We start from the raw sequence: 115,343 nt of genomic DNA, 5'->3' as shown, positions 1-115,343 counted from the left end.
TGTTTTTAGATTTGAGCAGGTTTTATATGATGGAGGAAGAACTCCAAGTGAAGTTGAAGAGTTTAGACATAGTTATATTGCAAATAAATATAGAAGTGATAGAAGAGTTGAAGAAGTTGTAAGAAGTGCAGTTGATAGTTATCTAAATTTGGTTAAGTATCAAGAGTTAATTGATATTTCAACACATAGTGTTAATATTCATGATGAGTATTTAGTTATTGCACAAGAAAAAGAAGAAATAAGTGGTGAAGTTTTAGAGAGTTATCAAGTTAATTCAAAAAAGCATTTTGTTATTGATAGATTGATGGAACAAAGAATTGATAGAACTAATGCTTTAAATACATATGAACAACTTACAACTCAAGAGATTTCTGGAAATATTTGTAGACCAGTTATTAATGAAAAGCTTATTCCAAAAAGTTTAGAAAAAACAATAGAAGAAACACTTAGAACAAACTCTAAAGTACTAGAAACAATCTCAAAAGTAAAAGAACAAAGAGAAAATTATATTCAAGCAAATGCTGCAAACCTTCCTAGTCTTAGATTTCAATGGCAGATGACTTGGGATGATGATTTATCTGAAGAAGAAAATGGAAGAGAAGATATAAATAGAGTAAGATTAATTCTTGCATGGAATTTATATGAGGGTGGAAAAACAAAACTAGCAAAACAAAGAGAAGAGCTATTTTTAAAAGAGCAACAAAAAGTATTAGATAACACAATAAGAGAAGTAACAAGAGAAGTTAAAACAAGCTACACAAATTACTATGATAAAAAAGCAAAAGTAGAAAACTTAAAAAAGTATGTACAAGATAATAAAAATATTAAAGAAGTATATCTTAAGCAATTAGAAGATGGTACAAGAACTTTTATTGATATTTTAAATGCAGAGTCTGAATATTTCAGGTCTCAAATTGATATTATAGAAGAAGAGTATGAACTTTTTAGTATTTATTATGATTTATTAATGCAAAGAAATATTTTGGCAAATTCAATTATAAACTCAAAAACTCAAGTTTGTCCTGCTTTTGAAAGTATTTCAAAGAAAGCTAAAAAAGCAAAAGAAGAAAAAAACAAAGATGAAAAGAAACTTGATGATGATTTATTAAATTTACTTGATAATGAACTAGAAGAAGAAAAGCCAGTAAAAAATAGTGCAAATTTAGATGATGAAATCAATAGTCTAATATTTGATGAAGAGCCAACAGCTTATATAACAAAACCAGTAGAAGAAAATAGTTTAGAACTTGATGATTTAAAGATTGAAGAAAAAAATAGTGAATTAATTAAAAATTCTCCAATTCCAGAGGGTAAATATACTATTAATATAACAACATTAAAAAATAGTGAAGATATACAAACATTTATAACTAAGATGAAACTTGAGAATGAAAAAATTGTTTTATACCATACAAATAATGGAACAAAAGTTTTATATGGTGCTTATGAAAATACTAATGAAGCTTTAGTTGATATGAAAGGTTTTTCATTAAAACTGTTAAATAAAAATGTATATATTGATACGTTAGAAAAGCATAGAGTTAATTTTAAAAAATACAAAACTGTAAATAAGTAGGGTAGTTATGAGTGAAAATTTAAATACTCAAGAGAGTGATCTTTTAAAAGGGAAAAGAAAAGTTGATTGTTTGTTGGAATGTTTACTTTTTTTATCTAAATTTCATCAAAGGGCAGTTTCAAAAGAAGCATTGTCATATGGACTAGGGATTCATGGAGAGGTTTTAAATCAAGGTAATTTTATTGCTTCTGCAAAGAAAATAGGACTTATTTCAAAGCCTGCTGCTAGGGATAAAATAACTGATATAGATAAACTAGCACTTCCTGCTGTAATTTATACAAAAGATAATTGTTCTGCTGTTTTACTTGATTATGATGTAAATTCAAATAGTGCAACAGCAATACTACCTGAAATAAGTGAAGGTGAAACTAAACTTACTTTAGAAGAGTTAGAACAAAGATACACAGGTAAATGTATTATTATTAAGCCTGCATATAATTTTGAAAATAGAGTTAGTCAAGGTGTAAAAATAGAGCAACCTAAAAAGTGGTTTTGGGGTGCAATGAAGAGAAATAAAGATTTATATATAAAAGTTGCAATTGCTTCAATTTTTATCAATATCTTTGTTATAGCAACACCTTTATTTATCATGAATGTATATGATAGGATTTTACCAAATAACGCGATAGAGACTTTATGGGCACTTGCAATTGGTATTTTTGTAGTTATGACTTTTGATTTTATTTTAAAAGTTATAAGGTCAAAATATTTAGCAAAAGCTTCAAAAAGAGCAGATATTGTAATGTCAAATAAAATATTTGATCAACTTTTAAATATTAGGCTTGACCAAAAACCTGCATCTACTGGTATGTTTGTAAATAGACTTCAATCTTTTCAAGCAATTAGAGATTTCTTTGGTACGGCAACAGTTGCGACAATAGTTGATATTCCATTTTTATTTATTTTTATAGGAATAATCTTTTATATTGGTGGTATTTTAGGTTGGATTACAGTTGCTACTCTTTTAATTGCTATTGCTTTTTCTTTGATTATGCAAAAGCCAATTCAAAAACTAGTTAAACAATCATCAAAAGAAGAGCAGTTAAAGCATACAACTTTAAATGAAACAGTATCTGGTTTAGAAATAATTAAAAGTGTAAGAGGGCAAAATAGGATGAAAGCCCATTGGGATAAGTCTATTGGTCAAACAGTTTATTTTAATGAACAATCACAAGAACTATCACAAATCACTTCGTACTTTACTTCTTTTATTTCTCAGTTATCAAATATCTTTATCATTATTGGTGGGGTATATTTAGCAAGTACTGGAGATTTAACAATGGGTGGTATTGTTGCTGCTATGCTTTTAAATAGAAGAGCAATCTCTCCTGTATCTCAAATTGTAAATATGGTTTTAAGATATGATAGAACAGTATTAGCCTTAGATAATATTGATAAGATTATGCAAATGGAAGTTGAAAGAGAGAACAAAGTATATTTAAGTAGACCAGAACTTAAAGGTGAGATTGAGTTTAAAGATGTAACTTTCTCATATAAAGATAAAAACTATGAAGTTCTAAAAAATGTAAATCTAAAGATTAAACAAGGTGAAAAAATAGCCATTTTAGGAAGAATTGGTTCAGGTAAATCAACTCTTATAAAACTACTTCAAAATCTTTATGTTCCTAAAAAAGGTTCGATTCTAATCGAAAAAACTGATGTTAGACAAATTGACCCTGTTGATTTAAGACGAGCAATTGGTGTTGTTCCCCAAGAGCCATTTTTATTTATGGGAAGTGTAAAAGATAATATTACTATTGGTGAGCCTTTTGCAACTGATGAAGAGATTTTAAAAGCTTCTAAAATTGCTGGTGTTCATGAGTTTTTAGGTAAGCATGAATCAGGTTATGATTTCATGGTAGGTGAAAGAGGTGAAGGTTTAAGTGGTGGAGAAATTCAGTCAATTACACTTGCAAGAGCCTTAGTTAGTAATCCAAATATTATGATTTTAGATGAACCAACAAACTCAATGGATAAGCAAACAGAAAAAGAGTTTATTAAAAAACTGCATAATGTTTTAGATGACCAAACAGTAATTGTTGTTACTCATAAAACTTCAATGCTAGCGCTTGTTGATAGAGTTATTGTTTTAGATGATGGTAAGATAATTGCCGATGGACCAAAACAAAAAATTCTTGCTAAAAAGGATTCAAATGAAAAGTGATGTAAGTTTCGTACATAATCTTTATGGTCAAGCTAATGAAAAGATTAAGACTAATGTAGATTTATTATTCTTTTCAATTATTTTATTTGTAACTTCAATGATTATCTGGGCAAATATTGCCAAAATTGATGAGTTAGCAAGGGGTGAGGGTAAAGTAATTCCTTCTTCAAAGATTCAGACTATTCAATCTTTAGATGGAGGTTTAATTGAAGAGATTTTAGTAAAATCAGGAGATAAGGTTAAAATAAATCAGCCTTTAGTAAAAATTGATACTACTAGATTTCAAGCTACTTTTGAAGAGAATAAAGAGAGTTATAATCAATGGCTTACTATGGTTGAAAGATTAGAACTTGAAGCTAATATTGATGTGAGTAAAGAGATTCCAAAATTAGAGTTTTCTTCAAAAGTTAGAAAAATAGGTGAGGGTTATTTAGATTCTCAAAGAAAGCTTTACGAAAATAGAATTGATGAACTTATGACATCTTTAAAAGTTTTTGATTCTCAAATCAATCAAAAAAAGCAAGAATTAGCAGAGTTAAGGTCTAAAATATCACAGGCAAAAACTAATTTAAAGTTAATTACTGCTCAAAGAGCAACCATTAAAAGAATGGTTGAATCTGGTTCAAAATCAAGAATTGAACTAATTACTGTTGAAAAAGAGTATCAACAAACAAAAGGTGATTTAAGAACATTTGATTTAACAATTCCAAAAATAAACTATGCCATTTCTGAGGCAAAAGAGAAAAAGCAACAAAGAATAAAAGAGTTTAGAACAGAAGCTTCAAAAGAGTTAGAACGAATTCTTGTTGAGATAAAAAAGGCAGAAGCTAGACTTGTTTCTGATACAGATAAAATTGAGAAAACTGTAATTAAATCAAATGTAAATGGAACAGTTAAAGAGATTTATATGAATACAATTGGTGGAGTTGTAAAATCGGGAGTTACTTTAATGGATATTATTCCTGATAGTGAAAATCTTTTAATTGAAGCAAAAATTGACCCTAAAGATATTGCATTTATTAATCCAAGTCAAAATGTAATGATTAAACTTACAGCTTATGATTTTTCAATTTATGGTGGTTTAGATGGAAAAATCGTAGAGATTTCAGCTGATAGTATTGTAGATAAAGACTCTAAAGATGGTAAGAGTTATTACAAAGTTATAGTTGAAACTGATAAAAACTATTTAGAAAAAGATGGTAGAAAACTGCCAATTATTCCAGGTATGATTGCTAGTGTAGATATTGTTACTGGTAAAAAAACTATTATGGATTTTATTTTAAAACCAATATTAAAAGTTAAAGAAAACTCTTTACATGAGAAGTAGAAGGAAAAGTATGAGAAAAACAGTAATTTTTGGATTAATAGCACTTTTATTTTTAACAGGATGTTCATTGAAAAATGATACAAATCCTATAAAAAATGAAAAAAATATATCTAAAAGTCAGGATTTTATAGGTGAGACACCTCTTCATGATGCAGTAAGAGCAAAAGATATAAAAGAAGTAGAAAATCTTTTATCTAAAAAAAGTATTGATGTAAATTTAAAAGATAAATATGGATATACAGCTTTACATTTAGCTGCAAGATTAGATGAGTTAGAGATTGCAAAACTTTTAGTAAAAAATGGTGCTAGAGTAAATAGCACAGATGTATTTAAAGATACACCTTTACTTGATTCAACAAGAAATAGTACAAATGCCATGTCTAAGTTTTTATTATGTAATAAAGCTTCAAAAAATGTAAAAGACAGACACCTAATGACACCTTTACATAATTCTTCAAAAAATAGTGATATTTTTATTATGATGATGATTCAATCAAATGACATTACAAAGATGTGTGAACAGTTAGATATCACGATTGATTATTATGATGAAGAAGAGAATAAGATTTGTGGTTCTATTGTAAAAGGTGTAGCAACAAAAGTAAAACTTACAATTTCAGATGAAAATAGTGAAGGTTTAAAACCTTTTGGACCATATAATTCTAAAATCCAAAATGATAAATATTGTGCAACTTTAGATAAAACTTTAGATACAGCTAATGCATACTTAATCACTGCGATTGGTACAAATAGTGTTGATAAAGATATAGAAGTTTCAAACTTAAATGACTTATTAGAAGATAAAGCTGTTGAACCAAAAGAGCCATCACAGTTTATTTCTGGATTATATGAAGATTTAATGGCAGAGTTTAAAGATGATTTTGAACCATGGAATGCTACACTTGATAAAAATGGTTTAATCTTTAGATTTATGAAACCAAATGTTTTATTCTCTTTAGGAAGTAGTAATTTAAAAGACTCATACAAAACAATTTTAGATGACTTTTTCCCAAGATATTTAAAGGTTTTAGAAAAATATAAAAGTGAAATTGCAGAAGTTAGAGTTGAAGGTCATACTTCATCAGAATATAGAAGTGTAAAAACAATTGAAGAGAAATATAACAAAAATAAAATACTTTCTCAAAAAAGAGCAAAGCAAGTTCTTGAGTATACATCAAATCTTAGTAATGAAAGAGTTTTACAGAATAAAGAGTGGTTAGATTCTGTTTATAACTCTTATGGTATGTCTTCTGATAATTTAATCTTTGATGATTTAGGTATTGAAGATAAAAATGCTTCAAGAAGAGTTGAGTTTAATATAGAAAAGATAATAGAATAAAGGCTAGAGTATGAATAAGCTATTTTATGTATTACCTTTAATAGCACTAATTTTTAGTGCTTGTAGCCAAAAAGAGTACACTACAGCTGTTACAGTAAAAGATAAAGATGGACTTATAAATGATGAGGGTAAACTTTTAGTAAAGCCTGTTTATGAAAAAGTATATTTTTTAGATAATATGACTTCAAATAGATATGAACATCCAAATTATGTTAATTTTCATTGGCTTCATATAAATGATAAAAAGTTTGCCGTTGTTAAAAATATTGATGGTAAATATGGAATTATTGACAAAGAAGGGAATTTAAAACTAAAAGTTGTTTTTGATTCTATTGGAAACTTTTTTAATGGCTATGCAAAAGTTGAATTCAATGGTAAATTTGGCTTAATAAATGAAAATTTTGATGTGGTTTTAAAACCTGTTTATGATTCAGTTAGAGATGTTATTGATAACTCTATTATAGTTAAAAACTATGAAAAGAATAAGAAAGTTCAATATGGATGTATAAATAGTAAAAATATGTCTTTATCCCTTCCTTTAGAGTATGATATGATTTTTTTATCTAGTGAAGATAGAATGAGAGTTTTAAAAGACTCTAAGTGGGGATTTATTGATACTAAATGTAAATTAATCACAGAAGTAAAATATGATTTAGCAGGTGATTTTTCTAATAGTGTGGCAAAGGTCAAAAAAGAGAATCTTTGGACTTATATAAATAAAGATGGAAAAGAGCTTCATAAAGCTATTTTTGAACAAGCTGATAACTTCTAAGTAATTATTTAGAAGTTATCGTTTCAAGTAATAACTCTTTATCATAGGGTTTTGTAATATAAATTCTATGTAATTTATACTCATTTTTCTGTTTTTTGAAAAGATAAAGATTTGATGAATGAGTAATATCTATTTTGTTTTCAATAATCAATAAATTAAATGCTTTTCTAATATTTTCAAGTTCATTTTGATTTAGGTATATTCCATTAAATCTTTTATCAAAACTTTTAACAAAACTCTGTACTAACTCTTTTGATTGTGAAGGGTTTATATTTACAAAATAAAAAGGTAAATCAATTTTTTGTTTATCTATATCTTTATAAATATCGGTTATTTCATTTAAAGATAGAATACAAACAGTAGAACATCCAACATATCCAAAATAAACTAAAGCATAATCTTCTTTCTCATCATCTAAAAACCAAGGTTGCTTTGGAGAGTCTTTTACAATTATTTGTGTAGACTTATCAATAAAATTACTAATAAATGGAAAACTAAACATAGCTAGAAAACTAACAAAAAGTAAAGATAAACCTAAGATTTTTTTATTCAATCTTTACTCTTCAATAGTTTCAAATTTTTTGTAAATCTCTTTAACTTCATCAATATTATCTATAAATATATCAATAAATACTGGATCAAAATGTTTGTTCTTTTGTTCATTTAAAAAATCAATAGCTTCTTCAAAACTCCAAGCTTTTTTGTATGGTCTTATTGAAGTTAATGCATCAAAAACATCTGCAATTGCTGTAATTCTTCCATATACATGTATCTCTTCACCTTTTAAGCCTTTTGGATAACCACTACCATCAAATTTTTCATGGTGTGTTAAAGAGATAATAGCTCCCGCTTCTAAAAATGGATTTTGACTTCCTTTTAAAATCTCATATCCAATTAAAGGGTGTGTTTTCATATGTTCAAATTCATCAAAGTCTAATTTTCCAGGCTTTAATAAAACATCATCTCTAATTCCAATTTTACCTAAGTCATGTAAAGGTGAAGCATGAAATATTTTTTCTTGTTCTTCTTCATCCAAGCCATAATATTTTGCTAAAAGTTTAGAGTAGTGAGCAACTCTTGAAATATGGCTAGCTGTCTCAGGGTCTTTATGCTCAGCTGTTTTTGAAAGAACAAATAGTGTTTCATACTCTCTTGAAATTAGCTCTTTTGTTGCTAGTTTGATTTTATCTTGTAAATCATCATTAAAGTTTTTTAATGCTTTTTGAGATTTTTTAAGTGTTAGTAGGTTTTTAACTCTTAATTGAAACTCTATAACATTTAAAGGTTTAGTTAAAAAGTCATTTGCTCCTGCTTTTAAAACTTGAAGTTTTATAGTCTCATTATCAGCAGCAGCAGTAATCATAATACTTAACATCTCAGGATGTAAGATTTTAGCTCTTTGTATTAGTTGTTCTCCATTTAATTGAGGCATCATATAATCTGTTAGCATTACATCTACAGGATTATTTACAAGATATGTCAAAGCTTCAATGGGGTCTAAAAATGATTTAAACTCTATTTGCTCATCCATATTTTTTAAAAGTTCTTCAATTAGAGCAATGTTCATTGGTTCATCATCTATTACAATAATATTAATACTATTATTCATAATTCTCTCCTTTTTCTTTTCTTTGTGAAAATCTATATAAAATATCTTCTAAAAATGAAGGGTTTATTGGTTTACTTAAATAATCATCCATTCCAATTGAGATGAAGTATTCCTTATCTCCATCAGCAGCATTTGCTGTAAGAGCAATGATTGGTAAAGTATCATCAAATGCTTCTCTTAACTTCTTAGTAGCATCAATTCCATTCATTTTTGGCATATTGATATCCATAAGTACTAAGTCATATTTATTCTCTAAAGCCATATCAATAGCTTCGTGACCATCATTTGCTATATCATAGGTAATTTTATAGCTTTTAAGTAGTTCAGCTATTAACATTTGATTTATTGAATAATCTTCTGCTACTAAAACATGAAGATTAAAAGATGGTTTTTCAGTAGTTGTTTTCTCTTTTAATGCTCCATCAGCAGCATTAAATTTTCTTAATTGATTGTATAAAGTCGAAGTTGTATTATCATAATCAGTTAAGAAACTAACTGATTGCATTTCATCTTTAGAACCTTTAACCCCTAAAAGAATTAATTTAGGTTTATTTGGAAGTTTTAACCAACTATCTAAATAGATTTTTGAGTTATCAATAACTACTTTTTCTTCTTTAGTATCTATAATTGTTGTAGCAATTTCTTCTCTATTTATAAGTATATATGGAAGCTTTAATTGTTGTAATTGATTTAATAGTTTAGGGAAAGCTTCTAAAACCTCTTTTGAAACAATAACTTCATTTTTTGCATATAAAGAAGCTATAGGTTTTCTAGGATTACATTTTAATACTTCAAGTTCAAACTTAAAAGTACTTCCTCTACCTTCAATACTTTCAACTTCAAGCTCTCCACCCATAAGTTTTACATATGAAGCACTGATATTTAACCCAAGGCCAGTTCCTCCAAAACGTCTTGTTGTAGAACTATCTACTTGAGTAAAGGCTTTAAATATTGTTTTTTGTCTCTCTTTTGGAATACCTATTCCTGTATCTTTTACCTTAAAACTAATTCTTTGTACTTTTTCATCTGAGAATTCATTTTTTATTTGAACCGTAACTTTTCCACCTGATGATGTGAATTTTAAAGCATTAGAAACAAGGTTTGTTAAAATTTGTTTTAATTTTAAAGAATCAATAACTAAACACTCATAAATTGATGGGTCAATTTCTATACTAAAATCAACTTCTTTTTTTGAAGCAATAGGATGAAAAATCATAAGTGAACTTTCAAACTCTTCAAAAGGATTATTTGAAGTTAAATCTAATTCTACTTTTTCACTCTCTAGTTTTGAGAAGTCAAGTATTTGATTTACAATTTGAAGAAGAGTTTTTGTTGAAGACTCAATAACATTTACAAATCTTTTTTGTTCTGAATTTAATTGTGTTTGTTGTATTAAATGTGTAAACCCAATGATACCATTCATAGGTGTTCTAATTTCATGTGACATATTAGCTAAGAACTCAGTTTTTACTTGTTCTGCTGAAACTGCCTCTTTATGGTCTTTTTGAGCTTGCTTTTGTAACTCTTTCATTTTAATAAGCTGATTTTTTGATAAGGTGATAATATAACTTAACACAATAGCTTCCGCAACTACAAAAACAGCATGCAATAAAACATATTCAAGTCCACAACCATAAGAAAAAACTTTAATAGGATTTTCATTTATAGTGAAGTTCATAAGTTGTAAATAGTTAAATACTAAGTGATGAATAGCTATAACTAAACTTGCTAAAAGCATAGGTCTTAAATCTTTATATATTGTCAAAATTGCAAGACCAATAAAGACATGGAAATGCATTTCAATTCTTCCTAAATGCTGTTGAATAAAAACAGCAGAAAAAAGCATAATCATAATACCCATAATAAGTCTAAAGTATAAAGTCCCTGCTAAAGTGATATAAGCAAGACCTGAAATAGTTAGGATAATTCCACTTGAGATTATTCCTAAGGTATAAGTCTCATAATATTGTGATGTGATAAAAATAGCAATAAAAGCATGAAAAAGAATTATCCAAATCATTACTTTATCTGCAGTTAAATGCTCTTCTTGTAACTCTAAATCATATGAAGAATCATTTTTGATTAGTGATATTAGTTTATTTATTGTCATTTGTTTTCTTTATTTAGTTTGATATTGTTAATTAGTATTTTAATTTCTTCCATTTTTTCTAATTGTTCTTTTGGATTTGTTTTAATATTATTCTCTATATCCATCGCTAAATTTGAAATTTTGTCAAGTCTTAGTGTAGAAGATGAACCTTTTATATTATGTGCGATTATTTTAGCTTCATTGTAATCTTCATTGTTTATAGCAGTTTTAAAAGATTCAATACCTGTTAGTGTACTTTCAATAAACTTTTCAACTAAACTGTATAAAATTTCATCTGGTAGAGCTAGCTCTTTTTTTGCCTTTTGAAATAAGTCTTCCTCTTCTTTTATGTCAATAAGATTTTCTTCTTTTATTTTAGTTTGATTGTTTTCTAAAGCAGATATATCTATTAGAATAAAAAGATAATAGAAACTTTTTGAGAAAGGAACTTTTTGTACTCTTATCCAAAATGTTTTAAATTCATTGTTTTTATCTTGAATTAGAACTTTATTTACCTCTTTATTATTAGCTAATTCTCTTATTAGTTCATCATCATTTTTATAAGTGTTATAGCCATCTTTTTTAATAAATAGCTCACTTAAATTGTGATGTTTTGAATTAAATTCATGTAAACTTGAATAGTCTAATACTTCAAAGAATTTATTACTAATTTGTTCAAAGATGTTATCTCTTTTGATTAATAAAATCTCGTCAATATGATTAAATAGACTTGTCATTTTTTCTTTTTCAAGTTTAAACATATCTTTTTTATTTATTAAATCTGTAATATCTTCCCTTAATGCCATAAATTCAATGATTTCATCTTTCTCATTTAAAATAGGTGCAATAGTTGATTTTACATAATAGTCTTTGCCATTTTTAGCTCTATTTCTTATTACACCTTGCCAGATTTTCTTTGATGAAATAGTCTTCCACATTTGTCTAAAAAAAGGAACAGTTGATTTTGGATGTCTAATGATATTATGAGAATTACCAATTAATTCCTCTTGCTTATAACCACTGATTTTACAAAATTGAGGATTTACATAAGTAATAATTCCCTTTGCATCTGTTTTTGATACAATTGTAGATTTATCAATAATATATTTATATTGTTCTAAAAGTTTTTTATCTTCATTATGCTTTTTTTGTAAATGTTTGTAAATTACAATTGCAACAAAAAACAGAAGAGATATAAATAGAAAAATAACTATTTGGTTTGCAACTATTTTTTTTAGTTCATTGTTATTTTCAATAGAAACTAAATATCCAGTAAACTTATTATTTATATCTTTTACCGGTAGAAAACTATAAATTCTATCTTTTTCTAATAGATTGATTTTTGTAAAAAAGAAACTTTTTTGTGTATCAATTTTATATTTTAAAGAGTTTCCTAAATTTAAGTCATTATTATTTACTAATGAATTTGAATCATAAAAAGCAAAGTTTGCTTGAAAATATTTATTTAATTTGCTAGTTAAATGTAAAGTAGAAGTTGAAAATCTGAATAAAGCGACTACTTCTTTATCAAAAAATAAAGGATAAATAAAGTCTACTTTTTTTTCGCTATTATTTAAATTTATTCCCCAATATGAACCTTTTTTCTCTTTTAAATCTATATTTAGCTTTGTTTGTACCTCAGAAAAGTTTTCAGATAAAAGAGTTCCTTCTAAGTTATAAAAACCAAAGTTTGAGAAACCTTTACTTTCCAAATATTTAAAATCAAAGTTTTTTATTGATTTTAAATTATCTAGAAATGCAGACTTATTTTGGGCTGTTGTAATTACTTTTTCTATAAATAGATTATTTACTTCATGGTCATTGTCCATGTAAAGTTCATATGTTTTGTTTATGTCTAGATTTTTTTTATTTAGATAACTGTTTTTTGAAAAAGTGAAGTTTATATATATGAAAGTTGAGAAGAATGTGATAATAGAAATATATAACCACATTTGTTTGTTTTTTTTTGAACTCATGTCACATCTTTTTTACAAGTATATAAAAAAGTTTTAAAAAATAAGCTTATCATCCGATTTTGCAGCTATTAACTCTCTTCTTCCTTTTGTTCAAATATATTATCAATATGTTCAATCTCAACTCTATTTCTTCCATTTGATTTTGCTTTGTAAAGTGCTTCATCAACTCTTTTAAATAAAGTCTCTTTAGATTCTGTTTTATGATATTGACTAATACCAATCGAACATGTAATATTTCCCACTTCTTCAAAAGAGTGTTTTTCAACAGTAGCTCTTAGTTTTTGTGCTACAAACATAGCTTGTTCTATATTTGTTTGTGGAAGCATAAGTACAAACTCTTCTCCTCCCCATCTAGCAACAATATCGCAATCCCTTGAACAAACTGTTAAAATCTTAGCAACTTCTTTTAAAACTTTATCTCCAACTAAATGTCCATAAGTATCATTTACATTTTTAAAGTAGTCAATGTCAAGAAGCATAATAGATAAAACTTGATTATCATATCTGTTAGTTTTCTTTATTTCATACTCTAAGTATGAATCAAACTTTTGTCTATTGTAGATTTTTGTTAGAAAGTCATAAGAAGCTTTCTCTTCAAGTTTTGAAGTTTTTGATAGTAGTTCTTCATTGATTTTAGAGATTTTATTTCCTTCTTCTTTAATAAAATCAATCCATTTATTATAAACAATTCTTAGTAACTCTTTTTGTGTCAAAATACCTACAAGTTGTTTTTCATCATTTGTTACAACGATTCTTTTAAAGTGTTTGTCTTGTATAAAGTCTAAAGCATCTGAAATAGTTGAGTTTTCATTTAATGTGTAAACAGGATTACTCATATGTGTTTTTATAGGAAGTTTCAAATCAGAGTTTTTATGTACTAAGTTTATAAAATCTTTTGTTGTAAAAATACCAATAGGATAGTGTTCATCATCAATTACAATTACTGAATCACTATGATTGTCTCTCATAAGCTCAATTGTATGTAAAGTTGTAGTATTTTCGTAAGTTGTAACAGCTTTATATTGAAGTATAAGCTTTGCAATTGTTTGTTTTTTTATTAGTATTTTAGGGTCAATATTATTTATAATATCACTGTATGATAAGATTCCTATGATATTATGATTATCTAATATAATCATATATCTATCACTTGTATCTACTTCATTTAGAACATTTAAGATACTTAAATCTTTTTGTACTACTTTAGCTTTTGGTAAATCAAGCTCTTTAAGTGAAATATTTTGGTCAATTGAACCTAGTTTGTAGTCAATTAGATGATCAATTGTAAGCATAAAGTATTTGTGCTTTTCTTCTACAGTATCAGAAACTACTATATTTCTAATATTAGCATCAGCCATTTTTTTGATGGCTTCTTCTAAAGTAGAGTTTCTGTCAATTAAGACAACTTTTTTTATAGCAATTTCTTCAACTGTAGGCATCATACTTTAAATCCTTATATTAATCCAACTGCGTCTCTTAGAACTCTCATCTTTTCACTAGCAATTTTAGAAGCTTTTGAAGCACCAAAAGCTAAGATTTCGTGAACTTGTTTTGGATTTGCAAGTAATTCTTCTCTTTTTTGAGCATATGGTTCAAAGTGTTCATTTATTTTATCAAGTAAAGTAAGTTTAAAGTGACCATAACCTTCACCTGGAGTTGCATATCTAACTTGAAGTTCTTTTAATTCATCTTCATTCATAAATAGTTCACAAAGTTTATAGATATTACAGTTTTCGTGACTCTTCACTTCATCAAGCTCTTTTGAATCAGTTACTATTCCCATTACTTGTTTTTTGATTTTTTTCTTTGTATTAAACATATCAATAGTGTTACCATAAGATTTTGACATCTTAGCACCATCAGTTCCTGGAACTGTAGCTACAATTTCATCTACTTTTGATTCAGGCATTACAAATAGTTCTTGTTTATAAGCGTGATTAAAAGAGTTTGCAATATCTCTTGTCATTTCTACGTGTTGAATTTGGTCTTTTCCAACAGGTACAATATTTGAATCATAAAGTAAAATATCAGCAGCCATTAAAACTGGATATGAAAATAAACCATGATTTGCTTGAATACCTTTAGCTGTTTTGTCTTTATAAGAATGGGCTCTCTCAAGTAGTCCCATAGATGTATGATTTGAAAGTAGCCAGTAAAGTTCAAGTACTTCTTTTACATGGTGTTGTACCCAAAATGTAGATTTCTCAGGGTCCATTCCTAATGCCAAAAAGTTAACTGCAGCTTCAAAAGTATTTTGCTCTAAAAGCTCTTTGTCCTTCACTGATGTTAATGCATGATAAGATGCAATAAACGCAAATAATTCTCCATCGTCTTGAGATTCAATCATCTTTTTAATCATTCCAAAATAGTTACCTATATGAATAGTTCCAGATGGTTGAATTCCTGATAAAATTCTCAAATCTAATCCTTATAATTTTTTGAGAATTATATCTAAAAGAAGCATAATTACTGGTTATTTAATTTCATGTTAGCCTTTGAAATAATTAGTTCTAAATGCATAATCAAGTCATAATATTCACCCATATATGCAAGTGGAACTTTGGTTTCATCTTTTATCTCTCTTTTAAGCTCTTCTAATTGGCTTAATTTTTCAATTAACTCTTCTTTACTTGATTTATCTAAACTTAAATCTAGGTCTTGTAAAACATCATACCATCTATATATTTTTGATCTTATACTCCATCTATAAAGAGGAAAAGCACCTTTAAATAAAGGAATAGATAGGGTAATCAAAGGAATCAAAAGTATTTTTAATCTATCAAGAGTTGATGCAATCCAGTAAGGAAAAATCTTTTCAAGCCATGTATCACCATGAGTTAAATAAATACTTGCTTCTTCATTTTGAGGAAGGGGCAGATTAAGACTGTTTGGAAACTCATTTTCTTGTGAGAATAGGGTTTTGTCATCATGAACTGAAGTTACTTTTTTTAATAGAATTCTAATTAGTTCATCAGAAAAATCTTTATGTACAACTAAAGTTGCCGTACTTGCTAAAAGTTTTTTATTCTCTTTAGGAATATTTTCTAATAAATCAATTGTACCTTCATGTAAATCAAGAGTACTTAAATAATGAAACTTTCTGCTATAAGCGTTTGCTCTTTTAAAAGAGAATAATGAGATATCTTTATTATTCAAAAGTTCTTTGATTATTTTAGAGTCAGGTGAAGTGACTAAAAATAGTGCGTCGATTTTTTTATTTATTAGTTTTTTACTTGCTTCTTCTGAATTATAGTTATAAAAAGTACTATTCTTTTCATAAATACCATTTATATTTAATATATTTAAAGCTAAGTCTTTAGTGCCACTGCCGTTTTCTCCAATAGCTATTTTTTTGTTTTTCAAATCTTGGATATATGATAAATCTTTAATATTTGTATTATAAAATATCCAAAGTGGCTCATAATAAATTGAGGCAAGGGATTCTAAATTTTCACTATGTTCTACTGTGCCATTTTGAACAAAAGCAATATCTACTTTTTTCTCTTCTAGTAGTTTTATATTTTCAATAGAGCCAGTTGATGTTACGATATTTACCTTAACTCTCTCTTTTTCTAAAAGTTTTTGATATTTCAATGCTGTTTGATAATACTGCCCTGATTTTGAACCAGTTGCTATTGTAATCTCTTTTTTAGGACTTGGTTTTATAAACTGAGCAGTAAAGTAAAATACACCAATTACAAGTGCTATTACTGGAATAGATACCAGAATAAATTTGTTTTTCATATAGGACTCTTTTATTTTGAATAAAATCTTTTATTATATTTTACTAAAACAACTTTATATGATGATTATGTTAAAATTCGAAAAAATTTATTAGGAGAAAAAATGGCAACAGTAAGAGTTGAAAGAGCATGTGGATGTTTTAGAAATTCAGATTATGAACAAGAAATGCAGTTTGAAACAATTGATGAAGCTTTAGAAAAAGCAAATATGATGTGTATTGAGATGAATGAAGACTTTTGTCATAAACACAGATTTACAGCTGTTTATGATGAAGAGAGTGGTGAAGTAATCATTAAAATGCAGATGAATGGATAATTATTAATCGAAGGAGAGATTTTCTCCTTCTTTTTTTATCTTTAATAAATAATATTAATTATTAAAACTAGTATTATAAAAATAAGAATAAGAAGAGTTTTCTTCCCTAATAAATTATGAAATAAATCTTCTTGTCATGTACTGTCTTTTTGTATTTGCTATTAAGATAATCTTAGAAATAATTCACAATCAATTATAATAATTATTATCATAAAAGGAAATATTTATGAATTTTAGAAATAAAAAACTTATTGGAATATCTTTTCTTACTGCGGCTCTTCTTCAAAGTAGTATTTATGCAGATGAGAAAAAAGATGAGAAGTCATTGGGTAGTGTTGATATTGTTTCAACTAATGTAGATGAAGATAAAGGTAGCTATGCTATAGAATCTATGAGTACATCAACAGGTTTAGATTTATCTATTAAACAAACACCTCAATCGATTACGGTTTTAACTGTTGATGAGTTAGAAGATAGAAATATCTTTTCATATCAAAGTTTATTAAAAAAAGTAAATGGTGTTTCAATTGAAAGATGGGATGAAAGAGTAAATGCTCTTGCTAGAGGTTTTGAAGTTGACTATTATCAATTTGATGGAATACCAACTTATTCGAGTATAACAAATAGAGACCCTGACTTAGCTCTTTATGACAGAGTAGAGATTGTTAAGGGTGCAAATGGATTGATGACAGGAGCTGGAAATCCAGCTATTAGTATGAACTTTGTAAGAAAAAGAGCTGATAGCAAAGTAACAAATGGAACAATAGATTTAAGTGCAGGTTCATGGGACAACTATTCTGCAACAGCAGATATCTCAACTCCTCTTACAAAAGATGGAAAAATAAGGTCAAGATTTATTGTAAAACATGAAGATGGAGACTATTTTCTAGATGATTATGAACGAAAAAACGATTTGTTTTATGGAGTTATTGATGCTGACTTAACAGATACAACAACTGCTTCAATAGGTTTTTCATATCAAAAACTAGATAGAACAGGTATTAGATGGGGTGGTTTACCAGCATTTTATGATGATGGGACAAGAACAGATTTTAGTTCATCAAAAAATCCTACAGATGATTGGACATATAGAGATTTAACTACAAAGTCTTATTATTTTAACTTAGAACAAAGATTAAAAAATGATATGAAAGTTAATTTTTCTTATTCAAGATTAGAAGCAATTGATGATACATCTTTATTATATTTAGCCGGGAAAGTAAATAAGACTGATGGCTCAGGTTTAGGTTATTATACTTGGACAGCTAAAGAACAGTATGAAGAAGATACTTTTGATTTAAATGCTTCTATTCCTTTTGCTTTTGCAAATTTAGAACATGAATTAGTATTAGGGTATTCTCATAGTACTTTTGATGTTACAGATTATCCTTATTTTCAAACAAATGGAACACTTGGTAGTTTAAATAATATAAATGTGCCTAGACCTACAGGTACATACAATGAATATAAAAAAGGTAAAACAACTCAAGATGGATTATATGCAAGTTCAAAAATATCTTTATCTAATGATTTAAAGTTAATTTTAGGAGCTAGATTATCTAACTGGGAGTATAATGGAACAAAAGCTGATGGTAGCTCTCAGTCTTATGAGTATAAAAATGAGCTTACTCCTTTTGCTGGAGTTGTTTATGATTTAAATGATACTCACTCTATTTATGCAAGTTATACTTCTATTTTTAATAGTCAAGATAAAAGAGATCCAAATGGTAATTATATTGATGCTGTTGAAGGGAATAGTTATGAAACTGGTGTTAAAGGAGAATATTTTAATGGAGCTTTAAATGCTTCTGTTTCTGTATTTAGAATAGAGCAAGAGAATGTTGCAGAAGAAATAGATGGTGTAAAAGTAGGTACTTCTAATGAACAAGCTTATAGAACAGCAGATGGAGTTGTAAGTAAAGGAATTGAATTGTCTTTAGTAGGAGATGTAAGTGAAAACCTTAGTCTTAGTGCTGGAATTACTAATTTTGAAGCAAAAGATGCTGATAATAAAAATGTAGTTACAAAAGCTTCAAGAACAAATGCTAATTTATTTGCTTTATATAAAATCAATAAGTTTAATATTGGTGCAGGATTAAACTATAGAAGTAAATTCTATAAAGATACAAATGATGGAAGAATAACTCAAGGTGGATATACAACTGCTGAGTTTATGTCAAGTTATAATGTGAATAAAGACTTAAAGTTACAATTAAATATTGATAATCTATTTAATAAAGAATATTATGATGGAATTGGTTCAAATACAATGTTAAAAGCAGAACCAAGAAAAGTAACTGCAAGTCTAAAATATAAATTTTAAACTCATCAAAATGTAAAGTGGATTTCACTTTACATTTTATAAATAACTCTTATAAGGATAACCTACTTAATGAAATTACTTGTTTTTTTTATACTGTTTCTCTCAAATCTCTTTGCTTCTGATATTAATAAATATGAAAATATCAATAGTTTTAAAATTCTCTATGATGATGAAGGATTTAAGAATATAACTTATAAAGAGTATAAAAATAAGAAGTTAAAAGATTTTACAATTAAATTAGGTGTTAATAAAAATACTTTACTAAATAAAGTCTACTATTTAACTATTTTTGATGATAAAGAATCTTTAGTAAGTACAAATATTTCTTATAAAAATGAAAATCAAATGAAAGTCATAAGATTAGACTCTTCAACTCCTAAAAATCTCTATTTTAAATACTCTTATTTTGAGGCTAAAAAACCAGAGTTTAGATTTAATGTGATTTCTTCTTTTGAGTATAAGTATATACTTCCTTTTGAAGGTATTTTATATGGCTTGGCTTATGGGATTATATTTTCTGCTTTTTTATATTATTTAGTAATATATTTTTCAACAAGTAGAGTTTGTTTTTTATATTATTCCTGTATGCAACTTTTTGTTTTATTATCATTAATTGGTTTCGTATATTTTAGTTTCCAACCATATCCTAAACAAACACCACAAGCTTTTGTTGATATTTTTGAAACAGCAGCTTTTATGTTTACTTTTTTATTTGCCAAAGAGATATTAGACGCAAAAAGAATAATGCCAATTGTAAATCATATATTGAGTTTCTTTGTATTAATAAATGCTTTAGATATCTTACTTATATTGATTTTTAAATACTCAATTTTATATGAATATATTGATTTTTATATATCTTTTTTAGTTCCATGTTTAGCAGGTATTATCGCTTTGTCAAAAGGTAAGAAAGAAGCTTTGTTTTATACAATAGGATGGTTTACTCTTTTTGTTTTTGTTTTTTCATATGAATATGATTTAATCCCCTTAAGTGGAATTTATACTATTCATATTGCAGCACCTTTGGAGTCTTTAATATTTAGTTTTGCATTAGCTTTTATGCTTAAAAATTTAGTGAAAAAACAGAATGAACAAGAAAAAATGTTAATACATAAAAGTAAATTAGCTTCAATAGGAGAGATGATAAATAACATTGCTCATCAATGGAGACAACCTTTGATGCACTTAAGCTATATAAATATGAATTTACAAATGTCAAGTGAGAATTCTGAATTTGATAAGGATTTCTTTGTAAAAAAAATAAAAGAGTCAAATTCTCAAATAAAGTTTATGAGTAAGACAATAGATGATTTTAGAGATTTTTATCAAGTTGAAAAACAAATGCAAGAGTTTAGTGTAAAAAATGCTTGTAGTCTGGCTATAAATATTTTAACTCCTACTTTGCAAAAAAGAAATATCATCATTGACTTAGATTTAAAAGAAGAGATAAATATTTTAGGTTATGAAAATGAATTTGCACAAGTTATATTGAATTTTTTAACAAATAGTATAGATAAATTTATTCAAAATAAACAAGAGATTTGCAAAATTCACATAACTATTCAGAAGCAAAAAAATAAACTGATTACAGAAGTTTGTGATAACGCAGGAGGAATAGAACTTGAAAATCTTGATGAGGTATTTGATGCTTACTTTACTACAAAACAAAGGGGAAGTGGAATAGGTCTTTATATGTCTAGACTTATTATAAAAGAGCATTTTAAAGGAGATATAAAAGTATCAAATACAAAAAATGGTGCTTGTTTTAAAATCATAATCTAAATTTTAGAGACTCTAATTCAGAGTTTCTAAAATTTTTGTATAAAGATTCTTGTTTTTATTGTTGTATCTAAATATTGATTCATTTAGGTGTGAATAAAAATTGTTTTTATTTATACCTCTAAATTTTTTTAATCTACTAAGAAGAAACTCTTCTAGGATGTTATCTGATTTTAAATATGCAGAAATAAGATATGTGTCATTTTGTTTACTATGTAAAACTCTTGCACAATTGGCTTTTTTGTGTTTTGGAAGGGAAACTTCTAAATTATCTTTGATAAAATCTTTTAATTTTAAATCTATATTATTTTGATTGTTTAGTACAAAAACACCATATATAGTTTGAATATAAAAAATATTATGTTTATATATATTTATATGTTTTATCTCTAAAAGATTTTGATTTTCTAAAAACTTATTCTTTCTAAAATTCTCTAAATTATTTTGTTCTAAAATCTTTGTTCTAAATATTTTGTAGTAATGATTGACCGTTTGTCTGCTACAACCAATTAATGAAGCAGTTTGAATTGCTGTATAATCTTTACTAAAATAGTAACAAATCATAGCAATATTATGACTTTTTATTTTTGCATTTTTTATTTGAATATTTGTTTTCTCTATATTTAACATGAAGAAAGTATATAAAAAAAAAGTGAGAAAAAAATGAGCAATATAAAAATGATTATCATAATTGTATTTATTTTAAAAAAGTTGTATAATATCAAAATGATTGAAAAAAAGTACAAAAATATAAAAATCCTTTGTATTGAAGATGAAGATTTAATAAGAGAAAATCAAGTTTTTTATCTTAAAAGATTGTTTGCAACTGTATTGGAAGCTACTAATGCAAAAGAAGCATTAAGTTTAATAGAAAAAGAAAAACCTGATATAGTTATAAGTGATATAGAACTATCTGATATGAATGGTTTAGAACTAATTAGAGATATTAGAAAAAAAGATAAAAAGACGAAGTTTATAGTATTAAGTGCTTATTCTACAAAAGAGTATTTATTAGATGCCATAGACTTAGGTTTAGTAAAATATCTAATAAAACCAGTAGATCATGAGACCTTTTATCCTATATTACTTCAATGTGCAAAAGAGATATATGAAGAAAACTCAGATTTAATTTCTCTTAGTTCAACTTGTAAATTTGACTTGAAAAACTCTTTTGTAAAATATGATAATAATCAAATAAAATTGACAAAATATGAAGCAGACTTTTTAAAGCTTTTATATGAAAATAGACCAAATGTAGTAAGATATGAACAAATCCAAGATGTAGTTTGGAAAGATAATATCATGACAGATAGCTCTTTACGAACACTTGTTAAAAGTTTAAGAAAAAAACTTCCTTCAAATTATATGGTAAAGAACTTATCAAAGATTGGATATATGTTTAATCCTTAGTTTATTGCTTGTTTTTTAATTGAGTCATTAGTTTATTTGTATTTCTCATACTTACAATAATTGTTGCAAATAAAAGTAAAAAAGCTAAACTAATTGTTACTATTAAAGCAGTACTATACTCATCGTCATCATCTCTTGATTTTGATAATTTACTATTTTCACTTTTGTTTGTATTTTTTGTAAAGCCATTTTTAGGAGCAATTCCTTTTTTTACTTCTTGAAAGTGTGGACCTCCATCAAGTACAATTTGATAAGGTTCATTTGGTATTTTTATTATAAGTTTGCTTGTTTGAGGTAATCTTTCTTTGTATAAAACCTCACCTGTTGCTAAAGCCTCTAATCTTACTTGTGCTTCAGGTGTTAACTCTCCTGTATCAAAAAGTCCTTCAACCGTAATCGTATTATCTTGATTGTCTTTAACATTAAGTATTAATTCATGTGCATAAATTAATGTAGGTAATAATAAAAGTATAAAATATAAAAAGTTTTTTTTGTTCATTGTTAAGCCTTTTTTGTGTTTTTGTTCCAAAATAGTTTTGCATCTTCTCTTTTATTTGGAAGTTTTTTTGATATGAAAATAAGAGTACTTCCTAATAAAAATAGTGCAATATCTACATTTAATATAATATTCATTTTTTGAGTGTATAGCTCAATAGGTGAATAACCAGAGTTTGTAGTATGTATAAGTGGAGCACAAATAAATAGTACTCCACTTACTAAAAGCATATTTTTAGCTGCTTTATAAGAGTTTATTTCATAAAAACTATAAAGTAAAGCAAGTAACCACATATTAAAAAATAAGCCTTGTTGCCAAATAATTCTATCTTCTAAGTTTATAGGTAAAAGCCATTGTAGATTGAAAATAAGAGCAGTTGCTGGAATTACACCAATCATTATTGCAAGACTTAGTTTTCCCATTCCATGATAAAAAGGAATTTTATCTTCAAACTTTTTTGCTTTTTTCTCACACCAAAGCATAACACCAAATCCAAGAGCAAGTGCAGAAGCTAGCATTATAAATGCAATAAGAATTCTAATAGTAAAATCAACACCAAAAAGAAGATGTAAAAAATAAGTTGCATCTGCTACTAAAACGCTCCAATGTCTATCCATAACTTTTACATTTGATATTACACTTCCATCAACAGCACTTAGTGTTAAAGTAGGTTTGTTAAATACTCCATTTAAAAATGGATAATTTGAGTTGTAACCCTCAAGTTTGATTCTTGCACTTGAGTCTTTCCAATTTATAAGTTTTATTTCTTCTAAGTTTACATTCGGATTTATTTCTTGTGCTTTTTTGATTAATTCACTTATTGGAAGCATTGGTACATTATCATTTTTTTTCTCTATTGGTTTTTCTTTTTGAAGTAGAACAGGTGCTGTTATTCTTTCAATATTATAAGTCTCACCCTTTGAAGCTATATATGTCATAGCTCCTGAACCGCTATATCCTATACACATTAATGCTCCTGTTAAAGTAATGATTATAAAAGGAGGGAAAGCCCAAGTGAAAATCTTTCTATGATATAAAGAGAACTTACTTTGCTGATTTTTTCCATTGCTTTTATATTTGAATACATTTACTAATAGTAAACCACCAATTATTAGAAACATTACAGCAACAGCCATAAAACCAAAGATTGTATACCCCACATTTTTTAACGGATGTCCATAATGCATACCATTTAAAAATCTTGCAAGTTGGGATTTATCTCCCTCATGATTAATCTTTTCTTGTGTAGTTGGATTAAAAACAGTTTCTTCTGTGAATTTATGAGAGATTTTTAAAGCGGGGTCATTCATATCTCCTGGAAGTTTTATAATAATGTTGTTTTTTGGGAAATCAGGATTAGATATGATAGGATCAATCATTGCTGAATAATCAATTTTTGTAATATCGGCTGCTGCAAAATGTCTTGAAGGTTTCTCCCAAACTTGAATATATGGAAGCATTATTGCAAAAATTCCAAAAAAAACTGATAGATATAAAAGTAGTGAAACACTTATACCTACTGCTGAGTGAACTCTAAAAAGTCTTTGTTTAAATAGTTTTGATTTTTCTGATGACATTATAATTTCCTAAAATAAAATGAATAAAAGTATTGAAAATATTAGTGATGGAATTAAAAAACGAAGTAGTGCTGATAGTTTTGTAGGTGCTAATACAATCCACAAAGCAAAACATGCCCATACAAAGGTATTAAACATTAAAGGAACGATTATAGACTCACCAGGTTTTCCTGGTATTAGAAATATTAAAAGCGTCATTCCTAAATAAGCTGATATAAGACCTCCAAAAATTGAACATAAGCTTCTAAATAAACCTATTTTTTTTCCATTGTTTTCAGGAGTTGATAAATGTTTATATATATTTTGAAAAAACATGATTGTCCTTTTATGATTTTGATAATTGTAATTAATAAATAGTGAGTGTTGTCTTAATGAATCTTTGACATGACAAGAAGGTTTGATAAAAGTAGTAGATTTAAATTGGAAAATTTAAATCTACTAGAACAAATGAAAAATTTTTAGTACGTATATGAAATATAAAGATCATATACTTAGTAAAAATTTTATATTAGGACTTAGATTTTATAACCTAAATCCTTTGCTAGATTTGTAGCTCTTCTTTTTTCATATCTATTTTTTGAAGCTTTTTTTAGATATTTTGTTAATCTTGATTTATCATCTAACTCATAATAACTTAAGGCTAAAAGAGTATATCTTTTTCCATCAGCTTTAGATTTTTCTTTGAAAGTATGTCTTTCTAAAACATTTACAGCTTTTTTGAAAATATTTTGATTGTAATAAATGTTTCCAAGAATTAGTTGATATTTATCAGTTTTTGCATAAGGTGATTTTTCAAGCAAATCAATAGATTTTTCATAGTTTTTTGCATTTAAATATAGTGATATTAAAATATTAAAGTTTTTTTGATTACTTTTAACTATATTGTTGTTTAAGGCTTCTTCTAAATATTTTGCAGCTTTATTATAAATTCCATAATCACTTAAAATACTAACTAAATATAAAAGATTTTGTTCTTTGCTTATGATATTATTTTTATATGTAAACTCTAAAGTTGCTAGTGACTTTCTTTTTTGTTTAGTTTTTTCATATAAAGAAATAAGTTGCATCCAATAAGTTTCATTTTTTTCGTATCTTTTAGTCATATCTTTTAAAGTATCAATAGCTAAATTATAGTTTTTACTCTCCACATATGAAGAATAAAGCATTCTATACCAAGACTCTTTATTTTTATTTCCTTTTGTTAAAGCAAGAACTTTTTTAGTATAAGAAGTACTTTTTGAATATTGTTTATTATAGTAGTAAGCTAAAGCTATATTTTCGTAAATCTCTTTGTTTTTAACTATTTCTGAATTTAGTATTTCAAATGAGTATTTAAGACTTGAAGGGTAGTTTTCTAAGCTAAAATATATTTTTGATAGGGAATATTTTATTTTTAAAATATCATTTTTTTCTAAACTATTGTAAGTAACTATTTTTTCATAAGCTTTTGCAACTTCTTTATAATTGCTTTTTTTTAAATTCAAGTTTGCTAAGGCTTGAAGAGTATATGATTTTGTAAGATTATTTACGTCTTTTTTTAATAAACTTTTAATAGATAATTTTGCTTCTTTTAATTTGTTTTGTTCTATTAATTTATTTATATTTTCTAAATTTTTAAAATCATTTGCTTTTATAGTATCTTTTGCATTTAAAATTGATACTGTCATTAAAAATATTAAGATTATCTTTTTCATTTTTCCAACCTAAAATTAAATGTTATTGTTGCATTTCTATCAAACTCGTTTCTTTTAAACTTCCATTTTTTTATGGCATAAATTGAGTTTCTTTCAAATACACCTTTTGGACTTGATTCAAGTATTTCTACATCACTTACATTTCCTGCTTTATTTATAATAAATCCTAGCTTTACATATCCACTTTGTTTTCTTATTTTTGCTTGTCTAGGAAATCTTGGATTGACTTTTGAAATAGCAGTTAAACTATTTGCATCTACTAATCCTGCACTCATTTCAATTTTTGCACCACTTAAAGAAGAGATTGCTGAAATATCTACTTGTTTTGATTGAACTTTAAAAGGTTTTATTTTTATATTTTTATCAATTTGTGTATTTATTTTTGTTTCAATTTTTATTTTTTTTGGTGGCTTCTTTTCTGGTGGTTTTTTTGGTTTTACTCTCTCTTTTCTCTCAATTTTAGTCTCATCTTTATCTCTTAGATAAACTAAGTGTCTAGTTTCTGATTTCTCTTGAAGTTTAGAGTTTTTACTAGTAGTCATTAAGTGCATAGCAAAAAATATACTAACACTTATAACTATTGATAAAATAAGAGCTATAAATAGTCTCATTTTAGTTCTCTTTTAGTGTTGATATTGAGATGTTAAAAATACCAGCAAGTCTAATTTGATCCATAACTTGTACTAAAATTCCAGTTTTAGACTCACTATCTGATTGAATAACAATAGAGTTTTGTGTATTTGTAGCTTTTAATTTTTCTATATTTGCTCTAACTGATCTAATATCAACCATTCTTTTATCAATCCAGATTTCATTGTTATTTCTAATTGCAATTAGAATATTAGCAGCACTTTTTTGTTGAGTTGATGCAGCACTTGGTCTATTTACTTCGATACCTGCTTCTTTTACAAAAGATGTTGTAACAATAAAAAATATAAGCATAATAAAAACAACATCTAGCATAGGAGTTAAGTTTATTTCCGTCTCTTCTTTATGATGTTTTTGTGAAAATCTTCTCATTTATATAACCTTTGAAAGTTCAAGTTCTAATTTTTGTGTTTGATATTTAATTGATAGCTCTAATCTTTTTTCAAATAGTATTCCACTTAAGGCTACAACCATTCCTGCCATTGTTGGAATAGTAGCCATTGAAACACCATTTGCCATTGATTTAACATTACTTGTTCCCATTATTGCCATAACATCAAATACTTCAATCATTCCAGTTACAGTTCCCAATAAACCAACCAATGGACATACAATAATCAATGTTTTAATAAAATCAAGACCAGTTTTTAGTTTGAAGTTGGCTTCTTCAACTATTGCTCTTTTTATTTCATCTTTAAACCTATTTTCTTTATTTATATTTTTTGAATCTTCAAATAGTTTTTTTCTATATTTTTTATATTCAAAACTTATATAGATGTATCTTTCAATTAAAAGTGTCCATAAAAATAAAGCAATAGCAAACACAATATATAGGACAAAGCCTCCTTTATTAAAGAAGGCTAGTAAATCATCTAAATATAATTCAATCATCTTATTTCAACGTTTTTGCAAGTAGTCCAATACTTTGTTCTTCTAAAATAGATACTAATTCTTCAGCTTTTGAAGAGATATATGTATATGCAAAAAGAAGTGGTATTGCAGTGATTAAACCTAAAACAGTAGTAATTAAAGCAGTTGATATTCCTCCTGCCATTAGTTTTGGGTCACCTGTTCCAAATAAAGTAATAGCTTGGAAAGTTGCAATCATCCCTGTAACAGTTCCAAGTAGTCCTAAAAGAGGAGTTACCGCTGCTAGAAGTTTTACAAAGCTTTGACCTTTTTTGATTTTATTTGTTTCTTTTAAAATTGCTTCACCGATTTTAATTTCTAAATCATTTATTGAATCATTTAGATTTTTATAGAAAATATCTGCTATTTTTCCTAAAGAGTTATTATCTTTTGGCTTGTCTAAGTTTTTTATTTGTGATTTTATTTTGATTGAAGCAATATTTAAAACAATCATTTTATATAAAGCAAATAATAAACCAAGACCTCCAAGAGCAAGAATTATATATCCTACAACTCCACCTTGATTTACTCTATCTAAAATAGTAGGGTTATTTTCAAGCATCTCAAAAAGTGTTCCTCTTGTTGGGTCAATTGTAATATTTGAGATTGTACTACTCTTTTCAAACTCTTTAGCTTGTTTTAAAATAGAACTATCTGGTTGAATGGCTAGTTCTATCAAAGATTTCATATCACTTGAATAAGTCAAATATTTTCCTTGTGAAACTGCTGCAAAAAGACCAACTCTAGTAACATCTTTTATAGTCTTTTCTCCACTATTTAAAATAACTGAGGCTTCATACTTTGAGATATTCCCTGATTGAATAATCTCATCTAGCATTGCATGCCAAAAAGATTGTAATTCTTCTAAGTTAGGAAGTTTTTTAGAGTTTGAAAGTTTTATAAACTCTTCTTCTTTTAAAGGGTTTTGAGATGCTGTAAATGAGTTTTGATAGTTTGTTAAAAAGTCTGCTGATATTTGTCTTACACTTCCAAACATCTCACCTAAGTTTGCAGATTTGTTTTTAAGTTCAGTCTCTTTTTCTTCTAAAAGAAGTTCATTTTCATCAATCTTTGTTTTTAATTCTTGGCTTTTTTTCTCTATTGTATTTAATAGAGTTCTTTTTTCTTTTACTAGAATAGCTTGTCTATTCTTATCTTCAATAAACTCTTGTAATCTTTTTTGTTCTTCTTTTATTTCTTGTGATGAATCATCTTTGATATTTTGTAAAATATTATTTAAATCAAGTGAAAAAGCGCAGTTGAAAAGTAAAGTTAAAGTTAATATATATTTCATCATTATTTATCCTTTGTCACTAAAAAAGGTAAATTAAGAAAATCAACATTTTGTTGTTTTTTAGCTATTTTTATTGCTTTTCTAATATTTGATTTAGAGTTTGAATCCTCTATAATATCCCATGTTTTAGTGCTTTTATTGTAGTATCCATACTCTTTTAAGTCTAAGCTTTGATAGTATAAAGCAACTCTACCAAGTCTTAAAAAATTGTATGTTTTGTCATTTAGTTTTTCTTGATAGCTCTCAATTGTTTTTGCATAGTCATACTCAACTTTAAAAGCTTCTAATATAAGTCTATATTTCTCATGTGTTTGAATATCTGCTTTATCTAAAATACTCTCAAGTCTTTTAACTCTGTTTGTTCGCTCTTCTAGTAAAAATGGTGTATCTTTTTGAACAAGCATTTTAAGTGATTTAATCATATCAATCATTAAAGGAAAAATATTCTTTTGTGTTTGTTCAATATCAATAATTTGTTGATTTAAACTTTTTAGTTCTTCTTTTTGTGAGTCTATAATCTTAGATAGTTGATTATTATAAATAGTAGTACTTTTTATTGCACTTGTCGTGTATTTGTACTCATTTAATAACTCTTCTTTTATAGTTTCATTCTTGTCAATACTTTTTTGATAAGACTTTAGTTTGCTATTTGTATCTTCTAAAATACCAATAGATTTATCAATTGTATTTGCATATAACAGCATATTTAAACTTGATAAAAGTAGAATAGCTTTATATATTCTTTTCATTGTTATCCTTTTGTGTACAATCATTATTTTGTGATTATGCCTTTTTCAAATCACAATAAAATCACAAAAATGATTTTCAATATCATTTGTATTAAATTTTGAGAATCATAATCAAATTGAATTTATAATGACCTTAGCCAATACTTTACATGACAAGAAAAGCTTTTTTTTCTAAAAGCCTTCATATAGAAAAGTTTAGATATAATCTCAAAAATTTTATAGATGAAAGAATAAGATGATTGATATAAGATTACTACAAAAAGATTTTGATAATGTTGCTGCAGCACTTACTAGAAAAGGTGTAGATGCCCAAATACTTGATAACTTAAAAGCTATTTCAGAAGAAGCAAAGCTTAAAAGACAAGAGATGGAAAATGTTACTGCTGAGCAAAATAAACTTTCAAAAGAGTTTGGAAGATATAAAAAAGAAGGACTTGATATTGCTCCTCTTCAAGCAAATATCAATGAATTAAAAGCAAAAAAACAAACTATGGAAGATGAAGTTAGGGATTTAGAAGAAAAGTTAACTTCAATTGTTTTAGGTGTACCAAATTTACCAGATGAAAATGTTCCTGATGGAGCAAATGAAGATGAAAATGTTGTTTTAGAAGTTATCGGTGAAAAACCATCTTTTGATTTCGAACCAAAAGAGCACTGGGATTTAGATAATGGTTGGTTAGACTTTGAAAGAGGTGTAAAACTTGCAAAATCAAGATTCTCTGCAATTAGAGGTGAGGGTGCAAGATTAGAGAGAGCTTTAATCAACTACATGTTAGATTTCAACAGACAAAGAGGTTTTGAAGAGTGGTATGTTCCATTTATGGCAAATACAAATACACTTCAAGGAACAGGTCAATTACCAAAATTTGAAGATGATTTATTTAAAATTGAAGGTGAAGACTTATACTTAATTCCTACAGCAGAAGTATCACTTACAAATCTTTATAATGATGAAATTCTTCCAGCAGAAGAGTTACCACTTATGCTTACATCATACACACCTTGTTTTAGAAAAGAAGCAGGTAGTGCAGGTAGAGATACAAGAGGTCTTATTAGACAACACCAGTTTGATAAGGTTGAAATGGTAGCTATTACTAAAGCAGAAGAATCAGAAGAAGTATTCGAAAAAATGGTAGCTTGTGCGAGTGATTTATTAAGTTCACTAGGACTTGCTCATCAAAAAGTAATGTTATGTACTGGTGACCTTGGATTTAGTGCAGCTAAAACTATAGATTTAGAAGTTTGGTTACCAGGTCAAGGAAAATTTAGAGAAATTTCATCTATCTCAAATACAAGAGAATTCCAAGCAAGAAGAGCAAAAATCAGATATAAAGATGGAAAGAAAAATGTATTGGCTCATACATTAAATGGTTCAAGTTTAGCAGTAGGAAGAACACTATTAGCTATTATGGAAAACTATCAAAGAGAAGATGGAACAGTAGAAATTCCTGAAGTTCTTAAAAAGTATATGTAAGAAAAAGACTTAGGTCTTTTTCTTTATTTAGATTAATTTCTCTGGCTTCCCAAAGTAATAACCTTGCGAGTAAGTAATTCCCATTTCATTTAAAATATTATAAATATTTTCATTTTCTACAAACTCTGCTATTGTTTCAATATTCTGTTTTTTTGCAAATGTTACTATTGTTTCTACAACATTTCTACTATAAGGATCTGTTTCAATGTTTTTTATTAAACTTCCATCAATTTTTAAAATATCAGGTGTATACTCTAAAAGTCTTTCAAAGTTTGAGTAGCCACTTCCAAAGTCATCAATAGCAATTTTAACATCACCAAGTTTTTTAACTTTTGCAATAAAATCTTTTACACTCTCAAAATCTTTGATATTTTCATTTTCTAAAAGTTCAAAGATTACTCTACCTTTGTATTGTGGTTTTGATGTAAGTTCAACAAGTTTGTTTTTTATATCATCATTTTCCATATCTAAAACAGATAGGTTAATACTAACACTATTCGTAATATGGTCTAATACTTTAAAAGAACTCTCAATTACTCTGTTTGTAATCTTTGTATAATATGTTCCTTTTTTTGAAACATCTAAAAAGAAATAAGGAGAAATAGTTCTTCCTTCTTCATCAATTAATCTTACAAGTGATTCATATTTAACTACTTTTTTTGTTTTATTTTCAATTATTGGTTGGAAATATGAAACTATATTACAGTTATCTAAAGCTTTTTTTACCATGTGAATAGTTTGGATATTTTTTTGTGCTCTTTCATGTGCTTCTTCAACTAAATTATTCGCAAAAATCAAACTTTTATTATCTTCAATAGCTTTTTCAATACCATATTTTGCATTTTCATAAACATTCTTTTCTCCATTACAGTAGCTAACGGCAATAGATACATCATACTCAATGTTATCAAATTTAATTGTTGAGTTTTTTGTATTTTTAATTAGTGTTAAAAGTTCTAATTCAATATTGATTTTATTTTTTTCAATATTTTTCATACTATTACTTATTGCAAATAGTCCATCACCTAATTTAAAAATCTTTTCATATAAACTACAATCTTCAGGGAATAAACTTACGATTAAGTCTTCAAAGATTTCTTCTATCTTATATACTGTTGTTGCATCATAAAACTTATCTAATATATCAAAGTTTTCAATTTGAATTAATGCTAAAAAAGAGTTTTCATATGATTCTAAAGAGGCGATTAATTGCTTCTTCTCACTCATGATTTCTGTAACATCATTTCTTAGTGCCATATATTCTATAACTTCGTTGTTTTGGTCTAAAAGTGGTTTTATTGTAGATTTTACAAAATAGCTTTTCCCATCTTTTGTAAGATTTTTAATAATACCACTCCAAGGCTCTTTTTTGATTTTTATTGTGTGCCAAAGTTCTTTAAATAACTCTTTAGAATTATCAGGGTGTCTTACTACATTATGGCTTTTACCAAGAAGTTCTTCTTTTGAGTAACCTGATATTTCACAAAAGTTATCATTTACAAATGTGATTACACCAGAAGGGTCTGTTTTTGAGATAATAGAGCTTTTGTTTGTTATCTCTTGATATTGTTTTAATATCATTAGATTTCGTTCATGTTGTTTTTTAAGTGAAGTCTTTTCGATAGCTTTTTTTACTACATCAAAAAGTTGTTGTGCTTCAAAAGGTTTTAAAATAAAGTTATCAACATTTAATTTTATTGCATCTAACATAAATTTACTCTCTGAATGAGCAGATACTATAATCGTTGCAAGGTCTGGTTTTTTGTTTTTAAGTTGTTTTACTAATTCAATACCATTTATTTTTGGCATATTTATATCAGTAATAAGTAAATCAATATCATTATTTTTTTCAAATATTTCAAGAGCATCTTCTCCATCTTTAGCAACAAGGACATTTTCAAAAATGATATTTAGTAGATTTTCGACAGTATTTCTTGTTAAATGCTCATCTTCAGCGTATAATACTTTAATATTTTTTGCATTTTCAATGAGTGCATTTATCTCAGAATTTTTAAACATTTCAACTCTTTTTAATTATTATTAAAAGATTATATTATGATTATAATAAAAATATGTTAAATGTAAAAATAAAGAATAGTGTAAGATACCAAGCTTTATAAAAAGTTGTTGAAATATATAAAAGTAAAGCTTGGGAAATTTGATTAAACTGATTGTTTCGATGTGTTTATAAAAAAGAAGTTCCATCTTCGAAAAAAATTGTTACAGCTACGTAATTTTTAACTAAGGAGAGATAATTAAGATAAAACCTCTTGTTTTATGTGGAGTATTATATCATAAAAAAAATAAAAATGCTACTTTAATGCTACGAATATTAAAAAAATTTTAAAACTTGAAATTAATTTGTAACTTTTATGATAAAAATATGATATTTTTATCATAAAATAATTAATATTAGTATTTTTATATTGTTTTTCTATTTCTGTATGCAAATAAAATCACTACAAAAATAATAAAAAGTGTAACTGGAATAAAAGTAGGAATAGGTATTGGGTCTCCTGCTGCATAAGAGTGTTTTCCTGCTAAGTAATAATTTACACCAAAATATGTCATAATTATAGATGAGTAACTAAGTGTAGATAAAACTGCAAAATTGAATTCAGTCATTATATTTTTAATATATTTTAAATGAATAATTATTGCATAGATTATAATAGATATTAGTGTCCAAGTCTCTTTTGGATCCCAACCCCAATATCTTCCCCATGATTCATTCGCCCAAATACCACCTAGAAAGTTACCTATTACTAATAAAACTAAACCAATTAGTATTGACATTTCACTTATTCTATTTGATTCTTTGATACTAAGTAATATATTAAAAAAATTATCATCTTCTTTTTTAGGATTTGCCAAAATAAATAAACATAAACATATAAAACCAAGAAGAGCACTAAGTCCCAAAAATCCATAACTTGCAGTAATTACACTTACATGAATTGTTAACCAATAAGATTTTAAAACAGGAGTTAATGTTGTTATTTGTGGTTCCATCCATGATAAGTGAGCAACAAATAGTGTTACTCCACTTAGTATTGTAGTTGAGGCTAGGGCTAAATAAGAATGTTTTGAAAAGAATATTCCTGATAAAATAATTGCCCATGCAATATAAATCATTGATTCATAGCCATTTGACCAAGGGGCATGACCACTAATATACCATCTAAGAGCAAGTCCTATAGTATGAACTATAAAAGCAATAATTAATAATACTAATACAATTTTAGTGATTTTTTTTAGATTTACATTAGATTTAAAAATATTGATAAAAACTAAAATAAGCATAAAAACCCCAACTATTAAATAAAATGGAGTAAGTCTTTCAAAAATATTGTATTTATTAAAAAGTAACTCGGCTTTAATTTTAAAACTATTTGGCATGATACTTGAGGCATAACTCTTTTGATATTTTTTGATATTTTCTAAAGCCTCATCTACTTTTTCCCAATCAAGTTTATTTTGTGTAGCATCATTTAATGAAAAATAGTAGATCTCCATAAGTTCTTTAATTTTATTGGAGTCTTTTGCAATTAAAAGTTTAATAGCTTCATTAATATTTAACCATTTGTTATTGTAATCATCTTTTTTAGGAAATACTCTAAGAAAATCTCCTGTAAATAGTGTATAGGCTATATTTAATCTTTCATCTATTTTAATTAAATCTTTATCAAAATTAGTTCTTAAGATAGGTTTCTTTGTATTTGCTTCTTCTAATGCAATTTGAAGTTTATAGTTTCCTTGTTGGTTATAAATATCTGAAAAACTAATAGTGTTTCTATTTTCATCTATTCCAATTAGTTTTTTTAATTTTTTGTCTTTTATTTTTATAAATTTGATTTTTTGCCAAATCTCAGGATAAAGCATCATACTTAAAAAAAACTGGTTTGCATCTAGTGAATAAAGTTCATTTTTTCTACTGATTTTATTTATAATTTCAATAGCTAATGAGTTAATTGGTTTTATTCTTCCTTGATAATCTTGAACTAATAGACTTCCAAAGTTTTTTGCATGTTCCTTGTTTATATTCAAAACCTCAGGATTATTTTTTAGTAGTTGCTCATTTGCAAAACTTTGATTTGGTGTATTAATAGCTATTAATACAATAAAAAATGAATAAATTACTTTCTTAGAATAGTAAGTTTTCTTAATATCTTCTAATGTATATTTTTTTCTTGCAAGTTTACTAAATCGACTTTTTTTCATAAATAGACTCAATATTAACCCTGTAAATAATAAAAAATATCCTATATATGTAGGTGTTTTTCCCGGGTCTTTATTTACTGATAATATAGTAGCTGATTCATCTTGTTTGTATGATGACTGAAAAAATCTATATCCTTTATAGTCTAAAACATTATTCATAAAAATTGTATATTCAAAACTATTTTTATCAACTTTATCATAGATTTTTAAATCACTTTCATATGTTGAAGGAGAGTTTGAACCAGGATATCTAGTAAGTCTAAAATCATTTAAGAGAATTGAGAAAGGCAATTCTAACTCTTTTGCACCCCATGATAAAGAAAGGTTTTTATCATCTAATGTGATAATTCTCTGATAACCTTTTGTTGCTCCACCTTTTCCAAATAATGAAACCTCTCTTGTATGATTTTTATATGTCAGATTTAAAACAACAGCATTTAGTCGTTTTTCTTTTGGTAGATTATTACTTGTGCTAACTGTTTTTAATACACCTTTGCTTGTAGCCTCATTTATCATAAATTGTGTTTGGCCAATTCTATAAATTTTTTCTAATAATAAAGTGGTAGAAGTATCAGCTTCAATAGTTTTAAATTTCTTTAAATCTTTTGTATAAACATTGCTTTTAATATTTGATTTTATGTAAAGCTGGTTGTTTTTTGTTTCAAAGTAAATAGTAGGCTTTGATGATTTAATCTCTTTATTTAATGAAAAGGTTAAAAAATCAGTTTCTATACTATTTTGGTCTTCTAAATCAATACTTCTTGTACCCTTTGGTGTTGTAAGAAGTATATTAATTAAACTTTTTCCATCTTCTGATGGTACAATTTTTTCTACAGCATTTTCTACAAATCTATTAAATTCTACAGTTAGTTCTTCATTATTTATTTTAGTGTTAAAATTAACTGAACTTTGTGATAAAGGAGTCATTAAAACTTTTTTTTCAAAAATGATCTTTTCATTGTTTTTTATTTGTATATATTCATCATTTGATAGCATCTTATTTTGTAAACTTCCCTCAGGAATAGTCATATAAGCTTCATATCCTAAATATCTAGTAAGACCTGCACCTAATAAAATGAATATAAAAGAAATATGTATAAAAAAAACAAAGAATTTATCTTTTTTATACATTTTGAACCAAATAATATTAAAAACAACTCCTATAGTTAATAAGAACATTATGGTTTCAAACCATCTTTGTCCATATACAAAAGATTTAGCACCTAATGGTCCAAAATCATTTTCTACAAAGGTCGCCATTGCACATGATACAGCCATAAAAAATAGTAGAATTATCATTGATTGCATACTAAATAATGATTTGAATATTTTTTTCATAGAAGTTCCGTTCTGTATTTTATGAGATAGTTTTAGATTTTTATAGAAGAAAAAAGGAGTTATGACTCCTTTTTTACTTTCTAGTTGTATGAAGTTTTATCTTCTATACCTTTTGTAGATTCAGGGTTATATAAGCCTTTTTCTTGAGCCTCTTTTTTCCATTCTTGCATTAAACCATTTTGGAATTTTTTCTTATCTTCTACTAGTTTATCAAATGGCAATCCAATAATCTCATGAGCTTGTTTTTTTGTTTTTATAACTGGTGCTACATAATCACTTGCACCATATTTAGCAAGTATTTTAGCTAATTTTATTCTTGCATTTCCTGCTTTCTCTAAAGCTGTACCTAATATTTTTAATGTCTCTTCTGGTGCATGGAAGAAAGCAGGGTGTGAAGCAACTGCATAGTCCCATCTCCATTGAGCATGTCTAATATCTTTTAAAACTGGCGCCATTTCTTCTTTTGTTGCTCCTACTTCCCAAGCTTTTCCAGCTTCTAAGTGAGCATTTGCAATAGCAGTCATAGCTTTTTTATGTAAATCATCTTTTCTCTCTCTTTTTTTATTTATATTATCTAAAAGAGATTTCTCACTTGTTCTATGACAATTCATACAAGATTTGTCCATATTTTCAAGAGGATTACCAATTTTGTGGTCAGTATATTTAATACCACCTTCTTGCGTATATGGCATATGACAATCTGCACAAGATACATTGTTTCTTCCATGTGCACCTGTTTTCCACATTTCCCAACCTGGGTGTTGAGCTTTTAACATTGGAGTTTTTGATATTTTATGAGTCCAGTCTTTGAATTCTAAATTATCATAGTATTTTTCCATTGCTTCAACAGTTGTTCCTTCTCCCCATGGTAAAGTAACTACTGCTGCTTTTTTACCATCAGCTAGTGGTGTTTTTTTGAAATAGTATTCAACATGACATTGTGCACAAACCATTGATCTCATATCTTGTTGTGTAGCATCTTCTAGAGATTTCTCTCCAGCAGCTTTAAGTCCTTCATTTAAGTATTCTCTATTTACTTGAAGTTCCATTGTTTTTGGATTGTGACAGTCAACACATCCAATAGGATTTATAATATCAGAACCATATTTAGCCCATTTTCCTGTATAATACTCCATATCACCTTCTTTATCCATAATTCTTGGTACATCAGGTGATTTACATGTCCAACATGCTGTTGGCATAGGTCCTGTTTTATCATCTTCAGGAGCCCCTGTTCTTAGAGTATTTCTATTATCTTCAACTGCATAGAAGTGACCTCTTGGTGCATTGTAATCTTTTGCAAAACCATATCCTGCCCATAAAACAACTAGTTCAGGATATTTTTTTAGCATATCTTCTATTTCATCAGAGTGTTTTGTTTCTTTCCAAGAATCAAATTGTCTTGGATAATGTTTTCTAAACTCTTCATTTTTTGTTTCCCATCTGTCTATTTTAGGTACTTGCTCTATTTGTGCTTGTTCTACTTTTTTTTCATTAATTGAAGCTATTAACGCAGACATTAAACCAATTGCTATTATACTTATAACAAGTAGTATTTTGTATTTTTTCATAATGAACCTCTATTTCATATGCTGTTTAATTCCAAGATTATAAGGTGTTGAAATTAAACTTCTAACTTTTCCATGTGGCACATACTTGTGACACTCCCAACATTTCCTACCATTTTCAAGACTTCCATCTTCTGCATTGTGATATTTGTCAGCATTCATTTTAAGTGTTGCATTTTCACTTGCATGACATCTAACACAGTTTGCTTGAACACGACTTGCCCCATCTTCACCTATTTGAATATTATTCTTATAAGTGTTTAATGTGAATGCAACTGAATGATTCCACCCATCTATTGCTTTAGCTTGATATTTAGCTACAGCATCCCCTACAGGCAGGTGACAATCAATACACTTTGCCACATTTTTATGTGAACTTTTTTCCCATGTTGCATACGCAGAATTCATTGTATGACAATTGATACAGGCTTTAGGATCACTTGATAAATATGACAGCATGTTTGATGCATAAACCGTGTACATAAAAAGAGAAGATGCTATAAGAAGGCTCAAAATTGCTCCATAAACAACAATTTTTTTGTTCTTTTCCATCATAAATCCTTTAAGTCACTTTGACATTATAAAACTTATTTTCCTTAATTGTATTGACCTAGGTCAAGAAAATGAATAATATTTATATTAAATATAAATTTATCTTATATCTAATATAAAGTAAATATTGCTTTTATAAATACTTATTCATTATATAAAGCCTATTTAAAGGCAGTTTGACTATTTTAACGATAGTTTTTGATAATATGTTTATCAGTATAAATGCTTATTAAAAGAAAAAGTAAAATATTATTAACTTTTTATTATTTGTAATTAATTTGTAACTTTAAAAAAATAAATAATATCTTTTTGGAATTTTTTGAGAGGAAATAAAAGTTATTTTTTAATAACATTTTTATTTGATATATACTTTACTATCTTTTAATACTCCATTTACTTTGACTTTAAAATATCCATTTTTTAAAGAATAGTGTTTAAATGTAAGTTCTTCTGCAATCTTTATTTTATTTTTATTAAATATACTAATTGATTTTTCAAAGTGTCCTTTAGAGTTTCCGATTTCAACTTCAACATTAACTTTTTGATATTTTGAAAAGAGTATCACTTTTGAGTAGCAAATGCCATTATAATCATTTTTACTTTTTCTTGTGTGCTGTATATTTTCACCATTTCCTTTTTTATCAAAAATACCAATGGCATAAGCTTTTATTTCTGCTGCTTCTATAAAATTTAAATTAATTAGTAATGTTAAAAGTAGTATTCTATTCATAATAGTATTTTATAATATTATTGTGAATAGAATGTAAAGTAGTTATTGAAGTACAAAAGTTTTAATCAAACCACTTAAGTTCTTCTCTTAGGTTAACAACTTCTCCTACTATAATAATAGCTGGACTTACTGCATTTTTTGACTTTTCAATTATATTGTCTAATGTTCCTGTGATAGTTTTTTGATTTTTTGTAGTACCATTACTAATTATCGCACATGGATAGTCTTTGTTTTTACCAACTTCTAATAATTTATTTACAATAAGTTCTATATTATGTAATCCCATTAAAAATACTATAGTTTCATCTTCAATAAAACTTTTCCAATTAATCTCTGCAATATTGTCACTGCTTTTTCTATGTCCTGTTACAACTCTAAAAGATGGTGTTATACCTCTATGTGTAATAGGTATTCCAGCATAAGCAGGAACAGATATGGCAGAAGTAACTCCTGGTATAATTTCAAAATTAATATTTCTTTTTTTTAGGTATAAAGCTTCTTCTCCACCCCTACCAAATACAAATGGATCTCCACCTTTTAATCTTACTACATTTTCATATTTTAAAGCACATTGATAAATAATTTCATTTATTTCATCTTGAGGGACTCTATGATTTCCTTTTTCTTTTCCCACAAAAATAAGTTCTACATTTTTTTTTGCTTCTTTTAGTATTTCGCTATTAGCTAATCTATCATATATAATTACATCAGCATTTTGAACAACTTTTAATGCTTTTACAGTCATAAGCTCTATATCACCTGGACCAGCTCCAGTTAAATATACGTTTGCCATTTATTACCTTGATTTATTTTTGTTAAGTATACTAAAATATACCTTATAAAATTATAGTATATTAAAATACTAGGGATTAAATTCATTTAAAATATAATGACTTTTATTTAAATTCCAACACCCTTAAATGTTGATATTAGCTCTTTTTCATTTATAATTTTCACTTTACCTGCTTCTATTTCAATAGTTTTATTTCTAGCTAATCTTTTTAGAACTCTTGATAATGTTTCAGGTTGAATATGTAGCATAAAAGATACTTCTTGTCTTTTTAATTTATTAAATATCTCAATATTTTGATTTAACATAAATGCAACTTTTGCAGTTGCATCAAATACTAATTCTCTATTTACTATACATTGAAGTTGATGAGTTTTTTTTAGAAGAATTTCCATTAGTTCCATAGTTAAAATATTTTTTGATAAAAACTGTTCTTGAAACTTTTTAAAATCAATTGATAGTATTATTGATTCTTCAACAAACTCAGCATTTGAAAAACAATAGATTTCCTCATTTTTTAATGATGTGAGTTCAGAAATTATGGAATTTTCATAAATGTGATATAGAAAAACTTCATTGCCAAATTTATCAATTTTATAAATTTTGATTAATCCTGATACTAAAAAAAGCAGATTGTTTGAGGTATCGCTTTCATAGTATAAGATAGAGTTTTTATGGTAGTTTATTATATTTGAAATAGAAGCAATTTTAAGTAATTGTTCTTTGGATAAACTATTAAAAAAACTTATTTTAGAGATTGTTTTATGAATTGGCAAAATAAACCTTTTGATTTGTCATTTTTAAGCAATTGTATATTATCCTACAAAAGAAATAAATTAAATGAAATATTTATAAGGTAAAAAATGAGTTTTAAGAAATATATAAAAGCAGTTGGAACAGGTCCAAAAGGAAATAGAGAGCTTTTAGAAGAAGAGATTATTGATGCAATTAAATTGATTTTAAATAAAGAAGTAACAGATGCTCAAATTGGTGCATTCTTGATTGCATGGAGAACAAAGTTTGAAACAATTACAGAACTTAAAGGAACGGTAAAAGCTTTAAAATCTTTTATGCATACAAAAAAAATAGATGATTCTTTAGAACTTGGTTATTCTTTTGATGGAAGAGTAAAAAATCCTTTTTTATTTCCATTATATGAAAATATTCTAAAAGAGTTTTTTGAAAAAAATAGTGATATTAGAAGACTGAATTTAGTTATTTCAGGAGATTTAGTGCAACCTGCTAAAAATGGATTAACTACAAAAGATGTTTTTGATAGGATGGGAAAATGTGAATATTTACATTTTTTTGATAGAAAAGAGTATTTAACAAAGTTAAGTGATTTAACACCATTAAGACATGAACTTGGTTTAAGAACAGCATTTAACACAGTTGAAAAACTTCTAAATCCAGGTTTAAGTCAGTTTGGTGTTACAACTGCTTTTCATAAACCATATGTTCAAAAGTATTTAGAGATTTTTGAAGAAGATTTTGAAGAAGTTATTGTCGTTAAAGCTAGTGAGGGAAGCCCTGAAGTATTTAAAGATGGTAAATATTGGAGAAAAGTTGACGAAAATATTGTAGAAACTTCATTTTCTTTAAAAGATTATGGTATTACTTATGATAAAGAGTTTGAAAATATTAGTTTAGACGAAGCTTTAGAGATTGTAAACAATCCAAGTGAAGAGATTATTAAACTAGCTAAATTTAATATTGCATTATATTTAGTGTTTACAAATAGAGTCAATTCATTAGATGAAGCTTGGAAAAGGTTAAATTAATTTTACCTTTTAAGGAAAATTATATTATCCTTAATGAATAGAAATTTTAGGATTAGAGATGTTAATTGACGGACATGGAAGAAAAGTAGATTATTTAAGAGTATCAGTTACTGAAAGATGTAATTTTAGATGTCAATACTGTATGCCTGAAAAACCATTTTCATGGGTACCAAAAGAGAATCTACTTTCATATGAAGACTTATTCAAATTTATAAAAGTTGCAATTGACGAGGGAGTAAAGAAAGTTAGAATTACAGGAGGAGAACCTCTTTTAAGAGAAGGCTTAGATCAATTTATAAAAATGGTTTATGATTATAAAAATGATATTGATTTAGCTTTAACAACAAATGGCTTTTTACTTCCAAAAGCAGCACAAAAATTAAAAGATGCAGGTCTTAAAAGAATTAATGTTTCATTAGATTCATTAAAACCTGACGTAGCAGCTAAAGTAGCTCAAAAAAATGTATTAGAAACTGTACTTGAAGGTATTCAAGCAGCTGATGATGCAGGATTAAAAATAAAAATAAATTGTGTTCCTATTAAAGGAATAAATGATAATGATATTTTAGAAGTTTTAGAGTTTTGTAAACATAGAGGATATACTGTAAGATTTATTGAGTTTATGGAAAATCATCATGCAAAAGATGGAGCAAAAGGTTTAAACTCTGATGAAATAAAAGAAAGAATATCTCAAAAATATAAAAACTTTGAAACAATACCAAGAGATACAAGCTCTCCTGCTCAATACTACAAGCTTGAGGATGGTTATGAGTTTGGAATAATCGAACCACACAAAGATGATTTCTGTTCTGCATGTAATAGAATTAGATTAACAGCAGAAGGTTATCTTATCCCTTGTTTATATTTTGAAGATGCAATGAGTATAAAAGATGCAGTAAGGTCAAATAGAATTGATGAAGCAACTGCAATATTAAAAAAAGTATTAGCAAATAAACCAGAAAAAAATAAATGGTCTGTTAAAGATGATAATGAAGTTTCATCTAGAGCTTTTTATCAAACAGGTGGTTAAATCTTAGAAGAGTCTTTTAGGCTCTCCTAAAAAATATCCTTGGGAATAGTCAATTCCTAACTCTTTAATCTTTTGTAAAACTTCATCATTCCCTACGAATTCTGCAACTGTTTTAATTTTTTGTTTTTTAGCAAATACAATTATTGACTCAACAACATGTTGACTATATTCATCGGTTAAAATATTTTTAATCAATGAGCCATCAATCTTTAAAATATCAGGATGAAACTGTAATAACCTTTCATAATTTGAGTATCCACTACCAAAGTCATCAATAGCAATAGTAACTCCAGCTTCAAGTTTACTTTTTAGAATAAACTCTTTTACAAGTTCAAAATCTTTCACTTCTTCATCTTCTAAAAGTTCAAAAGTAACTCTTCCTTTATTCTCAGCTTTACTAATTAGTTTCCATAAAAGTTCTCTTAACTTACTATTTTCAATATCAAGTGAAGATAGATTTATCGTGATGTCTTTGTCTGTGTGATTTAAAGCATTAAAAGAGTTTTGAATTACTAGTTCTGTAATATCTGAATAGTAACCAGTCTTTTTAGCAACGTCTAAAAATTGGAAAGGCGATAGAATATTCCCTCTTTTATCAATTAATCTAATTAGTGATTCATATTTTTCTATTTCATTTGTTTGATTGTTTATAATTGGTTGGAAGTATGAAATAAAACTTCCTTCTTTTGCTAAAGCATCTTTGATTAAGCCAATATTTTTTAACTTATTTCGTGCTTCAATTTGTGCTCTTCTATGAAAGTTCTTTGCATCTAAAATAGGAATTTTGTATTTTAAAGCATGTTGAATAGCTAAATATGCATCATCTAAAAGATGATTTCCTTCTTTTGCATAACTAATACAAATATCAACATCATAGCTTGTTTCCATAAAGGAAATACCTATTTCTTTAAACTTTTCAATTACTTGTTTTAGAGTATATTGAATTTTTGAGTCAGTTAATTCTTCATTTTTTAAGAAAGCAAAAAGTCCATTATTGAGATTATAAACTTTTTTTAGATTAAAATCACTTGGAAAATAGTTTAAAATAACTTGTTCAAATTCAAATTCAAAAGTATGCATTAAAGTTTCTGAATAGAACTCTTTAAAAAGTTCATAGTTAGCAATTTGTAAAAAGATTAAAGTAGGTTTTTCTAAATATGACAAATCAGCAATTAACTGCTTTTTAGGATTCATAACATCAGTAATATCATGTCTTATACCAATAATCTCTTTTATATTTCCATCAATATCAATAATAGGAGATATAGTTGCATCAACATAATATGAGGTACCATCTCTTCTTAGGTTTTTGATAATACCTTTAAAAGTTTTATGTGCTTTTACTTGTTTCCAAACTTCTTCATAGACTTTTTTTGGTACATCTGGATGTCTTACAATATTATGTGGTTTTCCTATTAAATACTCTTGCGAGTAGCCACTGATTTCACAGAACTTTGCATTTGCTTCTGTGATTACACCTCTAGGGTCAGTTTTACTTATAATATCACTTTCATTTAAAACTCTTTTATACTCATTTAGCTCTTTTGCTTGTTCTGCTATGGTTTCAATATACTCTGCTTGTGAGATATGTAAATCAGTTTTAAGTAGTATCTCTTCAGTTAAAAAAGGTTTTTTAATAAAATCAATAGCTCCATTTTTTATTACATAAGCATATTTTTGTCTATCTTCACTACTTGAAAGAATTATAATTGGTATAGTTTTAAACCTTTCATCTTTTTTTAGAATTTCAAGTAACTGTGTCCCTGAAACTTTTGGCATTTCTAAATCAAGAAAAATAAGGTTTATTCTACTATTTGTTTTTAAAAAATCAATAGCTTCAAGACCATTATTTACAGTAGATACTTTGTAGTTTTTTGTTTGTAAAATTGTTTTTATTGTTCTTCTTACAAAAGAAGAATCATCAACAATTAAAATTTCTCTTTCTTTATTTTTTGATAGGCTAATAATTAAATCATGTAGGTCTTTTACAAGAGTTTTTAAAGGTGTCTCTTTTGAAAAATAATCAATCACTCCATGTTCAAAAAGATAGTTTCTTCTTTGAATATCATTGCTTCCTGTAAGAACTATGATTTTTGCATCAAGTTGCTTTGAAGATAAGTCAATTATTAGTTCATCCCCTTCACCATCAGGTAGAACTAAATCTAGTAGTATATAATCAATATCACTATTGTTTTGTATTATTTTATGGGCTTCTTCTAAAGTAAAGGCTTGAAGGATTTCAAAATCTTTTTTTCTTAGTAGGGCAAGTAATGTATTACTATATGTTTTTGAATCTTCAATAATCAAAATCTTTGTCATAAAATAAAAAGCCTTTAAAAATAATGTATAAAAATTAATCAATATTATATCATAAAAAATTAAAATTATTAAAATATAACTTAATTATATAGATAAAATAACATCATTAAAATAAGCCTATAAAGAAGAAATATAGATAAACTTAGATATAATCACGATTATATAGTATGAGCCAACATAGGGTTTTATAGATACAAAAGAGGGAAGTGAATGACTAAAGATTTTAACTATTCTAATTTGAAATTAGGAATTATTGGTGGTGGACAACTTGGTAAAATCATGGCAGTTAAAGCAAAAAAGATGGGGTTTCATGTAACAATTCTTGATCCAACATTAGATTGTCCAGCTGCACAAGTTTCTGATAAGCAAATAGTAGGTGGTTTTTTTGATAAAGAGAAATTAGAGCAAATTGTAAAAGAGTGTGATGTAACTACATTTGAGTTAGAACACGTTGATACTACAGTTCTTAAAAAACTTTATGATGAGGATAACAATATCCATCCATCTCCTTACTTAATTGAATTAATTCAAGATAAATTCAAACAAAAAGAGTTTTTAGATAAAAGAGGAATTCCTGTTCCAAAATATAAAAATGTTGAGACACCAGCTGATTTAGAGAGCTTTGGATTACCAATTATTCAAAAAGCAAGAAAAGGTGGATATGATGGTAAAGGTGTCACTTTATTAAAAGATAAAGAAGATTTAGCAAATGCATTACCAGGTGAGACTTTTATTGAAGAGTTAGTTGATATCAAAAAAGAGTTAGCTGTTATGGTTTCAAGAAATATTGAAGGTGAAATAGCTTGTTATCCAGTAGTTGAAATGCTATTTGATGATAGAGTTAATATCTGTGATATCGTAATTGCTCCTGCAAAGATTGATTCTAAAATTGAAGAAGCAGCAAGACAAATGTCTATTGATTCTATCAAAGCTTTAGATGGTGTTGGTATATTTGGGGTTGAATTATTTTTAACTAATAATGATGAACTTTTAGTAAATGAAATCGCTCCAAGACCTCATAACTCAGGACACTACACAGTAGAAGCATGTGCAACTTCACAATTTGAGCAAATTATTAGAGCTGTAACAAATCTTCCTTTAGGTTCAACAAAATTAATTTCACCAGCTGCTATGGTAAATTTACTTGGAGAAGAAGGATATGTTGGTGAGCCAGTAATTGAAGGTATTCATGATGCATTAGAAATTGATGGATTATCTTTCCACTTCTACTCTAAAAAAGAGACTAAACCATTTAGAAAAATGGGACACATAACTGTTTTAGATGATTGTGTAGATGGTGCATTAGAAAAAGTAGAAAAAGCTAAAGAAATTTTAAAAATTAAAGGGAGCAAAAAAGTATGAGTAAGAAGCCATTAGTTGGAATTATTATGGGAAGTGACTCTGATTTACCTGTAATGCAAGATGCAGCAAAAATGTTAGAGTTTTTTGGAATTGAGTATGAGTTAACAATTGTTTCAGCACACAGAACACCTGAAAAACTTTTTGAGTATTCAAAAAAAGCTGAAAAAAGAGGTTTAAGAGTTATTATTGCAGGTGCTGGGGGTGCAGCACATTTACCAGGTATGGTTGCTTCTTTAACAGCTTTACCAGTAATTGGAGTTCCTGTTAAGACTTCTTCATTAAGTGGTTTAGATTCATTATTATCAATTGTTCAAATGCCAGGTGGAGTTCCAGTTTCAACTGTTGCAATTAACAATTCTAAAAATGCAGGAATATTAGCAGCTCAAACAATTGGTGTAAAATCAAAAGAAGTAAGAAATAAAATCTCTGCATATAAAAAACAAATGAGAAATGAAGTTGAAACAAAAGCTGTTAAACTTGAAGATATTAAATATGAAAAATATTTAAAAGAAATGGGAAAATAAGTAGAAATTAAACCAACTTTAATTTAACTTAAGTATAATTCGCGACCACTTATTGTAAGTGAGAAAATAAATATACCTATTAGGAGGTCATGATGGCTTTAGATCAGGACGTAAAAGCAAGTATTATAGCAAAACATGCAAAAAAAGACGGAGATACAGGTTCAGCGCAAGTACAAATTGCAATTTTAACAGAGCAAATTAAAGTATTAACTGAGCACTTAAAAATTAACAAAAAAGATCACTCTTCAAGATTAGGTCTTTTAAAAATGGTTGGAAAAAGAAAAAGATTATTAAAATACTTAAAAGCTAAATCTTACACTGAATTTACTGAATTAGTAGCAGAATTAGGAATTAGAGCTAAGTAATTAGTCTATTTGATAAATTAAAAAAAGGTTTACAAGTTTTCTTGTAAACCTTTTTTTTTGCCTTTATTAAACAAAACAAATACTAATTATCATTTTTAACACTTCATAATAACTTATCTTAACCATACTTCTTGTAAAATACAAATAATAAAAAATATCGGGATAAAAATGTTATTAACAAAAAAGAGTGAATATGCATTACTTTCATTGATTTCTATAGCAAAAAGCGAGAATCCAAAGAACGTAGATGTATTATCAAAAGAACTAGACATTTCAAAATCATTTTTAGCAAAAATTATGCAAAATCTAGCGAAACATGAGATAGTTATATCTCATAGAGGTGTAAACGGTGGGTTTGCACTAAATAAATCGTGGGATGAAATTACAATATTAGAGATTACTACAGCAGCAGAAGAAAAAATACCATCAGTTTTTGAGTGTGCACCATCAATTGATAGTTGCCCTAGTCAAAAGGGTATGCTATGTACTATTTGGCCACTTTTAAACAATCTACAATCTAAAATCAATGGCTTTTTAGAAGAATTAACTTTAAAAGATATTGCTTCATGAAACTATTTCATATTTCTCATAATGACCTAGATGGTTATGGTTGTCACTTAATTACAAAAGAGTACTTCAAAGAAGGCTTTTTTTATAATGCAAATTATGGTTTAGAAGTAAAACTTTGTATAAAAAAAGTTTTAGAACAAATACAAGAGTATAAAGATGAAGAGATTCTATTTTTAATTAGTGATTTAAATCTTACTTTTCAAGAATCAAAAGATTTAGATAAAGATGTATCGAACTTAATTAAAGATGGATTTAATATAAAACTTCAACTTTTAGATCACCATGCTACAGGTCAAAAAAGTGCTGATAAATTTCATTGGTACTACTTAGATACTACTAGATGTGCTACAAAAATAGTATATGATTATATGTTTGAAGAGTATGAAGGTTTTGTATGTGATACAAGTGCATGGATGAAACCTTTAGTAGATGCAATTAATGCAATTGATATTTGGTTAGAAGACGAATACAAAAACTTTGAATTTGGAAAAGTTTTAATGTCAATGGTTACAAAAGCAAGAGAGATAAATAATGTTCTTTTTGCTGATTTAAATAGAGATTATAGAATCTTTTTATTAAAAAAAGCTATTGATTTTATAAATGAAAAAGATGGAAATATTAAACTTGATAATCAAGTACACTCTTTCAAAAAAGAGTTTTTAATGCTTGATAAAAAAGATGACACTTTAGATAATCTAAGTGCAAAATATTTAGTAAAAACATTAGCTGATGTAAAAGAGAATTTGACAGTAACATACCAAGGTCATAAAGGTTTATTATCTTACTGTTTAGGTTCAATCTCTATTCCTGCAAATGCATTTTTAAAAGCAAATCCTGATTATGATTTCTTTATTGATATTGGAAGAAAAGGAAATGCTTCTTTTAGAGCTGATGGAAAAGTAGATGTTTCAATAATGGCTCAAAAACTTGCAAATGGTGGAGGACATGTAAATGCCTCTGGTGCAAAGTTTGAAGACTTTAAAGAGACTATTCATTATGAAGAAGTGAAGAACTTTATTCAACAAAGACTAGATAAGATCTAGTCTTTACTTATATAACTATTTTCTTTTTTTATATCATCATTTAAATCTTTTTTATTTAAACTTTGAAATATATTTATTATTAGAATTATAAAGAAGAAATATACAAACCCTTTTTTCATAGCTGTAATCATTTATTTTTCCTTGATATTTCTCAATGACAACTTATAAGCAATATAAATAATTATAGGCCAAGAACAAAGCCAAATAATTGAACTTAAATAATCCATTTTAACTCCTAATAATTATGTGCATGAGGATCTTCTATTTCCTCTTTTGTGATTTTTACTTTATCCATTTGGTACCAAACATATGCAATATAAGCTATAACAAAAGGAACCATTAAAGATACATATGACATTGTTGTTAAAGTATAGTGGCTACCTGAACTATTTTGTATAGTAAGGGAACTTTGCAAGTCATAAATAGAGGGATAGTATGCGGTGTTGTTGAAACCTACATTTAAAAATAGAGCCATGACTGTTAAAACTATTCCTAATCCTCCTGTTTTTATACAACAAGTCATATTAAAATGAATAGTTGCAACAACAGCTATTACAACCATAATAATTCCTAAAATGAACATACTTAAAACTATAGGCATTTCTAAAAAGTTTTCTAAATATTTGTATTTTACAAGATATACTAAGCCTTCAGAATTATAAGCAAAACCCTCTTTTGTAAATAGTAAAAAAAGAAATATAGAAAAGAAAACTAAAAAAATTGGCATATTAATTTTTATACTTTTAATAGCTCTTTGTCTAATAATGTCATGGTCTATATTATTGATAAAATATAAAGCCCCTGAAATTCTAACTAAAAAGAATAGGGCAAAACCAAGACTTAGATTAAAAGGATTTGCTAAAGCTTCTAAGCCTCTTAGACTTGTATGCCAGTGGGAAAAGTTGTTTTCATCTACACTAAAAGCTGAACCTGAAAAAAATGTGGCAATTGCAACTCCAAGTAAGATAACACCTAAACTTCCATTTATAAATAAAAAGCTTTCATATACTTTTTGTCCTAAAAAGTTTTGAGGCTTTTTTCTATACTCATAAGAAACAGCTTGAATAATAAAACAAAATAGTATAGACATCCAAACCCAATAAGCCCCACCAAAACTAGTAGAGTAAAACAAAGGAAAAGCTGCAAATAAAGCCCCACCAAATAAAACAAGTGTTGTAAATCCAAGTTCCCATTTTCTACCAAGTGAATTTACAAGCATAGTTTTTAGAGTTTCATCACCCTTTGATATAGTTCCAAGAAGAGTTTGTCCACCTTGAACAAACATAATAAATCCAAAAATTCCACCAAGTAGTGAGATTATAATCCACCAGTATTGTTGTAGTTGTAATAGTGTAAGTTCTTCAAACATTTTAGTGACCTCCATTTGGACCAATTGAAATCTGTTTTAGCATGATTTTTATTTCTGCTATTAAAAGGGCTGTAAATAAAAATGCAAACATATAAAATGTAATTTTTACATTTGTAGATGAAATATCAGTTGCTGCAATACCAACGGGCATTAAGTCTTGAATAGCCCAAGGTTGACGTCCAACTTCAGCTACAATCCATCCTGCCTCACTTGCTATATATCCTAAAGGTATAGAAGCAACAGTACTTATAAGTAGCCATTTGTACTGCATAATATCTTTTTTAAGAACAAAAAATAAAAGCAAAGCAAATAAAACTAAAAACCAAGAACCAAGAGCTACCATAATATGGAAAGCATAAAAGGTAATATCAACTGGAGGAACAATATCTTCAGGTTTATTAAGATGTCCGTAACCAAAGTATTTCATATTTTCACTAAGTATTTTTTCATGTTTTGCCATAGCAATTAGGTCATTTTTTCTTTTAGCTTCTTTATAATCTTTTAGCGCTTGTATTGCTATTTTACCTTGTGCTATTTTTTGGGATGTAGGGATAATATTATATTTCTCATTTCCATAAACTAGATCTTTTAGTCCAGGAACAAAAGCATGAATATCATGGTATCCAAGAAGAGATAAGGCATAAGGTGCTTCAAGTTCAAAGAGAAAAGTTTCTTCCTCATTTGTTAAACTCTTTTTAGGATTTAAAATACCAATAGCAACTATTCCAGCATCTTCTTTTCCTTCATAAAGACCTTCCATCGCTGCTAATTTTACAGGTTGTTTAAGTGCTACTTGGTGAGCTGACTCATCTCCATTTACTATAATAAAAATAGAAGAGATTAAACCAAAAGTAGCTCCTATAATCATAGATTTTTTAGCAAACTCTATTTCTCTTCTTTTTAGTAAATACCAAGCAGAAATACCAACTACAAATAGTGAAGCAACTATATAACCACTAGAAATTGTATGCAAAAACTTTGATATGGCAATAGGAGAGAATAAAACTTCCCAAAAGTTATTCATCTCATTTCTTACAGTATCTGGATTAAAAGTCATACCTACTGGGTATTGCATCCAGCCATTTGCAACTAAAATCCATAAAGCACTAAGATTTGAGCCAATTGCAACTAACCAAGTTGATAGTAAATGAAAACCTTTTGATACCTTGTCCCAACCAAAAAACATAACAGCAAAAAAAGTTGATTCCATAAAAAAAGCTAAAATTCCTTCAACTGCTAAAGGTGCTCCAAATATATCTCCTACAAACCAAGAGTAATTTGCCCAGTTTGTACCAAATTCAAACTCCATTATAATTCCAGTAGCAACACCAATAGCAAAGTTTATGGCAAAAAGTGTCATCCAAAACTTTGTAGTTTTTTTCCAAAATTCACTATTTGTTTTTACATAAATAGTCTCCATAATTGCAATAATAAAACCAAGCCCTAGTGTAAGTGGTACAAATAACCAATGATATATTGCAGTTAAGGCAAATTGAGCTCTAGACCAGTCTACTAAATGCTCTTCCATTATTTATCCTTTGTAATATTTTTATATATAAAATCTATTTTTGTTTCTTGAGTTTTGTATGTATTTTTAAAGTTTTCATCATAAATAAAGTACTTTAGAAAAACTAATATGATTAAAAGTTTTATGAATATTAACTTCCAAAGTGTTTTCCCAATTTTTAGGTTCTTAAAGCCTTCAATATACATATTTATAAAGTTTTTTAATAACATATAGTAAATTTCCTTTTATAATCTAAACTTATATAAATGAAATCATAAGGCAATTAATATTAAAGATATATAAAAATAATATAAGTATTTCTTATTTAACTACTTTTTTAAAATCAATAATTATTTTTAAAAGTTTGACTTAAAAATTAAATAGGATAAAAAATATCCTTAATATAAGCTAGGTAGTAGTTTTTATAGTTTATTTAATAAATTTATGTATTCATAAATAATATTTCAAAATTTATTTATTTTATGTAATAAGTTTTATATGATATAATAATCCATTATGATAAATTAAATTCAAAGGATATAAAATGGAGTGTGAATTTCCAAGTGTAAATTCTAATAATGAAGAGATTATAGAAATATTTAATAATACAAAAACAATAGCAATTGCAGGACTATCACCAAATGAAGAGAAAGCTTCAAATAGAGTTGCAAAATATTTACAAAATGCAGGATTTAAAATAGTTCCTATTTATCCTAAAGAAGATGAGATTTTAGGTGAAAAAGTATATAGAAGTCTAGAAGAAATACCTTTTAAGATTGATATGGTTGATATTTTTAGAAAGCCTGATGCTATTGCTGCTGTTGTTGACGCTGCTATAAAAAGAGGAGATATTGATACAGTATGGACTCAATTAGGTTTAGTAAACAATGAAGCTGCACAAAAAGCAAAAGAAGCAGGTATGAAAGTAGTACAAAATAAGTGTACTAAGATAGAACACGCAAATAATTTTTAATTAAAAGTTTATAGATTTTTTAGTTTAGATGGGTTGTTAAGCACAAGTTTAGCAACACATCCAGACTTACCATCTTTTCTATTTTTTAATGTGATTTTTGCTCTTAATGCATCAGATGCATTTTTTGCTAAGAATAGTCCAAGCCCAACTCCACTTTGATTTCCTACTCTTTTAAATGGTGCAAATAAATCAATATTTTCATCAATACCTTTACCTTCATCAGTTACAGTAATAATGATTTTTTCTTTACCTTTTTTAAGTCTAATAGCTATTGATTTATCCTCAGGTGTAAACTTAATAGCATTTTGTACAAAGTTTTGAAGTATCTGATTAAATAGAGTAACTTGCATAGATACTTTTAAATGATTTACATTTGAGAAAAACGTAACAATGATATTTTTTTGAGCACTAAGCATTCTGTAATCATTTGTTTTTTTCTTCATAAATTCAACTAAATCTAAATCTTGAGTTTGTTCAAACTGCGCACCCTCAGCTCTACCTATATCTAAAATAGATGAAATCATTATATTCATATCATCTATTTGTTTTACTGTTAGTCTTAGTGTTTCTTCATAAGCTTCTGGGTCTCTTTTTTTTCTAAGAGTAACTTCATTTTTTAGTTTCATAACAGCTAAGGGAGTTTTAAGTTCGTGAGCAGCTCCTATGAATAGTTCTTTTTTAAACTTAACATATGTTTCAATTCTATTTGTAAGGGAGTTAATAGAATCAGATAATGAGTGAAACTCAATAGGCAAATCTTTTTTATCTATTTGAGTTAATGAGTTTTCATCCATATTTGATAGTTTTTTATTTATTTGAATAATCGGTTTTAAAAGTGATTTTGATACTACTAGTGAGTAAATAAGCATCAGTAAAAAACCTGGAATTGCTAGAATAAATAGGTTTTTAAAAATAATAGAGTAAAGAATTTCTCTTTCAAAATTAATATTTCTTATAAGTTGAATAAATTTTCTTTTCTCTAAATTAAATGGATATAATAGTTTTATATAGTAATTTCCATTTTTTTTGTAAGTAAAAAACTTATAATTTTTAAGTTTTGGGTTATTTACTAAGTCAATTGATACTTCATCATCTTGAATAAGTTTAAACTTTTCAAAGTCAAACTCTTTATCATGTGAAATAATATAGATTTTTTTTGCATCTTTAAGCATGTTTTTTTGAATATTTTCATAAGTTGTACTTCTTGAATATTCGTAAAAAATAAAAGATAGTGCGATAATAAAAAGCGAAGTAGCAATAATTAGTTTTGTATAAAACTGTTTATAAATACTCTTCGCTTCCATTTAAAACCTAAAGGAATATATTATTGATTAAGCGTTTTCGTCTTGTGTAGAATCAGGGTAACAGAATCTGTATCCTCTTCTTCTAATAGTTTCAATTGTAGAGATGTTTAATGGTTTATCCATTTTTTGTCTAATTTGGTTAATAGCAACTTCAATTACGTTTGGAGTTACTAATTCTGGCTCTTCCCAGATAGCATCTAATAATTGCTCTTTTGATACAATTTGATCTCTATGTCTAGCTAAGTGAGTTAATACTTCAAAAGGCTTACCTTTTAATTCAATTTCTTCACCGTTATATTCAATTTTTTCTTCATCAGGATTAATTGCAAGACCTTCAATTTCGATGATGTTAGTTCCACCGAATCTTAATCTAGCTTCAATTCTTGCTAATAAAATATCAAAGTCAAATGGTTTTTTTATAAAGTCATCAGCACCAGATTTTAAAGCTTCGATTTCTGACTCTTTGTCATCTCTTGCAGAAATAATTACAACAGCAGTTCTTGAACTTCTGTTTTTTACAATTTTACATAATTCAATTCCATCACCATCTGGTAACATCCAGTCAGTTAAAACTAAATCATAATTTCTAATATCAATAAAGTATTCAGCATCTTTGTAATTTTCAGCAGCGTCTACTTGGTAACCAAAGTCAGTAAGACCCTCCTGTAATGTTCTATTTAAAGTTATTTCATCTTCAATTATTAAAATTCTCATATATTTGTTATCCCTTAAATTTAAGTTAAGTTTAAATTTGCTCGGAATTGTACCATAAATTTTTTTAAATTTAAAGGTTTTTTAAGGTAAATTCTTAAATTTTCTAAAAAAGTGTGTTTTTTGGGTATTTGCAATGGATATTAATTTTTTATTAACAAAGAAAAGTTACAATACTCTAAACTTTTTACTAAGGAAAATTATGAAGAAAATTATTTCAAGTGTGGTAGCATCATTAATATTATCTACAGGTTTAAGTGCAGCAGATTATTATGCAACTGTTGATGGAGAAAAAATCACAAAAACTGATGTAGCAATGGTTTTACAAGACCCAAGAATTCAATTTGAAACTTTACCAAAAAAAGCTCAAGAGCAAGTTTTAAATCAAATTATTAACAAAAAACTTCTTGCTAAAAAAGCTATGAGTGAAGGTATTGAAAAAGATGAACAATACAAAGATGCTTTAAATAGAATGAAATCAGATTTAGCATTTCAAGTTTGGCAACAAAATGAATTAAAAAACATGAAAATTCCTGAAGCAGAGCAAAAGAAATTTTATGATGAGAATAAAGATAAATTTAAAACACCAGCAACTTTAAAAGCTAGACATATTTTAGTTAAAACTGAAAAAGAAGCAAAAGATTTAATTAAGCAGTTAGATAAAGCTTCTAAAAAAGAAGAAAAATTTATTGAATTAGCAAAGACAAAATCTCAAGGACCAAGTGGTAAAAATGGTGGAGATTTAGGTGAATTTAATGCACAACAAATGGTTCCAGAATTTGCTGATGCAGCTCAAGCATTAAAAAAAGATACATACTCTAAAACACCAGTAAAAACACAATTTGGATATCATGTAATCTATTTAAATGATAAAAAAGCTTCTAAGTCATTATCTTTTAATGAAGTTAAGGGTAATATTTCAAGAATGTTATTACAAAATAAGTATAACAACAAAGTAAAACAAATCACTGACGAATTAAGACAAAAAGCAAAAATCGTAATTAAGTAAATTTAATAAAAAAACACAAGGAGAACAAGTTGGGTGTATTAGATATTGTAAAGCCAGGGGTATTAACAGGTAGTGAAGCTAAAAAACTTTTTGCATATGCAAAAGAGAATAAGTTTGCTATTCCTGCAGTAAATGTAGTAGGAACTGATTCAGTAAATGCTGTATTAGAAGTAGCAGCAAAAGTTAATTCACCTATTATTATCCAATTTTCAAATGGTGGAGCTCAATATTTTGCAGGAAAAGGTTTAAAAGTAGATAACGCTGCTATCTTAGGTGGAGTTAGTGGTGCACAACATGTACATACAATGGCAGAAGCATATGGTGTTCCAGTTATTTTACATACAGACCATGCAGCAAGAAAACTTTTACCATGGATTGATGGTTTATTAGAAGCTGGTAAAAAGCATTTTGAAAATACTGGTAGACCTTTATACACTTCACATATGTTAGACTTATCAGAGGAATCTTTAGAAGAGAATATTTCTACATGTGTTGATTACTTTAAAGTGATGAACGAGCTTGATATGATGATTGAAATTGAGCTTGGAATTACTGGTGGAGAAGAAGATGGTGTTGATAACTCAGATGTTGACAATGCTTTATTATATACTCAACCAGAAGAAGTTTGTTATGCTTATGAGAAGTTAGGAGAAGTTGGACCTAACTTTACAATTGCCGCTTCATTTGGAAATGTACATGGTGTTTATAAACCAGGAAATGTTGTACTATCTCCAAAAATCTTAGATAACTCTCAAAAGTTTATTCAAGAGAAACACTCAACTGAAGATAAAGCAGTTGATTTCGTATTCCATGGTGGGTCTGGATCTGAATTATCAGAGATTAGAGAAGCTATTGAATATGGTGTAATTAAAATGAACATTGATACAGATACTCAATGGGCATTCTGGGATGGTGTAAGAGCTTATGAGGCTAAAAACCATGATTATTTACAAGGTCAAATTGGTAACCCAGATGGTGAAGATAAGCCAAATAAATCTTACTATGACCCAAGAAAATTCTTAAGAGCAGGGCAAGAGTCTATGATTGCTAGATTAGAAGTAGCTTACTCTGATCTTTGTTCTTTAGACAAAAACTAATAAAACTAAAAACCAGCTTTTAGCTGGTTTTACCCTATAAATTAAAATCTAATTTTATTTTAAAACTATATAATATTTTCCAAAGGAAAGCGAATGAATATAGTTTTAAAAACACGAGAAAAAAAAGATGATGAAGTTGAAATCATCTTACTTAAAAACACAGAAAAACTACCAAAGAAAACTCAAAAAATATTAAATAATATAAGTTTTAAAAGTTCAAATTTTAATACATATTTTGAAATAAGTTCAAAAAAAATATTTGTATATATAAAAAATAAAGATAGTGAGTCTATAAAAATAGCAATTAGTAAAGCTGTAAATGCTTTGAAAAAATATACTTGTTTTTATATAGATATTAATTCTTTAAAAAAAGAGTTAAAAATTGAGGATATAACTCAAGGTTTTATTCTTGGAACTTATGAGTTTTTAAAATATAAAAAGAAAGAAAAAATTTTAAAAACACTTTGTATAAATATCAAAGATTCAGAACATAAAAAAATAGATTTAGAAAATAGATTAAAAAATAGTTTAAAACTATGTGAAAGTGTAAACTTTGTAAGAGATATTGTAAATACTCCAGCGCAAGATTTTTATCCAAAAAGTATGGTAAATGAAGCTTTAGAAATAGCAAAGAAAAAAAACATGAGTTGTAGTATATATGGTGAAGATTATATGCAAAAAAACTCTTTAAATGCAATGTATGCTGTAGGAAGAGCTTCAAGACATGAAAGTCAATTAATTCACTTATCATATAAACCATGTAATCCTGCAAGTACAAGGACAAAAAATCCAAAAGCTAAGATAGTTTTAGTTGGAAAAGGTGTTACTTATGATACAGGTGGTTTAAGTCTTAAAAGGGGCGATGGTATGGTTTCTATGAAGATTGATAAAGCAGGAGCTATATCTATTTTGGGAGTTATGAGATATTTAAGCCAATCAAACTTAGATATTGAAGTTCATGCTATTTTAGGTGCTGTTGAAAATATGATTGATTCAAATGCTTACAAGCCTGATGATGTGATAAAAATAGGAAATAAAACTGTTGAGATTACAAATACAGATGCAGAAGGAAGACTAGTTCTTGCTGATTGTTTAGTTTATGCTCAAAAGAATATAAATGATATAGATTATATCTTAGATTTAGCAACTTTAACTGGTTCTAGCATAGGAGCATTTGGTGGATATACAAGTGCTGTTTTAGGTCATAGTGAAAAGTTAAAAAAGAGAATTTTTAAGGCTTCTAAAAGAAGTGGAGAGCTAGTAGGATTTATGCCTTATAATATTTATATGCAAGATATTTTAAAAAGTGGTGTTGCTGATATATTAAACTCTAGTGCAAATAAAAATGGTGCAGCTATTATAGGAAGTATGTTTTTAGACAACTTTATAGAGAAAAAATATAAAAAGAAATGGTTACATTTTGATATAGCAGGGCCTTCATATAGAAAGACTACATGGGGTTACAATCCTTATGGTGCAACAGGAGCAGGGCTTAGACTAGTAGTTGAATTTTTAAAAGATATAAGTGTGAAGAATCAATAGTTTATTGATTCTCATACTTAGGATATAAATTTACTATGCTTCTTTCAAACTCTTCTTTAAACATAGAGTAATTTTGAAGTCTTACAGGATGGTCTAGCTCTAAAATCTCAAAAGTATCAAGACCTTCTTTTACCGCATTTTTTAAAGTAGTATCTAAATATCTTAGGTAAAAAATATTTTCATCTAAAACTTTTTTATCAAAAGATACTTTTCCATGTCCTGCAACTAAAATTTTAAAATCAATAGTTTTTAGTTTTTCTAAAGCTTTTATCCAATCTTGAAGATTTGCATGGGGAGTTGCTACAGCACGATTATTAAAAACTAAATCAGAAGCATAAAGGATTTTTGTTTTTTCATCAAAGATTACAATATCACTTTTTGTATGACCATCTAAATATAAAAGCTTTAGTTTATAATCATCTAAAATAAGCTCTTTTTGTTCAAGTAAAATATTTGGGGCTTTTACTTTTGTAGTATATGCTACTTCACCGATTAGATTAACCATATTACTTATATACAATTCTCCATTACTTTTAATATCATTTTTTGTATATTCTGTAGCATAGATTTTTACATCTTTAAAGGCATGATTTCCTAGAAAATGATCAGGGTGATGATGTGTATTTAAAATAAATCTAACAGGTTTATTTGTGATTTTTTTGATTTGTTCTTTTAGTTGCTGTGCATACTCTACACTTGAACCTGTATCTATTAAAATTACAGAGTTTGGAGTAATAATAAATGCACTGTTTGAAATATCGCCACCATTTTGTTTTGAAAAATACTCTTCTTTTCCATAAAAATAGTAACTATTTTCACTTAATTTTATAGGTTTTAGTTTAAAGTTAAAACTATTTGCATAGCATGAAATAGAAGCTATGATTAGTAATAAAAGTTTCATCATAGCTCCAATTCAAAGTCATTTCCATCATTATCTAAAAAGTTCATTTTATATGATTTACTATTATCTTGTGTTTCAAAAATAAATCTAGGGTTTTCACTAATAGCTGAACTAGTTTTTATAGTTGATAAAATTTCTTTATCATTTTTTATAGTTATAGTATTTATATAAAACTCAACATTTCCAAAGATTAAACCTGTTTCCATAGGATGAAAAATAGAAGCTTTAATTCTATTTTTATCCTTTTTTTCAAAAACTTTACCTTTAGTTTTTCCTAGAAATTTTGCAAAGTCACTATTTGTAGAGGCTTGACTTGAAACATCACAACCTCCACCATTACTTCTAATATTTTTACTTCCTATATGCCAAATACCTTTACTATCAAGGATTAAAGCTCTTAATGGGGTTTCTTGAGCTACTTTTATATTTGTTGAGATTATAGGCAGAATTTTTGTTGTTTGCATATCTACAATTCTTGGAATCGGGTTTAAATCTGCAAATATTATCATTCTTTGTGCATCTTTTATTTTTGAGGCATTTACATAAATTGGAACTTGTACAGGATTATCTGCAAAGTTTGGAACTTTAATTTGAATATTTTCATCATCAAAAATATATTTTTGATTACCAATTATTTGTTTTATTAAATCCTCAAAAGTTGGAGAATCAATAGGGTTTTTAGCAAAAAGATTTGTGCTTATAAAAAAAGTTAAAACAAAAAGAAGTAATGTTTTCATGACATATCCTTATTGAGTTTTTGAAATAGGAGGCATGTATTCAACTCCATATTTTTCAAATATTTTTTTGATAGTTCCTTTAGTATATGCTTGATGAAGAACTCCATCAATATGATAACTTAAAGGTCTATACATACTAGAAACTGCTGTAGCTAAATCCCAATGTGATTTAACATTTGGTAAGGCATCACTTATATAGTATTTATCTTTGTTGTTTTGATAATCTAAAAGATGTTCTAACTGTGATTTTAAACCTGCAATTGCATCTATTTTTCTATTTTTAAAATCATTAATTGCTTTATCAAATTTGAAATAGTGTTTAACATTTTTACTTATTAAACCTCTTGCAAAACCTGTTATGTATGTATCAGGTAGCGTATCAAGTTCAACACCAATTGTATGATATGCAAAAGTTGCAAGAGTTTCAAATTCAGGAATTATATCTTTGTGAGTTGCTACAACCCACTTTTCACTTTGATAAGGCCCTTTGATTGTAACCATTTCTGTTTCAAGTTCACCAGTTGATTTATCTGTGATTCTTAAGTAGTCATAATCATAAGGAATTCTAAACATAACATCTGCTTTGTTTTTGTGAACTAAATTACCTTTCCAAATTGTATTTCTTAAATCATCAGATAAGTTTTCATCAGAACCTGTAACATACCAAATAGGTTTTACTTTAAGAGATTTTGCAATAATCTCTCCTAGTTCTATATCAATACCTTTTAGCTTGCCGTTCTCTTCATAAGAGTAAGGAGGAAAATTCTCATAAACAGCAATTACAATATTTCCACTTTCTTGAATATGTTCAATACTTCTGGCATTTGCAAATAAAGCTAATAAAACTATTAATACTGTTGATTTAAGCAGTTTCATTTCTTACTCTTTTGGTAAAGATAAGATATATGTTCTAATAGCCCACATTGCTTCTTGATTTAAAACACCTTCAAATGGTGGCATATAAACATTTCCATTTCTAACAGCACCATGTCTGATTCTTTCCATGAACCACTCATCTCCGTCCATACCTGCTTCTAAGAATCTTAAATCAGGTGCAACACCACCAGAAATAGCATCTAAACCATGACATCTTGCACAGTTCTCACTATAAGCATAAGCACCAATTTCTACAGCTTTTTTATTATCTGTATTATATGGGTTTTCATCTAACCACTCTTCACCTAATGGAGCTAAACCTTTAGTATCCACTTCTTGAGGTGTAACACTTCCATGTCCAAATGCAACTACTGCTGAAAATAGTGTTGCTAATCCTAATTTTTGTATTTTATTCATCTTTTTCTTCCTTTTATATTTTTAGATTTCGAAATTATAAACACTTTTTATAGCCTGATTATAGCGATTAAAAATAGGGTGTCTTTCGCTAAATTCATGCTATAAAACTCCTATACAATACTTGATATTTAACCTTTGGAGAAAAAATATATGATTAAATTTTTAGTAACACTTTTAATAACGATAATAAGTATTATAAATGTTAATGCAGAAGATAAATTAAAAGTAGGTGTTTTAGCTTATGGAACAGTTAATTGGGAACTTGATGTAATAAAACATAATAAACTTGATAAAAAGTATGGCTTTGATTTAGAGATTTTAAAACTTGCTTCAAAAAATGCTTCATCTGTTGCAATACAAGCTTCATCAGTTGATATGATTGTTACTGATTGGCTTTGGGTAAATACTCAAAGAGCTAATAATAAAGATTTTACATTTTATCCTTACTCGAAGGCTACGGGAACTATTTATACAAAAAAAGATGCAAAAACTTTTCTTGATTTAAAAGCAGAAGAAGTTGGAGTTGCAGGTGGTGCCTATGATAAAAGCTGGTTACTTTTAAGAGCATATAGTAAATACAAATATAAAAAAGATTTAAATGAGTTAATAACTCCTGTTTTTGCTAGTCCAGTTATCTTATATAAAAAGATATTAGATGGTTCTTTAAACAGTGCAATAAATTTTTGGCACTTTAATGCAAAACTAAAAGCTAAGGGTGTAAAGCCATTGATTGAAATGGCTGAAGTTTTAAAAGAATTAGGAATAAAAGAGGATATTTCGTTGGTAGGATGGACTTTTAGAAGAGATGTAGCTTTAAAAAATAAGGATTTATATAACTCTTTTATAAAAGCTAGTCATGAAGCAAAAGATATTCTTTTATCAAATGAAAAAGAGTGGGATAGAATAAGACCTCTTATGAAAGCAAAAGAGGATAAAGTTTTTGAATCATTAAAACAAGGATTTAGACAAGGAATTATAAAAGAGTTTAACTCTAAAAATATAGAAGACTCAAAAAAAGTATTTGAAATACTTTTAAAAGAGGGTGGCAAAAACTTAGTATCAAATGCTAAAAGTTTAGATGAAAAAACATTTTGGAATTTTCAAAAGTAAGAAGTATAAAAAGTGTTAAGTAAAAATATCAGAATTACATCAGTTATAGTTTTTTTAACTATATGGGAAATATCAGCTTATTTTATAGCAAGTGATACTTTCCCTTCTATTAGTCAAATAGCTGCTAGTTTATATGACCATACTTTTAATTCAGACTTACTTTATAATTTAGGGATTACTTTATATAGAGTATTTGTTTGTTTTTTTGTAGTTATGTTCTTAGGGATTATTTTTGGTATTTTAATGGGAATATCAAAAAAAATAGATGATATTTTTGATTTTATTTTAATTCTTGGATTAAATATTCCAGCTCTTGTAACAATTGTAATTTGTTATATCTGGTTTGGGCTTACAGATTTTGCAGCACTTTTAGCTGTGATTTTAAATAAACTTCCAATTGTAATAGTAAATGTAAGAGAAGGTACTAAGGCAATTGATAGAAAATATATGCAATTAGCAAAAGTATATAAAGTATCAAAAAAAGAGACTTTCTTTAAAGTCTTTTTACCACAAATATATCCTTATATAATGGCCTCTACAAGATTATGTTTATCACTAATTTGGAAGATTGTATTAGTTGTTGAACTTCTTGGAAGAAGTGATGGAATAGGTTTTAAAATCTCTATGTTCTTTCAATTCTTTGATATTACTTCAATTTTAGCTTACTCTTTTGCTTTTGTTTTAGTAATTCTTTTAATTGAAAAACTATTTTTAAAACCAATAGATTTATATATCAATAAATGGAAATAAAATGTTAGAAATTTGTATTGAAAATAAAAACTATAAAGATAAAAGAGTTTTAAAAGATATAAATATAAGTCTTAAAGCAAAAGAGTTTATATCAATTATTGGTCCATCTGGTTGTGGAAAAACAACACTTCTAAATATTTTGGCATCACTAGATGATGATTATATAGGAGAAATTAAAAAAGATAGTGAAGAGATCTCTTTTATGTTCCAAGATGATAGATTAATACCTTGGTTAAGTATAAAAGACAATCTTCTTTTAGTATCAAAAAACAAAGATGAAAATAAAATTACTGAACTTCTAAAATTAATAAATTTAGAAGAGGTTTTAGAGTTTTATCCAAGTGCTTTATCAGGGGGAATGAAAAGAAGAGTAGCTTTAATAAGAGCTTTTATAAATCAACCCAAACTTATACTTTTAGATGAGCCTTTTATTTCTCTTGATTATCCAACTGCAATGCAGTTGAAAGATGAGTTTTTAAAACTATGTGAGAAGTTTAATCCTAAAGTAGTTTTAGTAACTCATGATTTAAGTGAAGCAATATACTTTTCAAATAGGGTTTTCTTTTTATCTAAAAATCCTGCAACTATAATTTTAGAGTTTGAAAACAATAAAAATAAAAAAGCCAATCAACGAAGAGTTGATGAGGTAAAAAATGAGATATTTGAAAAATATCCAAACATATTAAAAGGAGAAATATGAAAAAAATAGTTTTAATCTTAATGCTTGGTCTTGCTTTATTTGCAAGTGAAAATAAAATGCAAGTTTTCCAACCTATGACAAGCACATGTCCTAAGTCTTGGTTAGATGATATGAAAAAGATAGCCGATGAAGTTGAAATAGTTCAAATGGTAAATGTAAAAGGTTTAAAGTATAGTGTTGGTGTTCCAAGGGAAGTTCAATCATGTAATACAACAATTTTTAAAGATTATGTATTTGAAGGAAATGTTCCAGCAAAAGCTATAAAAGAGTTCTTTAAAAGCATTCCAAAAGACTCAATGGGGCTTTCTTTACCTTCTTATGAAAATGATAAAGAAGTAAAAACAGTATTTTTACTTTTAGATAATGGTACTTACAAAGAGTTTGGGAAATATTAATCCAAACTCTTTAATATTAGATTTTTTAACTTCTCATTTACTTCTTTGTAAATCATATCTTCATCTTTTAAGTTATGATACTTTTTATAAGATATAAAAACTTCATTTTTAATTTCATAAACAGAAATTCCCAAAGGACAATATGTAATATTAGAAGGGTTTTCTTGAATCATTTTTAAAGTAAAGCTACTTTTACACATAAGTAGATTTATGCCATTTGTTAAAACAGGTTTTTGCTTTAAAGCTTTAGCTACATTTGATGTAGATTTTGCAAGATTAAGTTCATGAACTATTACAAAACCTTGGAAGCCAATCTCATCTTTTAGATTTACTAATACTTCTTGGAAATTCTCATTTTCAACTTTCACACTAAAAAGATTTTTATTCTCTATTATTTTATAGTTTGCACTTAAACTGCAAGCTATAAAAAAAAGAAGTATTAGCTTTCTCATTACTTTTTACACTCCATTTCAAATGGTGCAATACCTAAAGTATCTAAGTCAGTTTTAGGGTGTAAAAATCCAACTTGTGGAGAAGTTGATACTAATGCTCTTGGTTGAACTAGTGCAACTGGCATTCTAATTTGACCGTTAAATTCTCTAAATGTTAGTTTTCTTCCTTTGTATGCTGCAAGTTCAAAATCTTTTGAATAAATAAACTTTATATTTGTATTCAAATCAGCTGTTTTTGTATGAGTTATTGCATTTATTATTGTTCTAATAGCAACCCAGTTTGAATAATCAACTGATTGCATCCATCTTTTTGAAAACTTTTCAAATCTACTTTGCATTTGTGCTGCACCCCAAGCTTCAATAACTTTATGCCATGATACAGGTGTTAAACCTTGTGTTCCAGCAACTGGTCTTGGAAGCCAAGTATTAAAGTACATAAACTCACCAAAGTCACCATGGTAATCAGCAAGTAAAATTAAATCATAATTTGAAGCTTGAGTAAATGAAGGGAACTCACTACTTGCTTTTCTTCTAATATCACTATTATTATCCCAAACTTTCTCTTCTACGATTTTTGCACCAAATTTTTTAATTGATCTTTTAATATCTTCTTTAATAAGTAAATCTTTTTCTTGTTTTCCACTAATTAAAAATATATCTTTAAAGTCTCTTTTTACTAAAAATTGTACTAATCCGTCATATAACATAGCATTACTTGCTATTGTATGTAGTAAATTTTCTTGACAATAGTTTTTTCTAAGATGTGAATTTTGACTTTTTGCATTTACAAATAGAGTTTTTGAAGATAGTTTATGTGCTAAAAGCTCTTTTAATAAATCATCTTCCACATTTAAAACAACATAATTGTTATTTTCATTTATGAACTTCTCATATGCACTAATTAATTCTTCTTTTTTATAAGAAATTGCTTCTACTAAATTATACTTTTGATTTAAGAATCTTGCACTTTTATTGCTGTCTTTTATTGCTACTTGGGCACCTTTTAATCCTAAATCTTTTGGATCTTCAATTACATTTGAAAGTACTGGTGGCTTTTTTATTTTTTGTTCTAGATATAAAATATTTACTTCTAATATATTTGCATTTAAAAAAGTTGCAAATAGTAGAAAAAATGGTATTAGTTTCATCTATTTTCCTTTTAATTTTTTTTTGAGTATACATAAGATTTATAGCTTAAGTTTAGCAAAATAGTATTGCTAAACTCAGGCTATAAATATGATATACAATGCTTTCACAAAAATAAGGAGAAGATATTATGAAGAGATTATTATTAGCATCTGCATTATTATCAACAAGTTTATTCGCAGATACTATTTATGTTTCAAATGAGAAAGATAATACTATTACAGTTATAGATTCAAAAACTGATAAGGTTATTGATACTATTGAAGTTGGGCAAAGACCAAGAGGTATATTATTAAACAATGATTATACAAATCTATATATTTGTGCTAGTGATGATGATACTGTGCAAGTTTTAGATTTAAAATCAAAGAAAATAATACATAACTTACCATCAGGTGAAGACCCAGAACAGTTTGCTTTACATCCAGATGGGAAAGAGTTATATATTGCAAATGAAGATGATGGAATTGTAACTGTAGTAGATACTCAAGAAAAATCAGTAATAGCACAAATTGAAGTTGGTGTAGAACCAGAAGGAATGGCAGTAAGTCCAGATGGAAGTGTTGCTATTAATACAACTGAGACATCAAACTTTTTACATTGGATTGATACTAAAACAAAAAAGATTATTCACAATACTTTAGTTGATCAAAGACCAAGACATATTGAGTTTACAAAAAGTGGTGATAAAGTATGGGCATCAAGTGAAATTGGTGGAACTGTAATGGTAGTTGATACAAAAACAAAAGAAGCAATCAAAAAGATTAACTTTAAAATTCCAGGTGTTTTCAAAGATTTAATTCAACCAGTTGGAATTAAATTAACAAGTGATGGTAAATATGCTTTTGTTGGTTTAGGACCTGCAAATCATGTAGCTGTAATTGATGCAAAGACATATAAAGTAATCAAATACTTATTAGTTGGAAGTAGAGTTTGGATGCTTGATTTTGCTGAAAATGAAAAGAAACTTTACACAACAAATGGTGTAAGTGGTGATGTTTCTGTAATTGATGTTGAATCATTAAAAGTTAAGAAAACAATCAAGGTTGGAAGATACCCATGGGGATTAGCAGTAGTTCCTAGTAAATAATCATGGAAAAGAATATCTTAGAATTAAAAAATGTAGATTTTTCATATGGTAGTAAAAAGGTATTAAATAATATATCTTTTAGTATAAAGCAGGGCAGTTTTTCTGTTCTGCTAGGACTAAATGGTGCTGGTAAATCTACAGTTTTTTCATTAATTACAAGACTTTTAAAACTAGAAGTTGGAACTATAAATATAAATTCACACTCAATTAAAAACTACACAAAATCTTTAAAAGATATAGGAATTGTTTTTCAAGAACCTACTTTAGATTTGGATTTAACTGTAAGACAAAACTTATACTATTATGGCTCACTAAAAGGTCTAAATTTTAAAGAAACTATTAAATCTGTTGAAAATGAAATAGTAAGACTTGAACTTCAAGATAGTTTAGATATTACGGCAAGAAAATTAAATGGTGGGCATAGAAGAAGGGTTGAAATTTTAAGAGCTTTAATAAACAAGCCAAAACTTTTACTTCTTGATGAACCAACTGTTGGACTTGATTTAAAAAGTAGATTTGATATTTTGGATTATGTTAGGGATTTAGTAAAAAGAGAAAACTTAAGTGTATTATGGATAACTCATCTTTTTGATGAGGTAAATGAAGATGATGATATCTCTTTTATCAAAAAAGGTGAAATCGTTGAATCTGGTAAAGTAAAACAAATAGTTCAAAAATATGAAAAAGATAACTTGGTTGATACTTTCAATCAAATAGTAAGGTAAAAAATGAATATTTATTTAAATTGTATGAAAGGGATTGTCTATAAAGAGCTAATTCGATTTGTAAAACAAAAAAGTAGATTTTTCTCAGCACTAGTGCGACCTTTATTATGGTTATTTATCTTTTCTGTTGGTTTTAAAACAGCTTTAGGTTTGGCTATTATTCCTCCATATGAAACATATATTACTTATGAAACATATATAGTTCCAGGACTTGTTGGTATGGTTTTACTTTTTAATGGAATGCAAAGCTCACTTACTATGATATTTGATAGAGAGATGGGAAGTATGAAGATTTTGCTATCTTCTTATATAAATAGAAACTATTTACTTTTTTGTAAGATGTTTGCTACAGCAATTGTATCAACAATTCAAGCTGTTACATTTTTACTTATTGCAAAAGTTTATGGTGTTGATATATCATTTTTAGCTATTCTAGCGACTATACCAATTATTATGATTTCATCAATTATTTTAAATGCATTTGCTTTATTTATTTCTTCTGTTATTAAGCAGTTAGAAAACTTTGCAACAGTAATGAATTTTGTAATATTCCCAATGTTCTTTTTAAGTAGTGCTTTATATCCCCTATGGAAAATAAAAGATTCTTCATTGGTATTATTCAATATTTCTTCTTTTAATCCATTTACTTATATAGTTGAGTCAATTAGGTTCGCTTTATATCTAAAAATTGATATAAATTCACTATTAATTGTACTGCTTTCTTTAATAATAAGCCTAATAATGGCCTTTGTAGGTTTTAAATCTAAAAAAGTAAATCATAGCTAAACTCAGGCTATATTTCTTATGTATACTTCTTTCAAGACAAATTTTTCAGGTTTGTTCATAATATAAGAAGGAGAGAAGATGAATAAGAATAGATTGCTAACTAGTGCAGTTGCCGTTACACTAGCTGCACTAATTAGTGGATGTGCTATGTCTAATAACACAGGAAATAATAGCATAACAAAAGTTACAGAACCATCATTTGCACCTGTTACAAACGACCAAATAGTAAATGATGCAAAAACACCTGGTGATGTAGTTAGTTATGGTTTAGGGCCAAAAGGTCAAAGATACTCAACATTAACTCAAATCAATAAAGATACTATTAAAGATTTAGTTCCTGTATGGAACTTTAGTTTTGGTGGTGAAAAACAAAGAGGTCAAGAATCACAACCTGTTGTTAAAGATGGAGTTATGTATGTAACTGCTTCTTACTCTAGACTTTTTGCAATTGATATTTTAACTGGTGAAGAGTTATGGCAATACGATGCAAGACTTCCAGATGCAATTTTACCATGTTGTGATGTTATCAACAGAGGTGCTGCATTATATGATGATTTAGTAATTTTCGGAACACTTGATGCAAAACTAGTTGCTCTTGATAGAAAGACTGGTAAAGTTAAATGGAAAAAAAGAATTGCTAAATATAAAGATGGATACTCATTTACAGCAGCTCCACTTATCGTAAAAGATATGTTAATTACTGGTGTATCTGGTGGTGAGTTTGGTATTGTTGGTAAAGTAGAAGCAAGAGACCCAAAAACTGGTAAACTATTATGGACTAGACCAATGGTTGAAGGACATATGGGATACTTAAATGGTAAAGAAAATGGTATTACTGGTACTCTAAATGCTACTTGGGAAGGTGATACTTGGAAACATGGTGGAGGAGCTCCATGGAATGGTGTAACTTACGATCCTGAAACTGACTTAATTTATGTTCCAACTGGAAACCCAGCTCCTTGGAATTCTCACTTAAGAAAAGGTGATAACTTATACACTGCTTCAAGAGTTGCTGTAAATCCTGATACAGGTAAAATTGTATGGCACTTCCAAACTACTCCAAATGATGGATGGGATTATGATGGTATGGCAGAATTTGTACCATTTGATTACAAAGATGAAAATGGAAATGTTGTAAAAGCAGGTGCTACTGCTGATAAAAATGGTTTCTTCTATGTATTAGATAGAGTTACTGGTAAATATATCAGATCTACTCCTTTCGTTGATAAAATTACATGGGCTAAAGGAATTGATGAAAATGGTAGACCTATTGTAAATGAAGATAACAGACCTGGAGCTCCTGTAAATGGGAAGAAAGGTAAATCTGTATTCTCTGTACCTTCGTTCTTAGGTGGTAAAAACTGGAACCCAATGGCATACTCTCAAAAAACTGGATTATTCTATGTTCCAGCAAATGAGTGGGGAATGGATATTTGGAATCAACCAGTATCTTATAAAAAAGGTGCAGCATACTTAGGTGCTGGATTTACAATTAAGCCTGTTTATGAAGATCATATTGGTGCTTTAAAAGCAGTTGATCCTGTAACTGGAAAAATCAAGTGGATTTATAAAAACAAAGCACCATTATGGGGTGGAGTTTTAACTACTGCTGGTGGTTTAGTAATTACAGGTAATCCAGAAGGAAAACTATTAGTATTAGATGATGAGACTGGTAAAGAGTTATATTCATTTAATGTAGGTTCTGGAATCGTTTCTTCTCCTATTACTTGGGAGCAAAATGGTGATCAATATATTGCTGTAGTATCTGGTTGGGGTGGAGCCGTTCCTTTATGGGGTGGTGAGGTTGCTAAAACTGTAAAACTTCTTAACCAAGGTGGTTCAGTTCACGTGTTCAAATTACATAAGTAGTCTGAACACAAAAATCTTACAAAGGAGGTAATTGTTATGAAATGGGAAACACCTATGTTTGTAGATAATAGATTTGGTTTTGAAGTAACAATGTATATTTGTAACGAGTAGAGCCAACTTCGAGTAAACTAGCTTTTGCTAGTTTGCTCTTTTTATAATTAAGTCTTATTTAGACTTAATTATAAAAAGAGTTAAGGGAAGATTATGAGAATAGAAGTTTTAGGATCAGGAGCAGGAGGAGGACTTCCTCAGTTTAACTGTAACTGTGATAACTGTAAAGGTTATAGAGAAGGTAAAGAAACTATCAAAAGAAGAACTCAAAGTTCTATTACTATAAGCGAAGATGGTGAAAATTGGGTTTTATTTAATACTTCACCAGATATTTTAGAGCAAATTCATAATTCCCCTTTTTTACACCCAACACAAAAAAGAGAAACAAAAATAAAAGCTATCGTTTTTAACGATGCTCAAATTGACCATACAACAGGTCTTCTTATGTTAAGAGAGGGATGTCCTCATCAAATTTACTGTACAAAAGAAGTAAATGAAGAGTTAAATACATCTTTTCCTACTATGAAAATGCTAAAGCATTGGGATGGTGGAGGAACTGTTTGGCATGAAATTCTTCCAGATTCAACTACAAAATTTGAAATACCAGTTATGCCTAGTTATGAGTTTTATGCTCATGCTTTAATTTCAAATGCACCTCCATATTCAGCCCACAGAGATAAACCAAGAAAAGGTGATAATATTGGAATAACAGTTGTAAATAAAAATACTGGAAAAAGACTATTTTATTTACCAGGACTTGGTGTTATGGAAGACCATGTATTTGAAGAGATGAGAAATGCAGATGTTCTTTTAATAGAAGGAACATTATGGACAAATGATGAAATGATTAAAGGGAATTTTTCAAATAAGCTTGGAACTGATATGGGACATATTCCATTAAGTGGAGAAGAAGGACTTATCAAAGTTTTAGATAGTTTAGAAAAACCAAGAAAAATACTAATTCATATAAATAATACAAATCCTATTTTAGATGAGAGTAGTGATGAGTATAAGGAACTTATTTCACATGGAATTGAAGTTTCTTATGATGGTATGAGTATCGAAATATAATTAAGGAGAGAATATTATGACTAAAAAAATTGACCAATTACTTTCAAAAGAAGAGTTTGAAGCTAAATTAAGATCTATGGGTAAGATGTACCATATTCATCATCCCTTTCATATAAGAATGTATAAAGGTGAATGTACAAAAGAAGAGATTCAGGGATGGGTAGCAAATAGATTTTATTATCAAACAGCAATTCCTATTAAAGATGCTGCAATTATGTCAAATAATCCACCTTTAGAAGATAGAAGAAAGTGGATAGATAGAATTATAGACCATGATAGTGTTGGTGGAGGAATTGAAGCTTGGCTTGAGTTAGGTGAAGCAGTTGGTCTAAATAAAGAGGATTTAATCTCTCATAGATATGTTTTACCATCAGTTAAGTTTGCAGTTGAAGCATATATAAATTTTGCAAAACAAAGACCTTGGAAAGAGGCTGCAATGTCATCTTTAACAGAGATGTTTGCTCCTGAAATTCATCAACAAAGACTTAATACATGGCCTGATAATTATCCTTGGATTGAACCAAAAGGTTTAAGATATTTCCAAAAAAGATTAAGTGAAGCAAGAAGAGATGTTCAGCATGGATTAGCTTTAACATTAGAAGAGTTTAATACAATTGAGCTTCAAAGTAAAGCTTGTGAAATATTACAATTTAAATTAGATATTTTATGGACAATGTGTGATGCTTTATATTTAGCATACGAATTAAAACAACCTCCATACTTTAATATTGAAGGGGTAGAAGATGCACAAAGAAAAATTAATTGTAGTGAATAATCACTTTCAATTACAGTTTGAAAAAGCACAAGACTGTTTTGTATTATTATACCCAGAAGGTATGGTTCAGTTAAATCAAAGTGCTGGTGAAATCATGAATCAATGTGATGGAACAAAAAGTTTTAATCAAATAGTAGAGACTTTAGAAAAAAAGTTTGAAATGACTGGTTTATCAAAAGATATAGAAGCTTTTTTCAATGAAGCTTTTGATAGAAAGTGGGTACAGTATGTCGATTAATGATAAAGCAAATAATGAAAAATTAGAAATAAAACCACCTCTTTGGGTTCTTTTGGAGTTAACTCATAAGTGTCCTTTAGAGTGTTCTTACTGTTATAATCAACTTGATTTTGTAAATACAAAAGATGCTATGAGTAAAGATGATTGGTTTAGAGTGATGGATGAGGTTAGAGAACTTGGAGCTGTTCAACTTGGTATTTCAGGTGGTGAGCCTTTACTAAATAAAGATATAGTTGATATTGTTCAAAAAGCAAATGACTTGAAGTTTTATACAAATCTTATTACATCAGGAGTTGGTGCTCCAAAAGGAATAGTTAAAAAACTAAAAGATGCAGGGCTTAAAACGGTTCAGTTAGGTATTCAATCTCATGATGAGAATACTATGACTTTAATTACTAACAATAAAAACTCTTATAAAGAGAAAATTGCCTTTGCAAAAGAAGTAAAAGATGCAGGATTACAACTAATTGTAAATACTTGTATTACTAGACAAAATATTCATCAAGTAGGTGAAATTATTGAATTTGCCGAAACTCTTGGAGCAAATTATTTAGAAATTGCAAATATTCAATATTATGGTTGGGCCTTAAAAAATATAAATGCACTGCTTCCTTCAAAAGAGCAATTAGATGAAGCAAAAGCAAAAGTAAATGAGTATAGACAAAAAGATGATGCAATGAAAGTATTTTTAGTTGTACCTGATTATTTTGCTGATAGACCAAAAGCATGTATGAATGGTTGGGGTACTACATTTTTAACTATAAATCCTGATGGAGTTGCACTTCCATGTAATACAGCAAATACTTTACCTTTAGAATTTCCAAATGTTAAAGAAAACTCTGTAAAAGAAGTATGGTATGACTCAAAAGCCTTTAATTATTTTAGAGGTGATAGTTGGATGAAAGAGCCTTGTAGGACTTGTGATGAAAGAGACAAAGACTTTGGCGGTTGCAGATGCCAAGCCTTTGCTCTAACAGGAGAGATGAATGCTGCAGATCCTGTGTGTTCTAAATCACCTGATCATGCAGTTGTTACGCAAAAAATCCAAGATAGTATCACTTATAGCGATCAAAAGATTTTTTACAGAAATAGAAAAAATTCTATTTCATTTTTAGAAGCTTGATAGAGTTAAATCTATCTTCTTCTTTTCTTTCGAGTTTTAGAAACTCTTTTTGTATTAATTTTGAAACTGTATGATAGATACTTTTTTATCATATATTCAGATAAATCATACATCTCATCCAAACTTGTCTTAACTTTCCAAGTTGGAATATCATCTTTTTGAGATATATTCTTTTTAACTGCTATATTATTTTCATTGTAAATACTTAGTATCTTATCAATAGGGAAGCTATCGATGAACGTATATGAACAAAAAGATTTTTCAAACTCTTTTTTATAATTATAAATCAAACTAAAAGCAAGTAGTTCAGGAATCCAATACGAACCCTTCTTTAGTTGGGAAGAAAAGATTGAGGTTAGGAATTTATAATAAGCCCTCATTGGTTCTAAATTTGTTGATATTTTTTTAAGTGTCGAGGACTTATTTTGATTCTGGAAAACATATGAAAGTGTTTCACTTGTTACTATATTATTGTCTAAATATATTTTTAGATTTTTCACATTTTCATGAATAAATTTCATGTCTTTTTCATTTTTAGGTAATTCCATTTTTTTGTAATCACTTAATAAATGATGAACAATAATAAGTAGAGTATCTAATTTTAATTTTTGCAAATTTATAGATTCACACTGTTGTAAAACTAAATTCAGTTGTTTGTTTAAGTCCATATTTCTTCCTAAAAAACTTACTTATATTTGAATTGCACTAATTGTATGAAAAAATAAGAAATAATTCTTCTTTTTTCTTGCTAATAAAATTGTCTATTAGTGCTTTTTTTATATTTCATTATTGATAAATATGATATTTATCTAACATTAATCTTGTTTTCTTTTATATTTGTTATTAATTTTCTTATGCTTTCAATTCTATTTTCTTCTTCTAAAATATGATTTATTGCTTCTAAGTTAAAGTGTTCTAGTTTTTTATCTAAATAAGAAGTATCTAGTTTTCCTTCAATAAAATCATTATCTCTTACAATTTCTCTATGTAAAGGAATATTTGTAGGAAGTCCTTCTATAAAAAACTCATCAAGGGCTCTTTTTGCTTTTTTTACTGCTCCTTCCCAATCAAGAGAGAATACAATTAATTTTCCTAACATTGAATCATAGTTTGATGGGATTTTATATCCTGCGTAAAGAGCTGTATCAAGTCTAACTCCTGGACCTCCTGGTGCCATATAATTTGTGATTTTTCCACTTGAGGGCATAAAGTTTTTCTTTGGGTCTTCAGCATTTATTCTAAATTCTATTGCATAACCTTTGAATTTTATTTCTTCTTGAAGAAATTTAAGTTTATCCCCTTCTGCTATTTCAATCATTCTTTGAATAATATCAATTCCAGAGATAAGTTCTGTTACAGGGTGTTCTACTTGAACTCTTGTATTCATCTCTATAAAATAGATATTATCTTTATCATCTACTAAAAATTCAACTGTTCCTACACTTTCATATCCAAGTTTGAACATAGCTTTTGTTGAGACTCTATATAACTCTTTTCTAACTTCTTCGTTTAATCTTGGACTAGGAGCTATCTCTATTACTTTTTGATGTCTTCTTTGAATTGAACAATCTCTTTCTCCTAAATGTAATACATTCCCATACTTATCAGAGATTATTTGAATCTCAATATGTCTTGGATTTTGAACATATTTTTCAATAAAAACATCACCTTTACCAAAAAACTTTTGTGCTTCTTGTGTTGCTGAATTAAATAGTTCTTCAAAATCTTTTTCTTCTTTTACTATTCTCATTCCTCTTCCACCACCACCAAAGGCAGCTTTTATAATAATAGGAAAACCTATTTGTTTAGCAATACTTTTCCCTTCATTTATATTTACAATAGGTTCACTTGTTCCTTCTAAAACAGGTACACCTATTTCTTTCATGGCAACTTTTGATGCCATTTTATCCCCAAATAAAGCAATATGTTCAGGTTTAGGACCAATAAAAATAATTCCATTATCTTCACACGCTTGAGCAAATTCAGCATTTTCACTTAGAAAACCATATCCTGGATGAATCGCATCACAATCACATTTTTTTGCCAAAGCAATAATTTTGTCATAATTTAAATAAGCCTCAATGGGATTGCCTAAAATAGGGTAGCATTCATCAGCTTTTTTAACCCATACTCCATCAATATCAACTTCAGAAAAAATAGCTACACTTTTTATATCTAATTCTTTACACGCTCTAATAATTCTAAGGGCTATCTCATTTCTATTTGCTACTAATACTTTCTTAATCTTCTTCATAAACTTTCCTTATTTTTTAAAGATGAAGTATTGTATGTTTTTTTCAAAATTACTTCTTTATTTTATATGCTAGTCAAATTATTTTTATTTGCTAAAGAAATAGTTCATTTTTGCTATAATTGTTGTTATGAAAAAACAGACCCTTCAAAAAAGAACAAAAATTGCAAATGATATAATGTTTTATATCTATACTCATATTGAAACAAATATCGATATAGAAGAACTTAGTATTGATTTAAATGTAAGTAAATTTCATATGCATCGTATTTTTAAAGAGGCTTTTGGAAAAAATATTTATGAGAGTATTAAATCAATTAGATTGCAAAAAGCTTCAAATTTACTTTTAACAAATAAATATTCAACTATTTCTGAGATTGCTAATCAATGTGGATACTCTTCTCAATCCTCTTTTATTAAAACATTTAAAGAGAGATTTGATATGACACCAAAACAGTGGAAAAAAGGTGGATATAAAGAGTATTCAAATAATATCTTACAACAATCACCAAAAGCCATGGAGTCAAAAGCTAATTTTAATGAAATCACTCCAACTATTGTAAAGATGCCTTTTAGAAAAGCCTACTATATTAGAAATAGAGGTTATAATGTAAATATAAAACAGACTTGGCAAAAGATGCAAGTTTGGAGACTCTCAAATGATATACAAAATTATAAAGAGATTGCTCTTTTTCATGATAATCCATCAATTACACCTTTAAGTGATTGTCAATATATCGCTTGTATCGAAACAAATGATAATGAAGAGGTTAAAAGTGATAGACTTCCTGATTTTATGATTGCTGATGGTGTTTATGCTAGATTTGATTTGCAAGGTGTACATGGGGATGTTTTAAAGTTTATTCATTGGGTTTATCATGAGTGGTTGCCTAGAAGTGAGTTTGAAACAACAACAAAACCTTCTTATGTAGAGTATAGAAAAAACAACTTTTTAAGTGATGATAATGAGTTTGATTTAAGCTTTTTTGTATCAATTAAATTTTAGAAGTAGGTTAATTTGGTCTTTCAACCATATAACCACTTCCTCTAATATTTTTAATAAAATCTTCTTTTAAAACTTTTTTAACTCTATTTACTTCTGCTCTAATTGTTGCATTATCTATAAAATCATCATTCCATACATAAGTTCTAAACATATCATATTGAACAACTAAACTTCTATTGTGAGCTAAAAGCTCAATAATTTGAAGTTGTCTTTTAGGTAAAATGTGAGGTTCATTATTAAAGTAAAGTGTCATTGTCTCTGCATCAAAGCTATAATGCTTTGATAACCTTTTATGTTTTTGAGGAGCAATATTTGTTTTTAGAATTTTATTTATTCTAAGTGTTAATTCTCTTAAATGAAAAGGCTTTTTAAGATAGTCATGACAACCAATATTAAAGGCTCTATCAATATCTTCAATATCAATAAGTGCAGATATAAATATAGTTGGTATCATCTTTTTATTTTCATGTAATTGCTCTAAGATACTTAATCCATCAATATTTGGTACATTAATATCAAGTATTAATAAATCAAACTTTTGTTCTTCTAAAACATTTAGACACTCATCACCTTTAGTTGTGCTAGTAATTGAATGTCCTGTAGATGTTAAATACTCTGTAATCATTTCATTTAACATAATATCATCTTCTAAAAGTAATATTTTCATTTTTCAATTCCTTTAAATGTATAAGTAAATGAAGCCCAGTTTTCACCAGATTCAAGTCTGATCCCAACATTTTCTTCACTACAAATTCTTTTTACAAGATTTAGTCCAAGTCCAAAACCATCTTTAGATTCTTCTTCTCTATAATACTCTTCAAAAATCTTTTGAGGTTCAAGTATTTGAACAGAACGACTCTCTATTACAAAGTCACACTCACTATTTTTTAGAATAAGTTTTACATAGATAGTTTCATTTGGTAAAGTATATTTAATTGCATTAGTAAGATTGTTATCAACTATTCTTTGAAGTTTTATTTCATTGAAATTGATATTTATTTCATCTATATTATGAATAAAAGTAAGCGTTGATTTAAACTTTAAAGCAGTTTGTGTAAAAAACTCAATTCTACTTCTTACAAAATCAACTAAATTTATTTCATGTGTTGCTTTGTTTACTTGGTCTTTTTTTACTAAGTAACTTAAATCATCATATATACTAAATACATTTTTCATAGCAACTTCAATATTTGATAAATACTTATTTTTACCATGCTCCAACTCATACATATCAATATTCCCCATTATAATTGATAAAGGAGTATTTGTTTCATGAATTGTATACTTTAAAAACTGTTTTTGTGACTCTACTAAATTTTGAGCGTATTTATTTCCTTCTTCCAGTTTCTTTGATTGATTATTATAGTCTTGAGAAGATTGCTGAATAAGATGAGTCAAGGCTTGTAAGCTTCTTGCATGATCACTTATTTGGTTTTCATTTTTTTCAAACTTCTCTTTCTCTTCATAAGTTATCTCATCATTTTCACTAAGTCCTACAACAGTTAGCGTTTGATTTAATAACTCATTTTGCCCTTCATTATGATAAAACTCTCCATATGTAAAAAATCCAGAGGTATTTGCAATCTTTGAAAAAGGCTTTATTTCAATATCTATCAAATTTGGTATATATCTTCTTCTTGCCATACAAGTGTAGATAAAAAATGACTCTACTCCTGAAACAGAACACTTATTAAATAAGGACTGTAAGGGGTTGTTCATTATAAGCTCAACATTACCAAAGCCTAACTTTACAATATCCCCTTTATTTAAATTACCTGCAAAACTTAAGCTTCCATCATTATGCTTTTGAATAACAGCTCTTGCTTGAGGAATACCGTTTTTTTGTATAATCAAAGGAAACTCAATACCTGTTGCAGGAAGTGATTTGGCTACATACTCGCCAAGATATTTTTCATAAAAATCTAAAGGTTTTAATCCAGAAATTTTATATACTCTATTTCCTATTACTTCTTCAATCTCGTGATCAATTCCAATAGGAGACCAATTAAAGTTATATGCATTACAAATTTTTAAATCTTTTGAGTTTAAAGATACAGCAACAGCACCTTGAGTTAATATCTTATCTTGACACATTATAAATGTCTCTTTAAATGTTGCATTATCAGCAGCCATACCGCCACTTACAATAATATTGTTATCAATACTGCTAATTCCTTTTAGGAACTCTTCGCCATTAGTTGTTTCACCATCTGTAAATGTAATAAGTAGTTTTGTATCTTCACCACATAATTCTTTTGCTAGTGTTTGACCATTTTTAAAAGAGTTGTCATTTTGTACACAAGCTACTTTTAGTTCTGTTTTATCAAATATAGATATAGAAACAACAGTTTTTAATGTAGAGATATTTTCATTATCTATTTCTCCATCTGTTGATGCTCCAATACAAATGGCTTGTGGTAGCTCTTCTCTTAGTTTATTTAGAATTGCTTTCATAATCTCTTTTGATTGTCCACAAAAAATCTGAATTAATATGTTTTTTTCTTTTTTTAAAGTGTCAAAGTCTATTAACAGCTCTAAAGATTCGTCTTCAATTGTATAGTTAAATGTTTTCATAAAAAAATTGTAGCAGATAATTTAAAAAAAACAAAGAAAAAAAATGCATTAAAAGCACCATTTTTAGGGATTTTGTAACAAAAAACTACATTGCTATACTCAGGCTATACTTAGGCTAAATTCACGCTATATTTCTCATGTAAACTTTCATCAAGCAGAAAAATTATGGCACAGCAAATAATTTTCTCAAAATAAATATAATAACAAAAAGGATGAAAAATGATTTATAGTAAACCGCAGTACAAAGCTCAATATGAGAACTTTATTGGTGGAGAATGGGTTGCTCCAAGAAGTGGAGAGTATTTTGAAAATATCTCACCTGTAGATGGAGAAACATTAACAAGAATTCCTAGATCAAATGAAGAAGATGTTGATGCAGCAGTTGCAGCTGCTAGTAAAGCTTTTGAATCATTTAAACACACTTCTGTAGTTGAAAGAAGTAACTTATTAAATAAAATTGCAGATGCTATTGAAGCTAACTTAGAAGCTTTAGCAATTGCTGAAACTTTAGATAATGGTAAAACTATTAGAGAAACATTAAATGCTGACGTTCCTTTAGTTGTAGATCACTTCAGATACTTTGCATCTGTAATTAGAGCTGAGTCTGGAACTGTTGCAGATTTAGATGAGAATACAATTTCTCAAGAAGTTTATGAGCCATATGGTGTTGTTGCTCAAATTATTCCATGGAACTTTCCATTATTAATGGCAGCTTGGAAATTAGCTCCTGCATTAGCAGCAGGTAACTGTGTAGTTATGAAGCCAGCATCTGCTACTCCAATGTCAATCTTAGTATTAATGGAAACAATTGCAGACGTATTACCAGCAGGTACAATTAACATTATTAATGGTGCAGGTGGAAAAATTGGTAAACACTTATCAACTCACCCAGATGTTAAAAAAGTTGGATTTACAGGTGAAACTACAACTGGTCAATTAATTATGCAATATGCAACTGAGAATATTATTCCATCAACATTAGAATTAGGTGGTAAATCTCCAAATATCTTTATGCCTTCAATTATGGATGCTGATGATGAGTTCTTTGATAAAGCAATCGAAGGTTTAGTATTATTCGCATTTAACTCTGGTGAGGTTTGTACTTGTCCATCAAGAGCATTAATCCACGAAGATATCTATGAGCCATTTATGGCAAGAGTATTAGAGAGAGTTAAAGCTATTAAATTAGGTGATCCTTTAGATACTGAAAATATGATGGGTGCTCAATGTTCATTATCTCAAAAAGAGAAAATTGCTGAGTACATCAAAATTGGTAAAGAAGAGGGTGCTGAGTGTCTAATTGGTGGAGATATTTTAGAATCTGAAAAATATCCAAATGGATTCTATATTCAACCAACAATCTTCAAAGGTCACAACAAAATGAGAATCTTCCAAGAAGAAATCTTTGGACCTGTATTATCTGTAACTACATTTAAAACTGAAGAAGAAGCATTAGAAATTGCAAATGACACTATCTATGGATTAGGTTCAGGTGTATGGTCAAGAGATGCTCACCAATTACATAAATTCTCAAGAGGAATTGAAGCTGGTAGAGTATGGGTGAATTGTTACCACTTATACCCATCACATGCATCATTTGGTGGATACAAAAAATCAGGTATCGGTAGAGAAACTCACATGATGATGTTAAACTCTTACAGACACACTAAAAATATTTTAACTTCTTACAGCAAAGATGCTTTAGGATTCTTTTAATAGGTAATTTAAAACTTAATTAAACCCCTTATTTGGTACAGAAGGTTCTCTCTCCCTTTTCCTTCTGTACCTTTTTTTGTTTATGATTTAAAAAGGATAAATTATGGCAATAAAAAGAGTAGATGTTACAAAAGAAGCTTGTGACGTAATCAAAAAACTTCAAGAAGAACATGGTGAATTAGTATTTAATCAAAGTGGTGGTTGCTGTGATGGAACTGCTCCTATGTGTTATGCTAAAGATGATTTTTATGTACCAAGTAGAAATGTGAAACTTGGGGAAATTTGCGGATGTGAATTTTTTATAGATAAAGATCAATTTGAATATTTTAAACACTCATTTATAACTATTGATGTAAGAGAAGAAAAAGCAGCTTTTGGAAACTCTTTTTCACTTGAAATAGATATGGGTTATCAGTTTATTACAAAATCAAGAATTTTTACTGATGAAGAGTATGAACAATTAAAAAAAGAAGAGGGTGATTAGTCCTTCTTCTTTTCATTTTCATTTGTTACAAGAGCTAGATTTGTTAAATCATATTTTTGTAATAAATCTAAAACTTTTACAACTCTATGGTATTCAACTTTTTTATCAATTCTAACTAATACAGGTTTATGTTTATTTTCAATAGCTTTTAGATTATCTTCTAGAGATTCAAAAGATACTTCAATTCCTTTAATTGCAAGTTTATTAGAACTAAGTTCTATAAAAACTTGTTCCTCATCTATTTTTAACTCTTTTGCACTTGAAGTTGGTAAATCAAGTATTAAAGCTAGTTCATCTTTTTTGAAAACAGAACTTACTATAAAAAACAGAAGTAGTATGAAAACTACATCAATGATTGGGGTTAAATCTAAACCTAAAGGTTCTCTTCTTTTCATACTATTTAATTGTACTTTTTGCTTTTAACTCAATAGAGTCAATTTGTGAAATAAAATGATTATATGCAATATGATGAGGTATCGCCACAATTAAACCTGCAATTGTAGTAATAAGTGCTATTGAAATACCGTTTGAGAAAACACTAGGATCTCCTAAACCATTCTTTGTGATAACATCAAAAGATTGGTAAACACCAATTACAGTCCCGAGCAATCCTAAAAGAGGTGCAACTGTAGCAATGTTTTTTATATATGTAAGACCACTTTCTAGTTTTTTTACTTCATACTCTATTTGAGTGAAAAGTGAATTTGATGAATCTTTATTAAGTTTTAGTTCGATTTTTTTTATCATGGCATTTTTTCTTGGTAGTGTAAAAAGTTTCCATAAAATAATAGTAAATCCAATAATATTTAAAGCAATTAATATATAAACAATTAGACCACCTTTTTCAATATAAAAAAGTATATCCATATTATCCTCTTGTAAGTTTTTTTGTTATTGTACATAAATTTTATTAATAAATGGTACAATTTTAGAATGAATTATACAAACTCTCCAATTGAAAAAATCACATTTAACAATAACAGTTTTTATATAAAAAGAGATGATTTACTACACTTAGATTTTTCTGGAAATAAAGCAAGAAAGTTCTATTATTTTTTGCAAAAAGATTTACAGGGGGTAAAAAAAATAGTATCCCATGGTTCGGCACAATCAAATGCAATGTATTCTTTAAGTGTTTTAGCAAAACTAAAAGGCTTGCAGTTTGAATATTATGTAGACCATATTGCATCTTTTTTAAAAGATAATCCTGTGGGAAACTATAAATATGCTCTAGAAAACGGCATGAATATCTATGAAGAAGAAGTACCAACTAGTTTTGAAAATGATGTTTTATTTATAAAAGAGGGAGGAGCTTTAAAAGAGGCTCAAATGGGTTTAAAGCTTCTAGCAAATGAGATATTAACATGGGCAAATGAAAATAGAATAGAAAACTTAAAAGTCTTTTTGCCAAGTGGTACAGGAACTACAGCTTTGTATTTACAAAAATATCTGCCCTTTGAAGTTTTAACTTGCTCTTGTGTTGGAAATGATGAATATTTAAAACAACAATTTTTAGAGTTAGAAGAGTCAAATCATCCAACTATTTTACAAAAAGAGAAGAAGTATCATTTCGGAAAACTCTATAAAGAGTTTTATGAAATTTATTTAGAACTTCTAAAACAAACAAACATAGAGTTTGATTTATTATACGACTCTTTAGGAATAAAAGTGTTCCAAGATTATATAAGTAAATATAATAAAACAACTAATAATTATCTTTATATTCATCAAGGTGGGATAATTGGTAATGAATCTATGCTTCAAAGGTATGAAAATAAGTATAAATAATTATAGAATTTATGCTAAAATATTTTCATGTTACAAACAAACGAAAAAACAATACTAAATTTAATAAAGTATGCACCAACTTTAATAGTTGTAGTTTTATTGACGATTGTTAGTTATTTGTATTTTTTAGAAAAAGATGCTCAAAGTAAAAAGGATATAGCCAAACTAAAAGAGCGTTTTATAGAGAAAAGTAAAGAAGATATCAGAAATCAGGTTGATTTAGTCTACGAATATATAAATTATGAAAAATTAAATAGTACAAAAAACCTAAAAAATAGTCTTAAAAAAGAAGTACAACAAGCCCATAGAATAATGACTCATATATATGAGAAATATAAAGATACTAAAACAAAAGAAGAGATTGTTCAAAAAATTAAAGATGCTTTGAGGAATCATACTTTTAATGACGGCCGAGGGTATTTTTATATTTATGATTTAGAAGCTAGAAATATCTTACATCCTTTAAAGCCAGAACTTGAAGGTAAAGATCTACTAGATTTTCAAGATAAAAAGGGCAATTATATTTCTAAAGATATTCTAAAAGGATTGAGTACAAATGATGAATTCTTTTATGAACTTTATTGGAATAAACCCAAATACTTAGATATTCAATTTAAAAAAATTACATACAATTTTAAATTTAAACCTTATGGTTGGTTTATAGGTACGGGTGAGTATCTTGATGATTTTGAAAAGACTTTAAAGAAAAAGATTTTAGATTACATTCAAAAAATCAATCAGACAAATGAAAACTATGTATTTGTAATTGATTATAAAGGAAACTATTTATCTCATATCAATAAAAATTATATAGGTTTAAATAGAATTGATTTAAAAGATTCAAACTCTTTTTATATTACAAAAGAGATTATAAAATCAGCAAAAGAAGGTGATGGATATTTAACTTATAACTCTACGGTAAAGCCAAAAACAGGTAAAACTTATAAAAAAACTACTTATGTAAAAGGTTTTGATTATTGGCAATGGGCTATTGCAACAGGTTTTTATATGGATGAATTAGAGTCTAATTTAAAAACTATTGAGAAAGAAGCAATGCTTAGAAAAAAAGATGATTTTTATAATATTTTAATTTTTGGGATTCTTCTTAGTGTTATATTTATTTTAATATCTATCTTTTTATCAAGACAATTAAAATATAAATTTTTAAAGCATAAAAAAGAGTTAATTAAACAGATAAATAGAAATAATGAAAAAGATTTAATCTTATCACAACAAGCAAAAATGGCTGCAATGGGTGAAATGATAGGTAATATTGCACATCAATGGAGACAGCCTTTAAATGCTATAACAACTCAATCTTCTGGATTGAAATTTAAAAATGAATTTACAACTTTAGATAAAAAAGAGATAGATGAAAGTATGGATAATATTACCCATACAGTAGAGTATTTATCAAATACAATTGATGATTTTAAAGACTTTTTTAATCCTAAAAAACAGTATGTTAAATTTACGATTGAAGAGTTATTATCTAAAGTTGATAAGCTTTTAGGTGTTCATTATCGAAATAGAGGCATTACAATAATAAAAAATATTGATGAGATTGAAGTATTAGGTTATGAAAATGAATTACTTCAAGTTTTAATAAATATTTTCAATAATGCAAAAGATGAATTTGAACGAAATAAAGTTGAGAAAAGATATATATTTATTGAAGCAAAAGAGTTTGATGATAAAGTTATTATTAAAATAAAAGACAATGCTTTAGGAATACCAGAAGATATTATTAATAATATCTTTAAGGCACATTTTACTACAAAACAGAAAAGTAATGGCACAGGCATTGGTTTATATATGTCTAAACAGATATTAAAGCGTTTTGCAAACGGCGATATTGAAGCTTCAAATGTTAGTTTTGATTATAAAAATGTGAGCTATAAAGGAGCATGTTTTAAACTAACAATTCAGAAGAATTTTTCTTTATGAGAAAATTACTAAGTTTTAGATATAATCTTTGACTATGAAAAAGAAGAATATTATATTAATTGGTTTTATGGGTGTTGGTAAAGGTACAATAGCAAGAGGTTTAGTACAAGCTTCAGATATGTTTGCTATAGATACAGATGACTTGATTGAAAGTATGGAAAACAGAAAAATTAAAAAGATTTTTGCCCAAGAGGGAGAACCATACTTTAGAGCATTAGAAAAGAAAACTGCATTATGGTTAGAGCAAAGTGTAGATAACACTATTATTTCAACTGGTGGTGGCTTTTATAAACAAGAAAATATTAAAAATATTGGTACAGTAATTTACCTAAAATCATCATTTCAAGGGATTTTAGACAGAATTAATGCTGCTCCAAATGCTGCTAATAAACTTAGAAAAAGACCACTTCTACAAAATTTAGATGAAGCAACAAAGCTTTTTGATTCAAGAGTTCCTGAATATGAAAGAGTTGCTGATATTGTTGTAGATGTTGAGAAAAAGCCTTTAGAAAATATTGTAGAAGAGATATTAGGACAAATTTAATGAAAATTATAAATACAAAAGACTCAAACTTTAAAGAAGAGTTTGATGGAATTCTAGCAAGAGCAAAAAGTGATATTAAAGGTGTGTCTTCAATAGTTACAGGGATTATTGATGAAATAGTTGAAGAAGGAAATGAAGCTTTAAAAAGACACATTGAAAAGTTTGATAAGTGGGAAGTTAAAGAGGATTCTGATTTAATGATTTCTCAAGATGAAATGAAAAGAGCATATGAAAATATTGATGAGAAATTAAAAGCTGCATTACATACAGCATATGACAGAATCAAAGCTTATCACGAAAAACAACTTCCAAAATCATGGTTAGATTTTGAATCAAATGGAACAATTTTAGGACAAAAAGTAACTCCTGTTGATAGAGCAGGGCTTTATATCCCTGGTGGAAAAGCAGCATATCCTAGTTCACTTTTAATGAATGCTATTCCTGCAATCGTTGCTGGTGTTGAAGAAATTGTAGTATGTACTCCAACTCCTGATAATGAAGTAAATGAATTATTACTTGCAGCATGTCACTTATGTGGTGTTTCAAAAGCTTATAAAGTTGGTGGAGCTTCTGCAATTGCTGCTATGGCATATGGAACACAAACTATTCCAAAAGTAGATGTAATAACAGGTCCAGGAAATATCTTTGTTGCAACTGCTAAAAAATTAGTATTTGGTGAAGTAAATATTGATATGATTGCAGGACCATCTGAGATTGGGATTTTAGCTGATGAAACTGCTAAACCAAAATATTTAGCAATTGATTTATTATCTCAAGCAGAGCATGATGAAATGGCAAGTTCTATTATGATTACTACTTGTGAAGAAGTTGCTAAAAATACAAGTGATGAAGTAGAAAATTATTTACAAACTTTACAAAGAGAAGAAATAGCTAGAAAATCTATTGAAGATAGAGGAGCTATAATTATTGCAAAAGATATGACAGAAGCAATTGAACTTATGAATGAAATTGCTCCTGAACACTTAGAAGTAATGACTCAAAACTCTTTTGAATTATTACCTTATATTAAACACGCAGGTGCAATTTTCTTAGGTGAAAATACTCCTGAGCCTATTGGTGATTATATCGCTGGTCCAAACCACACATTACCAACAGGAAGTACAGCTAAGTTCTATAGCCCATTAAATGTTGAGAACTTTATGAAAAAAAGCTCTATTATTAACTTCTCAAAAAAAGCAATTGATGAGTTAGGTGAAGCTTGTGCATTACTTGCAGATACAGAAGGTTTAACTGCACATGCTAAATCAGTTAGAGTTAGATTAGAAGATAAATAGTTAATAAATTAAGTAGAAATAAAATAAAACAGTTTCCCTTTTATAAGGGAACATTTAAAAGGAAAATAAATGGCATCGTTTAAAGAATGGTTTACAGAAGATGAAGATGATATTTTTATGGGAAGTCCTAAATCAAAATTTTTTGATGTGAGTAGAGAAGCTTCACAAGATATCGTAGAAGAAGAGTGGGATAAAGTTGTTGAAAAACTTGCAATTTTAGAGATGATGTTATCTGAGGGTAAAGGTCCTGAATTTGATGTAAATAAAGTTGTAGAAGAATACAAATTTAACAATGAAAAAGAAGTAAACTCAATGAAAAAAGGACTTTATGTTGAGCTTACAGGTGAGATTATTTGTAGATTAGATTCTTAAAAATTAAGGTATATTGTGGAAGAGTTACAACAAGTTAAAGACCAAATAAAAACATTCGTTGAAGAGTGTAAAGATGAAAAAAGTTTAGTATTATTAGATAAATTAGCAACTGGAAAGATGCTAAGATCTAAACTTATTTTAAAAATTGCAGGTATAAATGAACAATCAATTAAGTTATGTGCTGTTGTTGAGATGATTCATGCTGCTTCATTATTACATGATGATGTAATTGATGAGGCTGATACAAGAAGAGGACAACCATCAGTAAATGCTTTATATGATAATAAAACATCTATTATGTTTGGAGATATTTTATATTCAAAAGCTTTTACTGAACTTACATCTATGCCTACTGAAATAGCATATACTGTTTCAAATGCAGTTACACTTCTAAGTATTGGTGAGATGTTAGATGTTGACTTAACAGAAAACTTTAATAGCTCATATGAAAAATACAATGATATGATTTATAAAAAAACAGCTTCTTTAATTGAAGCTTCTGCAAAAAGTGCAGCCATTTTAGCAGGTCTTGACAAAGATAAGTATGCATTATATGGTAAAAATTTAGGTCTTGCTTTCCAAATGATTGATGATATTTTAGATATTACTCAAGATTCTGAGACTCTAGGAAAACCTGCAATGCTTGATTTTGTAGAGGGTAAAGTAACTATTCCATATTTATTACTTCATGAAAGATTAGAAGATAAATCAAAATTAGAATCATTATATAAGAAAGAGTTGTCTTTAGAAGAGAGCTCTTGGATAAAAGATATGATGAGTGAAACTAAAGCTTTAGAAGACTCTATTAAATTGGCAAAAGATTTAGGTAATGAGGCTATTGAAGCTGTAAAAGATGAAAAAGATAGTGAAACACTTATTTTCATTATGAAAGCGATGATTGAAAGAGAGTTTTAGATGAGTTATTTAATAATTAGCTTTTCCCATAAAAATACTGATATTTCTATGAGAGAGAAGCTAGCTTTTGGAAGTGATGAAGATAAAGATAGATTTTTAAGATCACTTTTAGATTATGAAAATACTAAAGAAGCTGTAGTTTTATCTACATGTAATAGAGTTGAGATTATTACTAGGTCTTCAAATATAAAAGGAAGTACTAAAGATATACTTTCAAAACTTGCAAAATACTCTTCTTTAGAGTTTGATGAGTTATATGATAGAGCTGATATTTATGATAATAATGGTGCTATTCATCATCTTTTCTCAGTTGCTTCTGCTTTAGATTCTTTAGTAATTGGTGAAACACAAATTGTAGGTCAATTAAAAGATGCTTTTAGATTTTCACAATCAAAACAATACTGTTCTTCAAATGTAACAAGAGCAATGCATTTTGCATTTAAATGTGCAGCAGCAGTTAGAAATGCTACAAGTTTAGGAACAGGTTCTGTGTCAGTTGCTTCAACAGCAGTTGCAAAAGCAAAAGAGCTTGTTGGTGATACTAAAGGTGTAAAAGCTTTAGTTATTGGTGCAGGTGAAATGAGTGAACTTACAATTAAGCATTTAATCTCTTCAGGTTTTGATGTTGTTTTAACAAGTAGAGATAAGAAAAAAGCTCAAATTTTAGCAGATACTTTTGATGCAAATATCGATGTTCAAGAGTACACTCAACTATCAAAGCTTTTAAAAGAAACAAAAGTTATGGTTACAGCAACAGCTGCACCTTATCCTATTATTACAGAAGATATTGTAACTCCTACTTCATATGAGAGATATTGGTTTGATATTGCAGTACCAAGAGATATTGAAGATATTGAAATGTCAAATTTAGAGATTTATGCAGTTGATGATTTACAAGATATTGTAAATGAAAATATGAGTTTAAGAGCTGAGCAAGCTAAAACTGCTTATTCAATAGTAAGTAAAATGTCTATTGAATTTTTTGATTGGTTAAAATCATTAGAGATTGAACCAATTATTAAAAACCTTTATTTAAAAGGAAATGATGTTATTGACAAGAAAGTTAATAATGCTATTAAAAAAGGTTTTATTAGAAAAGAAGATGAAGATAACATTAGAAAACTTTGTCAAACAGTAATTACTGAGTATTTACACACTCCTTCAACACAATTAAAAGATATTTCTAAAAATATGGAGTGTGATGTGGTAGTAGGAACTATTCAAAATATGTTTGGATTAAATAATGATTCATCTGTATTTGATAGTTTTAAATGTGAACACTTAGATAAAAAATAAAATATATAGGAAACAGTTAAATGAAATTTAGTAATATGTTTATTCCAACAACAAAAGAAGCTCCAAAAGATGCAACATTAGCATCTCATCAATACTTAGTAAGAGGTGCATTTGTAGCTCAAACTGGTGCAGGTATTTATGATTTTATGCCTTTAGGTAAAATTGTATTAGAAAAAATTAGAGCAGTTGTAAAAGAAGAAATGGATAAAAGTGGAGCAAATGAAGTTCAATTTGGTTTTGTTACACCTTTATCTTACTGGGATGAATCAGGAAGATCAGCTACTATGGGTAATGAACTTTTAAAGTTCAAAGATAGAAAAAATGCAGATTATGTTCTATCTCCTACAAATGAAGAAGCTGTAGTAAATATGGTTAAAAATAGAATTACATCTTATAAAGATTTACCTGTTAACTTATATCAAATAAACACAAAATTTAGAGATGAAGCAAGACCAAGATTTGGTTTAATGAGAGGTAGAGAGTTCTTAATGAAAGATGCTTACTCTTTCCATGCTTCAAAAGAGGATTTAGTAAGAGAATTTAATCTTATGGAAGAGACTTATAAAAATGTTTATAATAGATTAGGATTAGATTTTAGAGTTGTTGAAGCTGATAGTGGTGCTATTGGTGGAAGTGGTTCAAAAGAGTTCCATGTTCTTGCAAACTCAGGTGAAGATACAATTGTTGTTTGTCCTGATTGTGAATATGGTGCAAATATTGAAGCAGCAGTTAGAAAGCCAAATAAAAAAGAAGCATTAGAAACTGTTTCTCTTGAAAAAGTAGAGACTCCAAACTGTAAAACTATTGAAGAAGTAAGCAAGTTTTTAAATGCTGATTCTTACTATTCTATGAAAGCAGTTATGAAAAAAGCTGTTTATGAAGATAAAACTGAAGTTGTTTTATTCTTTGTAAGAGGATGTGATGAATTAGAAGAAACAAAAGCATGTAATGCTGTAAATGCTTTAGAATTAGAGGATGCAACAGAAGAAGATATCGCAAATGCTGGTTTAGTAGCAGGATACTGTGGAATCGTAGGACTTCCTGAAAATATTCAAGTTATTATTGATAATGAATTAAAAGAAGACAATAACCTTGTTTGTGGTGCAAATGAAGAAAACTATCATTATAAAGGTGTTGACTTAACTTCTATGGAAGATTTAGTATTTGATGACTTAGTAGCGGTTCAAGAAGGTGATACTTGTTCTTGTTGTGGTGGAAAGTTAGAGTACACAAAAGGTATTGAAGCTGGTCATATTTTCCAATTAGGTTCAAAATATTCTGAAGCAATGGATGCTAAGTTTTTAGATGCAAATGGTAAAGCTCAAGCATTTGAAATGGGATGTTATGGAATTGGTGTTTCAAGATTAGTTGCTGCTGTAATTGAGCAAAATCATGATGAAAAAGGTTGTATCTGGACTAAAGAGACTGCACCATTTTTAGTTGATGTTATTGTTTCAAATGCAAAAAAAGAAGATGAACTTGAAGCTGGTGAAAAAATCTATGAAGAGTTAAAAGCAAATGGAATTGATACTATTTTAGATGATAGAATTAATGCTAGATTTGGTTTCAAAATGGGTGACTTTGAACTTATTGGATTCCCTTATGCTATTGTAATTGGAAAGAAACTAAAAGAGGGTAAAGTAGAACTTGTTGATAGAAAAACATTAGAAAAAACAGAAGTAGAAATAGAAAATGCTGTTTCGAAACTTTTAGAAATTATAGGATAATTTTTAAACTTATTTATGTTATAATTTCCTAAATTATTTTAAAGGAAACAAGTTGGAAAACAAAGTAAATGAAGTAACTAGTAAATTTAGTTCATATATTCCAGATAACATTGTCGAGATTATAGGTGGGTATGCTTTCTCACTTATAATGGCACTTTTAATTTTTATAATTGGAAAATGGATTGTAAATAAAATTACAGCTGTTTTAGTTAAGTTACTAAAAAAAGTAAAAGGTATGGATTTAACTTTAGTTAAATTTTTAGAAAATATCGTTTACTATGCTTTAATGATTGTTGTTATTTTAACAGCATTATCAGAACTTGGAGTTGAAACAACTTCATTCTTAGCAATCCTTGGTGCTGCTGGTCTTGCTATTGGTTTAGCTTTAAAAGACTCTTTAGGTAACTTTGCATCAGGTGTTATGATTATTTTATTTAAACCATTTAAAGTTGGTGACTTTGTAAATGCTGCTGGTGTAGCTGGAACTGTATCAGAAGTTGGTATTTTTAACTCTGTATTTACAACTGGTGATAATCAAAGAATTATCATTCCAAATGGTGCTATTACAAGTGGTTCAATTGTAAATGTAAATGCTCATGATACAAGAAGAGTTGATTTAGTAGTTGGTATTGGTTATGATGATGATATCAAAAAAGCAAAAGATGTTTTAAATGATATTATTAAATCAAATGAGAAAGTATTACTTGACAAAGGTGTAACTGTTGCTGTTTCTGAGTTAGCTGATTCTTCAGTAAACTTTGTAGTTAGAGCATGGGTTAAAACACCTGATTACTGGGCAGTTAAATTTGATTTAACAGAAACAGTAAAATTAAGATTTGATGAAGAAGGAATCTCTATTCCTTATCCACAACAAGATGTACATCACTACAACAAAATCGATTAATATACCGAAGGTATTAAAACAAATTCTTATAAGACTAAAAGAAGAGGGAATAAAACCTCTTCTTGTTGGTGGCTGCGTTAGAGACTCTCTTTTAGATATTCCTTGTAAAGATTATGATATAGAACTTTTTGGTATTGATACTTTAGTTGAAGTAGAATCAATACTAAAGCGTTTTGGAAATGTAAAACAAGTAGGCAAATCATTTGGTGTATTAACTTTAAAAATTGACTCTTTCGATTTTGACTTTGCACTTGCTAGACTAGAGAAGAAAATAGGTCAAGGTCATAAAGGTTTTGAAGTAATAAATGATAAAAACTTACAATATGACAAAGCTAGTTTACGTAGAGATTTCACTATCAATTCTATTGCTTATGACTTTTTTGAAAAAAGATTGATTGACCCAAATAATGGAATAAAAGACTTAGAAAATAAAATTTTACGACATATAAAAGATGATACTTTTATAGAAGATCCTTTACGAGTTTATAGAGCTATACAGTTTTGTGCGAGATTTGATTTAACTTTAGATGAAAAGACAAAACAACTTTGTAAACAAATGGTTTTAAGAGGTGACTTAGAAGAGCTTCCAAAAGAGAGAGTCTATGAAGAGTTTAAAAAGCTATTTTTAAAATCAGTTAAACCTTCAATAGGATTAGAACTTTTAGATAGTTTAGGAATTTTAAAACATTTCCCTGAATTGGAAGCTTTAAAAGGTTGTATTCAAGATAAAGAGTATCATCCAGAAGGTGATGTTTGGATACATACTTTGATGACTGTTGATGAGTTAGCAAGGATATTAAAAGAGTCTGATATAGAAGATGAATATAGAAAACTATATCTATTTTATGCAATACTTTGTCATGATTTAGGAAAGCCGTTTTGCACTGAAACTACAGATGAGGGAAGAGTAACTTCTCATAAGCATGAGACATTAGGAGTTGAACCTACAATCAAGTTTTTATCAAGACTTACAAATGAAAAAAAATTTATAGATTTAATCACTCCACTTGTAAAACATCATCTAGCTCCTTTTCAACTTTATCTTGCAGAATCTTCTCTTAAAGCTGTAAAGAGACTATCTTTAAAAGTAAATATTGAAGATTTATGTTTAGTTTGTTTAGCTGATTGTTTAGGTAGAGATATAAAAGATAAAGAAAAGTGCCCAAAAGCTACTTCTTGGCTTTTAGAAAAAGCAAAAGAATTAAATATTCAAAATGAAGCTTTAAAGCCTTTAGTTCAAGGAAGAGATTTAATAGCTTTAGGATTAAAACCCTCAAAAGAGTTTAAAGAGATTTTAGATTATGCTATGGATTTACAAATAGATGAAAACCTAAATAAAGAAGAAATTATTAAAAAGCTTATAAATAATTGTGTCTAGTATTAAATAGTATTGAATTTAAGTATAAATATAGTTAATAAGGTTATAATTTCAAAAAAAAAGGATAAAAATGAAAAAATTATTATTAACTTCAATTGCTGTTGCATCTTTAGCTACTGCATCATTTGCAAACTCTAATACAGGATGTGGATTAGGTTCTGTTTTAATTAAAGATCAAAGTACAACAGTAATGCAAGTTCTTGCAGCAACTACAAATGGTACATCAGGTAACCAAACATTTGGTATTACTTCTGGTACATTAAATTGTTCTCAACCAGCTAACTTTGCTTCAAATGACAAATTAAATAAATTTGTTGCTGATAACATGGATGAATTAGCTTTAGATATTTCAGCAGGACAAGGTGAAACTTTAAATACTGTTGCTAAATTAATGAATGTAGAAGATTCATCAAAATTTAGTGCAAAATTAAAAGCAAACTTTGCAAACATTTATGCAAGTGAAAATGTTACATCTTCAACAGTAATTGATTCTATTGCTAAATATATGTAATTTTTTAATAAGTAAAGTAACTAAGATAATTTTTCTTAGTTCTTTATTTATTTCATCTTTATTCTCTTCTAATTTAGAAGAAACAGTACTTAAACCTAAACTATACACAGATTCATATTGGGCTAAACTTCTTCATTATAGGAACAATCAAAGTGAAGTAGATTCTGATAATTTTTTTATTTCAAAGAATGGAAAAACAAATTTAAAAGAAGAATTATTAGAAACTATTAAGTCCTTAAGAAATGGAACTAAAAATACATTATGTAGATTTCCCTTAAGAGTTAAGTGGTTAAAAGAAAAAATACCAGCATTAGAAAATCAAATTATAAATTATGAGTGTAAAGATTTAGATATATATCTAAAAGAAATTGATGCAAAATATGCAACACTTATTTTTCCAGCTTCACATATAAACTCTCCAGCTTCTATGTATGGACATACTTTTTTAAGATTATCTGCTGATGAAAATACTCCTTTATTAGGAAATGCTGTTAATTATGCAGCTCAAACAGATGAGACAAATGGTCTTATATTTGCTTATAAAGGTTTATTTGGTGGTTATAAAGGTAAATATTCTATTCTTCCTTATTATGAAAAAATTAAAGAATATAGTAATTTAGAACAAAGAGATATTTGGGAATATAAACTAGATTTAACTTTAGAAGAAGTAGAAAAAATAGCTTTACATTCATATGAATTAAAAGATTCTTACTCTTTTTATTACTTTTTTCTTGAGAATTGCTCTTACAATTTATTATGGTTATTAGAAGTTGCCAAAGAGGATTTAAATTTAATTAATCATTTTTCATTAAAAGCTGTACCTTTAGATACGGTTAAGATTCTAAAAAACTATAATTTAATCAAAGAATCAAATTATAGACACTCTAAAATGTCAAAAATGAAGCATATTTTAAATTATGAAATTGAAAATAAAGATTTTATTTCAGAGTTTATAAAAGATGAAAAAAAATTATCCCAAAATTTAACTTTAAAAGATAAGTCAGCATATTTAGATTTAAAAATTGAATACATACAGTACTTAAGAAGTAAAAACAAATTAGCAAAGAGTGAATATTTAAAAAAATATTTAAAGTTATTAAGGCAAAGAAGTAAACTTGATATCATTTCAGATTATGATATTAAAAAGCCAAAAGATCCAATATATTCTCATGATTCGGCAAGAATAAGTTTAACTTTAAATAGTAATGATACATATGAGATTTCAGCAAAACCTGTTTATAGTGATGTATATGATATCTCTTATGGATATTTAGAAGGTGCTTATATAGATTTTTTTGATTTGAGCATAAAAAAAGATAGTGACAAATTGTTTATAGATAAGTTTAAAGTTTTAGATATTAATTCATTTTCTAAAAGAGATGAATTATTTAAACCTTTATCTTGGGGAATAGAACTATCTTATGAAAGATTTAAAAGTGAAGATGATTATCTCAAATTAAAACCAAGCTTCGGATTAACATATGGTGATGAAGACTATTTTATTTATGCTTTAGCCCAGTCAAATTTATATAATAAATTGGGAGATAACTTAATATCTTTAGGTTCAAAAGTAGGTTTTGTAACTAATAAATTTAAAGATTTAAAGCTAGGTCTTTCTTTTGATTTTGATAAATACAATAAAAACTTTGAAAATAAAAAGTTTGAGGCATTTAGTACTTTTAAAATTAATAATGATATTTCTTTAAATATTAAATATACAAATGATAATTTAACAAAGCAAAGAGACATAGGCTCTTTATCTTTATTTTACTACTTTTAGACATTAAGGTCTAACTATACAATTTGAGCTTCCATTTACAACATGGAAGATTGTGATATTGTATTTCTTTGCATAATATTTCATAAGTAATTTTTGAAGTGTCGGCTCTATTGATGGTGTAAACCAAGCATTATTTGAAATAGCAATCATATATTTTGTATCATTTAGATTTTCAAATATTTTGTCAGTTGTTGCTTCATAACAAATAGCATTTCGTATTTTTATATCATTTATTATGAAATCAGTAGGTTCTTTTGCTTTTGCATAATCTTGTGCCCCACCATAAAAAGTATTATTTATCAAATCAACAAAAAACTTAGGTAATGGAATCTCTTCTCCAAAAGGAACTAATACTACTTTTTTTGCAATTTTTACTTCACCTTTTGAAAAATGGTATGTGGCATTATAAATTCTTTTGTTTTCTAAAAGTAAAGCTCCAGTTAAAATATCAATTTCAAATGATTTTTTTCTTAGGTGATTAAATAGTTTAGTTTGTCTATTTAAAACTGTAGGCATTGATGTTTCAGGTAGGACTATTAAGTCTTTATTTAAAGAAATAGCTTTATTTATTTCATCAATATTCATATTTAAAATATCGGAGTTATTCTCTTTTTCCCATTTTCTATCTTGTTGAAGATAAAATTGAGATAGGTGAATATCAAGATTTGGATTATCAATTATCTCACCTTTAGGAGTTTGATATGCAATAAACAGTGGAATTATTGCTAAAAACTTTAATCTTTTTAACTGTGAAGCCATAAATACAGCTGCTAAAATTAAAGCAAAACTCTCTTTAGTTGTTTCAAAATATGAATCAACAAATAATAGCTCAAGTTTTAGCCAGTTAAATCCAAATGGTGAAATAAATGTAAAAGCAAATATGGCTACTACTCTATATAAAATATTATCAATTATTCCAAGTAGAAAAAATAAAAAACCATATCCTAAACCAATTACAACTAAAAGTACAGGAATTAAATATGTAAGTTCATAATATTGGAGAGATATTGCTATCCAATAAAACCAAAATATACCAGTTATGAAACCTGTAATAAAAAGTGACTTTTTAGGAATTGTAACTAAAAAGTAGATGGCTAAAACACCTAAAATAGTATTAAGAGTTAAATATTCAAAATTAAAATGGCTTAAGTATATGAATGCGCTTAATAATATGGATGTAATGAAGCCTTTTATTATAAAGTTTTTGTTAGAATTATCGCGTTTTACTAAAAACATACTAAACTACTTTTGAAAAGGAATTTTGATGGAAGGTTCAAGTGCTGATTTAATAAGCTCATTACTACCTCTTGTTGCATTATTTGCAATTTTTTACTTTTTAATTATTAGACCACAACAAAAACAAGCTAAACAGCATAAAGAGATGGTTAATAATCTTAAAAAAGGTGATAAGATTGTAACAAATGGAGGCTTAATCGTAGAAGTAACTAAAGTAGAAGATGACTACTTTGTAGTGAAAAATAGCGATGGAACTGAAATGAAATTAATCAGAGAGTTCGTAGCTAAACTTTTAGAAGACTAAAAATCTTTTTTTTTAAGACATGTAAGTTTCTTACATGTTTTATCTTTAAAAATCAAAACCCCCTTACTAAGGATTAAGATTGAAAATCTTTAATTATAGACTTATAATATTTGCATTAAGTATTGTTTTTGGTGTTGTTTTTTCAATTCCTTCACTTATGCAAACAGATAGCGGAAAAAAAATCTCATTAGGACTTGATTTACAAGGTGGATTACATATGCTTTTAGGTGTTAATACACATGAAGCAGTAACATCAAAAATCAAAACAATTGCAACTTCAATTAAATACTTCGCAGAAGATGAAGATTTATTAATTGATGGTTTATCACTAGATACTGATTCTATTAAGTTTACAGTATTAGATCCTGATGAATTACCAAGAATGGATGAAATGTTAGCCAAGATTAAAGGTCTTGAAGTTTCAAAAGAGAGTACAGACTATACTGTAAAACTAACAAGTGAAGAGATTGAAAGAACAAAAGACTTATCAGTATCTCAAGCTGTTGAGACTATTAGAAATAGACTTGACCAGTTTGGTTTAGCAGAACCAACTGTTGTAAGACAAGGTGCTACTGATATTGTTGTTCAATTACCAGGTATTAAAACTGCAGAAGATGAAAAAGCAGCAAGAGAACTTATCTCAAAGCCTGCTAACTTAGAGCTTATGGCTGTTGATGAGCAAAGAGCTGATCAAGTATATACTATGAGTGAAGCTGAAGCTGCACAATATGGTGATATTATTTTAGAAGATACAAATAATGCTGCTGTAAAATATCTTGTAAAAGAGATTCCTATTTTAAGTGGTTCTCAAGTTATTGATGCACAAGTTGCATTTGATACTGCAAACCAGCCAATTATTAATTTTACACTTAATTCAAGTGGTGCTAGAATCTTTGGAGATTTTACTGGTAAAAATGTTGGTAAAAGACTTGCTGTTGTATTAGATGGTAAAGTTTATTCAGCTCCAAATATTAGAGAAAGAATTGGTGGTGGAAGTGGTCAAATTTCTGGTGGATTTACTGTTCTTGAAGCTGGTAATGTAGCTATTGCTTTAAGAAGTGGTGCTTTACCTGCATCAGTTAAGTTACTTGAGAAAAGAAGTGTTGGTCCATCACTTGGTGCTGATTCAATTAAAGCTTCTACAATTGCTTTAGTTTCTGGATTTATTATCGTATTTATCTTTATGATTGTTTACTACAGAAGAGCAGGTATTATTGCAAATATTGCACTTGTTACTAATATCTTTATTATCATTTCTGTTATGGCAATGTTTGGTGCAACTTTAACACTTCCTGGTATGGCAGGTATTGTATTAACTGTAGGTATGGCAGTTGACGCCAATGTTATTATTGGTGAAAGAATTAGAGAGTTATTAAAACAAGGTGTATCAGTAACAAAAGCAATTGAAGATGGATATTCAAATGCAATGAGAGCTATTTTAGATGCAAATATTACTACACTTTTAGTTGCAGTAATTTTATATGCATATGGAACAGGTCCTATTAAAGGATTTGCGATTACTATTTCTATTGGTATTTTAGCTTCTATGTTAACTGCTATTTTAGGTACTCATGGTATTTATGAAGCTTTAGCTAGTAAAATAGCTAAAGATAAAGACTTAAAAAAATGGTTTGGAGTTAAATAATGGAATTTTTTAAATCAGATAAAATATATAATTTTATGGGAAGAAGACTTCCTTTTTTAGGAATATCTTCTATTCTTGTTATTGCTTCATTAGTATTATTATTTACAAAAGGTCTTAACTTTGGTATTGACTTTGCTGGTGGTACTTTAGTTCAAGTTCAATATGAGCAAAAAGCTCCAATTGATAAGATTAGAGAAGTTTTAAATGAAACAAAATATAAAGGTTCATCAATTACTGAGTTTGGTAGTCCTCAAGAAGTTGTAATTAGAATTACAGGTACTTCTTCAAATCTAGCAAATGATATTGGTGATGAGATGCATAAAATCTTAGATTCAACTGGAAACTTTGAAGTAAGAAGAGTTGATATGGTTGGACCTAAAGTAGGTAATGAATTAAGAGAAAAAGGTTTAATGGCCTTAGGTTTATCTCTTATAGTTATCTTAGCTTATGTATCATTTAGGTTTGAGTGGAGATTTGCTGTTGCTTCTATCTTAGCTTTAGCACATGATGTTACTATTGCCCTAGGAGCTATCGCACTTGTTGGTGTAGAAGTAAACTTAGATATCTTAGCAGCAATTTTAACAATCCTTGGATATTCTCTAAACGATACAATTATTGTATTTGATAGAATTAGAGAGGGAGTTCAAACATCTAAAGAAAATGTACTTGATAAAGTTGTAAATGAATCAGTAAGTAAAACTCTTTCAAGAACAACACTTACTTCATTAACTACATTCTTTGTTGTTGTAACACTTTATTTATTCGGTGGAGAGATTATTAATGGATTTGCATTTACAATGCTTGTAGGTGTTGTTGTAGGTACTTATTCATCTATCTTTATTGCTGCATCATTCTTAGTTCAATTAAAGTTCTCAATCAACGACTTTAGAGCAAAAGAAGCAGATAAATTAAAAAAACAAAAAGAAAAAGATAAATTAAGAGCTATGTACGAACAAGGTACAGTTTAGTATAGAAAAATTGGTTTTGATTTTAAAAAGGGAAGAGTTTTTGCTCTTCCCTTTTTTTATTTGTATAGTATATATACAAAGGCTATATTTAAGCTATTTATGGGCTATAACAAGGCTATAAACTTGTTTTATAATTACTCTAATAAAATAAATAGGGTAATTATAAAATGTTTAGTAACAAACAACATATAAAATTTTTACAAAGATCAAAACAGAATAAAAAAGATATAGTTTGTATAAATATCTTAGATTATAAAAATAGTACTCATAGAAAAAGTGACTATTCGATGTTTATAAATAGTAGTCATGAAACAATAGGTTTTGAAAATCTAAAAAGATTAGAAAACTATATTTTGTCTTTAGTAGATGACGTATTAGAATCAAGACAAAGTAGATATATAGTATTTGATTTAAAAAGTGAGAGTAGTATTGCTCATACATGGGAAAAAGAGTTTTTAAGTGATAGCTATGTGAAGTGTTGGATTGAGCCATTTTATTGTGAAGATGAATACGGATGTATAGGAGAAGCTTTACAAAATGCCTCAAAAGGAATAAGTAAAACACTTGTTAGGTCTATGAAACATAAAAATGCACACTGTTTTTTCCCACATTTTGATGAAAAAGATAATCATTTTAATGGAAATAAAAATCTGTTTTATCAAAGAATAGAAACACCTTTAAAGCTTTTGATTTTTGGCGTATCAAAACAAAGTGAAGAGTTGGTAAAAGTTTCAAACTTTTTAGGATGGCATACAACAGTATGTGATATTAGAGGGAAAAATTTTAGAAGTTATAAACTTGCTGATGAACTTTTAATGCTTGATTCATATGATAGTTCATATAAGTTAAAAGAAAAACAATTAAATGCAATAGTTGTAATAAATGCAAATGCACATAGCCAATATATAAAAACAGCTCTTAGTTTAGATGTAAAACATATTGCTATTTTAAATTCAAATAAAAAAGCAAAACAAATAATAGATGAATATCATATGCAAGAAAATATTATAGAAGATAAAAGAGTGCATCATATAAGTAAAACACAATATGATAGTATGGAAACAGCAGCATTTAAAGTATGTGCTTTAATACAAAATAGTAAGAAAAATATAAAAGGAAAAGAGCATGAATTTAATTAGTTTTGTACTTTTTATGCTTACTTATTTTGTATTAGTTTGGAAACTGGGATTTTCTTTTTAGTTTTTTGAAAACTTTGTAATTTGAAGGAAGTTTTTCCTTCTTCTTTTTATATTTGTTTGTAAGGATGCTTTCTACTTTTTCTTTTATAAGAAAAACTAGGAAAAAGAAATCTTATCGCAAGTTGTATTTTTGGGGATTTTTTTCAATCTTCGCTAAAATTGTGAAACTCGGCTCGTGCCTCACCTCAAACAGTCACAATTTCTTAACGCTCATCAATCTCAAAATCTTATCCCAAAAATACAAAGCGATACTTTTATTCGCCAAATTTCACTTTGTATTTTAGTAAAGTGAAATTAAAACTCCAAGTGTGAGCATTTTGAAAATAGCGTTAAGAAAAATCTCTCTAAATTCGTAAAGAAATTTGAACTGTCTGAGGTGAGGCACGAGCCGAGTTTTCAAATTTTAGAATTTCGATATATTTTTTAGCTATTTACAAACTCTGCTCACAATTTTTTGTTTCTTTTTATAAAAAAAGAATATAAAGAAAACCACAAATAAGAGTAAAAAGATAAAATGTAGCTAATTATTTAAATATGAAAGTAAGTAAAATGTGTAATGTAATAGATTGTGGACTAGATGAATATGAAAATGGTAAATGTATTCTGCATTGTGAAAAAGATAATAATATAAAAAAATGTTCTTACTCAGAAATAAATGAATTTTGGATAGCAATTGAAGAAATAATTTCTAAGTTTAACAATAAGAAATATGATTCTTATATCTTTAAGGGTATAAATTTTCCTGATTTTAAATATACTAATGGAAAATTTATTTATCAGACAAATGAGGATGAATTTATTGAAATATTTTCAAATATACAATATGATAAACCAATAATTTTTGATAACTGTACTTTTCAAGATGAAGTTTTTATATCAAAAAAATGTAAAGCAAATTATGTATGTTTTAAAAATAATTGTATCTTTTATACAAGTAAAATTCATATTGATAAAAAAGTTAAATTTTTAGGAAAATGTAAATTTAAAAAAAATTTTAATATTACTTGTGATTTTAATTCAGTTGATTTTACTTATATTTTTCATAATTGTATTTTTACAAAAAAAGTTTATATTTATGGTTCAACTGAGAAAGATTTGATAATTTCTTCAAAGCTTTTTAACGAATGTTTTTTTCTTGATAATATTGGAATATCAAATATTGTAGTAAATTCAAAAAGTTTATTTAGAAAATGTCACTTTGAACATGCAAAAACTTTAAATATAAATGATGCTGAGATTCATTCATCACTTAATATTAGAGATTTTTCAAATTTCAATGAAGTTAAAATTACTAATAGTACTTTTCTTAATATTTTTAAATTAAAGCAAGATACTTTATCTAAACTATATATTAGTAATTGTATATTTGAAAAAGAAGTTGAGATATTAATTTATAATATTAAATCTCTTAATATTTTAAATGGAAGTTTTTATGAAACATTTATAATAGATTTCTCAGAAGTAAATATATTAAAATTTAAAAATAATTACTTTAAAAATATTATATTTTCAAATAGAAATTTAGATACAAATATTGATTTTGTTTCTTGTGTATTTGTATCTAGTAATTTTCACAATGCAAATTTAGAAAGTAATATAGCTAATAGAGAAACTGCAAGAATCATAAAAGACTCTTTCGAACAACAAAACAATATCATAGAAGCAAATAAATTTTATGCAATTGAAATGCAAAAAAGAGAAGAAGAACTTGACAAAGAAAAAAGGAATGGCAAAAACTTTTTTGATTGGCTTATCTTTAAAGTTCATGGCTTAGCTTCAAATCATTCTCAAGATTCATTACTTGCATTATTTTGGATTTTGATATTTAGTTTTACTTATGGATTTATAAATTGTTTAAATGAAAGTTTAGACACTAAATTAGAGTATTTATTAGTTGATAGTTTCATTATTGGTATAATTTTATTAATCTCAATTTGGGTAGTTAAAAAAGAAAATATAAATAATTTTTATCTAGTTTTATGTTTTTATATATTTTATTCATTTTTTTCTAAAGATTTTACTCTTTATAATATTTCTAATAATATAAATCCATTTTCTATAATGACAGGATTAGAAGAACTTAGTTTTTTAACTTTATTGTACAAAATATCAATAGCTTTTTTAATCTACCAATTTATAATTTCTATAAGACAAAATACAAGAAGAAAATAAACAATAACAAAAAAAGTAACTAAGCCCAAGATAACGGCCTTTAAGGAAATTTGATATAAAATATATCATTAATATTCTATTATAGGAAATGGAGTTAAATAATGGAAAAAAGTAAACAAGGTTTTTTGTATCAGTTTGATAAAATTACTTCAAAAAATGGTACAGATTGGTTTTTAGCTCTTACATGGATTTTCATATTTGAAATTATATCTTCAATAATTGAATACAAATACTTAGATTATTCAAGAACTTATGTTATTGATATTCAAGCAGGAGTTTTAAAAGAGTTATTAATAGCTTCTTTTGTCTCTTTTTTTGTATGGCATTTTGTTTATAGTATTATTGAAATGCAGAAAAACCAGTTCTATTTTTTAGCTATGTATGTAGCATTAATTTTTTATTTTGTTATTACAAATGATATGACTTTCAATCTTTTGTTTCATAACATCATCAATCCTTTTGAGTATGAAATAAATGGTTTTACACCATATACAATTGTACAATTGTTTATAAAAGTTATAATGGTTTATCTTTTATTTAAAATGTTTAAAGGCTTTAAACACAAACTCTCAAAATAAGTTATAGTGCTTTACCAAAGCCATTTTTTACCTTTTTTTAGATAGTATATTTGCTTAAAATTTAAATAGTAGAAACTATAAAAGGATAAAAATGGATTGGGGTAAAGTAACGTATATATTCTTTTCACTAATGTCACTTACTACAACTGCTGGTTTCCTTTATGAACCAAACGCTATTGCGTTATTTATCGCAGCAGGAGTAAACGTAATATCAACGATTCTAAAAATTGGAGTTAGAAATCTTCTTGCAGCAGAGTTGTTAGCAAGTTCATTAGTTGCTGATTTACACCTAATTCCAGCATTTATGGTATTAACTTTTATGCACGATTTACCACTTGCTATTTCACTTGCTATTGGTGCAGTTGTAGCAAATGTTTTCTCAATAGCTTTAGCATTAATTGAGAGTGCAAAAATTCAAGAGAAGGACGACTTTTAATGGAGTATAATTCAAAACAAGTTGAGCAAAAGTGGCAAAACTTTTGGTCAGAGAATAAATCATTTGAACCAAGTGATGAGCAAACTAAAGATAAAAAATATATCTTAAGTATGTTCCCATACCCAAGTGGTAGAATTCACATGGGACATGTAAGAAACTATTGTCTAGGTGATGCTTTCGCTAGATTCTATAGAAAAGAGAACTTTAATGTTTTACATCCAATTGGATGGGATAGTTTTGGTATGCCAGCAGAAAATGCTGCAATTAAACATAAGCTTCACCCAAAGAAATGGACTTATGAAAATATCGATTACATGAGAGATGAACTTAAAGCACTTGGATTATCTTTTAGTGAAACAAGAGAGTTTGCTACATCTGATGAATTATACACAAGATGGGAACAAGAGTTTGTTATCAAGATGTTTGAAGAGGGACTTTTATATAGAAAGTCAACTACTGTAAACTGGTGTCCTCATGACTTAACAGTTCTGGCAAATGAACAACTTGAAGAGGGTTGTTGTTGGAGATGTGGAACTGAAGTTGTTCAAAAAGAGATGCCTGGATACTATGTAGGTATTACTAAATATGCACAAGAGTTACTTGATGATTTATCTACTTTAGAAGATACTTGGCCTTCTCAAGTTTTAACTATGCAAGAGAACTGGATTGGTAGAAGTGAAGGTTTAGAGTTTGAATTTGAGTTATCAAAAGACTCTAGATATAAACTTGATAGACAATTTAAAAAGTACTCAGTATTTACAACAAGACCAGATACAATTTATGGAGTTTCTTATTCAGCGTTAGCACCAGAACACCCAATTGTAAAATATATTGTTGAGCACAATTTACTTCCAGCTAATAAAATCAATGCTATTAAAGCAATGCAAAAAGTAAGTGAAAGAGATAGAGCTACTCAAGATAAAGAAGGTGTTTCTTTAGAGATTGATGTAATTCATCCTTTAACTGGTGAAAATATTCCTGTTTGGGTTGCAAACTTTGTATTAGCTTCATATGGTGGTGGTGCAGTTATGGCAGTACCAGCTCATGATCAAAGAGACTTTGAATTTGCAAGTCAGTATAACTTACCTATTAAACAAGTTATTGTAGGAAGTGAAGGTATTATTGAAAAAGCAACTGAAGCATTTACAGGAGAGGGTGAACTTATCAATTCTGAAAGCTTTACTGGTCTTAAAAATACAAAAGCTAAAAAAGCGATTATTTACCACTTTGAACAAAACTCAATTGGTAGTAAAAAAGTAAACTTCAAACTTAGAGACTGGGGTGTTTCAAGACAGAGATATTGGGGAGCTCCAATTCCTTTTGTACACTGTGATGATTGTGGATTAGTTCCTGAAAAATCAGAGAACTTACCAATTGCATTACCTGAAGATGTAGAAATTACAGGTGAAGGAAACCCACTTGATACTCATCCTACTTGGAAACATACAACTTGTCCTTGTTGTGGAAAACCAGCAGTAAGAGAAACAGATACTTTAGATACATTTGTACAGTCATCTTGGTACTTCTTAAGATATGCTACAAATCCAAAAGTTTGGAATGAAGAAGGTATCTCTAAATCTGACAGTGATTACTGGATGGATGTTGACCAGTATATTGGTGGTATTGAGCATGCTATTTTACATCTTTTATATGCAAGATTCTTTACAAAAGTATTAAATGATTTAGGATATACAAACTCAAGAGAGCCATTTAAAAGACTACTTACTCAAGGTATGGTACTTAAAGATGGTGCTAAGATGTCAAAATCTAAAGGAAATGTAGTTGATCCTGATTTAATCGTAGAAAAATATGGCGCTGATACAGCTAGAATGTTTATTTTATTTGCTGCACCTCCTACAAAAGAGCTTGAGTGGAATGATTCTGCTGTTGAAGGTTCATTTAAATTCATCAAAAAATTCTATGAGAGAGCTACTAATGTAACTGCTAAAGGTATTGAAGAGTTTAAAAATATTGACCATTCATCATTATCAAAAGAAGAAAAAGAAGCAAGAAGAAAAGTATATGAAGCACTTCAAAAATCAAATGATGTATTCGAAAAAACATATGCTTTCAATACTTTAATTGCAGCTTCAATGGAAGCTATGAATGCACTTCAAGCACAAAAGAATGAAGCTGTATGGGCAGAAGGATATTATATTCTTACAAATATTTTAGAGCCTGTAATTCCTCATGCTTGTTGGGATTTAGCAAATGGATTATTTAAAAGAGAGAACTTCAACAACTCTTTAGAAGTAAAAGAAGAAGTATTCGCTTTAGATTCAATCACACTTGCTATTACAATCAATGGTAAAAAAAGAGCTGAAATTGAAGTATCACCAGATGCTTCTAAAGAAGATATTTTAGCACAAGCTAAAGAAATAGCTTCAAAATGGCTAGAAGGTAAAGATATAATCAAAGAGATTGTTGTACCTAATAAATTAGTAAACTTAGTTATAAAGGGATAAAGAATAATGAAAAGTATGAATAATGTAAGGAAAGTACTATTCGTACTTTTCACTTTATTATCTACATCTTTTATTTTAAATGGATGTGGATACAAACCCTCAACATATTATGCTAAAAAAGAGTTAGGCCAAAAGGTTTTTGTAAAGTTATTTGTAGATTTAAAAGATCCTAGAAATGCCGTGATTATCAAAGATTCTCTAAATCAAGTATTACTTCAAAAGTTAAATACAAATTTAGTTTATGATGAAGCTTTAGCTGATACTATTATGAAAATAAAAATTGGTTCAGTTAATATGCAAGAGTTACAGTATGATAAAGAAGGATACAACAAGCTTTATAGAGCCCTTGTTACGCTTGATATTCAGTATAACAAAGTAAATGAAAAAGTTAAAAACATCTCTTTAGAAGGTGAACACAACTTCTCAATTGATGATGGTACAACAATCACAGATACAAAAAGATTTGAAGCTATTAAAAGTGCTGCAAATGATGCTTTAGATGAGTTTTTATCAAAGTTAGCAGTATTATCTTTTGAAAAGTAGTTATTATGACTACGGATTTAAAAAAGGCTACACTAGAAGAGTTTTTGGAACATAAAACTCTTTACTATGACAAAATTGATTTTAGTTTTGTAAGAACTTCTTGGGAAATATTAAGTAAAAAGATAAAACTTCCATTTATAATTCATATTGTAGGTACAAATGGAAAAGGAAGTACAGGAAGGTTTTTATCTCACTATTTATATAAAAAAAACTATAAAACACTTCACTATAGCTCTCCTCATATTGTAAAGTTCAATGAAAGAATTTGGATAAATGGAAGTGATGTTAGTGATGAAAAACTAAATGAAGCTCACAGATTTTTACAAGAAATATATGATTTAGAACTACTTTCTAAACTTACATATTTTGAATATACAACTTTACTTGCTATTTATTTATCAAAAGATATGGACTATTTAGTTTTAGAAGCTGGACTTGGTGGGGAGTTTGATGCTACAAATGTAGTTCCAAATGATTTATCTTTAATTACAACAATTGATTTGGACCATCAAAGTTTTTTAGGAAATACAGTTGAAAAAATAGCAATTACAAAAATGCGTTCAGTTGATACTAAAATGCTTGTTGGCTATCAAATTCATGATGAAGTAAAACAAAGTGCTTTTGAAGTTCAAAAACAAATAAAAAATGAAAGAAATAGAGATATAACTATAGAGTTTGTTGAGGAATTCAACAAATATAACTTAAATGATAAGTTTGCTTCATATTTAAAAAGAAACTTACATTTAGTTATCAAATGTTTAGAAGAATTAAAAATCGATGTAGATTTATCTTTATTTGATGATGTAAAACTTTTTGGTAGATGTCAAAAAATTGCACCAAATATTACTATTGATGTTGGACATAATCCCCTTGCAGCAAGAGTTTTAAAAGAAGAGTTCAAAGATAGAAAAATAACTCTTATTTATAACTCTTATGCTGATAAGGATTATGCAGAGGTTTTAAAAATCTTAAAGCCCATAATTAAACAAATAATCATTATAGATATTGATGATAAAAGAATTGTTGAAAAAAATAACTTATTGAAAATTATAAAAGATTTAAATATAATAAATATTCAAACTATTGAACTAGAAGATAATGAAGAGTATTTAGTATTTGGTTCATTCTTGGTAGTTGAGAAATTTTTATCGATGATTGGTTTTAATGAAAAATAGATTAATAATTACTGTTTCAGATATAAAAGGTACAAAGTCATATAATTTACATCAGTTTATAAAGAAAATACTTTTATTTGTTATTATAGCTATACTAGTTATAATTGCAGGTAGTTTTATTTTTATATCTTATTTAAGTAATGAAGTAGATGAAGTAAGAAAAGATAAAGAGAATGAACTAAAGGTATTAACTCAAAAAGAAGAAAAACTTGTAGCACAAAACAAGTTTTATTCAATGCAAATAAAAAGTAAAGTTAAAGATATTGAAGAATTAAGTTCTAAACTTGATGAAATTCATACAATTATCGGTGTTGATAAAGATGCTTCAACAGAAGAGATTACTAAAAAAACTCTTGAAGCTATGAATATAAATAAAAGAAGATATACATTAAGAGTTATTCCAAATGGAAAACCTTTAGATAAAATAACTACATCTTCAGGGTTTGGTTATAGAATACATCCAATTACTAAAAAAAGACAATTTCATAGAGGTCTAGATATTCCAGCAAATAGAAAGACTCCTGTAAGAGCAACAGCAGATGGAGTAATTGAATACGTTCAGTCAAGAGATGTGGGAACTTATGGAAGAGTTATTAGAGTAAGTCATAACTTTGGTTTTAAAACAGTATTTGCCCATCTAAATAAAACTATGGTTGAAGTTGGACAAGTAGTAAAAAAAGGTGAGATTATTGGACTTACTGGAAATTCAGGTAGAAGTTCAGGACCACATTTACATTATGAAGTAAGATATGCAAACAAAGTTTTAAACCCTAAAAAGTTTATAAACTGGAGTTTAGATAATTACGATTACATCTTTAAAAATGAGAGGAGAGTGCAATGGGAGTCTTTAATAAGTCTAATAAGGGATCAACATCAAATGGAGCAACAGTAGTTGCTGCAGGCACTTGTATTATAGGTGGTATTAGTACAAAGGGAACTGTACATATTGATGGAAAGTTTGAAGGTGTTATCTTAGAAGCTGATGTTATATCAATAGGAACAGAAGGCGAGGTTATTGGTGATATTAAAGCGAATAACTTAGTAGTAAATGGTCTTTTTGATGGTAAAATTGATTGTAATGAAGTACAGATTTTAGCAGAGGGAAGAGTTATAGGTGAAATGAGATATAACGAACTTGTAATTGACCCAAAGGGAAAATTTGAAGGAAGAGGAATTAGAAAAAATTCTGAGCTAAAAAGTAGATATAACGAGATTGAACAAAAAATTAATAACATTGTAGTTGGTCCATCAGCAATTGCTCATGAAAAATCTTAAGATAAAACTAGAAGCACTTTACTCTCAAAAAAAACAAATTGAAGAGCAAATTAAAGCCTTAGAACATCAAATACAAGAAGAAGCTAAATTAAAAAAGAACTTCACAAAAGATGAAAAGATAGAGCTTTTTAAATCTTTATTTATAGCTAGAAGTGATATTTATGCTAAAAAGTGGATAAGTAAAGATGGGAATAAGCAAGGCTTTTATGCAGTAACACAAACTTTTAAAGGGGAAGATTTTCTTCCTATTACAAATAATGATATTGAATCACATTTAAGAGGTTTAATACATCTTGCTACATATTGTATTGATTCAAATAATAATTCAAAATTTATAGCTTTTGAGATACTTGATGAAGATAAATTTAAATTACAAATTGCATTAAATTCTTTAAATATTAGAGCTTATTATGAATTAAACTCTTATAATAGTTTAATTGCATGGATATTTTTTGAAGAACCAATTAGTTCAAAAATTGTTTATAATTTTGGAAAGTTTGTTATGAAAAAAGCGAATATTTCTGCAAAGCTATATCCAAATAAAGAGTTTGCTACAAAGGCTAGTTTAGGAAATAGTATAGAACTACCTTTGCATTTAAACTATAGAAAAAAGAATAAAACTGTATTTATTGATACTAATACAAACAAAATTTATGATGACCAATGGATGGTTTTAAATAATGTTTCAAAAGTAGATAAACAAACTATTTATAAATTTTCACAAGTTAGTACTTCTGCTAATGATGAAAAAGATTTTGGAAATATTGAGTTTCCATTAGAAATGATAGAGATGGTTTTATTTGATTATATTTATGTTCCAACAGCAAATTTATCAAAATCTCTAATAAATAGATTGAAAACTTTTGCATCTTTTGAAAACCCTCAAATAAAAGTACTTTTAAGTCTTAGAAAACCTTTATATAATACTCCAAGAGTAATACAAGGTTTTGAAGAAGATGAAACTCATCTTATGCTTCCTCGAGGACTTACTAATAAAGTATGTGATTTCTTTAATGAAAATGGTGTTAAGTTTACAATTAATGATAAAAGACATTATGAACAAATACATACAAAAAAAGTAAAGTTTACATTAAGACCTGAACAAGATGAAGCTATAAAACAAATACTAAAAACAGATTTTTCTATTTGTGTAGCACCTCCTGGATTTGGAAAAACACTTATTGGTGCAAAGATGTTTGAAAAAAGAGCTGTTTCTACTTTAATTGTAGTTAATAAAAATATGCTTTTAAATCAATGGATTGAAAGATTTGTAGACTATTTTGAATATGATAAAAAAGATGTAGGTTATTTAGGAAAAGGAAAAAATAAATTAAATGGCATAATTGATGTAGCAACTATGCAAAGTTTAAAAAACTCTCCTGAAGTTATCAATAACTACTCTTTTGTAATAGTTGATGAATGTCATCATATTCCGGCAGTTACTTTTGAACAAATTATCAAAAACTTTAAAGGAAAGTATCTTTTAGGATTAAGTGCCACACCAAATAGAAAAGATGGCTTACAACCAATTTTATTCCAGCAGTTAGGTGATGTTGCTTATGAGTATAAAAAGAAGAGAACTCATACAAATAAACTAAAGATAATAAGAACTGAATTTACAAGTGAAGCCGATAATTATGCAACTATAATTAATGAACTTTGTCTTGATGAAAATAGAAATAACTTAATAATTCAGCAAATAAAAGATAATATATCTAGAAAGATTTTAGTTCTTACTGACAGAATTGAGCATATAAATATTTTGGAAAACCTTTTAAGTGAAGAAAAAATTGAGTATGTAGGTATTCATGGAAGTATGAATAAAAAAGAACAAGTTGAAAATATGAATAAGGTTAGAGAATCATCTTTGATTTTAGCTACTACTTCGTATTTTGGTGAAGGAATAGATTTTCCTCACTTAAATACGATAATGTTTGCTACGCCGATTTCTTATTATGGTAGACTTGTTCAATATTTAGGAAGAATTGGTAGAGGAAACCAAGAGTGTCTAGCAATAGATTTTTTAGACTCAAAAAATCCTATGTTAAATTCTGCTTACAAAAAAAGGCTTGAAGGCTATAAGCAGATGCATTATAAATAAAGGAGAATATGGATGTTAGGGATTATTGTCTCAACAATTGCAATTGCACTAATTGTAAATTTAATCCTAAAAAAGTTTCATTTACCTACTATTATTGGGTATATTTTTACAGGAACAATTATAGCTTATGTATTTGAATTACATGATGCTGTAAATAACCACACATTAAAAGAAATAGCTGAATTTGGTGTTGTTTTCCTAATGTTTACAATAGGTTTAGAATTCTCGATTGATCATCTAAAAAAGATGAAAAGGGAAGTATTTGTAACGGGAAGTTTACAGATTTTAGTTACATCCGTATTTGTATTTTTAGTTTGTTACTTTGTAATAGGTCTTTCTACTGAAACATCAGTTATTATCGGTGCTGCATTGTCTTTATCTTCAACAGCTATTGTACTTAAAACTTTTAATGAGACTAAAGAGATTAATAGACCTCATGGTAGAAGAGTTTTAGGTATTTTAATTATGCAAGATATTGCTGTAATTCCTATTCTTCTTATGATTTCATTTTTTACAATGGGAGATGATAAAAGTGTAGGCTATATGATATTTGAAACATTAGTTGCTGCGTTTATTTTATTAACAGTTTTATATGTTTCAGGTAAATATTTACTAGAGCCATTTTTAACAGTTGTATCAAAAACAAAAACAGATGAGCTTTTTGTTGGTTCTGTACTTTTACTAGCAATCGGGTCTTCATATATGGCTCACTACTTTGGATTTACTTACTCTCTTGGAGCTTTTGTTGCCGGTATGATGATTAGTGAAACAAAGTTTAAACATCAAGTTGAAGCAGACCTAATACCATTTAGAAATATTCTTTTAGGTGTATTCTTTATTACTGTTGGTATGCAAATTAACTTTACTGTAATTGCTGAGTATATTTGGATAATCTTACTTTTACTTCCAATTTTAATGGGAATAAAATATGTAATCATTTACACAATTGTTAAGTTTGAAGATAATAAAAGAGTTGCATTTAAAACAGCTTTATCTTTAATTCAAATTGGTGAGTTTTCACTTGCGATTTTAGAGCTTGCAAGAAGTAAAGATTTAGTTGATCCAACTTATTCTCAAATATTAATTGTAACTATTGTAATCTCAATGGTATTAACACCAATTATTCTAAAGAATTTATCAAAAGCTGCTGCTAAACTTATCAAAGAAGATGTAATGATGTTAAATAATACATTTCAAGTTGATGAAGATAAGCAAAACCATGTTGTAGTTTTAGGATATGGTAGATTTGGACAATCAATTGTAAAAGAGTTAAAAATGTTAGAACAAGACTATGTTGTAATTGAGCAAAATATGAAGTTCTATACATTAGGTGCACAAAGAGGTGAACCAATAGTATTTGGAAATGCAGCCCATAGACATATCTTAAACTCTGTAAATATTAAAAAAGCATCAGCTGTTATTGTTGCGGTTAATAACCCAGAAGCATTACAACTTATTTGTCATGCAATTGATGATTTAACTCATAATGCAAAAACAATTATTACAGTTACAAGTGAACAAGATAAAAAAGTATTAAGTGATTTACATTTAAGACATATTATCGTAGAAACTGATCAAATAGCTAAATCTGTTGTAGATGAGGTTATGTATTGTAGGTTAGGTAATTAAGATAAGGATTTTTAATCCTTATCTATATATCTTTTTCTCGCACTAGGTTTTAGTTTATCAACTTCAACTAAAATAAATCCATCTACACAATCAGCAAAATCTGGATCTATATTAAAATCTAAAAACTTAACTCCACCATCTTCTGCAATTTCAGAGTATTGTTTATAAAGAGTTGGAACAGCACAATTCATATTTGAAAGAGTAGATTTTAAAAGTTTAAAATCAGCTTTTTTATCATTTAAATCAAAAATCTCTTTTACTTCATTTACACTATTTGAGTATTGATAAGGAATTTTTGCAGTAACAGGACTACCTTCACATTTAAAATAGTGTGAATAGTAATAAACCATCATATCTTTTGCAACTTTTGGGAAAGATGCGCTCATAGATACGGGCCCAAACATATATTTTATTTGTGGATTCTTTTTAAGATAAGCACCAATACCATACCATAAGTAATCTAATGCTCTAGTTCCCCAGTATTTTGGTTGAACAAAGCTTCTTCCAAGTTCAATTGAGTTTTGAAGGTATGGTGTCATATCTTCATTATATTTAAATAGTTTATTTGAGTAAAAGCCTTTAACCCCAATATTTTTATAAATAAAATCAGAGTTTCCTATTCTATATGCACCAACTATTTCAAGGTCATTTTTATCCCAAAGAATTATGTGTTGATAATATATATCAAATTTGTCAGTATCTCTTTTTTTATTAATACCCTCTCCAACTTTTCTAAAAGAAATTTCTCTTAATCTTCCAAGCTCTTTTAAAACTACAGAGTCTTCAGTGTAATCATAAAGATATATCTCTTTTCCATCTTTTGTTTCACCAATTAATTGTGAATTTTTAAGTTCACTTAAAATATCAGCTCTTCTTTGTGGATGGGCAATTGCAGATTGTGTTTGGAAAAAAGATTTTTTTCCTTTTTTCAATGCATATAAATGTTTT

Annotated in this window: 108 protein-coding genes (2 of these 108 running past the window's edge); 63 read left to right on the top strand and 45 right to left on the bottom strand. The window is 27.6% G+C overall.

The genetic code is table 11. The features are described from left to right. The 5 genes in view from ACH5BF_RS05205 to ACH5BF_RS05185 are tightly spaced (at most 10 nt apart) and all read left to right on the top strand, a layout consistent with a single transcriptional unit that may run on beyond the window. A protein-coding gene (locus ACH5BF_RS05205; protein WP_423273146.1) for a TolC family protein crosses the window boundary here: on the top strand, positions 1 to 1,576 show its 3' portion. 284 nt of this gene lie to the left of the window's left edge; the window shows 1,576 of its 1,860 coding nt (coding positions 285–1,860); the start codon falls outside the window, past its left edge; its stop codon occupies positions 1,574 to 1,576. Positions 1,577 to 1,583: 7 nt separating this feature from the next. Then, entirely contained in the window at positions 1,584 to 3,740 is a 2,157-nt protein-coding gene (locus ACH5BF_RS05200; protein ID WP_423273145.1) for a type I secretion system permease/ATPase, read from the top strand. After that, complete coding sequence (locus ACH5BF_RS05195; protein WP_423273144.1) at positions 3,730 to 5,067, top strand: HlyD family type I secretion periplasmic adaptor subunit; 1,338 nt, start codon at positions 3,730 to 3,732, stop codon at positions 5,065 to 5,067. Before ACH5BF_RS05200 ends, ACH5BF_RS05195 begins: the two co-directional genes overlap by 11 nt. 10 nt (positions 5,068 to 5,077) lie before the next feature. Continuing rightward, positions 5,078 to 6,406 (top strand): ankyrin repeat domain-containing protein, encoded by a 1,329-nt coding sequence (locus ACH5BF_RS05190; RefSeq protein ID WP_423273143.1) that lies wholly within the window; start codon positions 5,078 to 5,080, stop codon positions 6,404 to 6,406. Between the two features lie 10 nt (positions 6,407 to 6,416). Then, positions 6,417 to 7,178 carry a WG repeat-containing protein gene (locus tag ACH5BF_RS05185; RefSeq protein ID WP_423273142.1) on the top strand — a complete coding sequence of 254 codons (762 nt, stop codon included), beginning with the start codon at positions 6,417 to 6,419 and terminating at the stop codon, positions 7,176 to 7,178. 4 nt (positions 7,179 to 7,182) lie between these two features. On the opposite strand, the gene ACH5BF_RS05180 is transcribed toward ACH5BF_RS05185, so the two are convergent. From ACH5BF_RS05180 to ACH5BF_RS05150, 7 genes are all read right to left on the bottom strand, one after another. Then, positions 7,183 to 7,731: an SCO family protein gene (locus ACH5BF_RS05180; protein WP_423273141.1), complete on the bottom strand. Its 549-nt coding sequence runs from the start codon at positions 7,729 to 7,731 to the stop codon at positions 7,183 to 7,185. Positions 7,732 to 7,734: 3 nt separating this feature from the next. Next, positions 7,735 to 8,787 (bottom strand): HD domain-containing phosphohydrolase, encoded by a 1,053-nt coding sequence (locus ACH5BF_RS05175; RefSeq protein ID WP_423273140.1) that lies wholly within the window; start codon positions 8,785 to 8,787, stop codon positions 7,735 to 7,737. After that, positions 8,780 to 10,897, bottom strand: coding sequence for an ATP-binding protein (locus ACH5BF_RS05170; protein ID WP_423273139.1), 2,118 nt, complete (start codon positions 10,895 to 10,897; stop codon positions 8,780 to 8,782). The genes ACH5BF_RS05175 and ACH5BF_RS05170 overlap by 8 nt, the downstream gene beginning before the upstream one ends. Beyond that, positions 10,894 to 12,852 carry a PAS domain S-box protein gene (locus ACH5BF_RS05165; RefSeq protein ID WP_423273138.1) on the bottom strand — a complete coding sequence of 653 codons (1,959 nt, stop codon included), beginning with the start codon at positions 12,850 to 12,852 and terminating at the stop codon, positions 10,894 to 10,896. Before ACH5BF_RS05165 ends, ACH5BF_RS05170 begins: the two co-directional genes overlap by 4 nt. Positions 12,853 to 12,920: 68 nt before the next feature. Continuing rightward, complete coding sequence (locus ACH5BF_RS05160; protein ID WP_423273137.1) at positions 12,921 to 14,294, bottom strand: diguanylate cyclase; 1,374 nt, start codon at positions 14,292 to 14,294, stop codon at positions 12,921 to 12,923. Between the two features lie 11 nt (positions 14,295 to 14,305). Next, on the bottom strand, positions 14,306 to 15,271 hold the full coding sequence (gene trpS / locus ACH5BF_RS05155; RefSeq protein WP_423273136.1) for a tryptophan--tRNA ligase: 966 nt from the start codon (positions 15,269 to 15,271) through the stop codon (positions 14,306 to 14,308). Positions 15,272 to 15,318: 47 nt separating this feature from the next. After that, positions 15,319 to 16,596, bottom strand: a complete 1,278-nt coding sequence (locus ACH5BF_RS05150) for a TAXI family TRAP transporter solute-binding subunit (RefSeq protein WP_423273135.1) — start codon at positions 16,594 to 16,596, stop codon at positions 15,319 to 15,321. Positions 16,597 to 16,698: 102 nt separating this feature from the next. Between ACH5BF_RS05150 and ACH5BF_RS05145 the strand changes: the two genes are divergently transcribed. The 3 genes from ACH5BF_RS05145 (at position 16,699) to ACH5BF_RS05135 (ending at position 21,016) form a co-directional block, all read left to right on the top strand. Then, on the top strand, positions 16,699 to 16,911 hold the full coding sequence (locus tag ACH5BF_RS05145) for a hypothetical protein (RefSeq protein WP_423273134.1): 213 nt from the start codon (positions 16,699 to 16,701) through the stop codon (positions 16,909 to 16,911). A gap of 226 nt (positions 16,912 to 17,137) precedes the next feature. After that, on the top strand, positions 17,138 to 19,234 hold the full coding sequence (locus tag ACH5BF_RS05140) for a TonB-dependent siderophore receptor (protein ID WP_423273133.1): 2,097 nt from the start codon (positions 17,138 to 17,140) through the stop codon (positions 19,232 to 19,234). A gap of 69 nt (positions 19,235 to 19,303) precedes the next feature. Next, positions 19,304 to 21,016, top strand: a complete 1,713-nt coding sequence (locus ACH5BF_RS05135; protein ID WP_423273132.1) for a sensor histidine kinase — start codon at positions 19,304 to 19,306, stop codon at positions 21,014 to 21,016. A 12-nt stretch (positions 21,017 to 21,028) separates the two neighbouring features. On the opposite strand, the gene ACH5BF_RS05130 is transcribed toward ACH5BF_RS05135, so the two are convergent. Beyond that, complete coding sequence (locus ACH5BF_RS05130) at positions 21,029 to 21,643, bottom strand: hypothetical protein (protein ID WP_423273131.1); 615 nt, start codon at positions 21,641 to 21,643, stop codon at positions 21,029 to 21,031. A gap of 33 nt (positions 21,644 to 21,676) precedes the next feature. Between ACH5BF_RS05130 and ACH5BF_RS05125 the strand changes: the two genes are divergently transcribed. Beyond that, complete coding sequence (locus ACH5BF_RS05125) at positions 21,677 to 22,423, top strand: response regulator transcription factor (RefSeq protein WP_423273130.1); 747 nt, start codon at positions 21,677 to 21,679, stop codon at positions 22,421 to 22,423. Between the two features lies 1 nt (position 22,424). On the opposite strand, the gene ACH5BF_RS05120 is transcribed toward ACH5BF_RS05125, so the two are convergent. The 9 genes from ACH5BF_RS05120 to ACH5BF_RS05080 form a co-directional block, all read right to left on the bottom strand. After that, positions 22,425 to 22,922 (bottom strand): hypothetical protein, encoded by a 498-nt coding sequence (locus tag ACH5BF_RS05120; RefSeq protein WP_423273129.1) that lies wholly within the window; start codon positions 22,920 to 22,922, stop codon positions 22,425 to 22,427. 2 nt (positions 22,923 to 22,924) lie between these two features. Beyond that, complete coding sequence (locus ACH5BF_RS05115; protein ID WP_423273128.1) at positions 22,925 to 24,496, bottom strand: PepSY-associated TM helix domain-containing protein; 1,572 nt, start codon at positions 24,494 to 24,496, stop codon at positions 22,925 to 22,927. Positions 24,497 to 24,505: 9 nt separating this feature from the next. After that, positions 24,506 to 24,811 (bottom strand): hypothetical protein, encoded by a 306-nt coding sequence (locus tag ACH5BF_RS05110; RefSeq protein ID WP_423273127.1) that lies wholly within the window; start codon positions 24,809 to 24,811, stop codon positions 24,506 to 24,508. 200 nt (positions 24,812 to 25,011) lie between these two features. Then, positions 25,012 to 26,190, bottom strand: coding sequence for a tetratricopeptide repeat protein (locus ACH5BF_RS05105; RefSeq protein ID WP_423273126.1), 1,179 nt, complete (start codon positions 26,188 to 26,190; stop codon positions 25,012 to 25,014). After that, entirely contained in the window at positions 26,187 to 26,801 is a 615-nt protein-coding gene (locus tag ACH5BF_RS05100) for an energy transducer TonB (protein WP_423273125.1), read from the bottom strand. The genes ACH5BF_RS05105 and ACH5BF_RS05100 overlap by 4 nt, the downstream gene beginning before the upstream one ends. A gap of 1 nt (position 26,802) precedes the next feature. Next, positions 26,803 to 27,210 (bottom strand): ExbD/TolR family protein, encoded by a 408-nt coding sequence (locus ACH5BF_RS05095; RefSeq protein ID WP_423273124.1) that lies wholly within the window; start codon positions 27,208 to 27,210, stop codon positions 26,803 to 26,805. Further along, positions 27,211 to 27,729 (bottom strand): MotA/TolQ/ExbB proton channel family protein, encoded by a 519-nt coding sequence (locus ACH5BF_RS05090; RefSeq protein ID WP_423273123.1) that lies wholly within the window; start codon positions 27,727 to 27,729, stop codon positions 27,211 to 27,213. Position 27,730: 1 nt separating this feature from the next. After that, on the bottom strand, positions 27,731 to 29,044 hold the full coding sequence (locus tag ACH5BF_RS05085; protein WP_423273122.1) for a MotA/TolQ/ExbB proton channel family protein: 1,314 nt from the start codon (positions 29,042 to 29,044) through the stop codon (positions 27,731 to 27,733). Beyond that, positions 29,044 to 29,790, bottom strand: a complete 747-nt coding sequence (locus tag ACH5BF_RS05080; protein WP_423273121.1) for a DUF3450 domain-containing protein — start codon at positions 29,788 to 29,790, stop codon at positions 29,044 to 29,046. The genes ACH5BF_RS05085 and ACH5BF_RS05080 overlap by 1 nt, the downstream gene beginning before the upstream one ends. Before the next feature lie 235 nt (positions 29,791 to 30,025). On the opposite strand from ACH5BF_RS05080, the gene serS reads away from it, so the two are divergent. Continuing rightward, a complete protein-coding gene (serS, locus tag ACH5BF_RS05075) occupies positions 30,026 to 31,264 on the top strand; it encodes a serine--tRNA ligase (protein WP_423273120.1) in 1,239 nt (412 codons plus the stop codon). 27 nt (positions 31,265 to 31,291) lie between these two features. On the opposite strand, the gene ACH5BF_RS05070 is transcribed toward serS, so the two are convergent. The 7 genes from ACH5BF_RS05070 to ACH5BF_RS05040 form a co-directional block, all read right to left on the bottom strand. Further along, positions 31,292 to 33,283: an EAL domain-containing protein gene (locus tag ACH5BF_RS05070; protein ID WP_423273119.1), complete on the bottom strand. Its 1,992-nt coding sequence runs from the start codon at positions 33,281 to 33,283 to the stop codon at positions 31,292 to 31,294. A gap of 402 nt (positions 33,284 to 33,685) precedes the next feature. After that, positions 33,686 to 36,823 carry a cytochrome c biogenesis protein gene (locus ACH5BF_RS05065; protein WP_423273118.1) on the bottom strand — a complete coding sequence of 1,046 codons (3,138 nt, stop codon included), beginning with the start codon at positions 36,821 to 36,823 and terminating at the stop codon, positions 33,686 to 33,688. An 80-nt stretch (positions 36,824 to 36,903) separates the two neighbouring features. After that, positions 36,904 to 38,394, bottom strand: a complete 1,491-nt coding sequence (gene nrfA, locus ACH5BF_RS05060; protein WP_423273117.1) for an ammonia-forming cytochrome c nitrite reductase — start codon at positions 38,392 to 38,394, stop codon at positions 36,904 to 36,906. Positions 38,395 to 38,403: 9 nt separating this feature from the next. Next, a complete protein-coding gene (gene nrfH, locus ACH5BF_RS05055) occupies positions 38,404 to 38,943 on the bottom strand; it encodes a cytochrome c nitrite reductase small subunit (RefSeq protein ID WP_423273116.1) in 540 nt (179 codons plus the stop codon). A gap of 355 nt (positions 38,944 to 39,298) precedes the next feature. Next, on the bottom strand, positions 39,299 to 39,673 hold the full coding sequence (locus ACH5BF_RS05050) for a hypothetical protein (protein ID WP_423273115.1): 375 nt from the start codon (positions 39,671 to 39,673) through the stop codon (positions 39,299 to 39,301). Positions 39,674 to 39,734: 61 nt separating this feature from the next. Beyond that, a complete protein-coding gene (gene cobA / locus ACH5BF_RS05045) occupies positions 39,735 to 40,466 on the bottom strand; it encodes a uroporphyrinogen-III C-methyltransferase (RefSeq protein ID WP_423273114.1) in 732 nt (243 codons plus the stop codon). Between the two features lie 107 nt (positions 40,467 to 40,573). Further along, the gene (locus tag ACH5BF_RS05040; RefSeq protein ID WP_423273113.1) at positions 40,574 to 41,239 is read right to left on the bottom strand and encodes a Crp/Fnr family transcriptional regulator; all 666 of its coding nucleotides are present in this window, start codon (positions 41,237 to 41,239) and stop codon (positions 40,574 to 40,576) included. Between the two features lie 87 nt (positions 41,240 to 41,326). Between ACH5BF_RS05040 and ACH5BF_RS05035 the strand changes: the two genes are divergently transcribed. Next, positions 41,327 to 42,244 (top strand): glycosyl transferase, encoded by a 918-nt coding sequence (locus ACH5BF_RS05035; protein ID WP_423273112.1) that lies wholly within the window; start codon positions 41,327 to 41,329, stop codon positions 42,242 to 42,244. A gap of 58 nt (positions 42,245 to 42,302) precedes the next feature. Next, positions 42,303 to 43,274: a GTP 3',8-cyclase MoaA gene (gene moaA / locus ACH5BF_RS05030; protein WP_423273111.1), complete on the top strand. Its 972-nt coding sequence runs from the start codon at positions 42,303 to 42,305 to the stop codon at positions 43,272 to 43,274. Positions 43,275 to 43,277: 3 nt separating this feature from the next. Here the strand turns inward: moaA and ACH5BF_RS05025 are convergent, their stop codons facing one another. Further along, on the bottom strand, positions 43,278 to 45,593 hold the full coding sequence (locus ACH5BF_RS05025) for an EAL domain-containing protein (RefSeq protein ID WP_423273110.1): 2,316 nt from the start codon (positions 45,591 to 45,593) through the stop codon (positions 43,278 to 43,280). A gap of 210 nt (positions 45,594 to 45,803) precedes the next feature. Between ACH5BF_RS05025 and ACH5BF_RS05020 the strand changes: the two genes are divergently transcribed. From ACH5BF_RS05020 to ACH5BF_RS05000, 5 genes are all read left to right on the top strand, one after another. Continuing rightward, a complete protein-coding gene (locus ACH5BF_RS05020; RefSeq protein WP_423273109.1) occupies positions 45,804 to 46,955 on the top strand; it encodes a 5-(carboxyamino)imidazole ribonucleotide synthase in 1,152 nt (383 codons plus the stop codon). Next, on the top strand, positions 46,952 to 47,479 hold the full coding sequence (gene purE, locus ACH5BF_RS05015) for a 5-(carboxyamino)imidazole ribonucleotide mutase (RefSeq protein ID WP_423273108.1): 528 nt from the start codon (positions 46,952 to 46,954) through the stop codon (positions 47,477 to 47,479). Before ACH5BF_RS05020 ends, purE begins: the two co-directional genes overlap by 4 nt. 92 nt (positions 47,480 to 47,571) lie before the next feature. Next, the gene (rpsO, locus tag ACH5BF_RS05010; protein WP_423273107.1) at positions 47,572 to 47,844 is read left to right on the top strand and encodes a 30S ribosomal protein S15; all 273 of its coding nucleotides are present in this window, start codon (positions 47,572 to 47,574) and stop codon (positions 47,842 to 47,844) included. 168 nt (positions 47,845 to 48,012) lie between these two features. Then, positions 48,013 to 48,414, top strand: a complete 402-nt coding sequence (locus tag ACH5BF_RS05005; protein ID WP_423273106.1) for an Rrf2 family transcriptional regulator — start codon at positions 48,013 to 48,015, stop codon at positions 48,412 to 48,414. Next, positions 48,411 to 49,457, top strand: a complete 1,047-nt coding sequence (locus ACH5BF_RS05000; RefSeq protein WP_423273105.1) for a DHH family phosphoesterase — start codon at positions 48,411 to 48,413, stop codon at positions 49,455 to 49,457. Before ACH5BF_RS05005 ends, ACH5BF_RS05000 begins: the two co-directional genes overlap by 4 nt. Here ACH5BF_RS05000 and ACH5BF_RS04995 read toward each other — a convergent pair. The 4 genes from ACH5BF_RS04995 to ACH5BF_RS04980 all read right to left on the bottom strand — a co-directional run bounded on the left by ACH5BF_RS04995 (position 49,454) and on the right by ACH5BF_RS04980 (position 52,563). Then, positions 49,454 to 49,588: a hypothetical protein gene (locus ACH5BF_RS04995; RefSeq protein WP_423273104.1), complete on the bottom strand. Its 135-nt coding sequence runs from the start codon at positions 49,586 to 49,588 to the stop codon at positions 49,454 to 49,456. The genes ACH5BF_RS05000 and ACH5BF_RS04995 overlap by 4 nt on opposite strands. A 104-nt stretch (positions 49,589 to 49,692) precedes the next feature. Next, a complete protein-coding gene (gene cydB, locus ACH5BF_RS04990) occupies positions 49,693 to 50,826 on the bottom strand; it encodes a cytochrome d ubiquinol oxidase subunit II (RefSeq protein ID WP_423273103.1) in 1,134 nt (377 codons plus the stop codon). 1 nt (position 50,827) lies between these two features. After that, positions 50,828 to 52,354: a cytochrome ubiquinol oxidase subunit I gene (locus ACH5BF_RS04985; protein WP_423273102.1), complete on the bottom strand. Its 1,527-nt coding sequence runs from the start codon at positions 52,352 to 52,354 to the stop codon at positions 50,828 to 50,830. Continuing rightward, positions 52,354 to 52,563, bottom strand: a complete 210-nt coding sequence (locus ACH5BF_RS04980; protein ID WP_423273101.1) for a DUF4492 domain-containing protein — start codon at positions 52,561 to 52,563, stop codon at positions 52,354 to 52,356. Before ACH5BF_RS04980 ends, ACH5BF_RS04985 begins: the two co-directional genes overlap by 1 nt. Positions 52,564 to 52,877: 314 nt before the next feature. Between ACH5BF_RS04980 and ACH5BF_RS04975 the strand changes: the two genes are divergently transcribed. Further along, positions 52,878 to 53,306 (top strand): CoA-binding protein, encoded by a 429-nt coding sequence (locus ACH5BF_RS04975; RefSeq protein ID WP_423273100.1) that lies wholly within the window; start codon positions 52,878 to 52,880, stop codon positions 53,304 to 53,306. A gap of 8 nt (positions 53,307 to 53,314) precedes the next feature. Here ACH5BF_RS04975 and ACH5BF_RS04970 read toward each other — a convergent pair whose 3' ends face one another. Next, positions 53,315 to 54,610, bottom strand: a complete 1,296-nt coding sequence (locus ACH5BF_RS04970) for a sensor histidine kinase (protein WP_423273099.1) — start codon at positions 54,608 to 54,610, stop codon at positions 53,315 to 53,317. A 27-nt stretch (positions 54,611 to 54,637) separates the two neighbouring features. After that, the gene (hsrA, locus tag ACH5BF_RS04965) at positions 54,638 to 55,324 is read right to left on the bottom strand and encodes a homeostatic response regulator transcription factor HsrA (protein ID WP_423273098.1); all 687 of its coding nucleotides are present in this window, start codon (positions 55,322 to 55,324) and stop codon (positions 54,638 to 54,640) included. Between the two features lie 199 nt (positions 55,325 to 55,523). On the opposite strand from hsrA, the gene ACH5BF_RS04960 reads away from it, so the two are divergent. From ACH5BF_RS04960 to ACH5BF_RS04950, 3 genes are all read left to right on the top strand, one after another. Next, entirely contained in the window at positions 55,524 to 56,330 is an 807-nt protein-coding gene (locus ACH5BF_RS04960; RefSeq protein ID WP_423273097.1) for a peptidylprolyl isomerase, read from the top strand. Between the two features lie 29 nt (positions 56,331 to 56,359). Continuing rightward, positions 56,360 to 57,427 (top strand): class II fructose-bisphosphate aldolase, encoded by a 1,068-nt coding sequence (fbaA, locus tag ACH5BF_RS04955; RefSeq protein WP_423273096.1) that lies wholly within the window; start codon positions 56,360 to 56,362, stop codon positions 57,425 to 57,427. A gap of 93 nt (positions 57,428 to 57,520) precedes the next feature. Continuing rightward, the gene (locus ACH5BF_RS04950) at positions 57,521 to 58,969 is read left to right on the top strand and encodes a leucyl aminopeptidase (protein WP_423273095.1); all 1,449 of its coding nucleotides are present in this window, start codon (positions 57,521 to 57,523) and stop codon (positions 58,967 to 58,969) included. Between the two features lies 1 nt (position 58,970). Here the strand turns inward: ACH5BF_RS04950 and ACH5BF_RS04945 are convergent, their stop codons facing one another. The 4 genes from ACH5BF_RS04945 to pedF are packed head-to-tail and all read right to left on the bottom strand — an operon-like array spanning position 58,971 to position 61,900. Beyond that, a complete protein-coding gene (locus ACH5BF_RS04945) occupies positions 58,971 to 59,870 on the bottom strand; it encodes a quinoprotein relay system zinc metallohydrolase 1 (RefSeq protein ID WP_423273094.1) in 900 nt (299 codons plus the stop codon). Further along, positions 59,870 to 60,607 (bottom strand): quinoprotein dehydrogenase-associated SoxYZ-like carrier, encoded by a 738-nt coding sequence (locus ACH5BF_RS04940; protein ID WP_423273093.1) that lies wholly within the window; start codon positions 60,605 to 60,607, stop codon positions 59,870 to 59,872. The genes ACH5BF_RS04945 and ACH5BF_RS04940 overlap by 1 nt, the downstream gene beginning before the upstream one ends. Positions 60,608 to 60,616: 9 nt before the next feature. Then, positions 60,617 to 61,483: a substrate-binding periplasmic protein gene (locus tag ACH5BF_RS04935; RefSeq protein ID WP_423273092.1), complete on the bottom strand. Its 867-nt coding sequence runs from the start codon at positions 61,481 to 61,483 to the stop codon at positions 60,617 to 60,619. Positions 61,484 to 61,486: 3 nt separating this feature from the next. Then, a complete protein-coding gene (pedF, locus tag ACH5BF_RS04930; protein ID WP_423273091.1) occupies positions 61,487 to 61,900 on the bottom strand; it encodes a cytochrome c-550 PedF in 414 nt (137 codons plus the stop codon). 150 nt (positions 61,901 to 62,050) lie between these two features. On the opposite strand from pedF, the gene ACH5BF_RS04925 reads away from it, so the two are divergent. The 4 genes from ACH5BF_RS04925 to ACH5BF_RS04910 are packed head-to-tail and all read left to right on the top strand — an operon-like array spanning position 62,051 to position 64,855. Continuing rightward, on the top strand, positions 62,051 to 63,010 hold the full coding sequence (locus ACH5BF_RS04925) for an ABC transporter substrate-binding protein (RefSeq protein WP_423273090.1): 960 nt from the start codon (positions 62,051 to 62,053) through the stop codon (positions 63,008 to 63,010). Between the two features lie 12 nt (positions 63,011 to 63,022). Next, complete coding sequence (locus ACH5BF_RS04920) at positions 63,023 to 63,760, top strand: ABC transporter permease (RefSeq protein WP_423273089.1); 738 nt, start codon at positions 63,023 to 63,025, stop codon at positions 63,758 to 63,760. Between the two features lies 1 nt (position 63,761). Then, positions 63,762 to 64,460 carry an ABC transporter ATP-binding protein gene (locus ACH5BF_RS04915; RefSeq protein ID WP_423273088.1) on the top strand — a complete coding sequence of 233 codons (699 nt, stop codon included), beginning with the start codon at positions 63,762 to 63,764 and terminating at the stop codon, positions 64,458 to 64,460. Beyond that, positions 64,457 to 64,855, top strand: a complete 399-nt coding sequence (locus ACH5BF_RS04910) for a DUF411 domain-containing protein (protein ID WP_423273087.1) — start codon at positions 64,457 to 64,459, stop codon at positions 64,853 to 64,855. The genes ACH5BF_RS04915 and ACH5BF_RS04910 overlap by 4 nt, the downstream gene beginning before the upstream one ends. Here the strand turns inward: ACH5BF_RS04910 and ACH5BF_RS04905 are convergent. Together ACH5BF_RS04905 and ACH5BF_RS04900 are read right to left on the bottom strand one after the other, a co-directional pair. Then, positions 64,852 to 65,307 carry a DUF302 domain-containing protein gene (locus ACH5BF_RS04905; protein WP_423273086.1) on the bottom strand — a complete coding sequence of 152 codons (456 nt, stop codon included), beginning with the start codon at positions 65,305 to 65,307 and terminating at the stop codon, positions 64,852 to 64,854. The two genes, ACH5BF_RS04910 and ACH5BF_RS04905, sit on opposite strands and share 4 nt — an antisense overlap. After that, on the bottom strand, positions 65,307 to 66,455 hold the full coding sequence (locus ACH5BF_RS04900; RefSeq protein WP_423273085.1) for a type 1 periplasmic-binding domain-containing protein: 1,149 nt from the start codon (positions 66,453 to 66,455) through the stop codon (positions 65,307 to 65,309). The genes ACH5BF_RS04905 and ACH5BF_RS04900 overlap by 1 nt, the downstream gene beginning before the upstream one ends. 128 nt (positions 66,456 to 66,583) lie before the next feature. On the opposite strand from ACH5BF_RS04900, the gene ACH5BF_RS04895 reads away from it, so the two are divergent. From ACH5BF_RS04895 to pqqE, 9 genes are all read left to right on the top strand, one after another. Beyond that, on the top strand, positions 66,584 to 67,543 hold the full coding sequence (locus ACH5BF_RS04895; protein ID WP_423273084.1) for a PQQ-dependent catabolism-associated beta-propeller protein: 960 nt from the start codon (positions 66,584 to 66,586) through the stop codon (positions 67,541 to 67,543). A gap of 2 nt (positions 67,544 to 67,545) precedes the next feature. Further along, positions 67,546 to 68,268 (top strand): ATP-binding cassette domain-containing protein, encoded by a 723-nt coding sequence (locus ACH5BF_RS04890; RefSeq protein WP_423273083.1) that lies wholly within the window; start codon positions 67,546 to 67,548, stop codon positions 68,266 to 68,268. 3 nt (positions 68,269 to 68,271) lie between these two features. Continuing rightward, complete coding sequence (locus tag ACH5BF_RS04885) at positions 68,272 to 69,054, top strand: ABC transporter permease (RefSeq protein ID WP_423273082.1); 783 nt, start codon at positions 68,272 to 68,274, stop codon at positions 69,052 to 69,054. Positions 69,055 to 69,132: 78 nt separating this feature from the next. Then, positions 69,133 to 70,923, top strand: a complete 1,791-nt coding sequence (locus tag ACH5BF_RS04880) for a PQQ-dependent methanol/ethanol family dehydrogenase (RefSeq protein WP_423273081.1) — start codon at positions 69,133 to 69,135, stop codon at positions 70,921 to 70,923. 36 nt (positions 70,924 to 70,959) lie between these two features. Continuing rightward, a complete protein-coding gene (gene pqqA, locus ACH5BF_RS04875) occupies positions 70,960 to 71,034 on the top strand; it encodes a pyrroloquinoline quinone precursor peptide PqqA (protein ID WP_404307570.1) in 75 nt (24 codons plus the stop codon). A gap of 93 nt (positions 71,035 to 71,127) precedes the next feature. Continuing rightward, entirely contained in the window at positions 71,128 to 72,045 is a 918-nt protein-coding gene (pqqB, locus tag ACH5BF_RS04870; RefSeq protein ID WP_423273080.1) for a pyrroloquinoline quinone biosynthesis protein PqqB, read from the top strand. A gap of 16 nt (positions 72,046 to 72,061) precedes the next feature. Then, positions 72,062 to 72,820 carry a pyrroloquinoline-quinone synthase PqqC gene (pqqC, locus tag ACH5BF_RS04865; protein WP_423273079.1) on the top strand — a complete coding sequence of 253 codons (759 nt, stop codon included), beginning with the start codon at positions 72,062 to 72,064 and terminating at the stop codon, positions 72,818 to 72,820. Then, positions 72,789 to 73,058 (top strand): pyrroloquinoline quinone biosynthesis peptide chaperone PqqD, encoded by a 270-nt coding sequence (pqqD, locus tag ACH5BF_RS04860; protein WP_423273078.1) that lies wholly within the window; start codon positions 72,789 to 72,791, stop codon positions 73,056 to 73,058. The genes pqqC and pqqD overlap by 32 nt, the downstream gene beginning before the upstream one ends. Beyond that, positions 73,048 to 74,181: a pyrroloquinoline quinone biosynthesis protein PqqE gene (pqqE, locus tag ACH5BF_RS04855; protein ID WP_423273077.1), complete on the top strand. Its 1,134-nt coding sequence runs from the start codon at positions 73,048 to 73,050 to the stop codon at positions 74,179 to 74,181. The genes pqqD and pqqE overlap by 11 nt, the downstream gene beginning before the upstream one ends. 11 nt (positions 74,182 to 74,192) lie before the next feature. Here the strand turns inward: pqqE and ACH5BF_RS04850 are convergent, their stop codons facing one another. Continuing rightward, positions 74,193 to 74,849: a hypothetical protein gene (locus ACH5BF_RS04850; RefSeq protein WP_423273076.1), complete on the bottom strand. Its 657-nt coding sequence runs from the start codon at positions 74,847 to 74,849 to the stop codon at positions 74,193 to 74,195. 137 nt (positions 74,850 to 74,986) lie between these two features. Beyond that, complete coding sequence (locus tag ACH5BF_RS04845) at positions 74,987 to 76,435, bottom strand: acetyl-CoA carboxylase biotin carboxylase subunit (RefSeq protein ID WP_423273075.1); 1,449 nt, start codon at positions 76,433 to 76,435, stop codon at positions 74,987 to 74,989. Between the two features lie 127 nt (positions 76,436 to 76,562). On the opposite strand from ACH5BF_RS04845, the gene ACH5BF_RS04840 reads away from it, so the two are divergent. Further along, positions 76,563 to 77,438, top strand: a complete 876-nt coding sequence (locus ACH5BF_RS04840) for an AraC family transcriptional regulator (RefSeq protein WP_423273074.1) — start codon at positions 76,563 to 76,565, stop codon at positions 77,436 to 77,438. A gap of 7 nt (positions 77,439 to 77,445) precedes the next feature. On the opposite strand, the gene ACH5BF_RS04835 is transcribed toward ACH5BF_RS04840, so the two are convergent. Both ACH5BF_RS04835 and ACH5BF_RS04830 read right to left on the bottom strand, forming a co-directional pair. Beyond that, on the bottom strand, positions 77,446 to 78,105 hold the full coding sequence (locus ACH5BF_RS04835; protein WP_423273073.1) for a response regulator transcription factor: 660 nt from the start codon (positions 78,103 to 78,105) through the stop codon (positions 77,446 to 77,448). Beyond that, positions 78,102 to 80,012 carry an FIST N-terminal domain-containing protein gene (locus ACH5BF_RS04830; protein ID WP_423273072.1) on the bottom strand — a complete coding sequence of 637 codons (1,911 nt, stop codon included), beginning with the start codon at positions 80,010 to 80,012 and terminating at the stop codon, positions 78,102 to 78,104. The genes ACH5BF_RS04835 and ACH5BF_RS04830 overlap by 4 nt, the downstream gene beginning before the upstream one ends. 219 nt (positions 80,013 to 80,231) lie before the next feature. Between ACH5BF_RS04830 and ACH5BF_RS04825 the strand changes: the two genes are divergently transcribed. Both ACH5BF_RS04825 and ACH5BF_RS04820 read left to right on the top strand, forming a co-directional pair. Beyond that, positions 80,232 to 81,728 (top strand): aldehyde dehydrogenase family protein, encoded by a 1,497-nt coding sequence (locus tag ACH5BF_RS04825; protein WP_423273071.1) that lies wholly within the window; start codon positions 80,232 to 80,234, stop codon positions 81,726 to 81,728. A 103-nt stretch (positions 81,729 to 81,831) separates the two neighbouring features. After that, on the top strand, positions 81,832 to 82,212 hold the full coding sequence (locus tag ACH5BF_RS04820) for a DUF779 domain-containing protein (protein WP_423273070.1): 381 nt from the start codon (positions 81,832 to 81,834) through the stop codon (positions 82,210 to 82,212). Here ACH5BF_RS04820 and ACH5BF_RS04815 read toward each other — a convergent pair. Together ACH5BF_RS04815 and ACH5BF_RS04810 are read right to left on the bottom strand one after the other, a co-directional pair. After that, positions 82,209 to 82,607, bottom strand: coding sequence for an ExbD/TolR family protein (locus tag ACH5BF_RS04815; protein WP_423273069.1), 399 nt, complete (start codon positions 82,605 to 82,607; stop codon positions 82,209 to 82,211). The genes ACH5BF_RS04820 and ACH5BF_RS04815 overlap by 4 nt on opposite strands. Before the next feature lies 1 nt (position 82,608). Next, complete coding sequence (locus tag ACH5BF_RS04810; RefSeq protein ID WP_423273068.1) at positions 82,609 to 83,079, bottom strand: MotA/TolQ/ExbB proton channel family protein; 471 nt, start codon at positions 83,077 to 83,079, stop codon at positions 82,609 to 82,611. A gap of 66 nt (positions 83,080 to 83,145) precedes the next feature. On the opposite strand from ACH5BF_RS04810, the gene ACH5BF_RS04805 reads away from it, so the two are divergent. The 12 genes from ACH5BF_RS04805 (at position 83,146) to ACH5BF_RS04750 (ending at position 96,669) form a co-directional block, all read left to right on the top strand. Next, a complete protein-coding gene (locus tag ACH5BF_RS04805; RefSeq protein WP_423273067.1) occupies positions 83,146 to 84,000 on the top strand; it encodes a 1-aminocyclopropane-1-carboxylate deaminase in 855 nt (284 codons plus the stop codon). A gap of 27 nt (positions 84,001 to 84,027) precedes the next feature. Beyond that, positions 84,028 to 85,947 (top strand): sensor histidine kinase, encoded by a 1,920-nt coding sequence (locus tag ACH5BF_RS04800; protein WP_423273066.1) that lies wholly within the window; start codon positions 84,028 to 84,030, stop codon positions 85,945 to 85,947. A 34-nt stretch (positions 85,948 to 85,981) separates the two neighbouring features. Further along, positions 85,982 to 86,491 (top strand): shikimate kinase, encoded by a 510-nt coding sequence (locus ACH5BF_RS04795; RefSeq protein ID WP_423273065.1) that lies wholly within the window; start codon positions 85,982 to 85,984, stop codon positions 86,489 to 86,491. Further along, a complete protein-coding gene (gene hisD, locus ACH5BF_RS04790; protein WP_423273064.1) occupies positions 86,491 to 87,786 on the top strand; it encodes a histidinol dehydrogenase in 1,296 nt (431 codons plus the stop codon). The genes ACH5BF_RS04795 and hisD overlap by 1 nt, the downstream gene beginning before the upstream one ends. Before the next feature lie 69 nt (positions 87,787 to 87,855). Next, entirely contained in the window at positions 87,856 to 88,158 is a 303-nt protein-coding gene (locus ACH5BF_RS04785) for a DUF2018 family protein (protein ID WP_423273063.1), read from the top strand. A gap of 15 nt (positions 88,159 to 88,173) precedes the next feature. After that, positions 88,174 to 89,073: a polyprenyl synthetase family protein gene (locus tag ACH5BF_RS04780; RefSeq protein WP_423273062.1), complete on the top strand. Its 900-nt coding sequence runs from the start codon at positions 88,174 to 88,176 to the stop codon at positions 89,071 to 89,073. Then, on the top strand, positions 89,074 to 90,369 hold the full coding sequence (hemA, locus tag ACH5BF_RS04775) for a glutamyl-tRNA reductase (protein ID WP_423273061.1): 1,296 nt from the start codon (positions 89,074 to 89,076) through the stop codon (positions 90,367 to 90,369). It abuts the gene before it with no gap. Positions 90,370 to 90,389: 20 nt separating this feature from the next. Beyond that, positions 90,390 to 92,096: a proline--tRNA ligase gene (locus tag ACH5BF_RS04770; RefSeq protein ID WP_423273060.1), complete on the top strand. Its 1,707-nt coding sequence runs from the start codon at positions 90,390 to 90,392 to the stop codon at positions 92,094 to 92,096. 52 nt (positions 92,097 to 92,148) lie between these two features. Further along, positions 92,149 to 93,000: a mechanosensitive ion channel family protein gene (locus ACH5BF_RS04765; protein WP_423273059.1), complete on the top strand. Its 852-nt coding sequence runs from the start codon at positions 92,149 to 92,151 to the stop codon at positions 92,998 to 93,000. Continuing rightward, the gene (locus tag ACH5BF_RS04760; protein ID WP_423273058.1) at positions 92,936 to 94,378 is read left to right on the top strand and encodes a CCA tRNA nucleotidyltransferase; all 1,443 of its coding nucleotides are present in this window, start codon (positions 92,936 to 92,938) and stop codon (positions 94,376 to 94,378) included. Before ACH5BF_RS04765 ends, ACH5BF_RS04760 begins: the two co-directional genes overlap by 65 nt. A gap of 70 nt (positions 94,379 to 94,448) precedes the next feature. Continuing rightward, positions 94,449 to 94,889, top strand: coding sequence for a DUF3015 family protein (locus tag ACH5BF_RS04755; RefSeq protein ID WP_423273057.1), 441 nt, complete (start codon positions 94,449 to 94,451; stop codon positions 94,887 to 94,889). Beyond that, the gene (locus tag ACH5BF_RS04750) at positions 94,873 to 96,669 is read left to right on the top strand and encodes an Lnb N-terminal periplasmic domain-containing protein (RefSeq protein WP_423273056.1); all 1,797 of its coding nucleotides are present in this window, start codon (positions 94,873 to 94,875) and stop codon (positions 96,667 to 96,669) included. Before ACH5BF_RS04755 ends, ACH5BF_RS04750 begins: the two co-directional genes overlap by 17 nt. Before the next feature lie 3 nt (positions 96,670 to 96,672). On the opposite strand, the gene ACH5BF_RS04745 is transcribed toward ACH5BF_RS04750, so the two are convergent. Then, positions 96,673 to 97,905, bottom strand: coding sequence for an apolipoprotein N-acyltransferase (locus ACH5BF_RS04745; RefSeq protein WP_423273055.1), 1,233 nt, complete (start codon positions 97,903 to 97,905; stop codon positions 96,673 to 96,675). Positions 97,906 to 97,933: 28 nt separating this feature from the next. On the opposite strand from ACH5BF_RS04745, the gene yajC reads away from it, so the two are divergent. From yajC to ACH5BF_RS04675, 14 genes are all read left to right on the top strand, one after another. Next, positions 97,934 to 98,209, top strand: coding sequence for a preprotein translocase subunit YajC (gene yajC, locus ACH5BF_RS04740; RefSeq protein ID WP_423273054.1), 276 nt, complete (start codon positions 97,934 to 97,936; stop codon positions 98,207 to 98,209). A gap of 79 nt (positions 98,210 to 98,288) precedes the next feature. Next, positions 98,289 to 99,854 carry a protein translocase subunit SecD gene (secD, locus tag ACH5BF_RS04735; protein ID WP_423273053.1) on the top strand — a complete coding sequence of 522 codons (1,566 nt, stop codon included), beginning with the start codon at positions 98,289 to 98,291 and terminating at the stop codon, positions 99,852 to 99,854. Continuing rightward, positions 99,854 to 100,822, top strand: a complete 969-nt coding sequence (gene secF / locus ACH5BF_RS04730) for a protein translocase subunit SecF (RefSeq protein WP_423273052.1) — start codon at positions 99,854 to 99,856, stop codon at positions 100,820 to 100,822. The genes secD and secF overlap by 1 nt, the downstream gene beginning before the upstream one ends. Positions 100,823 to 100,989: 167 nt before the next feature. After that, positions 100,990 to 101,961 (top strand): XdhC family protein, encoded by a 972-nt coding sequence (locus ACH5BF_RS04725; protein ID WP_423273051.1) that lies wholly within the window; start codon positions 100,990 to 100,992, stop codon positions 101,959 to 101,961. A 609-nt stretch (positions 101,962 to 102,570) separates the two neighbouring features. Then, a complete protein-coding gene (locus ACH5BF_RS04720; protein WP_423273050.1) occupies positions 102,571 to 104,193 on the top strand; it encodes a hypothetical protein in 1,623 nt (540 codons plus the stop codon). Between the two features lie 101 nt (positions 104,194 to 104,294). After that, on the top strand, positions 104,295 to 104,771 hold the full coding sequence (locus tag ACH5BF_RS04715; RefSeq protein WP_423273049.1) for a hypothetical protein: 477 nt from the start codon (positions 104,295 to 104,297) through the stop codon (positions 104,769 to 104,771). Positions 104,772 to 104,862: 91 nt separating this feature from the next. Then, on the top strand, positions 104,863 to 105,207 hold the full coding sequence (locus ACH5BF_RS04710; RefSeq protein ID WP_423273047.1) for a DUF6394 family protein: 345 nt from the start codon (positions 104,863 to 104,865) through the stop codon (positions 105,205 to 105,207). Next, a complete protein-coding gene (gene leuS, locus ACH5BF_RS04705) occupies positions 105,207 to 107,672 on the top strand; it encodes a leucine--tRNA ligase (protein ID WP_423273045.1) in 2,466 nt (821 codons plus the stop codon). The genes ACH5BF_RS04710 and leuS overlap by 1 nt, the downstream gene beginning before the upstream one ends. Positions 107,673 to 107,678: 6 nt before the next feature. Beyond that, the gene (locus ACH5BF_RS04700; RefSeq protein WP_423273044.1) at positions 107,679 to 108,215 is read left to right on the top strand and encodes an LPS assembly lipoprotein LptE; all 537 of its coding nucleotides are present in this window, start codon (positions 107,679 to 107,681) and stop codon (positions 108,213 to 108,215) included. Between the two features lie 5 nt (positions 108,216 to 108,220). Then, positions 108,221 to 109,390, top strand: a complete 1,170-nt coding sequence (locus ACH5BF_RS04695) for a bifunctional folylpolyglutamate synthase/dihydrofolate synthase (protein ID WP_423273042.1) — start codon at positions 108,221 to 108,223, stop codon at positions 109,388 to 109,390. After that, on the top strand, positions 109,380 to 110,282 hold the full coding sequence (locus ACH5BF_RS04690) for a M23 family metallopeptidase (protein WP_423273040.1): 903 nt from the start codon (positions 109,380 to 109,382) through the stop codon (positions 110,280 to 110,282). The genes ACH5BF_RS04695 and ACH5BF_RS04690 overlap by 11 nt, the downstream gene beginning before the upstream one ends. Then, positions 110,228 to 110,665 carry a bactofilin family protein gene (locus ACH5BF_RS04685; RefSeq protein WP_423273038.1) on the top strand — a complete coding sequence of 146 codons (438 nt, stop codon included), beginning with the start codon at positions 110,228 to 110,230 and terminating at the stop codon, positions 110,663 to 110,665. The genes ACH5BF_RS04690 and ACH5BF_RS04685 overlap by 55 nt, the downstream gene beginning before the upstream one ends. Continuing rightward, the gene (locus ACH5BF_RS04680) at positions 110,652 to 112,766 is read left to right on the top strand and encodes a TOTE conflict system archaeo-eukaryotic primase domain-containing protein (protein WP_423273036.1); all 2,115 of its coding nucleotides are present in this window, start codon (positions 110,652 to 110,654) and stop codon (positions 112,764 to 112,766) included. Before ACH5BF_RS04685 ends, ACH5BF_RS04680 begins: the two co-directional genes overlap by 14 nt. A gap of 12 nt (positions 112,767 to 112,778) precedes the next feature. Next, positions 112,779 to 114,395 (top strand): cation:proton antiporter, encoded by a 1,617-nt coding sequence (locus tag ACH5BF_RS04675; RefSeq protein ID WP_423273035.1) that lies wholly within the window; start codon positions 112,779 to 112,781, stop codon positions 114,393 to 114,395. Positions 114,396 to 114,406: 11 nt separating this feature from the next. On the opposite strand, the gene olsF is transcribed toward ACH5BF_RS04675, so the two are convergent. Beyond that, positions 114,407 to 115,343, bottom strand: the 3' portion of a protein-coding gene (olsF, locus tag ACH5BF_RS04670) for a bifunctional ornithine lipid synthase OlsF (RefSeq protein WP_423273033.1). 776 nt of this gene lie beyond the right edge of the window; only the last 937 of its 1,713 coding nucleotides appear in the window; its start codon lies beyond the right edge, outside the window; it ends in the stop codon at positions 114,407 to 114,409.

Origin of the sequence: Arcobacter pernae (assembly GCF_049472135.1) — a bacterium.
Lineage (GTDB): Bacteria > Campylobacterota > Campylobacteria > Campylobacterales > Arcobacteraceae > Arcobacter_B.
The sequence above is the reverse complement of the archived record's forward strand: the minus strand, read 5'-3'. Positions and strand labels throughout refer to the sequence as shown.

Coding starts and splice junctions, on each gene's coding strand:
- ACH5BF_RS05200 (WP_423273145.1), top strand. CDS start 1,584: ATGAGTGAAAATTTAAATACTCAAGAGAGTGATCTTTTAAAAGGGAAA.
- ACH5BF_RS05195 (WP_423273144.1), top strand. CDS start 3,730: ATGAAAAGTGATGTAAGTTTCGTACATAATCTTTATGGTCAAGCTAAT.
- ACH5BF_RS05190 (WP_423273143.1), top strand. CDS start 5,078: ATGAGAAAAACAGTAATTTTTGGATTAATAGCACTTTTATTTTTAACA.
- ACH5BF_RS05185 (WP_423273142.1), top strand. CDS start 6,417: ATGAATAAGCTATTTTATGTATTACCTTTAATAGCACTAATTTTTAGT.
- ACH5BF_RS05175 (WP_423273140.1), bottom strand. CDS start 8,787: ATGAATAATAGTATTAATATTATTGTAATAGATGATGAACCAATGAAC.
- ACH5BF_RS05170 (WP_423273139.1), bottom strand. CDS start 10,897: ATGACAATAAATAAACTAATATCACTAATCAAAAATGATTCTTCATAT.
- ACH5BF_RS05165 (WP_423273138.1), bottom strand. CDS start 12,852: ATGAGTTCAAAAAAAAACAAACAAATGTGGTTATATATTTCTATTATC.
- ACH5BF_RS05160 (WP_423273137.1), bottom strand. CDS start 14,294: ATGATGCCTACAGTTGAAGAAATTGCTATAAAAAAAGTTGTCTTAATT.
- ACH5BF_RS05150 (WP_423273135.1), bottom strand. CDS start 16,596: ATGAAAAACAAATTTATTCTGGTATCTATTCCAGTAATAGCACTTGTA.
- ACH5BF_RS05145 (WP_423273134.1), top strand. CDS start 16,699: ATGGCAACAGTAAGAGTTGAAAGAGCATGTGGATGTTTTAGAAATTCA.
- ACH5BF_RS05140 (WP_423273133.1), top strand. CDS start 17,138: ATGAATTTTAGAAATAAAAAACTTATTGGAATATCTTTTCTTACTGCG.
- ACH5BF_RS05135 (WP_423273132.1), top strand. CDS start 19,304: ATGAAATTACTTGTTTTTTTTATACTGTTTCTCTCAAATCTCTTTGCT.
- ACH5BF_RS05130 (WP_423273131.1), bottom strand. CDS start 21,643: ATGTTAAATATAGAGAAAACAAATATTCAAATAAAAAATGCAAAAATA.
- ACH5BF_RS05125 (WP_423273130.1), top strand. CDS start 21,677: ATGAGCAATATAAAAATGATTATCATAATTGTATTTATTTTAAAAAAG.
- ACH5BF_RS05120 (WP_423273129.1), bottom strand. CDS start 22,922: ATGAACAAAAAAAACTTTTTATATTTTATACTTTTATTATTACCTACA.
- ACH5BF_RS05115 (WP_423273128.1), bottom strand. CDS start 24,496: ATGTCATCAGAAAAATCAAAACTATTTAAACAAAGACTTTTTAGAGTT.
- ACH5BF_RS05110 (WP_423273127.1), bottom strand. CDS start 24,811: ATGTTTTTTCAAAATATATATAAACATTTATCAACTCCTGAAAACAAT.
- ACH5BF_RS05105 (WP_423273126.1), bottom strand. CDS start 26,190: ATGAAAAAGATAATCTTAATATTTTTAATGACAGTATCAATTTTAAAT.
- ACH5BF_RS05100 (WP_423273125.1), bottom strand. CDS start 26,801: ATGAGACTATTTATAGCTCTTATTTTATCAATAGTTATAAGTGTTAGT.
- ACH5BF_RS05095 (WP_423273124.1), bottom strand. CDS start 27,210: ATGAGAAGATTTTCACAAAAACATCATAAAGAAGAGACGGAAATAAAC.
- ACH5BF_RS05090 (WP_423273123.1), bottom strand. CDS start 27,729: ATGATTGAATTATATTTAGATGATTTACTAGCCTTCTTTAATAAAGGA.
- ACH5BF_RS05085 (WP_423273122.1), bottom strand. CDS start 29,044: ATGATGAAATATATATTAACTTTAACTTTACTTTTCAACTGCGCTTTT.
- ACH5BF_RS05080 (WP_423273121.1), bottom strand. CDS start 29,790: ATGAAAAGAATATATAAAGCTATTCTACTTTTATCAAGTTTAAATATG.
- serS (WP_423273120.1), top strand. CDS start 30,026: ATGATTGATATAAGATTACTACAAAAAGATTTTGATAATGTTGCTGCA.
- ACH5BF_RS05070 (WP_423273119.1), bottom strand. CDS start 33,283: ATGTTTAAAAATTCTGAGATAAATGCACTCATTGAAAATGCAAAAAAT.
- ACH5BF_RS05065 (WP_423273118.1), bottom strand. CDS start 36,823: ATGAAAAAAATATTCAAATCATTATTTAGTATGCAATCAATGATAATT.
- nrfA (WP_423273117.1), bottom strand. CDS start 38,394: ATGAAAAAATACAAAATACTACTTGTTATAAGTATAATAGCAATTGGT.
- nrfH (WP_423273116.1), bottom strand. CDS start 38,943: ATGGAAAAGAACAAAAAAATTGTTGTTTATGGAGCAATTTTGAGCCTT.
- ACH5BF_RS05050 (WP_423273115.1), bottom strand. CDS start 39,673: ATGAATAGAATACTACTTTTAACATTACTAATTAATTTAAATTTTATA.
- cobA (WP_423273114.1), bottom strand. CDS start 40,466: ATGGCAAACGTATATTTAACTGGAGCTGGTCCAGGTGATATAGAGCTT.
- ACH5BF_RS05035 (WP_423273112.1), top strand. CDS start 41,327: ATGAGTTTTAAGAAATATATAAAAGCAGTTGGAACAGGTCCAAAAGGA.
- moaA (WP_423273111.1), top strand. CDS start 42,303: ATGTTAATTGACGGACATGGAAGAAAAGTAGATTATTTAAGAGTATCA.
- ACH5BF_RS05025 (WP_423273110.1), bottom strand. CDS start 45,593: ATGACAAAGATTTTGATTATTGAAGATTCAAAAACATATAGTAATACA.
- ACH5BF_RS05020 (WP_423273109.1), top strand. CDS start 45,804: ATGACTAAAGATTTTAACTATTCTAATTTGAAATTAGGAATTATTGGT.
- purE (WP_423273108.1), top strand. CDS start 46,952: ATGAGTAAGAAGCCATTAGTTGGAATTATTATGGGAAGTGACTCTGAT.
- rpsO (WP_423273107.1), top strand. CDS start 47,572: ATGGCTTTAGATCAGGACGTAAAAGCAAGTATTATAGCAAAACATGCA.
- ACH5BF_RS05005 (WP_423273106.1), top strand. CDS start 48,013: ATGTTATTAACAAAAAAGAGTGAATATGCATTACTTTCATTGATTTCT.
- ACH5BF_RS05000 (WP_423273105.1), top strand. CDS start 48,411: ATGAAACTATTTCATATTTCTCATAATGACCTAGATGGTTATGGTTGT.
- ACH5BF_RS04995 (WP_423273104.1), bottom strand. CDS start 49,588: ATGATTACAGCTATGAAAAAAGGGTTTGTATATTTCTTCTTTATAATT.
- cydB (WP_423273103.1), bottom strand. CDS start 50,826: ATGTTTGAAGAACTTACACTATTACAACTACAACAATACTGGTGGATT.
- ACH5BF_RS04985 (WP_423273102.1), bottom strand. CDS start 52,354: ATGGAAGAGCATTTAGTAGACTGGTCTAGAGCTCAATTTGCCTTAACT.
- ACH5BF_RS04980 (WP_423273101.1), bottom strand. CDS start 52,563: ATGTTATTAAAAAACTTTATAAATATGTATATTGAAGGCTTTAAGAAC.
- ACH5BF_RS04975 (WP_423273100.1), top strand. CDS start 52,878: ATGGAGTGTGAATTTCCAAGTGTAAATTCTAATAATGAAGAGATTATA.
- ACH5BF_RS04970 (WP_423273099.1), bottom strand. CDS start 54,610: ATGGAAGCGAAGAGTATTTATAAACAGTTTTATACAAAACTAATTATT.
- hsrA (WP_423273098.1), bottom strand. CDS start 55,324: ATGAGAATTTTAATAATTGAAGATGAAATAACTTTAAATAGAACATTA.
- ACH5BF_RS04960 (WP_423273097.1), top strand. CDS start 55,524: ATGAAGAAAATTATTTCAAGTGTGGTAGCATCATTAATATTATCTACA.
- ACH5BF_RS04950 (WP_423273095.1), top strand. CDS start 57,521: ATGAATATAGTTTTAAAAACACGAGAAAAAAAAGATGATGAAGTTGAA.
- ACH5BF_RS04945 (WP_423273094.1), bottom strand. CDS start 59,870: ATGAAACTTTTATTACTAATCATAGCTTCTATTTCATGCTATGCAAAT.
- ACH5BF_RS04940 (WP_423273093.1), bottom strand. CDS start 60,607: ATGAAAACATTACTTCTTTTTGTTTTAACTTTTTTTATAAGCACAAAT.
- ACH5BF_RS04935 (WP_423273092.1), bottom strand. CDS start 61,483: ATGAAACTGCTTAAATCAACAGTATTAATAGTTTTATTAGCTTTATTT.
- pedF (WP_423273091.1), bottom strand. CDS start 61,900: ATGAATAAAATACAAAAATTAGGATTAGCAACACTATTTTCAGCAGTA.
- ACH5BF_RS04925 (WP_423273090.1), top strand. CDS start 62,051: ATGATTAAATTTTTAGTAACACTTTTAATAACGATAATAAGTATTATA.
- ACH5BF_RS04915 (WP_423273088.1), top strand. CDS start 63,762: ATGTTAGAAATTTGTATTGAAAATAAAAACTATAAAGATAAAAGAGTT.
- ACH5BF_RS04910 (WP_423273087.1), top strand. CDS start 64,457: ATGAAAAAAATAGTTTTAATCTTAATGCTTGGTCTTGCTTTATTTGCA.
- ACH5BF_RS04905 (WP_423273086.1), bottom strand. CDS start 65,307: ATGAGAAAGCTAATACTTCTTTTTTTTATAGCTTGCAGTTTAAGTGCA.
- ACH5BF_RS04900 (WP_423273085.1), bottom strand. CDS start 66,455: ATGAAACTAATACCATTTTTTCTACTATTTGCAACTTTTTTAAATGCA.
- ACH5BF_RS04895 (WP_423273084.1), top strand. CDS start 66,584: ATGAAGAGATTATTATTAGCATCTGCATTATTATCAACAAGTTTATTC.
- ACH5BF_RS04890 (WP_423273083.1), top strand. CDS start 67,546: ATGGAAAAGAATATCTTAGAATTAAAAAATGTAGATTTTTCATATGGT.
- ACH5BF_RS04885 (WP_423273082.1), top strand. CDS start 68,272: ATGAATATTTATTTAAATTGTATGAAAGGGATTGTCTATAAAGAGCTA.
- ACH5BF_RS04880 (WP_423273081.1), top strand. CDS start 69,133: ATGAATAAGAATAGATTGCTAACTAGTGCAGTTGCCGTTACACTAGCT.
- pqqB (WP_423273080.1), top strand. CDS start 71,128: ATGAGAATAGAAGTTTTAGGATCAGGAGCAGGAGGAGGACTTCCTCAG.
- pqqC (WP_423273079.1), top strand. CDS start 72,062: ATGACTAAAAAAATTGACCAATTACTTTCAAAAGAAGAGTTTGAAGCT.
- pqqD (WP_423273078.1), top strand. CDS start 72,789: ATGCACAAAGAAAAATTAATTGTAGTGAATAATCACTTTCAATTACAG.
- pqqE (WP_423273077.1), top strand. CDS start 73,048: ATGTCGATTAATGATAAAGCAAATAATGAAAAATTAGAAATAAAACCA.
- ACH5BF_RS04850 (WP_423273076.1), bottom strand. CDS start 74,849: ATGGACTTAAACAAACAACTGAATTTAGTTTTACAACAGTGTGAATCT.
- ACH5BF_RS04845 (WP_423273075.1), bottom strand. CDS start 76,435: ATGAAGAAGATTAAGAAAGTATTAGTAGCAAATAGAAATGAGATAGCC.
- ACH5BF_RS04840 (WP_423273074.1), top strand. CDS start 76,563: ATGAAAAAACAGACCCTTCAAAAAAGAACAAAAATTGCAAATGATATA.
- ACH5BF_RS04835 (WP_423273073.1), bottom strand. CDS start 78,105: ATGAAAATATTACTTTTAGAAGATGATATTATGTTAAATGAAATGATT.
- ACH5BF_RS04830 (WP_423273072.1), bottom strand. CDS start 80,012: ATGAAAACATTTAACTATACAATTGAAGACGAATCTTTAGAGCTGTTA.
- ACH5BF_RS04825 (WP_423273071.1), top strand. CDS start 80,232: ATGATTTATAGTAAACCGCAGTACAAAGCTCAATATGAGAACTTTATT.
- ACH5BF_RS04820 (WP_423273070.1), top strand. CDS start 81,832: ATGGCAATAAAAAGAGTAGATGTTACAAAAGAAGCTTGTGACGTAATC.
- ACH5BF_RS04815 (WP_423273069.1), bottom strand. CDS start 82,607: ATGAAAAGAAGAGAACCTTTAGGTTTAGATTTAACCCCAATCATTGAT.
- ACH5BF_RS04810 (WP_423273068.1), bottom strand. CDS start 83,079: ATGGATATACTTTTTTATATTGAAAAAGGTGGTCTAATTGTTTATATA.
- ACH5BF_RS04805 (WP_423273067.1), top strand. CDS start 83,146: ATGAATTATACAAACTCTCCAATTGAAAAAATCACATTTAACAATAAC.
- ACH5BF_RS04800 (WP_423273066.1), top strand. CDS start 84,028: ATGTTACAAACAAACGAAAAAACAATACTAAATTTAATAAAGTATGCA.
- ACH5BF_RS04795 (WP_423273065.1), top strand. CDS start 85,982: ATGAAAAAGAAGAATATTATATTAATTGGTTTTATGGGTGTTGGTAAA.
- hisD (WP_423273064.1), top strand. CDS start 86,491: ATGAAAATTATAAATACAAAAGACTCAAACTTTAAAGAAGAGTTTGAT.
- ACH5BF_RS04785 (WP_423273063.1), top strand. CDS start 87,856: ATGGCATCGTTTAAAGAATGGTTTACAGAAGATGAAGATGATATTTTT.
- hemA (WP_423273061.1), top strand. CDS start 89,074: ATGAGTTATTTAATAATTAGCTTTTCCCATAAAAATACTGATATTTCT.
- ACH5BF_RS04770 (WP_423273060.1), top strand. CDS start 90,390: ATGAAATTTAGTAATATGTTTATTCCAACAACAAAAGAAGCTCCAAAA.
- ACH5BF_RS04760 (WP_423273058.1), top strand. CDS start 92,936: ATGAAGAAGGAATCTCTATTCCTTATCCACAACAAGATGTACATCACT.
- ACH5BF_RS04755 (WP_423273057.1), top strand. CDS start 94,449: ATGAAAAAATTATTATTAACTTCAATTGCTGTTGCATCTTTAGCTACT.
- ACH5BF_RS04745 (WP_423273055.1), bottom strand. CDS start 97,905: ATGTTTTTAGTAAAACGCGATAATTCTAACAAAAACTTTATAATAAAA.
- yajC (WP_423273054.1), top strand. CDS start 97,934: ATGGAAGGTTCAAGTGCTGATTTAATAAGCTCATTACTACCTCTTGTT.
- secF (WP_423273052.1), top strand. CDS start 99,854: ATGGAATTTTTTAAATCAGATAAAATATATAATTTTATGGGAAGAAGA.
- ACH5BF_RS04725 (WP_423273051.1), top strand. CDS start 100,990: ATGTTTAGTAACAAACAACATATAAAATTTTTACAAAGATCAAAACAG.
- ACH5BF_RS04720 (WP_423273050.1), top strand. CDS start 102,571: ATGTGTAATGTAATAGATTGTGGACTAGATGAATATGAAAATGGTAAA.
- ACH5BF_RS04715 (WP_423273049.1), top strand. CDS start 104,295: ATGGAAAAAAGTAAACAAGGTTTTTTGTATCAGTTTGATAAAATTACT.
- ACH5BF_RS04710 (WP_423273047.1), top strand. CDS start 104,863: ATGGATTGGGGTAAAGTAACGTATATATTCTTTTCACTAATGTCACTT.
- leuS (WP_423273045.1), top strand. CDS start 105,207: ATGGAGTATAATTCAAAACAAGTTGAGCAAAAGTGGCAAAACTTTTGG.
- ACH5BF_RS04700 (WP_423273044.1), top strand. CDS start 107,679: ATGAAAAGTATGAATAATGTAAGGAAAGTACTATTCGTACTTTTCACT.
- ACH5BF_RS04695 (WP_423273042.1), top strand. CDS start 108,221: ATGACTACGGATTTAAAAAAGGCTACACTAGAAGAGTTTTTGGAACAT.
- ACH5BF_RS04690 (WP_423273040.1), top strand. CDS start 109,380: ATGAAAAATAGATTAATAATTACTGTTTCAGATATAAAAGGTACAAAG.
- ACH5BF_RS04685 (WP_423273038.1), top strand. CDS start 110,228: ATGGGAGTCTTTAATAAGTCTAATAAGGGATCAACATCAAATGGAGCA.
- ACH5BF_RS04680 (WP_423273036.1), top strand. CDS start 110,652: ATGAAAAATCTTAAGATAAAACTAGAAGCACTTTACTCTCAAAAAAAA.
- ACH5BF_RS04675 (WP_423273035.1), top strand. CDS start 112,779: ATGTTAGGGATTATTGTCTCAACAATTGCAATTGCACTAATTGTAAAT.